This window comes from Limnohabitans curvus (assembly GCF_003063475.1).
In the GTDB taxonomy this organism is placed as follows: domain Bacteria; phylum Pseudomonadota; class Gammaproteobacteria; order Burkholderiales; family Burkholderiaceae_C; genus Limnohabitans; species Limnohabitans curvus.
The window spans coordinates 1,680,808-1,793,880 of the sequence record NZ_NESP01000001.1 but is presented as its reverse complement, the minus strand read 5'-3'; the positions used below and the strand labels follow the sequence as shown (position 1 = coordinate 1,793,880).

General features: G+C 56.0%; 113 protein-coding genes and 2 pseudogenes (2 of these 115 cut by a window edge). 50 read left to right on the top strand and 65 right to left on the bottom strand.

What is annotated here, in order from left to right:
* Positions 1–439, bottom strand: the 5' end (the start) of a protein-coding gene (locus B9Z44_RS09035; protein ID WP_146180603.1) for a hypothetical protein. 1,124 nt of this gene lie to the left of the window's left edge; 439 of the gene's 1,563 nt are visible here — the first part of the coding sequence; its start codon is at positions 437–439; its stop codon lies beyond the left edge, outside the window.
* 303 nt (positions 440–742) lie between these two features.
* On the opposite strand from B9Z44_RS09035, the gene B9Z44_RS15185 reads away from it, so the two are divergent.
* Positions 743–889, top strand: coding sequence for a hypothetical protein (locus B9Z44_RS15185; protein WP_170108486.1), 147 nt, complete (start codon positions 743–745; stop codon positions 887–889).
* A gap of 44 nt (positions 890–933) precedes the next feature.
* Positions 934–1,389, top strand: coding sequence for a hypothetical protein (locus tag B9Z44_RS09030; protein ID WP_146180602.1), 456 nt, complete (start codon positions 934–936; stop codon positions 1,387–1,389).
* Between the two features lie 453 nt (positions 1,390–1,842).
* Here B9Z44_RS09030 and B9Z44_RS09025 read toward each other — a convergent pair whose 3' ends face one another.
* The gene (locus tag B9Z44_RS09025) at positions 1,843–2,556 is read right to left on the bottom strand and encodes an OmpW/AlkL family protein (protein WP_108402244.1); all 714 of its coding nucleotides are present in this window, start codon (positions 2,554–2,556) and stop codon (positions 1,843–1,845) included.
* Positions 2,557–2,659: 103 nt separating this feature from the next.
* Complete coding sequence (locus B9Z44_RS09020) at positions 2,660–3,871, bottom strand: porin (RefSeq protein WP_108402243.1); 1,212 nt, start codon at positions 3,869–3,871, stop codon at positions 2,660–2,662.
* A 271-nt stretch (positions 3,872–4,142) separates the two neighbouring features.
* Here B9Z44_RS09020 and coq7 point away from each other — a divergent pair, with 271 nt between their 5' ends.
* The gene (coq7, locus tag B9Z44_RS09015) at positions 4,143–4,772 is read left to right on the top strand and encodes a 2-polyprenyl-3-methyl-6-methoxy-1,4-benzoquinone monooxygenase (RefSeq protein ID WP_108402242.1); all 630 of its coding nucleotides are present in this window, start codon (positions 4,143–4,145) and stop codon (positions 4,770–4,772) included.
* Positions 4,773–4,781: 9 nt separating this feature from the next.
* On the opposite strand, the gene B9Z44_RS09010 is transcribed toward coq7, so the two are convergent.
* Positions 4,782–5,231, bottom strand: coding sequence for an OsmC family protein (locus tag B9Z44_RS09010; RefSeq protein WP_108402867.1), 450 nt, complete (start codon positions 5,229–5,231; stop codon positions 4,782–4,784).
* Between the two features lie 166 nt (positions 5,232–5,397).
* Here B9Z44_RS09010 and ilvA point away from each other — a divergent pair, with 166 nt between their 5' ends.
* Complete coding sequence (gene ilvA, locus B9Z44_RS09005; RefSeq protein WP_108402241.1) at positions 5,398–6,975, top strand: threonine ammonia-lyase, biosynthetic; 1,578 nt, start codon at positions 5,398–5,400, stop codon at positions 6,973–6,975.
* Positions 6,976–7,019: 44 nt separating this feature from the next.
* Here the strand turns inward: ilvA and B9Z44_RS09000 are convergent, their stop codons facing one another.
* Entirely contained in the window at positions 7,020–7,487 is a 468-nt protein-coding gene (locus B9Z44_RS09000) for a type II secretion system protein N (protein WP_108402240.1), read from the bottom strand.
* A gap of 21 nt (positions 7,488–7,508) precedes the next feature.
* Here B9Z44_RS09000 and gspG point away from each other — a divergent pair, with 21 nt between their 5' ends.
* From gspG to B9Z44_RS08935, 13 genes are read left to right on the top strand one after another with little or no spacing between them, the layout of a single operon-like run.
* The gene (gspG, locus tag B9Z44_RS08995) at positions 7,509–7,949 is read left to right on the top strand and encodes a type II secretion system major pseudopilin GspG (protein WP_108359816.1); all 441 of its coding nucleotides are present in this window, start codon (positions 7,509–7,511) and stop codon (positions 7,947–7,949) included.
* Positions 7,950–7,968: 19 nt separating this feature from the next.
* On the top strand, positions 7,969–8,400 hold the full coding sequence (locus B9Z44_RS08990) for a prepilin-type N-terminal cleavage/methylation domain-containing protein (protein ID WP_108402239.1): 432 nt from the start codon (positions 7,969–7,971) through the stop codon (positions 8,398–8,400).
* Positions 8,397–8,777: a type II secretion system minor pseudopilin GspI gene (gspI, locus tag B9Z44_RS08985; RefSeq protein WP_108359818.1), complete on the top strand. Its 381-nt coding sequence runs from the start codon at positions 8,397–8,399 to the stop codon at positions 8,775–8,777. Before B9Z44_RS08990 ends, gspI begins: the two co-directional genes overlap by 4 nt.
* A complete protein-coding gene (locus B9Z44_RS08980; RefSeq protein ID WP_108402238.1) occupies positions 8,777–9,448 on the top strand; it encodes a PulJ/GspJ family protein in 672 nt (223 codons plus the stop codon). Before gspI ends, B9Z44_RS08980 begins: the two co-directional genes overlap by 1 nt.
* Positions 9,445–10,401, top strand: coding sequence for a type II secretion system minor pseudopilin GspK (gene gspK / locus B9Z44_RS08975; RefSeq protein ID WP_108402237.1), 957 nt, complete (start codon positions 9,445–9,447; stop codon positions 10,399–10,401). The genes B9Z44_RS08980 and gspK overlap by 4 nt, the downstream gene beginning before the upstream one ends.
* Before the next feature lie 8 nt (positions 10,402–10,409).
* Complete coding sequence (gene gspL, locus B9Z44_RS08970; RefSeq protein WP_170108485.1) at positions 10,410–11,606, top strand: type II secretion system protein GspL; 1,197 nt, start codon at positions 10,410–10,412, stop codon at positions 11,604–11,606.
* The gene (gene gspM, locus B9Z44_RS08965; protein ID WP_108402235.1) at positions 11,603–12,109 is read left to right on the top strand and encodes a type II secretion system protein GspM; all 507 of its coding nucleotides are present in this window, start codon (positions 11,603–11,605) and stop codon (positions 12,107–12,109) included. Before gspL ends, gspM begins: the two co-directional genes overlap by 4 nt.
* 35 nt (positions 12,110–12,144) lie before the next feature.
* A complete protein-coding gene (gene gspN, locus B9Z44_RS08960; protein ID WP_108402234.1) occupies positions 12,145–12,960 on the top strand; it encodes a type II secretion system protein N in 816 nt (271 codons plus the stop codon).
* Between the two features lie 7 nt (positions 12,961–12,967).
* Complete coding sequence (gspD, locus tag B9Z44_RS08955; RefSeq protein ID WP_108402233.1) at positions 12,968–15,121, top strand: type II secretion system secretin GspD; 2,154 nt, start codon at positions 12,968–12,970, stop codon at positions 15,119–15,121.
* 3 nt (positions 15,122–15,124) lie between these two features.
* Positions 15,125–16,513 carry a GspE/PulE family protein gene (locus B9Z44_RS08950; protein WP_108402232.1) on the top strand — a complete coding sequence of 463 codons (1,389 nt, stop codon included), beginning with the start codon at positions 15,125–15,127 and terminating at the stop codon, positions 16,511–16,513.
* Between the two features lie 26 nt (positions 16,514–16,539).
* The gene (gspF, locus tag B9Z44_RS08945) at positions 16,540–17,754 is read left to right on the top strand and encodes a type II secretion system inner membrane protein GspF (RefSeq protein ID WP_108402231.1); all 1,215 of its coding nucleotides are present in this window, start codon (positions 16,540–16,542) and stop codon (positions 17,752–17,754) included.
* A 3-nt stretch (positions 17,755–17,757) separates the two neighbouring features.
* On the top strand, positions 17,758–18,666 hold the full coding sequence (locus B9Z44_RS08940; RefSeq protein WP_108359827.1) for a 5'-nucleotidase: 909 nt from the start codon (positions 17,758–17,760) through the stop codon (positions 18,664–18,666).
* 6 nt (positions 18,667–18,672) lie between these two features.
* Entirely contained in the window at positions 18,673–20,520 is a 1,848-nt protein-coding gene (locus B9Z44_RS08935) for an ABC transporter ATP-binding protein/permease (protein WP_108359828.1), read from the top strand.
* Positions 20,521–20,523: 3 nt separating this feature from the next.
* Here B9Z44_RS08935 and queC read toward each other — a convergent pair whose 3' ends face one another.
* The gene (gene queC, locus B9Z44_RS08930; RefSeq protein ID WP_108359900.1) at positions 20,524–21,237 is read right to left on the bottom strand and encodes a 7-cyano-7-deazaguanine synthase QueC; all 714 of its coding nucleotides are present in this window, start codon (positions 21,235–21,237) and stop codon (positions 20,524–20,526) included.
* 28 nt (positions 21,238–21,265) lie between these two features.
* Positions 21,266–21,841 (bottom strand): TIGR00645 family protein, encoded by a 576-nt coding sequence (locus B9Z44_RS08925; RefSeq protein ID WP_108359829.1) that lies wholly within the window; start codon positions 21,839–21,841, stop codon positions 21,266–21,268.
* 57 nt (positions 21,842–21,898) lie between these two features.
* Here B9Z44_RS08925 and B9Z44_RS08920 point away from each other — a divergent pair, with 57 nt between their 5' ends.
* The gene (locus B9Z44_RS08920) at positions 21,899–22,459 is read left to right on the top strand and encodes a YggT family protein (RefSeq protein WP_108359830.1); all 561 of its coding nucleotides are present in this window, start codon (positions 21,899–21,901) and stop codon (positions 22,457–22,459) included.
* Position 22,460: 1 nt separating this feature from the next.
* Positions 22,461–23,024 carry a lipocalin family protein gene (locus B9Z44_RS08915; RefSeq protein ID WP_108402230.1) on the top strand — a complete coding sequence of 188 codons (564 nt, stop codon included), beginning with the start codon at positions 22,461–22,463 and terminating at the stop codon, positions 23,022–23,024.
* A 13-nt stretch (positions 23,025–23,037) separates the two neighbouring features.
* On the opposite strand, the gene B9Z44_RS08910 is transcribed toward B9Z44_RS08915, so the two are convergent.
* From B9Z44_RS08910 to glmS, 7 genes and pseudogenes are all read right to left on the bottom strand, one after another.
* Complete coding sequence (locus tag B9Z44_RS08910; protein WP_108402229.1) at positions 23,038–23,931, bottom strand: DMT family transporter; 894 nt, start codon at positions 23,929–23,931, stop codon at positions 23,038–23,040.
* A 25-nt stretch (positions 23,932–23,956) separates the two neighbouring features.
* Positions 23,957–24,184 (bottom strand): HNH endonuclease, encoded by a 228-nt coding sequence (locus B9Z44_RS08905; RefSeq protein WP_108359833.1) that lies wholly within the window; start codon positions 24,182–24,184, stop codon positions 23,957–23,959.
* A gap of 10 nt (positions 24,185–24,194) precedes the next feature.
* Positions 24,195–25,472 (bottom strand): annotated as a pseudogene (locus tag B9Z44_RS08900) (malic enzyme-like NAD(P)-binding protein); the annotation flags it as partial.
* Positions 25,473–25,554: 82 nt separating this feature from the next.
* Positions 25,555–25,737, bottom strand: a complete 183-nt coding sequence (locus B9Z44_RS08895; protein ID WP_108359834.1) for a hypothetical protein — start codon at positions 25,735–25,737, stop codon at positions 25,555–25,557.
* 96 nt (positions 25,738–25,833) lie between these two features.
* Entirely contained in the window at positions 25,834–26,205 is a 372-nt protein-coding gene (locus B9Z44_RS08890; protein ID WP_108359835.1) for a hypothetical protein, read from the bottom strand.
* 28 nt (positions 26,206–26,233) lie between these two features.
* Positions 26,234–26,674 (bottom strand): SET domain-containing protein, encoded by a 441-nt coding sequence (locus B9Z44_RS08885; RefSeq protein ID WP_370444601.1) that lies wholly within the window; start codon positions 26,672–26,674, stop codon positions 26,234–26,236.
* Positions 26,667–28,592: a glutamine--fructose-6-phosphate transaminase (isomerizing) gene (gene glmS / locus B9Z44_RS08880; RefSeq protein WP_108402227.1), complete on the bottom strand. Its 1,926-nt coding sequence runs from the start codon at positions 28,590–28,592 to the stop codon at positions 26,667–26,669. Before glmS ends, B9Z44_RS08885 begins: the two co-directional genes overlap by 8 nt.
* A 136-nt stretch (positions 28,593–28,728) precedes the next feature.
* Here glmS and B9Z44_RS08875 point away from each other — a divergent pair, with 136 nt between their 5' ends.
* Positions 28,729–29,220, top strand: coding sequence for an Lrp/AsnC family transcriptional regulator (locus tag B9Z44_RS08875; protein WP_108402226.1), 492 nt, complete (start codon positions 28,729–28,731; stop codon positions 29,218–29,220).
* 85 nt (positions 29,221–29,305) lie between these two features.
* On the opposite strand, the gene glmU is transcribed toward B9Z44_RS08875, so the two are convergent.
* The gene (gene glmU, locus B9Z44_RS08870; protein WP_108402225.1) at positions 29,306–30,703 is read right to left on the bottom strand and encodes a bifunctional UDP-N-acetylglucosamine diphosphorylase/glucosamine-1-phosphate N-acetyltransferase GlmU; all 1,398 of its coding nucleotides are present in this window, start codon (positions 30,701–30,703) and stop codon (positions 29,306–29,308) included.
* Here glmU and B9Z44_RS08865 point away from each other — a divergent pair.
* Positions 30,678–31,601 carry a DUF6279 family lipoprotein gene (locus tag B9Z44_RS08865; RefSeq protein ID WP_108402224.1) on the top strand — a complete coding sequence of 308 codons (924 nt, stop codon included), beginning with the start codon at positions 30,678–30,680 and terminating at the stop codon, positions 31,599–31,601. The genes glmU and B9Z44_RS08865 overlap by 26 nt on opposite strands.
* A 22-nt stretch (positions 31,602–31,623) precedes the next feature.
* On the opposite strand, the gene B9Z44_RS08860 is transcribed toward B9Z44_RS08865, so the two are convergent.
* Positions 31,624–32,199, bottom strand: a complete 576-nt coding sequence (locus tag B9Z44_RS08860; protein WP_108359841.1) for a 5-formyltetrahydrofolate cyclo-ligase — start codon at positions 32,197–32,199, stop codon at positions 31,624–31,626.
* Between the two features lie 13 nt (positions 32,200–32,212).
* Between B9Z44_RS08860 and B9Z44_RS08855 the strand changes: the two genes are divergently transcribed.
* The gene (locus tag B9Z44_RS08855; RefSeq protein WP_108402223.1) at positions 32,213–34,255 is read left to right on the top strand and encodes a lytic transglycosylase domain-containing protein; all 2,043 of its coding nucleotides are present in this window, start codon (positions 32,213–32,215) and stop codon (positions 34,253–34,255) included.
* 72 nt (positions 34,256–34,327) lie between these two features.
* Here the strand turns inward: B9Z44_RS08855 and B9Z44_RS08850 are convergent, their stop codons facing one another.
* Positions 34,328–34,867, bottom strand: a complete 540-nt coding sequence (locus B9Z44_RS08850; RefSeq protein ID WP_108402222.1) for a porin family protein — start codon at positions 34,865–34,867, stop codon at positions 34,328–34,330.
* A gap of 267 nt (positions 34,868–35,134) precedes the next feature.
* Here B9Z44_RS08850 and B9Z44_RS08845 point away from each other — a divergent pair, with 267 nt between their 5' ends.
* Positions 35,135–35,518, top strand: a complete 384-nt coding sequence (locus tag B9Z44_RS08845) for a hypothetical protein (RefSeq protein ID WP_108359844.1) — start codon at positions 35,135–35,137, stop codon at positions 35,516–35,518.
* A gap of 42 nt (positions 35,519–35,560) precedes the next feature.
* On the opposite strand, the gene B9Z44_RS08840 is transcribed toward B9Z44_RS08845, so the two are convergent.
* Positions 35,561–36,343: a DUF2145 domain-containing protein gene (locus B9Z44_RS08840; protein WP_108359845.1), complete on the bottom strand. Its 783-nt coding sequence runs from the start codon at positions 36,341–36,343 to the stop codon at positions 35,561–35,563.
* Between the two features lie 255 nt (positions 36,344–36,598).
* On the opposite strand from B9Z44_RS08840, the gene groES reads away from it, so the two are divergent.
* Together groES and groL are read left to right on the top strand one after the other, a co-directional pair.
* Complete coding sequence (gene groES / locus B9Z44_RS08835; protein ID WP_100133709.1) at positions 36,599–36,886, top strand: co-chaperone GroES; 288 nt, start codon at positions 36,599–36,601, stop codon at positions 36,884–36,886.
* 89 nt (positions 36,887–36,975) lie between these two features.
* The gene (groL, locus tag B9Z44_RS08830; RefSeq protein WP_104799607.1) at positions 36,976–38,622 is read left to right on the top strand and encodes a chaperonin GroEL; all 1,647 of its coding nucleotides are present in this window, start codon (positions 36,976–36,978) and stop codon (positions 38,620–38,622) included.
* A 121-nt stretch (positions 38,623–38,743) separates the two neighbouring features.
* Here groL and tal read toward each other — a convergent pair whose 3' ends face one another.
* Positions 38,744–39,685 carry a transaldolase gene (gene tal / locus B9Z44_RS08825; RefSeq protein ID WP_108402221.1) on the bottom strand — a complete coding sequence of 314 codons (942 nt, stop codon included), beginning with the start codon at positions 39,683–39,685 and terminating at the stop codon, positions 38,744–38,746.
* Positions 39,686–39,752: 67 nt separating this feature from the next.
* On the opposite strand from tal, the gene B9Z44_RS08820 reads away from it, so the two are divergent.
* Positions 39,753–41,009: a glycosyltransferase family 9 protein gene (locus B9Z44_RS08820; RefSeq protein ID WP_108402220.1), complete on the top strand. Its 1,257-nt coding sequence runs from the start codon at positions 39,753–39,755 to the stop codon at positions 41,007–41,009.
* On the top strand, positions 41,010–43,316 hold the full coding sequence (locus B9Z44_RS08815) for a GtrA family protein (protein ID WP_108402219.1): 2,307 nt from the start codon (positions 41,010–41,012) through the stop codon (positions 43,314–43,316).
* On the opposite strand, the gene B9Z44_RS08810 is transcribed toward B9Z44_RS08815, so the two are convergent.
* Together B9Z44_RS08810 and B9Z44_RS08805 are read right to left on the bottom strand one after the other, a co-directional pair.
* Positions 43,313–43,936, bottom strand: coding sequence for a hypothetical protein (locus B9Z44_RS08810; protein ID WP_108402218.1), 624 nt, complete (start codon positions 43,934–43,936; stop codon positions 43,313–43,315). The genes B9Z44_RS08815 and B9Z44_RS08810 overlap by 4 nt on opposite strands.
* Positions 43,933–45,138, bottom strand: a complete 1,206-nt coding sequence (locus tag B9Z44_RS08805) for an exo-alpha-sialidase (RefSeq protein ID WP_108402217.1) — start codon at positions 45,136–45,138, stop codon at positions 43,933–43,935. Before B9Z44_RS08805 ends, B9Z44_RS08810 begins: the two co-directional genes overlap by 4 nt.
* A 48-nt stretch (positions 45,139–45,186) precedes the next feature.
* On the opposite strand from B9Z44_RS08805, the gene B9Z44_RS08800 reads away from it, so the two are divergent.
* Together B9Z44_RS08800 and B9Z44_RS08795 are read left to right on the top strand one after the other, a co-directional pair.
* Positions 45,187–46,101: a complex I NDUFA9 subunit family protein gene (locus B9Z44_RS08800; protein ID WP_108402216.1), complete on the top strand. Its 915-nt coding sequence runs from the start codon at positions 45,187–45,189 to the stop codon at positions 46,099–46,101.
* Positions 46,101–47,327 carry a multifunctional CCA addition/repair protein gene (locus tag B9Z44_RS08795; RefSeq protein WP_108402215.1) on the top strand — a complete coding sequence of 409 codons (1,227 nt, stop codon included), beginning with the start codon at positions 46,101–46,103 and terminating at the stop codon, positions 47,325–47,327. The genes B9Z44_RS08800 and B9Z44_RS08795 overlap by 1 nt, the downstream gene beginning before the upstream one ends.
* Positions 47,328–47,450: 123 nt before the next feature.
* Here the strand turns inward: B9Z44_RS08795 and B9Z44_RS08790 are convergent, their stop codons facing one another.
* Together B9Z44_RS08790 and B9Z44_RS08785 are read right to left on the bottom strand one after the other, a co-directional pair.
* On the bottom strand, positions 47,451–47,645 hold the full coding sequence (locus tag B9Z44_RS08790) for a DUF2905 domain-containing protein (protein WP_108359853.1): 195 nt from the start codon (positions 47,643–47,645) through the stop codon (positions 47,451–47,453).
* Between the two features lie 9 nt (positions 47,646–47,654).
* Complete coding sequence (locus B9Z44_RS08785) at positions 47,655–48,851, bottom strand: class I SAM-dependent methyltransferase (RefSeq protein ID WP_108402214.1); 1,197 nt, start codon at positions 48,849–48,851, stop codon at positions 47,655–47,657.
* 68 nt (positions 48,852–48,919) lie between these two features.
* Between B9Z44_RS08785 and B9Z44_RS08780 the strand changes: the two genes are divergently transcribed.
* The 4 genes from B9Z44_RS08780 to ttcA are packed head-to-tail and all read left to right on the top strand — an operon-like array spanning position 48,920 to position 51,381.
* Positions 48,920–49,711 (top strand): SDR family oxidoreductase, encoded by a 792-nt coding sequence (locus B9Z44_RS08780; protein ID WP_108359855.1) that lies wholly within the window; start codon positions 48,920–48,922, stop codon positions 49,709–49,711.
* Positions 49,708–50,097 carry a dihydroneopterin aldolase gene (locus B9Z44_RS08775; RefSeq protein WP_108359856.1) on the top strand — a complete coding sequence of 130 codons (390 nt, stop codon included), beginning with the start codon at positions 49,708–49,710 and terminating at the stop codon, positions 50,095–50,097. The genes B9Z44_RS08780 and B9Z44_RS08775 overlap by 4 nt, the downstream gene beginning before the upstream one ends.
* A 1-nt stretch (position 50,098) precedes the next feature.
* Positions 50,099–50,467, top strand: a complete 369-nt coding sequence (locus tag B9Z44_RS08770) for a dihydroneopterin aldolase (protein ID WP_108359857.1) — start codon at positions 50,099–50,101, stop codon at positions 50,465–50,467.
* 2 nt (positions 50,468–50,469) lie between these two features.
* Positions 50,470–51,381: a tRNA 2-thiocytidine(32) synthetase TtcA gene (gene ttcA, locus B9Z44_RS08765; RefSeq protein WP_245912793.1), complete on the top strand. Its 912-nt coding sequence runs from the start codon at positions 50,470–50,472 to the stop codon at positions 51,379–51,381.
* A 361-nt stretch (positions 51,382–51,742) separates the two neighbouring features.
* Here the strand turns inward: ttcA and B9Z44_RS08760 are convergent, their stop codons facing one another.
* Genes B9Z44_RS08760 through B9Z44_RS08725 form a run of 8 tightly spaced genes read right to left on the bottom strand, consistent with a single transcriptional unit; the run spans position 51,743 to position 58,987 of the window.
* Positions 51,743–52,486 carry an SDR family NAD(P)-dependent oxidoreductase gene (locus tag B9Z44_RS08760; protein ID WP_108402212.1) on the bottom strand — a complete coding sequence of 248 codons (744 nt, stop codon included), beginning with the start codon at positions 52,484–52,486 and terminating at the stop codon, positions 51,743–51,745.
* 2 nt (positions 52,487–52,488) lie between these two features.
* The gene (locus B9Z44_RS08755; protein ID WP_108402211.1) at positions 52,489–53,829 is read right to left on the bottom strand and encodes an FAD-binding oxidoreductase; all 1,341 of its coding nucleotides are present in this window, start codon (positions 53,827–53,829) and stop codon (positions 52,489–52,491) included.
* Entirely contained in the window at positions 53,826–54,239 is a 414-nt protein-coding gene (locus tag B9Z44_RS08750) for a GtrA family protein (RefSeq protein WP_108402210.1), read from the bottom strand. Before B9Z44_RS08750 ends, B9Z44_RS08755 begins: the two co-directional genes overlap by 4 nt.
* Positions 54,236–55,690 carry a UbiA family prenyltransferase gene (locus B9Z44_RS08745; RefSeq protein WP_108402209.1) on the bottom strand — a complete coding sequence of 485 codons (1,455 nt, stop codon included), beginning with the start codon at positions 55,688–55,690 and terminating at the stop codon, positions 54,236–54,238. The genes B9Z44_RS08750 and B9Z44_RS08745 overlap by 4 nt, the downstream gene beginning before the upstream one ends.
* Entirely contained in the window at positions 55,687–56,550 is an 864-nt protein-coding gene (locus B9Z44_RS08740) for a fumarylacetoacetate hydrolase family protein (RefSeq protein ID WP_108402208.1), read from the bottom strand. Before B9Z44_RS08740 ends, B9Z44_RS08745 begins: the two co-directional genes overlap by 4 nt.
* A 22-nt stretch (positions 56,551–56,572) precedes the next feature.
* The gene (gene slmA / locus B9Z44_RS08735) at positions 56,573–57,211 is read right to left on the bottom strand and encodes a nucleoid occlusion factor SlmA (protein ID WP_108402207.1); all 639 of its coding nucleotides are present in this window, start codon (positions 57,209–57,211) and stop codon (positions 56,573–56,575) included.
* A 15-nt stretch (positions 57,212–57,226) separates the two neighbouring features.
* Positions 57,227–58,099: an acetylglutamate kinase gene (argB, locus tag B9Z44_RS08730; protein WP_108359865.1), complete on the bottom strand. Its 873-nt coding sequence runs from the start codon at positions 58,097–58,099 to the stop codon at positions 57,227–57,229.
* A gap of 33 nt (positions 58,100–58,132) precedes the next feature.
* Entirely contained in the window at positions 58,133–58,987 is an 855-nt protein-coding gene (locus B9Z44_RS08725; RefSeq protein WP_108402206.1) for a hypothetical protein, read from the bottom strand.
* Between the two features lie 135 nt (positions 58,988–59,122).
* Between B9Z44_RS08725 and galE the strand changes: the two genes are divergently transcribed.
* From galE to B9Z44_RS08710, 3 genes are read left to right on the top strand one after another with little or no spacing between them, the layout of a single operon-like run.
* Positions 59,123–60,145, top strand: a complete 1,023-nt coding sequence (galE, locus tag B9Z44_RS08720; RefSeq protein ID WP_108402205.1) for a UDP-glucose 4-epimerase GalE — start codon at positions 59,123–59,125, stop codon at positions 60,143–60,145.
* The gene (locus tag B9Z44_RS08715; RefSeq protein ID WP_108402204.1) at positions 60,142–62,934 is read left to right on the top strand and encodes a sugar transferase; all 2,793 of its coding nucleotides are present in this window, start codon (positions 60,142–60,144) and stop codon (positions 62,932–62,934) included. The genes galE and B9Z44_RS08715 overlap by 4 nt, the downstream gene beginning before the upstream one ends.
* A gap of 33 nt (positions 62,935–62,967) precedes the next feature.
* Positions 62,968–64,002: a glycosyltransferase family 4 protein gene (locus B9Z44_RS08710; protein ID WP_108402203.1), complete on the top strand. Its 1,035-nt coding sequence runs from the start codon at positions 62,968–62,970 to the stop codon at positions 64,000–64,002.
* A gap of 10 nt (positions 64,003–64,012) precedes the next feature.
* Here the strand turns inward: B9Z44_RS08710 and B9Z44_RS08705 are convergent, their stop codons facing one another.
* Positions 64,013–64,348 carry a PIN domain-containing protein gene (locus tag B9Z44_RS08705; protein ID WP_108402202.1) on the bottom strand — a complete coding sequence of 112 codons (336 nt, stop codon included), beginning with the start codon at positions 64,346–64,348 and terminating at the stop codon, positions 64,013–64,015.
* Between the two features lie 12 nt (positions 64,349–64,360).
* Positions 64,361–64,831 carry an excisionase family DNA-binding protein gene (locus tag B9Z44_RS08700; protein ID WP_233246936.1) on the bottom strand — a complete coding sequence of 157 codons (471 nt, stop codon included), beginning with the start codon at positions 64,829–64,831 and terminating at the stop codon, positions 64,361–64,363.
* Positions 64,832–64,953: 122 nt separating this feature from the next.
* Between B9Z44_RS08700 and B9Z44_RS08695 the strand changes: the two genes are divergently transcribed.
* Both B9Z44_RS08695 and B9Z44_RS08690 read left to right on the top strand, forming a co-directional pair.
* A complete protein-coding gene (locus tag B9Z44_RS08695; protein ID WP_245912792.1) occupies positions 64,954–66,024 on the top strand; it encodes a glycosyltransferase in 1,071 nt (356 codons plus the stop codon).
* 20 nt (positions 66,025–66,044) lie between these two features.
* Positions 66,045–67,295, top strand: coding sequence for a hypothetical protein (locus tag B9Z44_RS08690; protein WP_146180601.1), 1,251 nt, complete (start codon positions 66,045–66,047; stop codon positions 67,293–67,295).
* On the opposite strand, the gene rfbC is transcribed toward B9Z44_RS08690, so the two are convergent.
* The 28 genes from rfbC to rfaH all read right to left on the bottom strand — a co-directional run bounded on the left by rfbC (position 67,243) and on the right by rfaH (position 95,245).
* Positions 67,243–67,833, bottom strand: a complete 591-nt coding sequence (gene rfbC / locus B9Z44_RS08685) for a dTDP-4-dehydrorhamnose 3,5-epimerase (RefSeq protein WP_108402200.1) — start codon at positions 67,831–67,833, stop codon at positions 67,243–67,245. The genes B9Z44_RS08690 and rfbC overlap by 53 nt on opposite strands.
* A 5-nt stretch (positions 67,834–67,838) precedes the next feature.
* Positions 67,839–68,714, bottom strand: coding sequence for a glucose-1-phosphate thymidylyltransferase RfbA (rfbA, locus tag B9Z44_RS08680; protein WP_108402199.1), 876 nt, complete (start codon positions 68,712–68,714; stop codon positions 67,839–67,841).
* Positions 68,715–68,729: 15 nt separating this feature from the next.
* Positions 68,730–69,626: a dTDP-4-dehydrorhamnose reductase gene (rfbD, locus tag B9Z44_RS08675; protein WP_108402198.1), complete on the bottom strand. Its 897-nt coding sequence runs from the start codon at positions 69,624–69,626 to the stop codon at positions 68,730–68,732.
* Positions 69,623–70,915, bottom strand: a complete 1,293-nt coding sequence (locus tag B9Z44_RS08670; protein ID WP_108402197.1) for a type II toxin-antitoxin system HipA family toxin — start codon at positions 70,913–70,915, stop codon at positions 69,623–69,625. The genes rfbD and B9Z44_RS08670 overlap by 4 nt, the downstream gene beginning before the upstream one ends.
* A 4-nt stretch (positions 70,916–70,919) precedes the next feature.
* A complete protein-coding gene (locus tag B9Z44_RS08665) occupies positions 70,920–71,261 on the bottom strand; it encodes a helix-turn-helix domain-containing protein (RefSeq protein ID WP_108402196.1) in 342 nt (113 codons plus the stop codon).
* Positions 71,262–71,313: 52 nt separating this feature from the next.
* Positions 71,314–72,372 carry a dTDP-glucose 4,6-dehydratase gene (rfbB, locus tag B9Z44_RS08660; protein ID WP_108402195.1) on the bottom strand — a complete coding sequence of 353 codons (1,059 nt, stop codon included), beginning with the start codon at positions 72,370–72,372 and terminating at the stop codon, positions 71,314–71,316.
* 15 nt (positions 72,373–72,387) lie between these two features.
* Complete coding sequence (locus B9Z44_RS08655; protein WP_108402194.1) at positions 72,388–73,692, bottom strand: O-antigen ligase family protein; 1,305 nt, start codon at positions 73,690–73,692, stop codon at positions 72,388–72,390.
* Positions 73,689–75,641: a polysaccharide biosynthesis protein gene (locus tag B9Z44_RS08650; protein WP_108402193.1), complete on the bottom strand. Its 1,953-nt coding sequence runs from the start codon at positions 75,639–75,641 to the stop codon at positions 73,689–73,691. Before B9Z44_RS08650 ends, B9Z44_RS08655 begins: the two co-directional genes overlap by 4 nt.
* A 28-nt stretch (positions 75,642–75,669) precedes the next feature.
* Entirely contained in the window at positions 75,670–76,248 is a 579-nt protein-coding gene (locus B9Z44_RS08645; RefSeq protein WP_108402192.1) for a PglD-related sugar-binding protein, read from the bottom strand.
* Between the two features lie 14 nt (positions 76,249–76,262).
* Positions 76,263–76,823: a sugar transferase gene (locus tag B9Z44_RS08640; RefSeq protein WP_108402191.1), complete on the bottom strand. Its 561-nt coding sequence runs from the start codon at positions 76,821–76,823 to the stop codon at positions 76,263–76,265.
* On the bottom strand, positions 76,820–77,764 hold the full coding sequence (locus tag B9Z44_RS08635) for a UDP-glucose 4-epimerase family protein (protein ID WP_108402190.1): 945 nt from the start codon (positions 77,762–77,764) through the stop codon (positions 76,820–76,822). The genes B9Z44_RS08640 and B9Z44_RS08635 overlap by 4 nt, the downstream gene beginning before the upstream one ends.
* The gene (locus B9Z44_RS08630) at positions 77,761–79,038 is read right to left on the bottom strand and encodes a glycosyltransferase family 4 protein (protein ID WP_245912790.1); all 1,278 of its coding nucleotides are present in this window, start codon (positions 79,036–79,038) and stop codon (positions 77,761–77,763) included. Before B9Z44_RS08630 ends, B9Z44_RS08635 begins: the two co-directional genes overlap by 4 nt.
* Positions 79,023–80,153 carry a non-hydrolyzing UDP-N-acetylglucosamine 2-epimerase gene (wecB, locus tag B9Z44_RS08625; RefSeq protein WP_108402189.1) on the bottom strand — a complete coding sequence of 377 codons (1,131 nt, stop codon included), beginning with the start codon at positions 80,151–80,153 and terminating at the stop codon, positions 79,023–79,025. Before wecB ends, B9Z44_RS08630 begins: the two co-directional genes overlap by 16 nt.
* 28 nt (positions 80,154–80,181) lie before the next feature.
* Positions 80,182–81,210 (bottom strand): polysaccharide biosynthesis protein, encoded by a 1,029-nt coding sequence (locus tag B9Z44_RS08620; RefSeq protein WP_108402188.1) that lies wholly within the window; start codon positions 81,208–81,210, stop codon positions 80,182–80,184.
* 17 nt (positions 81,211–81,227) lie between these two features.
* Positions 81,228–82,100 (bottom strand): dTDP-4-dehydrorhamnose reductase family protein, encoded by an 873-nt coding sequence (locus B9Z44_RS08615; RefSeq protein ID WP_281258801.1) that lies wholly within the window; start codon positions 82,098–82,100, stop codon positions 81,228–81,230.
* Between the two features lie 64 nt (positions 82,101–82,164).
* The gene (locus B9Z44_RS08610; RefSeq protein WP_108402187.1) at positions 82,165–83,283 is read right to left on the bottom strand and encodes a glycosyltransferase family 4 protein; all 1,119 of its coding nucleotides are present in this window, start codon (positions 83,281–83,283) and stop codon (positions 82,165–82,167) included.
* A gap of 22 nt (positions 83,284–83,305) precedes the next feature.
* A complete protein-coding gene (asnB, locus tag B9Z44_RS08605) occupies positions 83,306–85,240 on the bottom strand; it encodes an asparagine synthase (glutamine-hydrolyzing) (protein WP_146180600.1) in 1,935 nt (644 codons plus the stop codon).
* Complete coding sequence (locus B9Z44_RS08600) at positions 85,203–86,327, bottom strand: O-antigen polymerase (RefSeq protein WP_108402185.1); 1,125 nt, start codon at positions 86,325–86,327, stop codon at positions 85,203–85,205. The genes asnB and B9Z44_RS08600 overlap by 38 nt, the downstream gene beginning before the upstream one ends.
* Positions 86,321–87,412: a glycosyltransferase gene (locus B9Z44_RS08595; RefSeq protein ID WP_108402184.1), complete on the bottom strand. Its 1,092-nt coding sequence runs from the start codon at positions 87,410–87,412 to the stop codon at positions 86,321–86,323. The genes B9Z44_RS08600 and B9Z44_RS08595 overlap by 7 nt, the downstream gene beginning before the upstream one ends.
* The gene (locus B9Z44_RS08590) at positions 87,409–88,665 is read right to left on the bottom strand and encodes an O-antigen translocase (protein WP_108402183.1); all 1,257 of its coding nucleotides are present in this window, start codon (positions 88,663–88,665) and stop codon (positions 87,409–87,411) included. The genes B9Z44_RS08595 and B9Z44_RS08590 overlap by 4 nt, the downstream gene beginning before the upstream one ends.
* Positions 88,666–88,669: 4 nt before the next feature.
* Entirely contained in the window at positions 88,670–89,788 is a 1,119-nt protein-coding gene (locus tag B9Z44_RS08585) for a DegT/DnrJ/EryC1/StrS family aminotransferase (protein ID WP_108402182.1), read from the bottom strand.
* Positions 89,772–90,245 (bottom strand): acyltransferase, encoded by a 474-nt coding sequence (locus B9Z44_RS15410; RefSeq protein WP_108402181.1) that lies wholly within the window; start codon positions 90,243–90,245, stop codon positions 89,772–89,774. Before B9Z44_RS15410 ends, B9Z44_RS08585 begins: the two co-directional genes overlap by 17 nt.
* Positions 90,242–90,643: a sugar 3,4-ketoisomerase gene (locus B9Z44_RS08575; protein ID WP_108402180.1), complete on the bottom strand. Its 402-nt coding sequence runs from the start codon at positions 90,641–90,643 to the stop codon at positions 90,242–90,244. The genes B9Z44_RS15410 and B9Z44_RS08575 overlap by 4 nt, the downstream gene beginning before the upstream one ends.
* A gap of 15 nt (positions 90,644–90,658) precedes the next feature.
* Entirely contained in the window at positions 90,659–91,690 is a 1,032-nt protein-coding gene (locus B9Z44_RS08570) for an NAD-dependent epimerase/dehydratase family protein (RefSeq protein ID WP_108402863.1), read from the bottom strand.
* A gap of 2 nt (positions 91,691–91,692) precedes the next feature.
* Complete coding sequence (gene tviB, locus B9Z44_RS08565) at positions 91,693–92,958, bottom strand: Vi polysaccharide biosynthesis UDP-N-acetylglucosamine C-6 dehydrogenase TviB (RefSeq protein ID WP_108402179.1); 1,266 nt, start codon at positions 92,956–92,958, stop codon at positions 91,693–91,695.
* Between the two features lie 27 nt (positions 92,959–92,985).
* Positions 92,986–93,840: a Wzz/FepE/Etk N-terminal domain-containing protein gene (locus tag B9Z44_RS08560; RefSeq protein ID WP_108402178.1), complete on the bottom strand. Its 855-nt coding sequence runs from the start codon at positions 93,838–93,840 to the stop codon at positions 92,986–92,988.
* Complete coding sequence (locus B9Z44_RS08555; protein WP_211308695.1) at positions 93,837–94,580, bottom strand: undecaprenyl pyrophosphate synthase; 744 nt, start codon at positions 94,578–94,580, stop codon at positions 93,837–93,839. The genes B9Z44_RS08560 and B9Z44_RS08555 overlap by 4 nt, the downstream gene beginning before the upstream one ends.
* A 152-nt stretch (positions 94,581–94,732) precedes the next feature.
* Positions 94,733–95,245 (bottom strand): transcription/translation regulatory transformer protein RfaH, encoded by a 513-nt coding sequence (gene rfaH, locus B9Z44_RS08550; protein ID WP_108402177.1) that lies wholly within the window; start codon positions 95,243–95,245, stop codon positions 94,733–94,735.
* 90 nt (positions 95,246–95,335) lie between these two features.
* On the opposite strand from rfaH, the gene B9Z44_RS08545 reads away from it, so the two are divergent.
* A complete protein-coding gene (locus B9Z44_RS08545) occupies positions 95,336–95,809 on the top strand; it encodes a phasin family protein (protein ID WP_108402176.1) in 474 nt (157 codons plus the stop codon).
* Between the two features lie 26 nt (positions 95,810–95,835).
* Positions 95,836–96,483, top strand: a complete 648-nt coding sequence (locus B9Z44_RS08540; RefSeq protein WP_108360205.1) for a TetR/AcrR family transcriptional regulator — start codon at positions 95,836–95,838, stop codon at positions 96,481–96,483.
* Between the two features lie 90 nt (positions 96,484–96,573).
* On the opposite strand, the gene B9Z44_RS08535 is transcribed toward B9Z44_RS08540, so the two are convergent.
* From B9Z44_RS08535 to B9Z44_RS08525, 3 genes are all read right to left on the bottom strand, one after another.
* Positions 96,574–97,758: a M20 aminoacylase family protein gene (locus B9Z44_RS08535; RefSeq protein ID WP_108402175.1), complete on the bottom strand. Its 1,185-nt coding sequence runs from the start codon at positions 97,756–97,758 to the stop codon at positions 96,574–96,576.
* 62 nt (positions 97,759–97,820) lie between these two features.
* On the bottom strand, positions 97,821–98,630 hold the full coding sequence (locus tag B9Z44_RS08530) for a type III pantothenate kinase (RefSeq protein WP_108402174.1): 810 nt from the start codon (positions 98,628–98,630) through the stop codon (positions 97,821–97,823).
* Between the two features lie 11 nt (positions 98,631–98,641).
* On the bottom strand, positions 98,642–99,043 hold the full coding sequence (locus tag B9Z44_RS08525) for a rhodanese-like domain-containing protein (protein WP_108402173.1): 402 nt from the start codon (positions 99,041–99,043) through the stop codon (positions 98,642–98,644).
* A 174-nt stretch (positions 99,044–99,217) separates the two neighbouring features.
* Here B9Z44_RS08525 and B9Z44_RS08520 point away from each other — a divergent pair, with 174 nt between their 5' ends.
* The 6 genes from B9Z44_RS08520 to B9Z44_RS08495 all read left to right on the top strand — a co-directional run bounded on the left by B9Z44_RS08520 (position 99,218) and on the right by B9Z44_RS08495 (position 109,103).
* Positions 99,218–100,339, top strand: coding sequence for a TRAP transporter substrate-binding protein (locus B9Z44_RS08520; protein ID WP_108402172.1), 1,122 nt, complete (start codon positions 99,218–99,220; stop codon positions 100,337–100,339).
* Between the two features lie 82 nt (positions 100,340–100,421).
* The gene (locus B9Z44_RS08515) at positions 100,422–101,090 is read left to right on the top strand and encodes a TRAP transporter small permease subunit (protein ID WP_108402171.1); all 669 of its coding nucleotides are present in this window, start codon (positions 100,422–100,424) and stop codon (positions 101,088–101,090) included.
* Positions 101,087–102,946: a TRAP transporter large permease gene (locus B9Z44_RS08510; RefSeq protein WP_108402170.1), complete on the top strand. Its 1,860-nt coding sequence runs from the start codon at positions 101,087–101,089 to the stop codon at positions 102,944–102,946. Before B9Z44_RS08515 ends, B9Z44_RS08510 begins: the two co-directional genes overlap by 4 nt.
* 162 nt (positions 102,947–103,108) lie before the next feature.
* The gene (icmF, locus tag B9Z44_RS08505) at positions 103,109–106,402 is read left to right on the top strand and encodes a fused isobutyryl-CoA mutase/GTPase IcmF (RefSeq protein ID WP_108402169.1); all 3,294 of its coding nucleotides are present in this window, start codon (positions 103,109–103,111) and stop codon (positions 106,400–106,402) included.
* Between the two features lie 47 nt (positions 106,403–106,449).
* Positions 106,450–107,613, top strand: a complete 1,164-nt coding sequence (locus B9Z44_RS08500; protein ID WP_108402168.1) for an ATP-binding protein — start codon at positions 106,450–106,452, stop codon at positions 107,611–107,613.
* The gene (locus tag B9Z44_RS08495) at positions 107,610–109,103 is read left to right on the top strand and encodes an AMP nucleosidase (protein WP_108402167.1); all 1,494 of its coding nucleotides are present in this window, start codon (positions 107,610–107,612) and stop codon (positions 109,101–109,103) included. The genes B9Z44_RS08500 and B9Z44_RS08495 overlap by 4 nt, the downstream gene beginning before the upstream one ends.
* A 69-nt stretch (positions 109,104–109,172) precedes the next feature.
* On the opposite strand, the gene asd is transcribed toward B9Z44_RS08495, so the two are convergent.
* Positions 109,173–110,042, bottom strand: a complete 870-nt coding sequence (gene asd, locus B9Z44_RS08490; RefSeq protein WP_108402861.1) for an archaetidylserine decarboxylase — start codon at positions 110,040–110,042, stop codon at positions 109,173–109,175.
* A gap of 177 nt (positions 110,043–110,219) precedes the next feature.
* Here asd and B9Z44_RS08485 point away from each other — a divergent pair.
* The 4 genes and pseudogenes from B9Z44_RS08485 to B9Z44_RS08470 all read left to right on the top strand — a co-directional run.
* Positions 110,220–111,071, top strand: a pseudogene (locus B9Z44_RS08485) (ATP-binding cassette domain-containing protein); the annotation flags it as partial.
* Between the two features lie 5 nt (positions 111,072–111,076).
* Entirely contained in the window at positions 111,077–111,850 is a 774-nt protein-coding gene (locus tag B9Z44_RS08480; protein WP_108402166.1) for an ABC transporter permease, read from the top strand.
* Between the two features lie 141 nt (positions 111,851–111,991).
* Positions 111,992–112,843 carry a 3-hydroxybutyryl-CoA dehydrogenase gene (locus B9Z44_RS08475; RefSeq protein WP_108360218.1) on the top strand — a complete coding sequence of 284 codons (852 nt, stop codon included), beginning with the start codon at positions 111,992–111,994 and terminating at the stop codon, positions 112,841–112,843.
* Between the two features lie 32 nt (positions 112,844–112,875).
* On the top strand, positions 112,876–113,073 hold the 5' end (the start) of the coding sequence (locus B9Z44_RS08470; RefSeq protein ID WP_108402165.1) for a metallophosphoesterase family protein. It continues 567 nt past the right edge of the window; only the first 198 of its 765 coding nucleotides appear in the window; the start codon lies at positions 112,876–112,878; the stop codon falls past the right edge of the window.

Here is a 113,073-nt window from a genome sequence, read left to right as displayed (position 1 = left end):
GCAGCTGCTCCTCATGCTCCTCGCCACCCGCCAAATACTGGTCAATCTCAGCGTCCGTCAGCTGTCGCAAGCTTCCCGCCGCTGTTAATTCATCCGTCAGTGTGACCAAGTTGGTCAACTGCACCCAAGAGTTTGCATTGTTGAGGTTGTTACCCAGTTCAACAATTTTTATTAGCGCGAGGTCGTTATCGTCCAACCACTTGTGCAGTCGTGTTCGTTTTGGTCCAAATTGGCCGCAACGGTGCAGGGTACTGACGTTCACGCTGTAGATACCGCGCTTACGCATAAACGTGCTGCGCTTTTGTTGCATGGCATCGTCAATCAGTCCCTGCAAAACTCCCACATATTTGTCCAGCAGACGTGCTGCACTAGCAGCTGGTGTTGGGTGTGCTTGGCGCAGTTTTGCCAATACTTGGGGGTCAATCGTTAGTTTTGTCATATGTGCTTAGTCCTTGTCGCTTGTTTATTTAGCCATACAAGCAGGGCCAGTTGTGTAATTTGGCGCACTTTTTGAAAAAATACACAAGCTTATAGTGAAGAACTTCATCCAAGTAACCAACCCCATGTTGTCCCTTGGAATTGCTTGCTTGCAAGTGAACTAGTCCTACTTTTTTTTATCTACTGCAGCCCTGCATTTCACCCAAAATTCCTCCCCAAATCGTTGTTTCTTAGGGCCGTGGTGGTCGCATTTTTTTGCAGGTCTGCGTATCGTGCTGGGGACAAAACACAAGGAGATTTTGGGATGTATTACTTTGAAGCCAGTGTGCGTGTTGGTGGTCAGCTGGTCAAAACACGTGTCCAAGCCGCCAACGCATTTGATGCCAAGTTGTTGCTACAAGCCCAATACGGCGCTGCAAACATTGTGGGTTTCGTGGAGCAAATACGCTAGCCCAAAATCGCCCCACTGTTAAATACAACAACAGGGGGACAACCGTGCGATTACAAGAATTTTTGAGTGCAGATGAGCTGCAACAGTTGGAACAGCTGATTTACGCCAACGTGTACAAAGCGTTAGCCACGTACCAGCAACAACAACGCCTTGCTGTCATTCAGCGCCAGCAAGACAGCACCAGCACTGTCAAACCCCAAGCAACCAAACGCAAAAAGCAACTGGCTAGTAAAGTTAAACGCATTGCCCATGTTGCTGTACCCAAGCCGTTACCCCAACCCCAGCAGCAAGCAACCCCACAACCCAGCATCCCAAAAAGTTATAACCCCATCAAAACGGCCAAACCGTTACCTGCACCTACACGTGCAGCCATTAAACAGCCCAACGTAAATCAGGGTGAAAACGTTAGGGCTTTGGGTAATGTTGACCAGCGTGGACGTGCCATGTTGCCAAAACACCAGCGCGATACACCCATCTGGGACTTGGTCAACAAGCAATAGTTCTGCGCTGTCACGCTGACAGCTGCGTGGTTAGTGTGATTGCATCATGCTGGGACAAATACACGCCCCAACACCCAGCGCACTATGCCCAAATACTTAAGTTAAGGTTTTCGCAGCGGTGCCAGAAATCTCACACTTGTGAGATATTTCCCAAGCACAAGCGTTACCGCAGTAACGGTCAAACACCACAAGCGTCGATTAAATCTACGCTCAAAATTCGTTTACAAACGAAAAAATCAGTTTGCAAACTAGCTTTTTGTACGTAACTCCAGCGCCAGATGCTTGCGAAAACCGGCGACAACGCTGGGAAAAGTACTGAGCAATAGCAGCTACAGCTGACGCAGTGACTAGCAGCAAGACGGGCGTTTTCGCACAGGCGATAAAAAACCCCACCGTGTTGCCACGATGGGGTTTCAGACTTTTAAATCCTTAACTGGCTAAGCCAGTGTGCGATTAGAAGCGGTAGCCCATCTTCACCACATAGTCTGTGGTTTTCAGTTTGATATCGCCAGTTGTTGTGGTTGAGCCGTGAGCTGCATCACCAACAAAAGTGGCTGAAGTGGTCACTGGAATATAGGAAACCGAACCACTAACGCTCCACTTATCATCAATGTTGTAAATCAAACCCGCGTTGTATACGGGTGCCCAAGACGACGACAAAGCTGCGGATTTTCCAGCCAACCCTGCAACATCTGCACTGGTCTTGATGCTGTGAAACGAAACATGCGAAGCGCCTAGGCCGACATAGGGACGCCATTGATCTTTAGATGTTCCAAAGAAATACTTGGCGATTACTGTCGGTGTCCACAAATCAATCTTTGCTGCGCCAGGATGACTGGTAGCCAACGCTGCTGATGGACCATTAGGCGTCGCCAAATCTTGCGTAACAGTGGGGGGAATACCGATGGTCATTTCAGCACCCACGTTATCCGTAAACATACGCAACCAACCAAATGAAACAGTTGTCTCGGAACTAATGGTTGCAGAAGTGCCGACCAGTGCACCATTGATAGTGCTGTTGGGATTCGATAAAGTTCCTACAGATGCGTCCGTGTTAATTAACGCAATACCCGCGCTAACAATATTATCCCCAGCCTTCTGCGCAAATGCGCCAGATGCAGCAACCAAGGCAGCACAAGCCAAAGCGATTTTTGAAATTGAACTCATTTTTGTCTCCAATAATTTTTTGATTTAAAAAAACCCCACCACTTTTTCAAGAGATGGGGTTTTAGATTTTCTAGATCCTTAACTGGCTAAGCCAGCTTGGTGATTAGAACTGGTGCATCATGCCGATACCGTTCATAGTACCTTTAGACATTTTGTCAGCAGCTGTAGGCACGCTGTCTTTGGATGTACCGGTCATTGCGTACACCAATGTACGCTTGCTCAAGTTGTAACGAACACCGTATTGTGTGTTCTTGATGTCGTTGACGCGAGCTGTTGGACTATCAACGGTACCCTTACCAGTGATGGCGTACACAGAGGCTGCACCCATGGTGTATTGGATACCGTACTGGTTAGACTTCAATTCACGGCTATTAGCTGCGGTAACAGCTTCAGTCAAGCTGGCCTTGTTGTACTGGTAAGTAGCAGCAACTGGGCCATAAGTGTAGATCGCGCTCAGGTGATCATGCTTGGTCTTGATGTCAGTAACAGTAGCTGATGTAACTGCTGCTGATGTAACGCCAAAAATATTGCTTGCACCAGCGGCCGCAGCAATCACTTGAGGTGATTTGTGTGCTGTGTAGTCAGTACGAACGTAAGTGGCCTTCAAAGCACCTGCATCCATGTCAGCACGCAAAGCTGTGCGCTCTGCCTTGTTATCCAAAACTGGAGATGTTGCAACTTCAGATGTGAAAGTACGCTCAGCACCGTATTGCTTTTGCACTGTACCCGTGAACATGCCGTACTTTGGCGATGTGTACTGCAAACCGTTGGCACGTGAACCACCAGCTTCAGCCATGCCGTGGTCTTTCAACAAAGCGCCGTATTGCTCAACACCCAAGAAATAGCCAGATTGGGCTGATGTGTTGTACAAAGAAGAAACCATGTAACCGGCACGGATTTCACCGAAACCGCCACCCAAAGCAACGAATGTGTTGCGGTTGGTGCCAGTTGATTGTGCGCCGCTTGATGGGATTTGGTCGTCTGCAGTAGCTGTCTTACCACCTGAAACGTACTGAGGGGCGCCGTTGGCTGTGCGTGATGCCCAGTCTTGTGTGTTTGTTGGGGAAATGCCGTGTTCGTTGAAGAAACGAGCAGTCAAACCGCCACCCAAGTCTTCTTTAACTTCCAAGATGATGCGGTTTGGGCTGTTCAGGCCATCAGCAACGCCAGATGACTTACCGAACAATTTGCCATCACCGCCGAAGGCAGATTTGTTGATGTAGCCAACGTCAGCGTTACCAGAGATGGTTACAGAAGATTGTGCGAAAGCAGAAGTCGCGGCCAAAGCGGCCAATGCAACGAGGGTTTTTTTCATTTCAAGGTTCTCCAAGGTTTGAACAGGGGTTCTGAATTTTTCAGAACCAACCTCCGTTTTCGGGAAGTTGCACGTATTGAACCAGACGAGTGCGCAAAGGACTATGACAAGAGCCAAAAATAGCGCCGTTTCGTTGCATTCATGCAACAAACAAAAGCCCAACCCCTCGCAAACCCTTGTGAAATGGTGAATCTTCAAAAAACGACAAACCTGATGGGCGGGCGCTTATCTGGCGCCTAAGGTCTCTTGGCTTACGTCTTAAACTCAGCGTATGGATGCTCTTCTTATTGCCGCTGACAGCGCCTTGCGCACCGTGTTTGCCCGCCACCACGCCAACCGCCCCACCCCCATGTGGGCGGCCGAAGTGCCCACCCCTGCCCCACTGACCGACGCTGAAAAGCGCGAAGCGTCTGCGCTGATGCGCGTGAACCACGTAGGCGAGGTGTGCGCCCAAGCGCTGTACACCGCCCAAGCCTTGGCGACCCAGGACAACGCGCTACGCCAGCACCTGACGGCAGCATGCAACGAGGAAACCGACCATTTGGCGTGGGTCGAACACCGTCTACAAGAGTTGGGCGGGCGCACCAGCCTGCTGAACCCACTTTGGTACGCAGGCGCGTTCGGCATTGGCTATGTCGCAGCCAAACTGGGCGGCGACCGCATGAGCCTAGGGTTTGTGGTGGAGACCGAGCGTCAGGTTGAAGCGCATTTAGAAAGCCACTTGGGTTTACTGCCCGCGAACGACGGGCCCAGCCGCGCCATCGTGGCGCAAATGAAGGTGGACGAGGCCCAGCACGCCAAAGAAGCGCAACTGGCGGGGGCCGCCGAACTGCCAGCCCCTTTCAAAGCCATGATGCAAGTGGCCGCCAAGGTGATGACCACCGTGGCGCACCGCATCTAACCCTGTGTTTTAGGCTTCCACCAGCTCGAAGCTGGTGGTAATTTCCGCAGTTTTGCCCAGCATGATGCTGGCCGAGCAATATTTGTCGTGGCTCATGGCAATGGCGCGCTCCACAGCAGAGGCTGGCACGCCTTGGCCCGTGACGGTGAAGTGCATGTTGATTTTGGTGAACACCTTGGGGTCTTCGGTGGCCCGTTCGCTGGTGATTTTTACGCTGCAGCCCTGCACGTTGTGACGGCCACGCTTGAGGATGAGCACCACGTCATAAGCCGTGCAGCCGCCTGTGCCCGCCAGCAACAGTTCCATGGGGCGAGGGGCCAAGTTTTGGCCGCCGTTCTCTGGCTTGGCCGCATCGGGTGCGCCGTCCATGGCCACCACGTGACCGCTGCCAGTTTCTGCAATAAAGCCCATGCCTGAACGGGTGCCAGAGTTGCCGGTCCAGCTGACGGTGCATTCCATGTTGTTCTCCAAAAAAATCAAGCTTAGATTGTCATGCAAATGTTGCGCCGCAACAAAAATTGCATACACTAGAGCCTTGTCTCCTCCACCCTCAAAAGTGGATTCAGCCCCGAGTTGCAAAACTCGGGGTTTTTTTTCGTCTTTTTCCATAAGAGACAATCACCCCATGTCTACCCGCACTCCCAAAGCGCGCGCGCTACAGCCCGCTGATTACTTGAAGAAAATCTTGACCGCCCGTGTGTACGACGTGGCCGTTGAATCTGCGCTGGAGGTGGCCAAGAACCTCAGCCGTCGAATTCACAACACCGTGTTGTTGAAGCGCGAAGATCAGCAGCCCGTGCACAGCTTCAAGCTGCGCGGTGCGTACAACAAGATGGCGCACCTCACGCCCGAACAGCTCAAAAAGGGCGTCATTTGCGCCTCGGCCGGCAACCACGCGCAAGGCGTGGCGCTGGGCGCCAAGCGCCTGGGCACCAAGGCCATCATCGTCATGCCCACCACCACGCCGAGTGTGAAGATTGAGGCCGTCAAGGCTTTGGGCGGTGAAGTGGTGTTGGCGGGCGACAGCTACTCTGACGCTTACACCCACGCACTCACGCTGGAAAAGAAAAACGGCATGACATTCGTTCATCCGTTTGACGATCCAGAAGTGATTGCCGGCCAAGGCACGATTGCCATGGAAATGCTGCGCCAGCACCAAGGGCCGCTTGACGCGGTGTTTGTGGCCATCGGCGGCGGCGGCCTGATTGCGGGCGTGGCCAACTACATCAAGGCCGTGCGCCCCGAAATCAAAGTGATTGGCGTGCAAATGGACGACTCGTCGGCCATGATGCAGTCGGTGGCCAAAGGCAAGCGCATCACGCTCAGCGACGTGGGCTTGTTCTCCGACGGCACTGCCGTGAAGTTGGTCGGCGAAGAGACGTTCCGCGTGTCCAAAAACTTGGTCGACAGCTACATCACCGTCGACACCGACGCCGTGTGCGCCGCCATCAAAGACGTGTTTGTGGACACCCGCAGCATCGTCGAGCCGGCAGGCGCTTTGGCTGTGGCCGCCATCAAGCAATACGTGGCCGAGCACAAAACCAAGGGCGAAACCTACGCCGCCATTTTGTGTGGCGCGAACATGAACTTCGACCGCTTGCGCTTTGTGGCCGAGCGTGCCGAGGTGGGTGAAGAACGCGAAGCCTTGTTTGCCGTGACCATTCCCGAGCAGCCTGGTAGCCTGCGCCGCTTTTGCGAGCTGATTGGCAAACTGCCTAGCTTTGGCGGCAGCAAATCACCCCGCAATGTGACCGAGTTCAACTACCGCATGAGCGACCAAGCCAAGGCCCACGTTTTTGTGGGTTTGACCACGGGCGTGAAAGGCGAAAGCAGCAAGATTGCAGGCCATTTCACCAAAAGCGGGTTCGATTCGATTGACCTCACGCACGACGAACTGGCCAAAGAGCACATCCGCCACATGGTGGGCGGCCACTCGTCGCTCGCACACGAAGAACGCATCTTGCGTTTTGAATTCCCCGAACGCCCCGGCGCGTTGATGAAGTTCTTGCTGGCCATGCGCCCGGGCTGGAACATCAGCCTGTTCCACTACCGCAACCAAGGCGCGGACTACGGCCGCATCTTGATGGGCTTGCAAGTGCCCAAGACCGACAACAAAGCATTCGCTGCGTTCTTAGAAGGCTTGGGCTACCCGTATGTGGAAGAAACGTTGAACCCCGCGTACCGCTTGTTCTTGCAACGCTGAAGTGCGTTGAAGCCAAAGCAAAAAGGGTAGCGCTGCTACCCTTTTTATTTCTTGGCTGGCAGTTCCAGCGCCAAGGTTTGCGGTCCGTCCATCGACGCGCCTAAATGCACACGACGGCCTTGGGCTGATTGCAGCAACAAGCCTTCGGCCACCGCCGCGCCCACACGGTAGGGCTTGGCCGGTTTGCCGTCCACCGCGATCAGGGCGGCACCGGCATCAGGGCCCCCAGCCATCACACCGAGCAACTGAAAACGGCTGGCCAAACTTGGTGCAGCAGCAGCTTGCACCGGCGCTGCACCCAGGCTGCGGGCAGCGGCAGACACATCCACCTCAGGCAAAGTTTGTGTGACCGAAGTGGCGTTGCTTGGCGCAGCGCCCGTGGCCGACCAACGCAAGCCCCATGTCACCGCGCTGAAGGCCACGGCACCCCACACCAGCAACGAAGCGGCGGGCAACGCCACGCGCGACGACGTGCTGAAAACAGTGGCAAATGAAGGGCGGTAGCGAAGCATCAGCGGATTATGATTCATCCCATGCATACGCCTCAAACCACCCCAAAAACCAAACGCCAACGCGGCTTCACGCTGATTGAATTGATGGTGGTGCTCGCCATCATTGGCGTGCTCGCTGCACTCGTGGTGCCCAACGTGCTCAACCGTGCCGACGACGCACGCGTGACCGCGGCCAAAACCGACGTGGGCAACCTCATGCAAGCCCTCAAGCTCTACCGCTTGGACAACCAAAACTACCCCACCGCCGAGCAAGGCCTGAACGCTTTGGTAGCCAAGCCCACCGCTGGTCCTACCCCACTCAACTGGAAGCCCTACATCGACAAGCTGCCCAACGACCCCTGGGGCCGTCCTTACCAATACATGAACCCCGGCGTGAAGGGTGAAGTGGATGTGTTGTCACTCGGCGCTGACGGCCAACCCGGCGGCGAAGGCAAAAACGCCGATCTCGGCAGCTGGCAGTAACGCGCGCAGCCAACCAGCCATGCAGCGCCAGCGCGGCCTGACCCTGTTGGAGCTGTTGGTGGTGCTGGCCATCATCGGCTTCGCCATGGCTGGTGTCAGCCTCTCGCTGCGTGACAGCAGCCAAACCCAACTCGAGCGCGAAGCACAGCGCTTGGTCGCCGTACTAGAAGCCGCCCGCGCCCAATCGCGCACCAGCGGTGTGGCCTCGATTTGGCAAACCACACCAGAAGGTTTTGCCATTCGAAGCCCGCTGGCCGCACGCACCGAAACTTGGTTAAGTGTTGGCACGCAAGCCGCGGTCAGCAACGCCAACTTGGTGGTGCTCGGACCTGAGCCCATCCTTGCGCCTGCACGCATCACGCTGAGCGTGGCAGCGGCCAACAGCACCCAACCTGCGCCCACGCTGAGCATTGGCACAGACGGCCTGCGGCCTTTCCAGGTGGTGCCATGAGTTCGTTGCACAAGACGCACAAAGCCACCGCATCAGGCTTCACTTTGATCGAGGTGTTGGTGGCGCTCGCCATCGTGTCCATCGCTTTGATGAGCGGGCTCAAAGTCAGCGGCGCACTCACGCGCAACGCACAACGCCAAGCCGATGTGCTACTTGCGCAAATTTGTGCAGACAACGCCTTGAACCAACTTCGCCTCTCGCAGCAACTACCTGGCGTGGGCGACTCGCGTGTGCCCTGCCTGCAAGTCGAGCGCAACTTTGAAGTGGCGCTGACCGTGCGCACCACGCCCAACCCCGCGTTTCGCCGCGTCGACGCGCAAGTGTTTGACGCCGCCACGCCTGTGCTCAACATCACCACCGTGTTGGGGCGTTACTGATGCAAAAGCAACGTGGCTTCACGCTGATTGAGCTGCTCATTGCCATCACCCTCATGGCGGTGCTGGCAGGGTTGAGCTGGCGTGGGCTTGACAGCCTGATGCGCAGCCGCGACATCACACAAGCGCAAGTTGACAAAACAGCCGTGCTGCAAACCGTGCTGGCCCAGTGGCAGGCCGACCTCAACGCCGTGCAACCCTTGCCCAGCCTCAACGATGCGGGGGTGAACTGGGATGGCCGCACGCTGCGCCTCACTCGCCGCGCCACGGCTTGGCGTGCCGACGGTGCGGATGCGGGTCTGTGGGTGGTGGCATGGACACTGCGCAACAACCAATGGCTGCGCTGGCAATCGGCCCCTGTGCAAACACGCGCCGCCCTGCAACACGCGTGGACACAAGCCGAGCGCTGGGGCCAAAACCCCAGCAGCGACGACGCCGCATTGGAAACCTTGCTGGTGCCACTCGACGCATGGCAGCTCACCTACTTCCGTGGCAACGCATGGACCAACCCGCTCTCAAGCGCTGGCAACACGGATGCAAAGAGCAACGCCCCCAGCCAAGGTGCGTTGCCAGACGCCATTCGCCTGCAAATTGACCTGCCCGCCAGCACCGGCGTGCGTGGCCGCCTCACCCTGGACTGGGTGCGACCCAACTTCAGCAACACCAAAACATGAAGCACGTCGCACACCACCACCCCAAACAACGCGGGGCCGCCCTGCTGGCTGCCATGCTCACCGTGGCGTTGGTGGCCACCTTTGCCGCAGGCGCGCTTTGGCAGCAATGGAAGTCGAGCGAGGTCGAAGGCGCCGAGCGGCAACGCACCCAAGCGCGTTGGCTGCTGACGGGCGCGCTTGACTGGGCACGCGTCATCTTGCGCGAAGACGCGCGGGCGGGCAATGTCAACGCCCCCGCCGACCACTTGGCCGAGCCTTGGGCTGTGCCGCTGCAAGAAGCGCGGCTGTCGAGCTTCTTAGCCGCCTTGCCCGACGGCACTGGCAACGCCCGAGATGACGACCCGCTCGCTCAACACGTGTTGCTGTCAGGGCAAGTGAACGACTTGCAAGGCCGCCTCAACGTGGCCAATTTGCTGCAAGGCGATCAACTCGATGGCAAAGCCGTGCTTGCGTTTGAGCGCTTGTTTGACGCGCTCGGCATACCGCCCGCACAGCTCAGCCTGCTCACCCAAGGCCTGCTCGCCGCACAGCGGCAAGGCAGCAGCGCACCGCTCATGCCGCAACGCGTGGCTCAGCTCAGTTGGTTGGGACTGTCGCCGCAAGCCTTGCAAACGCTCAGCCCCCACATCACCGTGCTGCCCACGCCCACCCCCGTCAACCTGAACACCGCCAGCGTGCAAGTGCTGTACGCCAGCGTGCCAGGCCTAGGCTTGGCTGATGCGCAACGCTTGGTGCAACAGCGCGAGCGCCAGCACTGGGCCACCATCGACGCGTTTCAAAAAGCCTTGGGGCGCCCCGTCAGCCTAGAAGGGACGCACAGCGTGAGCACCCGTTACTTTGAAGTGCTGGGCCGCTTGCGCATGCCACAAACCACCCTGCAAGAGCGCTCTTTGGTGCAGCGCGAGGGCCAAGATTTGAAAGTGCTTTGGCGCGAGTCCGGCTCTCTACAATGACCGTTCTCATGTTGATCATCGCGCTCCCCCACTCTGCCAATGCCGCTGCGACGGGCTATGCCCACGTTCATTCGGACGGGCACAGCGTGTTGCGCAGCGCCACGGGTGCGGCGGCCACGCTATCGGCCCACGCGGGCGAAGTGGTGGCCGTGGTGCCACACAGCCGCTTGGCCTGGTTGCGTGTGCAGCTGCCGCCAGCCAGCCACGGCCCACGCTTGCCCAGCGTGTTGCACGGCTTGCTAGAAGACCGGTTGCTCGACGACCCGCAACAACTGCACATCGTGCTTGACCCCCAAGCCACTGGCGTGGCCCGCACAGGCGGTGAAACCTTGGTCGCGGTGTGCGACAAACAATGGTTGCGCGACGCCCTCGCCCCACTGCAAGCCGCGGGCCTCACCATTCAGCGCATCGCGCCCGAGCTGTCCCCCAGCAACGGTCCTGTGCTGCACGTGATGGGTGAGCCCGAAGCTTCGCAAAGCGTGCTGTGCCACGCCCGTGGCGTGACGCTGCTGCCCCCCAACACCGCCCAGTGGCGGGCCTTTGCCGAACTGAGCCAAGACGATTTACACATTCAAGCCGAACCCGCCATGGTGGCGCGCGTGCAAAGCACGCTGCAGCGCCAACCCACGCTGCAAAGCGCGGCGCAACGTTGGGTCCAGTCCAGCCAATCGGCCTGGGACTTGGCGCAAGGCGAATGGGCACAAGGCCGCGCACAACGCACGCAACGCCAACTGCAAGCCGCATGGCAAAACTTGCTGCATGCACCGACGTGGAAGTCCGTGCGCTGGGGCATGGTGGCCTTGGTCGCCTTGCAAGTGCTGGGGCTCAATGCCTTGGCCTGGCGCGAGCGCAGTGCTTTGGTGGCACAACAAGCCTCGTTGCAACACATTTTGAAAGCCACCTTCCCCTCCGTGACCTTGGTCATCGACGCGCCACTGCAAATGCAACGCGAGGTGGATGTGCTGCAGCAAAAATCTGGCTCAGCCGCCAGCACCGACTTCGAGCCCATGCTCGCAGCCTTGGCTGGCGTGCTGCCCGCAGGCCAAACCCCTTCACAAATTCATTTCGCCAACCAAGCACTGCGCGTGCAAGGTGTCACGCTGGATAGCAACGCCTCTGGCGTGGCGCGTCTCAAAGCGCAAGGCCTGAGCCTGCGTCAAGACGGCAACGACACGTGGGTGTTGCAGGCGGAGGGCGCGAAATGACATTACGTGTCCGCTGGCAAGCCTTGAGCCCGCGCGAGCAGCGCGGCGTATCGGTGCTTGGCGTTCTAGTCGGCATCGTGTTGTTTTGGTCGATCGCCATCGCACCCGCGCTCAACACCTTGCGCGACAGTAACACCCGTCGCGCGCAACTGGGTCAACAGCAAGCCCACATGTGGGCCCTACAAGCACAGGCCAAAGCCTTGCAAACACGCACCCCACTGTCGCGCGACGAGGCGTTGCGCACATTGCAAGGCCTCACACCGAATGCGCAAATTCAACTGAACGTGCAGGGTGACCGTGTGGCCGTGCAGCTCAAAGCGATGTCCGCACCCACGCTGGCCAACTGGTTGGCACAAGTGCGCAGCCAAGCACAGGCCTTGCCTGTAGAAGCGCACTTGACGCGCAGCACCACAACAGGCACAGCACCCGCAGCCACCTCGCCCGTGGTGGCCTGGGATGGCAGCCTGGTGTTGCGTTTGCCCACGCGCGGCACAGCGCCTTAACGCCAACGCAGTTCAAACTCACCTAACCCGTCAAGATGCAGCGCCTCAACCCAGCCTCCCACCTAAGCGCCAGCACTCGCTGGGCATGGACAGGCGCGGGCTTGGGTCTGGCGTTGGCCCTCATCACCCAAGCGCCGGCCCATTGGTTGACACGGGCCATCGAACACGCCAGCGGCGAGCGCATGTTGCTGCAAGACCCACAAGGCACGGTTTGGAACGGATCGGCGCAGTGGGTGCTCAACGAAGGCCCGCTGAACCTAGCCAACACCACCACACTGCCCACACGCGTGACATGGCAGCTTGGCCCTCACCTCGACTTTGCCAACCTGCGCTTGGCGCTCAGCGCCACCGTGGCATCGGCCTGCTGCACCCCACAGCCTGTGCGCGTGGATGTCTCCCCTCTGTGGCGTGGCGTGCGTGTGCAGGTGAGCGACCACACCTCTCACTGGCCTGCCAATTGGCTGGTGGGCTTGGGCACACCGTGGAACACCGTGCAACCCGAAGGCCAACTGCAACTGCAAACCAGCCACTTGCAATGGACCCAACAAGCAGGCAAAGAACAACTGCAAGGCGAAGCCGAGCTGCAGCTGCAAAAGCTGGCAACCCGCTTGTCCACCTTGCGCCCCTTGGGCAGCTACCGCCTGCGTGTGCAAGGCGGCGACGCCATAGCGCTCACACTCGACACGCTTGAAGGCAGCTTGCTGCTGCAAGGCACAGGCCAACTACACAACGGGCACCTGCGCTTCACCGGTGAGGCCTCGGCCGCACCAGATGCAGAAGCCGCGCTCTCTAATTTATTGAACATCCTTGGCCAACGCCAAGGCAGCAAATCGATTTTGAAAATGGGTTAACACGCGTATGGCTAAACAACACACTTTCTTTCAACCCTCGGCCTTGGCACTTGCCTTGGGCTTGGGCCTTGCCCCGGCTTTGCTTGGACTGTCGCTCACGCAAGCAGCACCTCCCGCCAAAAAGACCACCGCACAGCAGCAGCCCATCACGCTCAACTTTGTGAACGCCGAAATCGAGTCGGTCGCACGCACCCTGGCCACGCTGTCCAACCGCAATTTGGTGGTGGACCCACGCGTCAAAGGCACGATCAACCTCAGCACCGAACTGCCCGTGTCACCTAGCGAAGCGTGGAGCCAGTTTTTGGCGGCTTTGCGTTTGCAAGGCTTTGCCATGGTGGAGACCAAGGGCCTCTACAAAATCGTGCCCGAGGCCGATGCCAAGCTGCAAGGCGGCAATGTGCAAGAGATCGACAAAGTAGGCGGTGGCACGGGCAACGGCCAAATCGTCACGCACATCTTCAAGCTCAACTTTGAGCAAGCCAACAACTTGGTGCCCGTGTTGCGCCCGCTCATCAGCCCCAACAACACCATCAACGTCAACCCCGGCAACAACGCCATCATCATCACCGACTACGCCGACAACTTGCAGCGCATGGCCCGCATCATCGCCACGCTGGATGTGTCGAACGCCAGTGATGTGGAGGTGATTCAACTCAAGCACGCCATCGCGGTAGACCTTGCCCCTCTGGTGCTGCGCTTGGTGGAGTCGGGCAGCAATGCGCCTCAAACTGCAGCTGCGCCTGGCCAATCAGGGGCTGAATACAAAACCACGCTGCTGGCCGAGCCCCGCAGCAACGCCCTCATCTTGCGCGCGGCCAACCCCACACGCGTGGCGCTGGTGAAGTCACTCATCGCCAAACTCGACCAACCCAGCGGCACCAACGCCAGCGGCAACATCCACGTGGTGTATTTGAAAAACGCCGACGCGACCAAACTGGCCACCACCTTGCGTGCAGCGGTCAGCGGCCAAGCCACAGGCGTGACAGGCACCACTGGCGCAACAGGCGCAACACCTGCTGCCAACCCTTTGTCAGCCACATCCGCACAGGCTACATCAGGCAGCACGTTGGGCGGCAATGCCGCATCCGTGAGCTCTGCCACGGGTGGACAAATTCAAGCCGATACGGCCACCAACTCGCTCATCATCACAGCACCCGAACCGCAATACCGTCAACTGCGTGCGGTGATTGACATGCTCGACCAACGCCGCGCGCAGGTGATGGTGGAGAGTTTGATTGCCGAAGTGAACGCCGACAAGGCCGCACAAATGGGCATTCAGTGGCAAACCGCCACGGGCCAAGCAGGTGGCAACATTGGCATCATTGGCACCAACTTCAACAACCCCATCAGCACCACCATTGGACAAGGCAACATCATTGGCACGTCGGGTGGCGCAACTGCGCTGAGCACACTGGGTGGCGGCTTGAACATTGGAACTGCCCGACAAATCAACGGCACCTATGTGCTTGGCAGTTTGGCGACGTTCTTGCAACAAAACGGCGATGGCAATGTGTTGTCCACGCCCACCTTGCTCACACTGGACAACGAAGAAGCCAAAATTGTCGTGGGCCAAAACGTACCTTTCGTCACAGGCCAGTACACCAACAACAACACCACCAATGGCTCGGTCAATCCGTTCCAAACCGTCGAACGCAAAGACGTGGGTTTGACACTGAAGGTCAAGCCACAAATCAGCGAAACCGGCACCGTCAAGCTCACCATCTTCCAAGAAGTCTCGAGTGTGGTGGCCAACTCCGTCGGGTCGTCTACAGGCCTCATCACCAACAAGCGCAGCATTGAATCGAATGTGTTAGTCGATGACGGCTCCATCATCGTGTTGGGTGGTTTGTTGTCTGACGAATACTCGGGTGGCGCAAGTCAAGTGCCCTTGTTTGGTGATATCCCCGTGATTGGCTGGTTGTTCAAAAGCGAAAGCCGCACACGCACCAAGAAAAACCTGATGGTGTTTTTGCGCCCCGTGGTCATGCGCGATGCCGCGTCATCCGATGCGCTCAGCAACAACCGCTACCAACAAATGATGGGCTTGCAACAAAACGCACAGCCTGGCTTCAACCCCATCTTGGGCTCTGGCAATGCACCGGTATTGCCGCCAGCACCTGTGCCCGTCCCTAAGCCCAAAGAAGAACCTAAGCCGGAATAAGCCATGCGCCGCCCGCTGCCCTACGCCTTTGCCCGCACCCACCAGCTCTTGCTGGAGGACGATGGCCACACGCTCACGCTGTGGCACAGCGACGCGCCCGACCTGAGCGCGTGGAGCGAAGTCACACGCCGACACACGGTGCAATCGTTTGAGTACACCGACAAAGCCACGCTGGCCAAACGCATCAGCGAAGCCTATGCCCAAGCCGACAGCAACGCCGCCGCCGTGGTGAGCGAGGTGGAAAGCGACGCAGACCTGACCCGCATGATGCAAGAGCTGCCCGCCGTGGAAGACTTACTCGAAGCCGCTGACGACGCGCCCATCATCCGCATGCTCAACGCGCTGCTGACGCAAGCTGCACGCGATGGTGCGAGCGACATCCACATCGAACCGTATGAGCGCCACAGCAGTGTGCGTTTCCGTGTGGACGGCACGTTGCGCGAAGTGGTACAACCCAACCGCGCTTTGCACGCAGCCCTCATTTCACGCTTAAAAATCATGGCCGAGTTGGACATCGCCGAAAAACGTTTGCCACAAGATGGCCGCATTTCTTTGCGCCTCGGTCAACGCGCGATTGACGTGCGGGTGTCCACCTTGCCCAGCGCACATGGCGAACGTGCGGTGCTGCGTTTGCTCGACAAGACCGAGAGCAAGCTCACGCTTCAAGCAGTGGGCATGGAAGGCGACACGCTGCGCCGTTTTGAAGCCTTGGTGCACCAACCGCACGGCATCATCTTGGTCACCGGTCCCACGGGTTCGGGTAAAACCACCACGCTGTATGCCGCGCTGCAAGGGCTAGACGCCACGCGCAACAACATCATGACGGTGGAAGACCCGATTGAATACGAGCTGGCTGGCGTGGGCCAAACACAGGTGAACCCAAAGATTGATTTGGACTTTGCCAAAGCCCTGCGCGCCATCCTGCGCCAAGACCCCGACATCATCATGATTGGTGAGATTCGCGATTACGAAACTGCGCAAATCGCCATCCAAGCCTCGCTCACCGGCCACTTGGTGCTGGCCACGCTGCACACCAACGACGCCGCCAGCGCCGTGACGCGTTTGACCGACATGGGCGTGGAGCCCTTCTTGCTCAGCTCCTCGCTGCTGGGTGTGTTGGCCCAGCGCCTGTTACGCAAAACCTGCACGCACTGCGCAGGCAAAGGCTGTGAGGCATGCGGCCACAGCGGCTACCAAGGCCGCACCGGCATTTTTGAATTGCTCACCACCAACGACGACATGCGCGCCCTCATCCACAACCAAGCCAGCGAAGCGCAACTGCGCGACGCCGCTTTGCGCAACGGCATGACGCTGATGCGCGATGACGGTGAGCGCTTGGTACGTCACGGTATTTCCACCCGCGAAGAACTGATTCGCGTCACCCGCGACTAAAGCTCTGCGACCAAGCCCGATCCACCATGCCCGCCTATTCGTTTGAAGCCCTAGATGCCCAAGGCCAAACGCGCCGTGGCGTGCTGGAGGCTGACACCGCACGCACCGCACGTAGCCAATTGCGCGCGCAAGACTTAGTGCCACTCAAGGTGGAACCTGTGCAACGCACCAGCAGCGGTTTGAACACGGTCATTTGGGAAAGCAGGATTTTCAGCAGCACAGCGCTGGCCGTATGGACGCGCCAGCTCTCGGGCTTGGTCAATGCGGGCTTGCCACTCGAGCGTGCTTTGGCAGCCCTCAGCGATGAAGCCGAAACACCCCGCCAGCGCGACTTAGTCTCTGCCCTGCGCACCGAGGTGAATGCAGGCGCGCCGTTTGCCAAAGCGCTCAGCCAACACCCACGCGAGTTCAGCCCTATCTTTACAGCAGTGATTGGCGCGGGTGAGCAAAGCGGCCACTTAGGCCTGGTGCTCGAACGCTTGGCCGACGATTTACAAGAGCAACAAAACTTGTGCGGCAAGTTGTTGGCCGCGGGGCTGTACCCCGCCATCGTGTGCGTGGTGGCTTTGGTCATCGTGCTGTTTTTGCTGGCCTATGTGGTGCCCCAAGTGGCGCAGGTGTTTGGCAGCAACCAGCAGCAACTGCCCGCGCTCACCAGCTTCATGCTGGCCTTGAGCAGCTTTGTGCAGAACTTTTGGTTGTGGGGCTTGTTGCTGGTCGCAGCCTTCACCGCAGGTGGGCACATCGCCTTGAAACAAGCCGATGTGCGTTTGCGTTTTGATGCGGCGTGGTTGCAACTGCCTTTAATTGGTCGCTTGGCCCGTGGCTACAACGCCGCCCGATTTGCCAGCACCTTGGCCATGCTCGCCACCGCAGGCGTGCCCATTTTGAAAGCCTTGCAAGCGGCAGCCGACACGCTGAGCAACACCGCACTCAAGCGCGATGCACAAGACGCACTGGTGCTGGTGCGCGAAGGCGCGCCGCTGGCATCGGCCTTGGCACAACACGCACGCTTTCCGCGCTTGCTGGTGATGTTCTCGCGCTTGGGCGAACAAACCGGCACACTGCCCACCATGCTGCAACGCGCGGCTGCGCAACTCAGCGAAGAGGTGCAGCGCCGTGCTTTGCAACTGGCGACGATTCTGGAACCCTTGCTCATCGTGGCAATGGGTGCGATGGTGATGCTGATTGTTTTAGCGGTCATGCTGCCCATCATTCAACTCAATCAATGGGTGAGGTAATTCATGGGTGTTTCTTTAGACGGTAAGTTGGTCGTCGCGATCTCCTCAAGAGCGCTGTTCGACTTCGAAGAAGAAAACCAAGTCTTCGAACAAGGCGACGACCGCGCCTACATGAACCTGCAGCTTGGCCGCCTCGAAACCCCCGCCAAACCCGGCGTGGCGTTTTCGCTGGTGCAAAAGCTGTTGGCCTTCAACACGTCTGAAGCGCAACGCGTGGAAGTGGTCATCCTCTCGCGCAATGACCCCGTGAGCGGCATGCGCGTGTTCCGCTCTGCACAGCACTACGGCTTGCCCATTCAGCGCGGCAGCTTCACGCGCGGGCAATCGCCTTGGCGTTATTTGCGCCCGCTCAACGCCAATTTGTTTTTGTCCACGCATTTGTCGGATGTGCGCTCAGCACTCGACGCAGGCGTGCCTGCCGCGCAGGTGTACCCGCACTCTGCCCACGCGTCAGAAGCCAACCCACACGAAGTGCGCATCGCCTTTGACGGTGATGCCGTGTTGTTCAGCGACGAAGCCGAGCGCGTGTTTCAAGCCCAAGGCTTAGATGCGTTTCAGCAACACGAACAAACCAACGCCGCGCACCCCTTGCCCGCTGGCCCTTTCAAACCCTTGCTGGCCGCCCTGCAAGTGCTGCAACAAGCGGGCACGCCGCACATGCGCATTCGCACCGCACTGGTCACCGCGCGCAGTGCGCCCGCGCACGAACGTGCGATTCGCACGCTGATGAACTGGAACATTGAAGTGGATGAAGCCATGTTCTTGGGTGGCCTTGAAAAAGGCGAGTTCTTGCGCGAGTTTGAACCCGACTTTTTCTTTGACGACCAAACCGGCCACATCGAGTCAGCCGCCCGTCACGTGCCCGCAGGCCATGTGGCCAGCGGCGTGCGCAACAGCAACACCGAAGTTTGAAAACACATGAACGCTTTTAAAACCGTCGCCAACAACGTGGCGACGAATTGGCAAAAAAGCCGCTTGCAGCTCAGCCGCGTCTGGGCTTTGTCACTGCCGTATTTCAAGTCGGAAGAAAAGTGGCGTGCCCGCTTGCTGCTGGCCGCGTGCGTGGGTTTGAACCTCGGCATGGTGTACATGATGGTCTTGCTCAACGACTGGAACCGCGTGTTCTACGACGCGCTGCAAAACCGCAATGCCGAGGTGTTTTGGAAACAGCTTGGCGTGTTCGCCATGCTGGCCACCTGCTTCATCATCGTGGCGGTGTACCGCTTCTACCTCACGCAGTTACTCGAAATGCGTTGGCGCGCATGGATGACACGCGACTACTTGCAACGTTGGCTCAACGGCCATGTGTTCTACCAACTCGAACTGCAAAGCAAGAACGGCACAGACAACCCCGACCAACGGATTCAAGAGGACGTGCAGCAATTCACGGCTGACACGGTGGGCTTGTCGCTCGGTTTGCTCGACGCCACCGTCACGCTGCTGAGCTTTGTCGGCATCTTGTGGTCGCTCTCGGGTGGTTTTAGCTTTGACGTGAGGGGCGAGACCTACAACATCCCCGGCTTCATGGTGTGGATGGCGTTGGCTTATGCGCTGGCCGGCAGCTTGATCGGCCACTGGATTGGCCGCTCGATGGCATCGCTCAACTTTGCACAACAGCGTTTGGAAGCTGACTTTCGTCACCACCTGATGCGCGTGCGCGAGTACAGCGAGGCCATTGCGCTCGACCGTGGTGGCCGTGTGGAACGCCTGTCGCTGCAAGAGCGCTTCGCCCAAGTGCTGGACAACTTCATGCGCTTGTTACGTGTGCAAAAGCGCTACACCTGGTTCAACTCGGGCTACGGCCAAGCGGCGGTGGTATTCCCCATGTTGGTGGCCTCGCCCCGTTATTTCAGCGGCGCCATTCAACTTGGCGAGTTGATGCAAATTTCATCGGCGTTTGGCCAAGTGCAAGAGTCGCTCAGCTGGTTCATCAGCAACTACAGCCGCTTGGCGTCGTGGCAAGCCACCACGCTGCGTTTGACGAGTTTTCAAGACCAAATGTTGGCCATCCAGGTAGACGAGGTGGCAGAACCAGAAGCCGCACCGCTGTCGTTCACGGGTGCAACCGCCGTCACGCACACAGGCATCAACGCCTTGCACACCACCCCGCTCACGGTGTCTCTGCCCAATGGCGACGTGTTGCTGGCCGACACCTCGCTCAACGCAGCCGCAGGCGACACGGTGTTGATTCGCGGCCCGTCGGGCTGTGGCAAATCCACGCTGCTGCGCGTGTTGGCTGGCATTTGGCCCTACGTCAGCTCGCCCACGCACGACCGTCACGGCGAACCCATCACCTACGGCCCTGTGGTGTTGCCGGAACGCAGCGTGTTCATGCCGCAACGCCCTTACTTCCCAGAAGGCATGTTGCGCCAAGCACTGGCCTACCCAGACAGTGCCGAACACTACACCGATGAAGCCTTGAAGAACGCCCTGTACGACGCCTTGCTGCCGCACTTGGCAGATGAGCTGGACGTGGCAGGCCACTGGACACAGCAGCTCTCAGGTGGCGAACAACAACGCTTGGCCTTAGCCCGTGTGCTGCTGAAGCGCCCACGCTGGGTGTTTGCCGACGAAGCCACCAGCGCCTTGGATGAAGCCGGTGAAAAAATGCTGTACGAAAAGCTGCTCACCATGGTGCGCGAAGAAGGTGGCGGCTTGGTGTCTATCGCTCACCGCCCAAGCGTGGCCACGTATCACGACACGGTGTGGCAGTTTGTGCCCGCACCGGAGGGCAGCACAGCCAAGTTTGTGCTGGCCACGCCATAAAAATTACGCCTTCCAGCGCTCCCAGCCCTTGGCGCGCAAATCACACGCGGGGCAGGTGCCGCAGCCGTAGCCCCAATTGTGGCGGTGCGTGCGGTCACCCATGTAGCAGGTGTGGGTGTGCTCCACGATGAGGTCGACCAACTGATCGCCGCCATCCGCGTGTGCTTTTTGGCCCAGGTCATAGGCCAGCTGCCAGGTCTGCGCTTTGTCAATCCACATCAGGGGTGTTTCGATCAACAAGCGGCGGTCCATGCCGAGTGACAAGGCAATTTGCATGGCCTTCATGGTGTCGTCGCGGCAGTCGGGATAGCCGGAGAAATCGGTCTCGCACACACCGGTGACGATGACATCCAAATCACGGCGATAGGCCAGTGCAGCCGCGAGCGTGAGGAACAACAGGTTGCGGCCAGGCACGAAGGTGTTGGGCAAGCCAGACGCTTCCATCTTGAACGCCATATCGCGTGTGAGCGAGGTTTCGCTCACCTGGCCCAACACGCCGAGGTCGAGCAAATGGTCTTCACCCAGCTTGTTTGCCCACTGCGGAAACTGCGCGCGCACTTGGGCCAGCACTTGCAGTCGCGCTTCTAGCTCGACCAAATGGCGCTGGCGGTAGTCAAACGCCAAGGTCTCCACACGCTCGTATTGCGCCAGCGCATGAGCCAAACAGGTGGTGGAGTCTTGACCGCCCGAGAACAAAACCAATGCGTTGCGGTGAATGGGGTGACGTGTTTGCATGGGCTTAGGTTCAGTGTGAAGGTGCTTGGGCGTGTGAAATTTTGTCGGTCAACGCAATGGCCAAAGCACTGAGCAAGAATGTGATGTGGATGATGGTTTGCCACATCAACACTTTCTCGTCGTAGTTGGCCGCGTTGATGAAGGTCTTGAGCAAGTGGATGGACGAGATGCCAATGATGGCCATGCCCAGTTTGACCTTCAAAATCGACGCGTTCACGTGGCTGAGCCACTCAGGTTGATCGGGGTGATTTTCAAGGTACATGCGCGAGACAAAGGTTTCGTAACCACCCACAATGACCATGATGAGCAAGTTGGAGATCATCACCACATCGATCAAACCCAGAACCACCAGCATGGTGATGGACTCGCTCAGGTGCGTGACCGTCATGCCGTTTTTGTAACCAATGCTGGTCACCAAGGCATCCAGCGCGGCTTGGCTGCCAAACGCGGCTTCAATCAAATGCACCAGCTCCACCCAGAAATGGAACACATACACCGCTTGCGCAGCGATGAGGCCCAAATACAGAGGCAGCTGCAGCCAGCGGCTGGCAAAAATAAAACGGGGCAAGGCAGGGGTTTGCTTCATACTGAACAATCTCTCATTAAGGCTCAAATTTTGCCTGAGCCCACATAAACTTAAACCATGTTGTTACAAATTTTCTCTTTGATTCTGCACTTCGCCGTTGGCTTGGTGGCTGGCACGTGCCTGCTGCGCATGTACATGCATTTGCAGCGCATCAATTTGTCGTCGAGCGGCGGCAACCCATTGGCACCATTTGTGTTCAGCATCACCAACTGGATCGTGCTGCCCGTGCGTCGCTTTGTGCCGGCCCTTGGCCGCTTGGACACGGCCAGTTTGGTCGCGGCCTATGCCGTGTTGCTGGCCAAGCACTCGCTGCTGTGGATCGTGGCAGGCGCTACTGCCCATTGGCTGACCTTGGTGACCAATGCGGGCTTTGAGCTGCTCAGCGTCATTCTGTCTAGCCTGATGTGGATGGTGATTGGCTACGCGCTGATGTCTTGGTTCAGCGCCGCCTCGGATGTGCGTTATTTCTTGGCCCAGTTGGTCGAACCTCTGCTGCGCCCCATTCGCCGTGTGTTGCCGCAAATGGGCGGCGTGGACTTGTCACCCATCGCACTGATGCTGGTGATTCAAATCGCTGAGATCGTGCTGCACACCTTACAAGCGCAAGTCGTTTTCTAAGATGCGCAAATTTCGCTGGCTCGTTCTGTGTTTGTCATGCGTCACACTGCATGCGGCGGCGCAATCGCAAGCGCCCTCGCCTGCGGCGTTGCCACCCGTGACCACCATTGCCACATTGGATGTGCAGCGCTACATGGGTACTTGGTACGAGATTGCCAAATTTCCCAACCGTTTTCAGCGCAAGTGCGTCGCCAACACGCGCGCGCACTATCTGGCGCAAACCGATGGCTCGGTACAAGTGCTCAACAGCTGCACCACAGCGAATGGCAGCACCATCGACGCATTGGGCTTGGCCAAACAAGTGGGTCCAGCCACGTCGCCCAAGCTGCAGGTGCGTTTTGCCCCCGCATGGCTGAGCTGGTTGCCACAGGTGTGGGGCGACTACTGGGTGATTGACCTGGATGCCGACTACCAACTAGCCGCTGTGAGCGATGCCAAACGCGAGTATCTGTGGGTGCTATCGCGCACGCCGCGCGTCCCTGCCAAGACCTATGACGGGCTGATCGAACGTTTGAAAGCGCAAGGCTTCGATGTGCAACAACTCGAGCTCACGCAACAGCCCTGAAGCGCCAGGCTCTTCAAGACTGCGTTTTTTGGCGCAGCTCATAAACGGTCAGCAAACCGCCCGCGGTGCCACACAGCGCAATCAAGCCAATGCCCATCATCGACAGATGATCGGGCACATGGTCAAACACCCACCAACCGCCCAACATCGCAAAACCAATTTGCGCATACATGTACGGCATCAAAGTGCCTGCGGGTGAGCGTTCAAACGCCATGATGAGCAAGAAATGTCCCACGCACCCGGCAACGCCCATGAGCACCAACTCCAACAACACCCGCGTGTCGCTGATGGGCACCCAAAACCAAAACAAGGGCACAGAGGTCAATGCCGTACCCACCCATGTGGTGTAGAACTGCGTGGTCATGGCGTCTTCGGTGCGCGTCATTTTGCTGGTGAGCAACTGAAACGCCGCGTTCACGATGACCAAGGCCAGCGGAATAAGTAGCGGCCAGCCAAACACATCAGTGCCAGGGCGCACGATGATGAGCGTGCCAACAAAGCCGCCACACACCAACCACACACGCTGCGCCGACACATGCTCACCCAACAGACGTGCCGCCAACAAGGTGACCAGCAACGGCACGGTCATCACAATCGCGGTGAATTCGCCCACGGGCAAAAACCGCAAGCTCGAAAAGGCCAACCCTGTCACCACAGTCAACAACACACCGCGTGTGAGTTGCTGGCGTGGGTTGTTGGTTTTGAGCACGCCCAAGCCTTTGAGGGGCAACACCACCGCCGTGGTGAGCACGGCTTGGAAGAAGTAACGCGCCCAAATCGCCATCATCACAGGCACGACTGTGGTCACGCGTTTGGTGGTGGTGTCCAAAATGGCGAAGCACGCCATGGCAATGAGCAACAAACTGATGCCCAAAAGTGCGGGGTGTGATTTTTGCTGAGACGTCATGCGGATGCCTCGAATGTATCAAGAATCAAGCTTGAGCCTTGGCCTTGATGTGGCGCTGGTTGTTGCAGCGGTCGTGGCTGATGGCCAAATTGTCTTGATGGCTGTTGCCGCCTTCGCTGAGTGGCTGAATGTGCTCTAGCGTGGCATCGGCATGTGCCACATGCTCCCCGCAGACCCAACACGGCACCACGCCATGCAATTGGCGCGATACCGTTTTATAGATCTTGTCGCGGGTGAGCTTGAGCCGACTCAAGGCTTTACTTGATCCAAGCCGCCAAAGTTTTGGCGTACGCGTCAAAGTCTTTGATAGGACGCTTGGCCACACCCGAGGCTTCAGCGGCACGTGCCACGGCAGGCGCGATGCGCTGGATGAGGCGTGTGTCGAATGGCTTAGGAATGATGTTGTCCACGCCAAATGTCAAATCCAAACCGGGGTAAGCGGCTTGCACTTCGGCGGTCACTTCGAGCTTGGCCAAGTCTGCGATTTCGCGCACACAAGCAATCTTCATCGCTTCGGTGATTTTGGTCGCGCCGCAATCCAACGCGCCACGGAAGATGTATGGGAAGCACAACACGTTGTTCACTTGGTTCGGGTAGTCAGAGCGGCCTGTGGCAATGATGCAATCAGGGCGCACGGCTTTGGCCAACTCGGGGCGAATTTCTGGCTCGGGGTTGGCCAAGGCCAAGATGAGTGGCTTGTCGGCCATGGTTTTGACCATGTCTTGCGTCAACACGCCGGGGGCTGAACAGCCCAAGAACACATCGGCACCGTTGACCGCATCGGCCAAGGTGCGTGCATCTGTTTTTTGTGCAAAGCGAGCTTTGGACTCGTCGTAGCCACCGGGGCGGCCTTCGTAAATCACACCTTTGGAATCACACACAAAAATGTTCTCGGCCTTCACGCCCAAGCCCACAAACACGCCCAAACAAGCCAAGGCTGCAGCGCCTGCGCCAGACACGGCCACTTTGATGTTGTGGATATCTTTGCCAGCCAACTCCAAGCCGTTCAACATGGCCGCAGCCGAGATGATGGCGGTGCCGTGTTGGTCGTCGTGGAACACGGGAATGCTCATGCGTTCGCTGAGCTTTTTCTCAATGTAGAAACACTCGGGGGCTTTGATGTCTTCGAGGTTGATGCCACCAAAGGTGGGCTCCATGGCAGCGATGATGTCCACCAATTTGTCAGCGTCGTGTTCGTCGAGTTCGATGTCAAACACGTCAATGCCTGAGAACTTTTTGAACAAGCAACCCTTGCCTTCCATCACGGGCTTACCGGCCAACGCACCGATGTCGCCCAAGCCCAACACGGCGGTGCCGTTGGTGATGACGCCCACCAAGTTGCCACGGCTGGTGTATTCGTAAGAGAGCTGCGGGTCTTTTTCAATCTCCAAACAAGGGTACGCAACGCCAGGTGAATAGGCCAAGCTCAGGTCGTGCTGGTTGTCCAGCGGGTGAGTGGGCTCCACGCGAATCTTGCCCTTGGTGGGCGAGCGGTGGTAATCAAGTGCGGCTGTGCGTAATTCTTGTTCTGCTGGGGTCATGAGGGATAGCTCCGAATTATTTTAAAAATGGTGGCTATCCTACTCATTCTTTATGCCCTACGCTGCTGACGGAGGTCCCAAGCTATGACGGCGGAGACTCCAACATCACCAAGGCATCAATGATTTCATTCATTTGCGCCTCAAGATGGCGCACGTGCTGCTCGTCCGCAGAGCTTTTGCTATGGAAAAAGGCTGTGTTTGCCGTTTCCAGCTGCGCATACAACGATTTGATGGCGTCCAGAAGTTGGTTTTTTTGTTCACTCATTGCTTTGATCTCAATGAAAAAATTTTACGGATTTTCTAACTCAGCGAGGTCAGCTGCAATACGCTGGTTGGCGTACCTTCTTCACAACTCAGGCCCTCAGTTCAGTGCCTCCAACAAATCCTGCGTGTCCCGAATGATCGGCTGCGCCAACTGCAACAGCAAATGACCGTCAACCGCCTGCTGAGCCCACCGGTTGGAAGCCTCTAGCACGGGATGCGTGTGCAAATAGTCAGGCACCTCAAAGTCTGGTGACTGCTGCTTGAACGCCAACAACATGCTGAGATAGCCCGAGAAATACAAGCTGAACATCAGCGCATTGGCCGCCTCTTGCGTGATGTCGCGACGCCCCACCAGTTGCAAAAACAAAGCTTTAGCGGTTTCTATCGTCGGCAGCTCACTGGCACTCAGTTGAAACTCTTCATCCAAGGTCTTGCATGCCTTGTTCCATTGCGCTAGTGCGTCTGTCATCTGGTCAGTCATTTCAGTTCAATCGTATTCAGGCCAACATTGTGCCTTTGCACCTCTTGGCCCCGCAGCGGCAGGTGTATTTGGCTTTGAGCGCGTCGGTCATGGGCTCATCGCTCACCAGCCCATAGTTGAACGTCAGCTCTTCGCCTCGCCACACTTGGCGACGCGTTTTGATGAAAACACGGCCTTTGATTTCTACGGGTTCGCAATTGGGGCGACACGAATGGTTGATCCAACGCGACGCATTGCCGCCGTACAAGCCGTCAATCACCCGCGCATCGTCGATGTGAAAGTAAAACGTGTGCTCGGGATTACTAGGGTCATGCGGGTGGCGGCGCTGCGCCTCGGCCATGGAAATGATTTCGCCCACATATTCAATGACCGTTTCGCCCGCAGCCATCCCGCACAGGGCGAACACGCCTTTGCCGTGGACGCGGGATGAGAGGACTTCTATTCGAGGGTCACTCAACAGTTACGCTCTTAGCTAAATTTCGAGGTTTATCAACATCCGTCCCCCGCGCACAAGCCGTGTGATAACTCAGCAACTGCAAGGGCACGACGTGCAAGATGGGTGAGAGCACGCCGTAGTGCTCAGGCATGCGAATCACATTCACGCCTTCGCTGCTTTCAATCTTCGTGTCGCCATCGGCCAGCACATACAGCACGCCGCCACGGGCGCGCACTTCTTGCATGTTACTTTTGAGCTTTTCCAGCAAGGCGTCGTTGGGCGCTACCGTCACCACGGGCATGGCGCTGGTGACCAAGGCCAAGGGCCCGTGCTTCAACTCGCCAGCAGCATAGGCCTCGGCGTGGATGTAAGTGATTTCTTTGAGCTTCAACGCGCCTTCGAGCGCGATGGGGTAATGCGTGCCACGGCCCAAAAACAAAGCGTTTTCTTTGCTGGCAAAGTCTTGCGACCACGCGATGAGCTGGGGCTCGAGCGCCAGCACCGCTTGCAAAGCAGCGGGCAAGTGGCGCATGTCTTTGATGTGCTTGGCTTCTTCTTCGTCGCTCAAACGGCCTTTGGTTTGTGCCAAGGCCAAGGTGAGCAAGAACAAACCGGCCAGCTGTGTGGTGAAAGCTTTGGTGGAAGCCACGCCAATCTCTGCGCCGGCGCGTGTGACGTAGGCCAGCTTGCACTCGCGCACCATGGCGCTGGTGGACACGTTGCAAATGGTGAGCGTTTTGTCCATGCCCAAACCTTGCGCATGACGCAGCGCAGCCAAGGTGTCGGCCGTCTCGCCCGACTGGCTGATGGTGACTACCAAGCTGTCAGGGTTGGGCACGGATTCGCGGTAGCGGTACTCGCTGGCGATCTCGACTTGGCAAGGGATTTTGGCAATCGCCTCAATCCAATACTTGGCCACGCAGCCGCTGTAATAGCTGGTGCCGCAAGCGAGGATGAGCACGTTGTCCACGGCTTTGAACACCGAGTACGCGCCGTCGCCAAACAACTCGGGCGTGATGCCCTCAATACCTTCGAGCGTGTCGGCAATGGCGCGCGGCTGCTCGAAGATTTCTTTTTGCATGTAATGGCGGTAAGGGCCCAACTCGGCTGCGCCGCTGTGCGCTTGCACAGTTTTAACTTCGCGTGTCACAGCTTTGTGGTTGCGGTCTTGCACCCAGTATTTGCCGATTTGAATGTCCACCACATCGCCTTCTTCGAGGTACACGATTTGGTCAGTCACACCGGCCAAGGCCATGGCGTCGCTGGCGAGGAAGGTTTCGCTGTGCTCTTTGCCCACGCCCAAGATGAGCGGCGAGCCTGCGCGTGCGCCGATGACGCGGTGCGGTTCGTCTTTGTGAAACACGGCAATCGCGTACGCGCCGTGCAGCTGCACGATGGCGGCTTTGACCGCTTCAAACAGATCGCCGTTGTAGAGGCTGTCCACCAAGTGGGCAATGACTTCGGTGTCGGTTTGGCTCAAGAACTCGTAGCCCTTGGCTTGCAGTGCAGCGCGCAGCTCATCGTGGTTTTCGATGATGCCGTTGTGGACCAGCGCCACCCGGCCCGGCTTGTTCGGGGTGGCTTTCTCGTTCTGGCCTGCTTTGTTCGGCACATCGCCTGTGTAAACACCCGCGCCAGCGCCCGTGCCGTGGCTGAAGTGGGGATGCGCGTTGTGCACCGCAGGCGCACCGTGCGTGGCCCAACGTGTGTGCGCAATGCCAATGCCGCCTTCAATGTGGTCGGCCTTGACTTGGTCCATCAACTCAGACACGCGTGCCGTGCTGCGCGCGCGTTGCAAGCCGCCTTGCTTGGCGCCCAAACTGGCCGAGTGCACCGCCACGCCGCAGGAGTCGTAGCCACGGTATTCCAGCCGCTGCAAACCTTGCACGAGGATGGGAACGATGTTGCGGGTAGAAACTGCGCCGACGATGCCACACATAAGAAGCTCTCCAAATTGAGGAATGGCAGGATCGTAGGCCGATCGACGTGAAATTTCTTATATATTTTTTATAGTTTTTGAACGAAAATTCAACAAAACCAAAATATTGGAATTTAATTTCAATTACTTAGCTTTTATGAAACAAGAATTTCTAGATGAAACCGATCTGAAGCTGCTCGACGCCTTGCAGCACGACGCCACGCTCAGCAACGTGGCCTTGGCCGAACGCTTCAAAATCTCACCGCCCACCTGCCTGCGCCGCGTCAAGCGCCTGACAGACGAGGGTTGGATTGAGCGACAAATCGCCGTGCTCAACGCCGACAAATTGGGCGCGGCCTTGGGCCACGGCCTGACCTCTTTGGTGGAAGTCACGCTAGACGCACAAGGTGCCGAACACCTAGACGCCTTCGAGCAACGCGCCATCGCCGACGAGTCTGTGCAGCAATGTTGGCGCGTGTCGCCTGGGCCCGACTTTGTGTTGGTCGTGCAAGCTGTGGACATGCCCGACTACCTGGCCATCACGCAACGCCTGCTGACGCAAGATGCGAATGTGCGAAATGTGAAAGCGTTTTTTGCAACCAAGCGGGCGAAGTTCACCAGCACTTGGCCGGTCTTGCGCTCGTCATAAGCCAACGAACTCGTCATGGCGTGGCTAGCGGCAGCAACCAATTTGTACCCATCAAAAAAGGCAGCCTAGGCTGCCTTTTGTAGCTTCAAGCCTTGGGCTTTTTCTCAGGCCGTTTGTAATTAGCAATGCTCACCTGCTTACCCCGCGCCACGCTCAAAGCGCCAGCCTCGGTGCTCTTGGTGATGGTCGAGCCACCGCCCACTGTGCCGCCCGCGCCTATGGTGACGGGGGCCACCAACACGCAGTTGCTGCCCACATGCACATCGGCTTCGATGACGGTGCGGTGTTTGTTGGCCCCATCGTAGTTGGCGGTGATGCTGCCTGCGCCGTAGTTGACGCGTTCGCCCACGGTGGCGTCGCCCAAGTAGGCCAAGTGGTTGGCTTTTGAACCCTTGGCCATCGTTGAGTTTTTGACTTCCACAAAGTTGCCAATGTGCACCTCGGCGGCCAACTGCGCGCCGGGGCGCAAACGGGCAAACGGGCCAATCAATGCGCCCTCGCCCACGGTCACGCCCAGCTTTTCACCGTCGATGTGGGTGAAAGGGTGAATCACCGCGCCAGCCTCAATGACGCAGTTGGCGATCACGCAATTCGCGCCAATCTTCACGCCGTGACCGAGTGACACATTGCCTTGAAAGATGCAGTTCACATCAATCTCAACGTCTTGACCGCAAGTCAACGTGCCGCGCACATCAAAGCGTGCGGGGTCGATGATGCGCACGCCGTCGGCCATGAACGCTTGCGCTTGGCGCAGCTGAAACGTGCGCTCCAGCTCGGCCAACTGCGTGGGGCTGTTGACGCCCGCGACTTGCGCCACGTCTTTGATTTTGTGCGCCACCACGGGCACGCCATCGGACTCGGCAAACTTGACGACATCGGTCAAATAAAACTCTTGCTGCGCGTTGTTGTTGTCCAAGCGGGCCAGCCATGGTTTGAGCAATTTGGCGGGCACGGCCATGATGCCGCTGTACACCTCATTGATCGCGCGCTGTTCATCGTTGGCGTCTTTGTGCTCGACGATGGCGTGCACTTGGCCGCTGGGGCTGCGCACGATTCGGCCGTAGCCGGTGGGGTCGTCAAACGCAATCGTCAACAACGCGAGCTGCTTGCCGTCGCACAGGTCGATCAGCGCCTGCAAGGTGTCGGCTTGCGTCAAGGGCACATCGCCCGAGAGCACCACCACCACCGCGTCATCGGCCAACAAGGGCACGGTTTGCTGCACCGCATGACCTGTACCGAGCTGAGGCATTTGGCGGGCGAACTGCAGCTTGTCGTTGGGGTTGGCCGACAGCAAGGCGGGTTCGACTTGGTCGGCCCCGTGTCCGGTGATGACGATGGTGTGGCGCGCTTTCAAGGTACGGGCTGTGTCAATCACATGCTGCACCAAAGCCTTGCCCGCCAAGCGGTGCAAAACCTTAGGCATACTGCTCTTCATACGGGTGCCTTTACCGGCCGCCATGATCACCACATCCAAAGCCTTCATGTCATTCATCCTTATCTTGCGCAGAATTATCCGCCATGCCTCTGTCTGGTTGGCGTTGGCAACGTTCGTCGGTTTGAGTGGTTGCAGCACCATCAAGTTGGTCTACAACAACAGCGATGACTTGGTTTACTGGTGGCTCGACAGCTATGCCGATTTGCAAGACGGCCAAAAGCAACTCACGCGCGACGCGCTGACCGAGCTGCAGCGCTGGCATCGCCAACAGCAGTTGCCCGAATATGTGGCCTTGCTCAAGCGCATGCAAGCGATGGCGCTCAATGACATCACGCCTGCGCAAGTGTGCGCGGTAACTGAGGACATGAAGGGCAGTTTTATTCGCGTGCTGCGCCACATGGAGCCCACATCAGCCCAACTCTCCAGTCAGCTCAATGCAGACCAACTGCGTAGCGTGCGCAAACGTTTTGATAAGACCAACAAAACTTGGAAAGAAGATTGGCTTGACCCCAATGCCGAAGATCGTCTGCGCTATCGCACCAAGCAAGCGACCAATCGCCTCGAAGATTTTTATGGTCGCTTGGAGAAATCACAGCGCGAAACACTGCAGCAATGGCTGAGCAGCTCGATCTTTGACCCAGCGCTCAGCTACGCCGAGCGTGAGCGCCGCCAAGCCGACACGCTGCAAACTTTGCAACGCATTGCGCAAGAAGGCAACGCACCGAGCAAACAAGAACAAGCGCAAAGCTGGCTGCGAGGTTTGGTTGACCGAAGTTTCAACTCTCCCAACGAACGCTACCGCGCCTACAACCTTGAACTGTGGAGCGAAAACTGTGCAGGCTTTGCCAAGCTGCACAACAGCACCACGCCCGCACAGCGCCAACGCATGTTGGAAGCCCTACGCGGCTACGAGCAAGACTTCAGAACGTTGATGACGCAAAAATAAGCACCACGGCCCCAAGCTGGGTTTAGCTCATTGGCCAAACCACCCCGTTGTCATTGAGCAGCGCATCCAGCGGCATGTCGTGTGGTTCAGGCATCAGGTCTGGCAAGAAGCCATGGGTAAAGCCCAAGCCAGCAGTCACGGGTTTGGGTTGCAGCGTCGCCAGCGTGCGGTCGTAAAAACCACCGCCGTAGCCCAAACGGAAACCACCAGGGCCATAGCCCACGCAGGGCACAAACAACAAAGTGGGCACCACCACCTCGGTATCTTTGGGTTTGGGAATGCCGTAGGCATCTTCTTCCATCGGACAGCCGGGGTACCAAGCGTGAAAGGTCAGTGTTTTGTGCGCCTTGTCCACCACGGGCAGGCCAATGCGCCGGCGCTGTGGCTCGTCCAGCAACTCGCCATCTTCTTTCCAGCGGTGCAGCACGGGCAGCGGGTCAAATTCGCCTTTGATGGGCCAGTAGGCACCGATCACCGTGTCTGGGCGATCGAACAGCCAAATGCGCATCACGCGTTGCAACATGTCGGCCCGAGCCAGCCGGTCGGGCAAGTTCAAACGCTCTTCAATGAGCTGCTGGCGCAAGGTTTTTTTGTCCACAGATAATCAGGGCATGAAGTTTCGAGTCATTGTGTCATTGTTTGCCAGCGTTTTCGTGACGTTGGCCACCGTTCAACCCAGCTTTGCGGCGCCTTCGGGCAGCAACGCACAGGCAGATGCCGTCATCACCGACATGGCTCAAGCCTTCAAGCGCGGCGACCGCAAACGCTTGACCGCGCTGCTGCCACAAGCGAAAGGCCATACGCTCGAACCTTGGGCAGCTTATTGGGAACTGAAAGCCCGGCTGGACGAAGCGTCGTCTCAGGAAGTCCGCGCCTTCTTCAACCGCTACCCCGCCACTTACCAAGAAGACCGTCTGCGCAACGACTGGCTGCTGCTTTTGGGGCAACGCCGTGACTGGACCACCCTCAGCGACGAGCACCCACACTACCGCATGCGTGATGACCGCGAACTGCGCTGCTACTTCTTAACCATTGAGCTGCTGGAAAAAGGCCCACAAGCCAGTGCGTCCATTGCCGATGAGGTGCGCAAAAACTGGATGGGCATGAAAGAAGCGGACGACGGCTGCACCTTGGCCGCTGACCGCCTGTACTTCACCAAACAATTCACCTCACTCGACATTTGGCGCAAAGCCCGTTTGATGGTGGAACACAACCGTCCCCGCACTGCGCGTAACGCCGTTCAAATTGTGGCTCCTGAGGTAGCCAACGTGGTACCCGATGCCATCAACAACGCTGAAAAGTTTTTGGCCAAACACATCGCCGCACCACAGAAAGTGCGTCAAGAGTTGGTGGTCATGGCTCTCGTCAAAGTGGCCACGACTGACCCTGACAAAGCCGACAAGCTGATGCGCAACAAGTGGCAGCCCTACCTCACCACGGAAGAACGTCACTGGGTGTGGGGCGTGATTGGCCGTCAATCCGCCATGCGCTTAGATGACGACGCTTTGACCCATTTCGCACGCGTGGCGCATGACAAAGACTTGAATGACGACATGCTGGGCTGGAAAGTGCGCGCTGCTTTGCGCGCCGGCAACACGCCCAAGTGGCCTGTGGTCGAAAACGCCATCAATGCCATGAGCGCCGATGCACGCAAAGACCCCACTTGGATTTACTGGCACGCACGTGCACTGCTGGCCCGCAAGAAAGTCACACCGCCAATTCAACAAGAAGCCAATGCCATGCTCGAGGGCATTGCTGGTGTGCGCGGTTTTTACGAACAGCTCGCCCTCGAAGAGCTGGGCCGCAAAGTGACTGCACCTGCACGCCCACCGGCCCCCACTGCCGAAGAAATGGAAGTCGCGAAACGCAACCCATCGTTGCAACGTGCGCTCTACGCCATTGGCATGGGCTTGCGCTCTGAAGGCGTGCGCGAGTGGAACTACGCCACCAACCTCGTCAACGCCGAAGGCAAAGCTGGCTTGATGAGCGACCGCGATCTGCTGGCCGCTGCCCAACTCGCCTGCGACAACCAAGTATGGGACCGCTGCATCAACACCAGCGAACGCACCCGACAAGTGATGGACTTTGAGCAACGCTTCCCCATGCCGCACAAAGACGCCGTTGTCGCACGTGCCAAAACCATCAACCTCGACCCCGCTTATGTGTACGGCCTGATTCGACAAGAAAGCCGCTTCGTCACCGATGCCCGCTCGGGCGTGGGTGCCTCGGGCCTCATGCAGGTCATGCCCGCCACCGCCAAGTGGACCGCTCGCAAAATTGGTTTGACGGGCTTCACCCCTGATCAAATCACGGACCGCGACACCAACATCGCCATCGGCACCGGGTACTTGAAATTGGTGCTCGACAGCTTTGAGGGGTCCATGCCGCTGGCAGCTGGTGCATACAACGCAGGCCCCAGTCGCTCACGCCGCTGGCGTGCGCCCAACGATGGCACAGGCCCTGTGCTAGAAGGTGCCATCTGGGCAGAGAACGTGCCCTTCAATGAGACCCGCGACTATGTGAAAAAAGTGCTGTCCAACACCACCAACTACGCCGCACTCATCACGGGTCAGCCCCAATCCCTCAAGGCCAGATTAGGTTTGGTGGGGCCACGTGATACCACGGCACCTGCAGAAAACTTAGAGTTACCTTGACGCTTTAAGCGTTGCATCAGACATAAAAAAACGCCTTGCATGCAAGGCGTTTTTATTAGGCGTTCGCTTAGATTAGAAGCGGTATCCGACAGAGACGCCAAAGCCTTTGGCTGTAATGCCATCTTTCTTAGAGAACACCATGTAATCGCCTTGGGCATACCAATCTTTGGTCAAAGATGTTTGCAAACCAATGCCATACGACAAAGAGTTGATCGTATCGCTCTCTGCGCTGACGCGACCCACAGACGCCGTCATTTTGGAGCTTGTGTAACCGACACGTGCAAAGACCTCAGTATCTTTCGCAACTGCGAATTTTGGCTTCAGGTACAAACCGTAGCCTGAGACTGCGATATCAACATTTGTGTTGTCAACCGTCTGGCTGTCTTTAGATACGGTAAAGGCATAAACACCCTCAACAGCCAAGTTGTCATTGATGTTTTTCCCCAAAGTCAAACGCGCCGCCAATGGCGTAACGCCCAAGCCTTCACCAGAAATCTTCATCGGCGCCAAGCCACCTTCAACATAAAAATCTTTTGCTGCAGACTGGGCACTAGCCACACCGGCCGTAGCCACCAAGACGAGAGAAGCCAACACGCGGCTGATCGTTTTCATAAATATCCTTCAATTTCAATATTTGGCAATGCGCCAGAGTTCAAAAAAACTGCCTGTTAAGAACAAACAGGTAAATTAAATATTAATTATTTAGATTTACAAATACGATTGTAAAACTTATTTGTAACCATTTTGTTAACAAATGATAGGTATACATCCATGGCCTGACATGCCAAACGGGCATTGTTCCAAGGGGCTTGCAAGAATTAGGGGTTAACCCTATACTTCGCCCTTACTTCAGTCTGACAAAGACATTTAAGGATTTCCATGACCACGTTCGTCAACATCAGCTACACCACCAGCCACCCCGGCGTCACCCGCTTTGAGCGCGCCTACGCATCAGCTAAAAACGTTGTTCAACGTCTCCAGCAAGAAAGCACTTACGCCGCGGTGTTGTTGATGTTTGGCGCCTTGAGCCTCATCGCTTCGATCTATGACATCGTTGACGCGTCGCAAGAAGGCCAAGAGCTGGGCGCTTGGGTCGTGCTGTGGGCCGCCATCTTGATGTGTTTGGTGGTCTTCGGTAAATACTGCAAACGCCAAGTTGTGGCTTGGCTCAAAGCCGACCGCGAAGCCCGCATGTGGGACAGCGCCTTGACCGATTACCGCGTCATGGCTGACCTTCGCTGCGCGCAAAGTCGCAGCGAATAAAAAAAGCGCCCCTCGGGGCGCTTTTTCAATTGGGCGGATGCATCAGTCCGAATAGACCTTTTTGACCGCAGCGCCCGTGTCGTGCGTTTGTAGGTAGTCGGCAAGGCGCTCGAAAGTAGCGGTCACGGGCAGACCGCGGTGGTCCGACAGCGACACCTCCGCATCCAACATGGCCCCCAGCATGAGCTTGAATGGGTTCACATGCACAGGCTGCGCGACGAAATGGGCTTTTTCGTACGCTTTGATCGCCTGAATGTCACTGGTTTGGTAGATCGCCGCATTCAGCACATCCAACACAAACTCCGTGCAGTTTTGTCGCCCCAGGGTGTAGGGGTTGGCAATGACCGAATAGTCGCGCTGATGCAACTGCTGGTAAGTCGGCGAGGCAATCACCTTGAGTAATTTGTCTTGCAACACGGGCGAAGGAATGATCAAGCCAGACTCCAGCGTGACCACGCCTTTGAAAAACTCAACAGGTACATCTTGCACGAGGGCACTCACATCGGGGTGGTCGTCGAGCTGGTACAAGTTTTGGATGACATAGCCCACCGACTTCTCACCACGGACGGCAAACGCCACATGCGTGAAGTGCATGCCTTCTGGCAGCTCAGAAGCCAGTCGCCCCATTCTGGCAATGATGGCGACGCGCGCCCCCGTGTCAGCCAGCGTGCGCTCAACCTTTTGCGCAAACGCGCGAATTTGCTCTGGGTTGAAGTGCGCGACCTGGGACGGCGCTGAACTGCTGACGCTGAACCCTTGTGCCATGGCAGACACAGACAACAGCAATGCGCAGCAAATCGAAAGGGTGATGCGTGTGAATTTCATCCATGACCTCGTCGCAAGAGCATATCGGGCCTAGCGTACAAAGCAACAAATTCAACACGGTTAACTACAAATGCTTCATCGACAACTCAAAACAGCGCGTCTTATGCGCGGCTGACCTCTTGAAATTCATCAAGATGGCCTAAAATTAGCACTCAATGGCGGGGAGTGCTAACAGCGCCCCGCCAGTGGCTTTATCGGCGTCCAGACAGTCTGGGCGCTTTGCTTTCAAACCCTTAGTTCCTATTTGGAGATGCAATGAAACTTCGTCCTCTCGGCGACCGCGTGATCGTTAAACGTATCGAAAGCGAAACAAAAACCGCCTCTGGCATCGTGATTCCTGATTCAGCTGCTGAAAAGCCTGATCAAGGTGAAGTTTTGGCCGTTGGCCCAGGCAAAACCAACGACAAAGGCGAGACCAAAGCGTTGACCGTGAAAGTCGGCGACCGCGTGTTGTTCGGCAAATACAGCGGCCAAACCGTCAAAGTGGCTGGTGACGAACTGTTGGTCATGAAAGAAGAAGACCTGTTCGCTGTCGTCGAATAAGTGGAATAACTTGCGGGACAGACCGAACAACGCGCGAAGCGCCTGTTCGCTCTGTCCTCAACTGATTAATTGAATTTAGGAGTTTAAAAATGGCAGCAAAAGACGTAATTTTCGGCGGCGAAGCCCGCGCACGCATGGTTGAAGGCGTGAACATTTTGGCCAACGCGGTCAAAGTGACTTTGGGCCCTAAAGGCCGCAACGTGGTGTTGGAGCGCTCGTTCGGCGCCCCTACCGTGACCAAAGACGGCGTGTCTGTGGCCAAGGAAATCGAACTCAAAGACAAGCTGCAAAACATGGGCGCGCAGATGGTCAAGGAAGTCGCTTCCAAGACGTCTGACAACGCTGGCGACGGCACCACAACTGCTACCGTGTTGGCTCAAGCCATCGTGCGCGAAGGCATGAAGTACGTGGCCGCAGGCATGAACCCCATGGACCTGAAGCGCGGCATCGACAAGGCTGTTGCAGCTTTGATCGAAGAGTTGAAGAAAGCCACCAAGGCCACCACAACGACCAAAGAAATCGCCCAAGTCGGCTCGATCTCTGCCAACAGCGACCACAGCATCGGCGACATCATCGCTAAAGCCATGGACAAAGTGGGCAAAGAAGGCGTGATCACTGTCGAAGACGGCAAGTCTTTGGACAACGAACTCGACATCGTTGAAGGCATGCAATTCGACCGCGGCTACCTGTCGCCTTACTTCATCAACAACCCCGAAAAGCAAGCCGCTTTGCTGGACAACCCCTTCGTGTTGTTGTTCGACAAAAAGATCAGCAACATCCGCGATCTGCTGCCCACACTGGAAGCCGTTGCCAAAGCTGGCCGTCCTTTGCTGATCATTGCCGAAGAAGTCGAAGGCGAAGCCTTGGCCACTTTGGTGGTGAACACCATCCGTGGCATCTTGAAGGTGGTGGCCGTGAAAGCCCCTGGCTTTGGTGACCGTCGCAAAGCCATGTTGGAAGACATCGCCATCTTGACCGGCGGCAAAGTGATCGCTGAAGAAGTTGGCCTGACCCTCGAAAAAGTGACTTTGGCTGACCTCGGCCAAGCCAAGCGCATCGAAGTGGGCAAAGAAAACACCATCATCATCGACGGCGCTGGTGCAGCTGCTGACATCGAAGCCCGCGTCAAACAAGTGCGCGTGCAAATCGAAGAAGCCACGTCTGACTACGACCGCGAGAAGCTGCAAGAGCGCGTGGCCAAGTTGGCTGGCGGTGTGGCCGTGATCAAGGTTGGCGCTGCCACCGAAGTCGAAATGAAAGAAAAGAAAGCCCGCGTTGAAGACGCCCTGCACGCGACACGCGCTGCTGTGGAAGAAGGCATCGTGGCTGGTGGCGGCGTGGCATTGCTGCGTGCACGTCAAACCGCTGGCACCATCAAAGGTGACAACGCTGACCAAGACGCCGGTATCAAACTGGTGTTGAAAGCCATCGAAGCCCCATTGCGCGAAATCGTTTACAACGCTGGTGGCGAGCCATCGGTGGTGGTGAACGCTGTGTTGGCTGGCAAAGGCAACTACGGCTTCAACGCAGCCAACGACACCTACGGCGACATGATCGAAATGGGCATCTTGGACCCCACCAAAGTGACACGCACTGCCTTGCAAAACGCAGCGTCTGTGGCCTCTTTGATGTTGACCACCGAGTGCATGATTTCGGAAGCACCGAAAGAAGAGTCCGGCGCTGGCGGCATGCCTGACATGGGCGGCATGGGTGGTATGGGCGGCATGGGCATGTAATTGCCCCGCTGCTTTGCCTGAGCACTTCGGTGCTCTTGCCAAACAAAAAAATCCCCGCAGGGCTCACGCCTTGCGGGGTTTTTTTTTCGTCTGCGCTTTGTTGGCGTGCGCGTGACAACGCTTAGTGCATCAATGCTTCCAGTTTCACCGCATCCACACAGAACGCGCGAATGCCTTCGGCCAACTTCTCGGTGGCCATGGCATCCTCGTTCATGGCGAAGCGGAAAGACGCCTCAGTGTGGTGCACCTCAGGCAAGTCCAGTTGCAGGGCGGCAGACGCGCTCAGGGCTTGTGTCAACGGCTCGGTCGATGCGCCTAACTGCGCCAGCAACTCAGGCGCAATGGTCAACAAATCGCAACCCGCCAACGCGGTGATTTGGCCCACGTTGCGAAAGCTTGCGCCCATCACCTCGGTGGCGATGCCGTGGCGTTTGTAGTGGTTGTAAATGGCACGCACCGACTTCACGCCAGGGTCATTCGCATGGGCGTTGTCGGCCTCTACCCAAGCCGCGCCCGCCGATTTTTTGTACCAGTCGTAAATACGGCCCACAAAGGGGGAAATGAGTTGCACCTTGGCATCGCCGCAGGCCACCGCTTGGGCAAACGAGAACAGCAAAGTCAAGTTAGTGCGAATGCCTTCGCGCTCCAGCTCGGCCGCGGCTTGAATACCTTCCCAAGTAGATGCAATTTTGATGAGCACGCGCTCGCGCTTCACGCCTTGCGCTTCATACAGCGCCATGATGCGCTTGGCACGCGCCACGGTAGCTGCGGTGTCAAAGCTCAAACGTGCATCGACTTCGGTGGACACGCGACCGGGGATGCTGGCCAAAATTTCGCAGCCAAAGCGCACCAACAAGCGGTCAATCTGCGCGTCCATAGCCTCGTTGCCGTGGGCGGCCACGGTGTCTTTGAGCAAGGGCAGGTATTCGGGCTTTTGCACCGCTTTCAAAATCAGCGAGGGGTTGGTGGTGGCGTCTTGGGGCTGGAACTGAGCGAGTTGCTTGAAATCGCCAGTGTCGGCCACGACGGTGGTGAATTGCTTGAGGGCGTCGAGTTGGTTCATACGCTGAATTATCAGGCGTATGGGCTGTGCCAAGGTGCCGTTAGGGGAATGGGATAATTTCAACACTATGAAAATTTCGACACAACGCGCAATCGATCGCTGGGTAGGCCAAGCGTTGTGCGCCCTGCTCTCTGGCTGGTCCAAACTCCTGGCGTTGCTGGCCCCCCATGCACGTCAGCATCGCAATGCCACGCCGCGAATTTTGGTGATTTTGTTGTCCGAAATGGGCTCGGTGGTGTTGGCCAAAGCCATGTTTGACACCCTCAAAGCCAAGCATCCAGGCGCCGACCTGCATGTGTTGCAACTCAAGAAAAACCAAGGTGTGATGCGCTTGCTGGGCTTTGTGCCCGAAGCCAATTTGCACTCGCTCGACGACTCGTCACTCGGCACCTTGCTGCATGACCTGTGGCACACCACGCGCCACTTGCGTGCCTTGCAGCTCGACGGTGTGATGGACTGCGAGCTGTTCTCGCGCATCAGCGCCTTGCTGAGCTACGCTTGCGGCGCCCGTGTGCGCGTGGGCTTCACGGCACACACACAAGAAGGCTTGTACCGCGGCAGCTTCATCAACGCGCCTGTGCCCTACAACACCTACCAACACATCAGCTTGCAGTTTGTCGGCTTGGCCAAAGTGATGGAAGCTGCTTTGCAATGGACATCGGCTCAGTTGCACGACACCACCACACGCCCGCTCACCCGTTTTGTATTGCCAACCATTCAACATAGCCTGCCGCAGCTGCCGGTGGACGCGGCTGAGCTGCAAGGCTTTCAAGACCGTTTGAAAGCCGACTTCGCCAGCTTCATGGGCAATTCCAAACGCGTGCTGTTGTACGTGAGCGGCGGCGCTTTGCCCATCCGCGCGTGGCCCGAAGACAGCTACATCGCACTGGCCAAAACGCTGATCGCCAACGGCTGTGCCGTGGGCGTGATTGGCCTGCCCGAAGACACCCCTCAAGCACAACGCGTGCTGCACGCCGTCAAAAACCCCCTGTGCATTGGCCTCACGGGCTACACGCGCAACCTGCGTGAGTTGCTGATGTTGTTTCACAACGCTGAGTTGTTGGTCACCAACGATGGCGGGCCTGGCCATTTCGCCAGCCTCACGCCCATTGATGTGATTGCTTTCTTCGGCCCAGAAACGGGCCGCTTGTATGGCCCCATCAGCGAGCGTGCCACCGTGCTCGAATCGGGCATGGCCTGCTCGCCTTGCTTGACCGCCTATAACCACCGTGACAGCTTTTGTGACGGTGACAACCAGTGCCTCAAAGTCATCACCGTGGCTGAGGTCGAAAAACTGGTGTTGCACAAATTGCAGCTCATCTAAATGACCACACACACCTCCGTCGAGCCCAACACCTCCTTCGCGCAAACCTTATTGACGCGTTGGCGCTACATCAAATTTGGCTTGGTTGGGGCCAGCGGCACGGTGGTGAATTTGGCGGTGTTGTATGTGTGCCAAGAGTTTTTATTGGCGTCCATCACCTCGGGCGAGCAGCGCTTGTATGCCTCCTTGGCCATCGCGATTTTTCTGGCCACCGTCAACAACTTTGCATGGAACCGTTTGTGGACATGGCGTGATCGCCACGCCGAGTTTCATGGCGGCATCGGCACGCAGTTTGTGCGTTACGGGTTGGCCTCGTGGTTGGGCACCAGCGTGCAATACATCTTGACACTGTGGCTCGCCCAACATGTGCATTACTTGCTGGGCAACGTGCTGGCCATTGTGTTGGCCAGCGTCATCAACTACTTTGCCAACGACTGGTGGACCTTCAAAGGTAACCCACGCGAAGTGTCGGACGACGAACGCACCCAGCGCTACCAAAGCATCACGTTCGGCTTGTTGGTGCTGGCCGTGTTGGTTTATATGTTTGACCTGGGCGGTGAAAACATCCCGCGCAACGGCGACGAGTTGGTCTACACCCACATTGCGTTCAAAACTTGGCTGCAAGCGCACGCCACCGGCGCATGGCTGCCACTCGCCTCTGAGCTCGACCACATGCGCAACACCAAGCCCCCGCTGCTGTTTTGGCAAGCCATGGTCGTGCCGTGGCTGGGCCTTGAGTGGAAATTACTGTGGCTGCGCATCCCCAGCTTGCTCTACACCGTGGCCAACACCGCGTTGGTGGTGTGGGCGGCACGTGCCTTGGCGACCGACTGGCTGCGCCACAAAACCGAACCAACCCCGTTCCCTAAAGTGCTCAACGCCAACACCTTGGGCTTGATGGCGGGATTGATTTTCTTAGGCTGCTTCAGCACCTACCGCTATGGCCGCCCCTACCTGACCAGCGCGATTGAAACTTTCTGGATGAACCTGCCGTTTTGGTGGCTGCTGTGCCAAGTGCTGCGCGCGCGCAGCCAAGGCGGGCAAGGCGACAACTTCAACCCTTCGCTCAGCCTGTTTGCTGTGGCAGGCCTCAGCTGGGGCATGGTGGCTTTGTACAAATCGTTTGTGCTGATTGCCCCGCTGGCGGCCACGCTGTTCGTCAGTCTGTGCTGGCTCAACCACACGGCTTGGCGTGCATGGTTTTTGCGCGTGGCGCTGAGCACCGCGTTTGCATTGGGCTTGTTTGCCTTGTGGTTTGTGGTGGACCCCGACCCCATGGGCGTGTGGCGCGAGTTTGTGGTGGGTGAGAACTGGGGCAAAGTCAGTGCTGGCGGCCCCAGCTATTTACGCACGGCCTTTGTCGGCGGCTTTAGCGTTTGGGTACAGGCCCTAGGGTTGTTGCAAAACGGCGCCATGCTTGGGCCGCTCATCATGGGTGTGGCCATATGGGGCCTGTTCCAAATGCGCCCCGCTTGGCGCGCACGCTTGAGCGGCGTGGTGCAACCGCAAGCGGTGCTGTGGATTTATGTGTTGTTGCTGAGCGTGTTCTTCATGGTGCCCAGCCAGCGTTCGGCACGTTACCTGATCCCCCTCATGCCCGTGATGAGCGTGCTGTGCGCCATCTGGCTGTGGCGCTTGCCGCAGTGGGCGCAGCGCACCGCCATGGGTTTGGGCACAGTGTTCAGTTTGCTGGGACTGGGTTTCTTGGGCCTGTTCTTGTGGGCCGGTTGGCGCATTGACCTGTACCCACTGTGGGGACGCTTGGGTCTGTTGCTCATTCTGGCTTTGCAGGTGCTGGCCTTGCTGCGCTTGTTTGGCACCTTGTTCTCACGCGCCAACACGCAAACTTTGCAAGCCAGTTGGATTTGGTTGTTCGGCTTGGTGCTCAGCCTGTTTGCATGGTTTGGCATGCTCAGTGCGCCGTTGCACACCACCGCCAACACCTACTCTGCCGAGGTGGTGGCCCAAGTGCAGGAGGCGAAGCTGGCGACACCCAGCAACTTCAATGGTGACTTTGAGCGTTGGCGCTTTTTGATTCCCGGCGTGGGCAAGATCACGCCCTACATGGACCATGAACCCAACGAAGACGCAGACATCGCCCAACGCCTGAAAAGCTTTGATGCGGTGGTGGTACACCGCTACTGGAATGATGCGGCGCCAGATTGCGAAAAAGCCAATTGCCAAATTTTGGCGCAGCGCATTGGCCTGCGTGGCCGCCACCCTGCAGGTGAAATCAACCTCAAGAGTTTGCAAACACCAGAGCGTGTGATGTTTTGGCGTGAATACCTGTTGGTGAAAAAGCCTTAAACCGCACGTGACGCACGCCAAGTGCGCCACAGCTGCACATGCAAGGCCAGCCAAACAAAGGGGTCCAGCACGGCGTCCCACACATTGCCAGTGGGCAGGCGCAGCAACACATAGACGGCCAGCACAGCCACGGCACTCAACACCCAGCGTCGCGGCACCTCGGTCCACAGCAGCACAGCAGCAGCGGTGGCCAACACCCCCCATAAGCCTGCCGCGTCAAACCCCAACGCGTACAGCTGCGGGTTAAAAAACGTGGGCCAATAATTCAAGGTGTCCAACACCAAAGCCCAGCCCAACAGCACGCCAAGCAGCGCCACGGGCAAGGGCGTGGTAACCACCGGCCCACGCAGCTGAAGCACATCTGCCCAACACCACAAAGCCCACGCCACCAGCACCAAGCTGGGCGTTTGAAATGCCAAGGCCAAGTAGCCAGACAGCACATCCGTGCGCGGCAACAGCATGACCACAGCCACCACAGCCGCAGGCCAGAGCGTGGGCTTGCAGGCATACGTCAAACGCAGCACCACGGCAGAGGCCACCAACGCCCAAGACAACTTCACCCACAAGGGCAAAAACACCGCTTGCGGCAGCACGGCGTGGGTCATGTCAGTCCAGCTCATGGTTGGCTCCTTGCGAGGCGGGCAGAACAATTGGACCGCAGCTGCTTGAAGGCAATGGCCTTGCGCATGTGGGTGTAGCTCAGCCACACATCAGGCGGGAGGCCATGAAGCGTCGAGCCCTGCGCCACTTCAACCAACGTGGGGTACGAGTATTCGTCTGCTTTCACACCGTCAATCAAGGTGCGCGTGGTCCACGACAGCGGCTGGTTGGCTGAAGTGCTGAGCAACAACACCTCACGGCCACGTCCAGCAGGGTTATGCGCCAGCATCAAGCCACCCGACGACAGACGCAAAGCGGCAATGGAGGCGCCGGGGTTCGACAGCGACAAATTGCCCACGTCTTGCCAATGCGCACCCGCATCCAAGGTTTCAGAATGGGCCACCATTTCAGTGGGGCTGTAGTCACGCATGAAGGCCGACCAATGCGTGGGCGAATGCGCCACCAAGGTGGGCTGCAACACGTCGCGGCGCTGGGTGATGCGGGTGATGCTTTGCATCTCCCCCTCCGCACTCAAACGCACGGCCACGCCGTACTTGATGCCAATTTCAAAATACAAAGGCAACACCGCACCGCCATCGCGCAAAGGCAGGGGCACCGCACGCACCAACGAACTGGTATTGAACGCGGGCACCAAGGCCGTGAGCGGCAAGGTGCGCACCACCTTGAACTGCATGGGTGCCTGCTCGATCAAATGCACCACACGCGAGGCGGCCCAACCACCCAAGCCCGTGGCCACCACAAACAAGTGCAAGCGGCCTCGTGCATCAGCCCAAGCCACAGGGTTGCCAATGCGGCGAATTTGAATGCCCAAGTCCTTGCCCACAGTGTGACGGTTCACCACCCACTGCGGCGCGTCCCAAGCTTGACGCGCTTGGTCAAAAGTAGACGACGCAATTTGCACATCGGCGCCGCTCTCGCGGGTGCCTGCAAACCAAAAAGCAGCCACTACTTTTTGCGCGTGCAACGGGTGTGTTTCGGGAAACGCCACCAAACTACTGGCATGTGCCGCAGGCACCCCTTCGGGCATGGGGATAAGACCTTCGCGCACCACACGGTAGTCGGCGCAGGCTTGAAGTTCGGTGGCGGCATGGGGAACCACCGCCACAGGCATCACACCGGATGGCGATGACACGCGCAAAGCGGCATCGCCCAAGGCCACAGCAAGCAGCAATACAAGGCCAAGGCGTGTGGGTGTCTTCATGCAAAAATTCTAACCACTCAGGTTTTTCATTCGCACTACAGTTCAAACATGCAACAAACCACAGTCAAGAAAATTTTGGTGCTGGGCGGCAGCGGCTTTGTGGGCCGTCATGTGTGCTCACGCTTGAGTCTGCAACACCACCAAATTACCGTCCCGACGCGCCGCCTGCCTGCGCGTCATATCCAAATGATGCCTGGCGTGTCCGTGGTGCAAGCCGATGTGCACGACGCCAAACAGCTGCAAGCCTTGGTGCATGGCCATGATGTGGTGATCAACCTCATCGCCATCCTGCACGGTACAGAAGAAGAATTCACGCATGCCCATGTCACTTTGCCTACCAATTTGGCGCGCGCCTGTCATGCCGAAAACGTCACGCGGCTGATTCATGTGAGTGCTTTGGGCGCGGATGTGCACGGTCCATCGATGTACCAACGCAGCAAAGCGCGCGGTGAATTGGCGCTGTTATCGGCAGCCGAAAAAGCGCCGCTGGGCTTAACGCTGCTGCGCCCCAGCGTCATCTTTGGCAAAGACGACCAGTTCATCAATCTGTTTGCCAAGTTGCAAAAAGTATTTCCAGTCATGCCACTGGCGGGCGCACACACGCGCTTTCAGCCCGTGTGGGTGCATGACGTGGCGCAGGCCATCGTGCATTGCGTGAACACATCGAGCACCGAAGGCCAAGTGTTTGAGCTGTGCGGCCCCGACATCTTGACGCTGACCGAACTGGTGCAACTGGCTGGCCACTGGGTGGGCAAGCAACGCCCCGTCATCTCGCTGCCTTACGCCATGGGTTGGTTGCAAGCGCTGCTCATGGAGTGGGCGCCGGGCAAACCGCTGATGAGCCGAGACAACCTCGACTCGATGAAGGTCAACAACATCGCCAGCGGACATGCGCAAGGTTTGCATGCCTTGGGCATTGCGGAACCCAAGTCGATCAAACGGTTGTTTGTGGCGGGTCATTGATGAAAACCTACTTGGTCGGCGGTGCCGTGCGCGATGCCCTGATGGGCCACGCAGGATCAGACCGCGACTGGGTGGTGGTGGGCGGCACGCCCGAGGCGCTGGTGGCGCAAGGCTACCAACCCGTGGGCCGTGACTTTCCGGTGTTCTTGCACCCCAACACGCACGAGGAATACGCCCTCGCCCGCACCGAACGCAAAACCGCACGCGGCTATCACGGCTTTGCCGTGCATGCATCACCCGACGTGACGCTAGAAGAAGACCTGGCCCGACGTGACCTGACCATCAACGCCATCGCCCAAGACGAACACGGCCAACGCACCGACCCCTACGGCGGCGAGCGCGACATCGCCGCCAAAGTGCTGCGCCACGTGACCGACGCCTTCCGCGAAGACCCCGTGCGCATCCTGCGCCTGGCCCGCTTTGCCGCACGCTTCCCCGACTTCACCGTGGCTACTGAAACCATGGCGCTCATGCGCGACATGGTGAGTGACGGCGAAGTCGACGCCTTGGTCAGCGAGCGCGTGTGGCAAGAGCTGTCACGCGGCCTGATGGGCGCCAAACCGTCACGCATGTTGCAAGTGCTGCGCGAATGCGGCGCCTTGCAACGCCTGCTGCCCGAAGTCGGCAAGCTCTACGGCGTGCCGCAACGCGCCGAATACCACCCTGAAATTGACACCGGCATTCACCTTGAGATGGTGCTGGACGCTTCTGCCCGAATGAACACCTCGCTGGAGGTGCGGTTTGCCTGCCTGTGCCACGACCTCGGCAAAGGCACCACCCCCGCCGATGTGCTGCCGCGCCACATTGGCCACGAACAGCGCAGCGAAAAACTCACCCGTGCGTTATGCACCCGTTGGCGCGTACCCGTGGAATGCAAAGAACTGGCTGAGCTGGTGGCGCGTGAACACGGCAACATCCATCAAAGCTTGGGCTTTGGTGCAGAGGCGGTATTGCGCTTGCTGGTGCGTTGCGATGCGCTGCGTAGGCCGGAACGGTTTTTATTGGCTTTGCAGGCCTGTGAATGTGATGCGCGTGGGCGATTGGGTAAAGAGGATGAGGCTTATGCGCAAGGGCCTCGCTTGGCGTTGTTGTTGAAAGCGGCTCAGTCGGTGGACAGCGCATCTGTCAGCGCGCTGGCTTTGCAAGAAGGTCTCAAAGGGCCGGCTGTGGGGGCGCGGTTGGATGCGGCGCGGTTGGCGGCTATTTCTGCTGCGCTTTCTGTCTAAACCAACCGACTCGCGCGTCAAGCGGTGTGGGGTGTGCCTGCGGCAGCGACATTAGGCGCGAAGCGACGGCGGAGCAGAGCAGGTACACCCCACACCGCTTGACATCGAAGGGGAGTTAACCCGCTACAAAACCTTAGAAATCCCAGCACATACAAGGCTGAGGATGACAGTAGACGCAAGAGGAATAAATATCTCGCGCCCAAAAAGCTTGAACCGAATATCCCCAGGCAAGCGCCCAAAGCCCAGCTTTTGCAGCCAAGGCGTGACAGCGTTGATCAGCAACAACGCCAAGAAAACAACGATCAGCCAGCGGGTCATGTCGGCAACTTACAGCGCGTAGGTGCGGTCACCTTGCGCAAAGCCCATGGGCTCCCACTCGGTGGTGCCCAAGGCCACCACTTTGAACAGCTCGCCCATTTCGTGCTCGGTGATGAGTTTTTGGGCCATGCTCTTTTCGTCCAGCGGCGCATCCACTAACGGAGGCAGCAAGCCACAGTTGATGAGGAAGTGGGCTTGACTGGTATAGCCCAACACATTCAAACCGGCGTCTTGTGCAGCCAGCGCCACGCCCGTGAAGTTCACGTGCGCGGTGATGTCTTTGCGGCCCACATCCACCAATGGGTCTGTGTCTGACTTGTGAAACTGGTGGCACATCAGTGTGCCCATGCTGCGTTGGGGGTGGAAGTATTCGCCCTCGGGGAATCCGTAGTCGATGAGGAATGCTGCGCCGCCCTTGCCTGTCGCTGCTTCGCCCGCTTTGAAACGGTCGGCCAAGGTGGCCACAAAGGCCTCGGCTTGGCTGTGAATTTCGGTCAAGTAATCGTGCTCGCCTGGCACTTCCATGGGTGGACGCAAATCGGTCACACGGTCTTCCCATTGCAACGGCGAAGCGCTGGCCGCGTTCGCAGAAGCTTCGCTGTCCGACGGGGACACGCCCGCTTGGCGCTGGCTCAACGCGTCTGCGTTCCACACCACGCCACGCTCGTGCCATACACCGCTCTTGCGTACCAGCAGTTGCACGGGCATGGCGTCTAGCACCTCGTTGCCCACCACCACGCCGCTCAGTTGCTCGGGCAGCGCATCAACCCATTGCACTTTGTGCGCATGGGCTTTGAGGGTGTCTTGTTGGCGCGCGCGCAAGCTGCCCGACAAATCAACGATGGTGTAGCGCTTCACGCGATCACCCAAGTTATCCAGCAGCTGCAGGGCCAAGGCGCCAGAACCAGCGCCAAATTCCCACACCTCGTCGGTGCCCGTGACTTGCAAGGCTTCGGCCACTTGGTGGGCCAGCGTGCGCCCAAAGTGCTTGGACATTTCGGGCGCGGTGGCAAAGTCGCTGCCACTCTCCGGCGTGAGGCCAAATTTACGCAGACTGTTGGCGTAATAGCCCATGCCGGGGGCGTACAGGGCCAGAGCCATGAAACGGTCAAAGCCCAGCCAGCCGCCCGCATTGGCAATACTGCGCTGAATCAGGGTGTACAAAGCCTGTTGGCCCGGGTCGTTGGATAATTGGGGGATCGTCATTGGGTGCAGATCGTAACTCGACCCACACCGGCTTCCACACCTCACTTCCACCACAGGCACCTCACACCATGCGCTCTTGGGCACTCATCACTGGCGGCAGCGTTCGCTTAGGCCGCGAAATCGGCCTCGCCTTTGCACGTGCGGGGTGGAATGTGGCCTGCCATTACAACCGCTCAGACGCCGAGGCCCATGCCCTGTGTGTCGAGCTACGCACCTTGGGCGTAGACGCCTTGACCGTGCAAGGCGACTTAGAAGACGAAGCCAGCTGCCAAAGCATTTTTGACACCACCGTGGCCATCACCGGCACAGCGCTGCAGTGCGTGGTGAACAACGCGTCGTTGTTTGTGCCGGATGAAGGCGCCGACTTTGACGAGGCACAGGCCTTGGCGCAAATCAAGGTCAACCTGATGGCGCCCATGCGCTTTGGGAAGTGGCTGGCGGCGTTGCACGCCAACGAAGGCACATTCAACGGACACGCCAAACCCAGCGTCATTCACGTGTTGGACCAAAAAGTGTTCAACCTCAACCCCGATTATTTTTCGTACACGTTGTCCAAGCTTGCACTGGAGCGCGCGGTCAGCTTGCAAGCCCAGTCGCTCGCGCCCACCTTGCGCGTGAACGCTGTGGCCCCTGGCCTGATGTACCTGAGCGGGCCACAAACCCAAGACAACTTCAACCGTGCCGCGCAAGCCAACTTGCTACGCCAACCCATCAACCCTGCCGACGTGGCCAACAGCGTGGTGTTTTTGGCGGGCAACGCCAGCATCACCGGCACCACCGTGCGCGTGGACAACGGTCAACACTTGGTACCACTCGCACGTGATGTGATGTTTGTGGTCGAGGAGCTTTTTAAATCATGAACGACCAACTTTTACTGAACTGCCGCCGCTTGTTTTTGCGCGGCCTCACCGTGCAAGCCAATATTGGCATTCACGACCACGAACTTCAAGCCGCACAGCGCATCGTCATTGATGTGGATTTGTACGTGTCATTCGCGGGCACCAGCCCCAAAGACGATCGCATCGACGAAGTGGTGGACTACGACTTCGTGCGCGCCGTGGTGCACACCCGCATTGCACAAGGCCACATCAACCTGCAAGAAACCTTGTGTGACGACATCCTCACGCACTTGCTCGAACACACCGGCGTGATGGCTGCGCGCGTGTCCACCCGCAAGCCCGACGTCTACCCCGACTGCGAAGCGGTAGGTGTGGAAGTGTTCCGCGCCAAACCAGGAGTGCTGTGACATGGCGAGCAAAGGCACACAAATTTTGAACCTCACCGGCTTGCGCTTTGATGCGAACTTGGGCATCTTGGAGCACGAGAAAATTGATCCGCAGCCCATTCAGGTCGACGCTGAGTTGAACCTTGGCACACAACCCCTGCTGCCGCACGACGATGACATTTGCCATGTGTTGGACTACCGCAAGGTGCGCCAAATCATCATCACCGAATGCACGGCTGAGCACGTCAACTTGCTCGAAACGCTGATCGGCAAACTCGCCCACCGCCTCATGCAACTGCCGGGCGTGCTGGGCGTGCGCGTAAAAATCGCCAAGCTCGAAATTTTTGAAGACTGCGAAGTGGCCATTCGCATGGAAACAGGACAATGGTGACTATGACGACCGCTGAAAAAGACCTCAACAAAGACCCCAAGCAAATCAAAATCGAGCACGAAAACCACAAGCTCGAAAAACGCCTGTGCCGCCAAGTCGGCCAAGCCATCGTGGACTACAACATGATCGAAGAAGGCGACAAGATCATGGTCTGCATGTCGGGTGGCAAAGACAGCTACGCCATGCTCGACATCTTGCTGATGATGCAGAAGCGCGCGCCCATCAGCTTTGAATTGATTGCGGTCAACCTCGACCAAAAGCAACCCGGCTTCCCTGCCGATGTGTTGCCCAAGTATTTGGCTCAAGTGGGTGTGAAGTTCCGCATCGAAACGCAAGACACGTACTCCATCGTCAAAGACAAAATTGCCGAAGGCAAAACCATGTGCAGCCTGTGCTCGCGCTTGCGTCGCGGCATTTTGTACCGTGTGGCGGGCGAGTTGGGTTGCAACAAAATCGCGTTGGGCCACCACCGCGACGACATCTTGCAAACCTTCTTCTTGAACATGTTTTTCGGCGGCAAGCTCAAAGCCATGCCCCCAAAACTGGTGAGCGACGGCGGCGACCACATGGTCATTCGCCCCTTGGCCTACGTGGCCGAGAAAGACTTAGAGCGTTGGTCCAAAGTGCGCCAATTCCCCATCATTCCTTGCACCTTATGCGGTAGCCAAGACGGCTTGCAGCGTCAAGTGGTGGGCGAGATGCTGCGAGAGTGGGAGAAGAAGTTTCCAGGCCGCATTGAGAACATGTTTGCAGCCATGCAAAACGTGGTGCCTTCGCATTTGATGGACCACACCAAGTTTGATTTCAAATCGTTGGTGACCACGGGGGTGGCTTCGGAAGATGGCGACAAGGCGTTTGACCATGAAGAGTTTCCTATGGCTTCGTTGCCTGGGATGCAGGTGGTGTCGCTTTAAATCCTTGCGCTTTTTTGTTGAGCTCTGTTTTTTCTGAGCTCGCTTCGGAGAGGGGCTGAGGGCAGGTTCCTCATGCTGGAGTACCAGAAATCGTCACCTGCCCTCAGCCCCTCCCCGAAGTCTGCGTCCGACGTTGCTTCGCTTGTCTAGTTTCACGCATGCACAGTTGTTACTGATGGAATGGCATGACACGCGATGCAGCTCTGGGGCGGGCCATAGCTGTTGTAGCAAGCACCCAAAGCGTTGCGAGCATAGGGTGTGGCGGCTGACGATTTCTGGTACCCCAGCATGAGGAAGCCGCCGCACCCTATGCTCGCAACGCGCCCGTGCCAAAGAAAAAGTCAGCGACAAATGTCGACAGCTAAATATTGAGCTTGTTAAACACAAACCGTGGCAAGTGCATCACCACCAACATGATGACCTGCCAAATGCCCGGCGTGTAAACCACCGGCTTACCAGAAGCGATGCCCTTGACGATGTCTTGCGCAACCACCTCCACCGAAGCCATTTTTTGCCCCTTGGCTTTGAGGTCGCTGGTCATGGGCGTGTCTGTCGGGCCCGGCTTGATCAGCACAACTTTGACATTCGTCTGCGCCAAACGGTGCTGCATGCCCTGCGCGTAACGCGACACCAAGCCTTTGGCGGCGCCGTACACATAGTTGGTTTTACGACCACGGTCACCCGCCACCGAACCAATGATGGCAATCGTGCCGTGGTTGGTGGCCACCATGGGCTTGGCAAAGGCTTCGGCAAACAACACGGGTGACACGCCGTTGACTTGCAAGGCTGCATCGCAAGCCAGCAGATCATCTTGGCAAGTGCCTTGGCCTGACAACACGCCATGGGCGATCAACACCACGTCCACGGCGGCTTGGTTGACGATGTGGCTCACGGTGCGCTGAATGGCTGCCGCATCGACAAAATCAGACGTCATCACGTGCACATCGGACTGTGGGCTGCGCACGCGCAGGTCGTCGGCCACTCGGCGGGTGCGCGCTTCGTCGCGGCCCACGAGGGTCAGGCGCACAGGGGCGGCTTGCACCCACAGACGTGCGCAGTGTTCGGCCATGGCCGACGTGGCGCCAATGATGACGATGTGTTGCATTCTTAAACTCCCATCAAACGGCGCGACATGGCAGAGCTAATGCCCGCGTCACGGTGCGCCGCAAATTCAGACAAGCGCGGATAACCGGCTTCAAACAAATCGCGCGGCATGCGCGCATCTTTGGCCATGTACAAGCGGCCTTTCGCCTCGCGCACGATGGCATCGAGTCGATCCATCAATTGCAAGGTGCGCTGGCCGCGGTTGGGAAAGTCCAGCGCCAACGTCACGCCAGGCTCTGGAAAACTCAACATGCCTTTGGCTTCTCGGTTGCCAAAGGTTTTGAGCACGGCCAAGAAAGACCCCTCGCCAGACGCAGCAATGGCATCGAGCATGGCCTGCACAGCAAGCTGCCCGCCCTCGCGAGGCACCACACTTTGGTATTGGTAAAACCCACGCGGGCCATACATGCGGTTCCAGTCCTGCAAGTTGTCCAGCGGATACGAAAAGGGCTCATAGTGCGCCACGTCAAAACCACTTTTGAGTTTTTGCAGCTCGTAGTAAGCCATGTTGAACGGTTTGAGTGACAAGCCATTCACCAACGACAGCGGCGGCACAAACGGCATGCGCAAGGGTTGGCTTTGTGTTTTCTGTTGATGTGCGGCCAGCACCGCCTTGAGTGACGGCATCGCTGCCGCTTGTGGCGCGCTCATGGGGTTGGCACGCATGAAAATGCCCCGTGCGGTTTGCCCAGCCAAACAATCAATCCACGAAACCGTGTGCTCCCAATCGTGCTCCGACGCATCGGCCAATTCAAAGAACTCGGTCAAGCCTTGGTAAGGCAAGGTTTCGGTGCGCAGCCATGGGCTGCCCACACGACGCAACTGCAGCTCTGCCGTGACGATCACCCCGGTGAGCCCCAAGCCCCCGAGCGTGGCGCTCATCAACGCGGGCGTCTGGGTCCAATCCAGCGACAACACCTCGCCCGTGGTGCGCGCCAAAGACACGCCCAACACATGGTCTCCAAACGACCCAACCGCGTGGTGATTCTTGCCATGCACATCATTCGCAATCGCACCACCAACCGTGATGAGTTGCGTGCCAGGTGTGACGGGCAGCATCCAACCGCGTGGCACAAACAGGCGTTGAATGTCGCGCAGCAACACACCCGCTTCGCACACCAAACGGCCCGTGGCGTCGTCAAACGCCATGAATTTATTCAGCCCTGTGGTGTGCCACAAGTGGCCATGGGGATTCAGGCAGACATCGCCATAACTGCGGCCATTGCCAAAGGCCAAACCAGGCCGATGCGCGGCCAACACGGGAGCCACATGCGCGCGGTCGGTCAGCACGTGCACATCGTGCAAGTCGTTCGACAAACGGCCCCAGGCGCTGACGGGCTTCATGCCAACGCCTGCTTGAACACAAAGCGCTTGTCGAGGTGGTACTTGATGTACGACCCCAAGGTCAAGCCAATCGCACCACCCAAATAGCGCATGGCGTCTGTGCCAAAGAGGTGATGAAACGCAAACTCGATGCCCCAGAAAATGGCCGTGGTGAACACGCCCATGAAACCGTAAAGGATGAACAAGCGGGTGTCATGGCCAAGGTTGTCGGCCTTGAAGTCGAACACGTGTTTTTTCTCAAGCACGTATTTGATGGGAAACCCCATGGCCGTCCCCGCCAACACCGACAGCTCAATGGCATACGCACCGCTGTACACCCACATGGATGCGGCTTGCGTGCCAATGTTGGCCACCGTGGCAAAAGCTGACACCAGTGCGTACACCAGCGCGATGCGCGCAGCCGTTTTCATGACAACACGCGCGCCAAGGCCAACACCGCCACCATGAACGCACCCACGCCCCAGCTGACTTTGTCTTTGAGGGCAAACACAATCGGGTCGTCATGCATGCGGCCACGATGGGCAATGAGCCAGGCACGTGAAATCCAAAACAGCATCACCGGACAAGCCAACCAAATGAGTTGCGGCGTGGCATACAAGTGCGCGGCCTGTCCATCTTGGATGTACAGCGCCAGCACCAACACCGCAATAAAACCTGCGCTGCCGCCCAAGCTAGACACCAGCTCTAAGTCGTCCGGCTCGTAGCCGCGACCACGCAAAGCGCCTGTCTTGCCCGCCTCGCGCGCCACTTTGAGTTCGCTGTAACGTTTGATCAGCGCCAAGCTCAAGAAGATGAACATCGAAAACAGCAACAGCCAAAACGACACCGCCACATCAATGGCTGCCGCCCCCGCAATGATGCGCAAGGTGTAAAGGGCCGCCAAGGTCAACACATCGACCACAGCCAATTGTTTGAGGTGCAGCGAGTACGCCACCGTCAACACAAAGTAAACGCCCAAGCTAACCGAGAACAACACGGGCATGAACAGCGCCGACAACACCACCGCGACCAGCAGCAACAACGGCCACGCCATCCACCCTGTGACCAGGTTCAACGCCCCCGAGGCAAATGGACGATGGCGCTTGCGCAGATGGTGGCGGTCATCTTGCACGTCGACCAAGTCATTCAACAAATACACGCTCGATGCGGTCAGGCTGAACACCACAAACGCCATCAGGGCCAACACATCGCGTGGCGCATCTGCGTATTGGTGGGCCGCCATGAGCGGCACAAACACCAAAAGGTTTTTCATCCACTGGTGCAAGCGCATGGCTTTGAGCATGGCCTGCCAAGACGGCGGCAGACCGCTGTCAAACACTTGGCCCACATGGCCTTGTGCTTGCGCGCGGCTCAGCAGCGATGCCGAAGCATCCACCACATGGGCGGTGTGCGCTTTGGCCCACACCTGCAGGTCGGGCCAGTCGTTGCCCACGTAATCAAAGCCAGATTCGCCAAAACGCGCCACCAAAGCGTTTGCTTTGGCGGTGGACTTGAGGTTGGTATCACCCTCTGTGGCCAGCACCTCGTCAAACAAATGCAGGTGCTGCGCCACTTGTTCGGCCAACACGCGGTGGCTGGCCGTGGCCAACACCAAGCGGCGGCCACTCTGCTTTTCCGCACGCAGCCAATCTAACAAGTCGGGGTTGTAGGGCAGGGCCGAAGCATCCAGTTGCACGCGATGGGCCAGCTCGGTTTTCAGCACTGCCTTGCCGCGCAAAAGCCACAGCAGAGGCTTGAAGCACTGGAACGGATGCTGAATCAAAAACTGGCTGGCACTCTCCACCAACAAGTCGGTGCGAATCAGAGTGCCATCTAGGTCGACCACCAGCGGCCGACTTAACGCGTGCAACGTACCGCTCATGCTTTGAAGGCCACCACTTTTTGGTGCTGCTCGCCCAAGCCTTCGATACCAAGGGTCATCACATCGCCGCGCTTCAAATACACAGGCGCTGGCTTGCCATCTTTCTTAACCCCCATGCCCACGCCGGGAGGGGTGCCTGTGCAAATCACGTCGCCAGGTTTGAGCGTCACGAATTGGCTGAGGTAGCTCACGATTTTGGCCACGCCAAAAATCATGGTTTTGGTGTTGCCGGTTTGCATGCGCACACCATTGAGGTCTAGCCACATGTTGAGCTTTTGTGGGTTGGCCACTTCGTCACGCGTGACCAGCCAAGGACCGATGGGGCCGAAGGTGTCGCAACCCTTGCCCTTGTCCCATGTGCCGCCGCGCTCGAGTTGGTATTCGCGTTCGCTCACGTCGTTGATCAGGCAATAGCCCGCCACGTAGTCAAACGCTGCCTTTTGCGACACATGGCGTGCCTCGGTGCCAATGACGATTCCCAGCTCCACTTCCCAGTCAGATTTGACCGAGCCTTTGGGCAACATCACATCGTCATTCGGGCCTTGGATGCAGCTGATGGCCTTGGTGAACACGATGGGTTCTTTGGGGATGGGCATGCCAGCTTCGGCAGCATGGTCGGCGTAGTTCAGGCCAATGGCCAAAAACTTGCCCACGTTCGCCACTGGGCAGCCCATGCGGGGCTTGCCTTTGACCAAGGGCAGCTTGTCTGTGTTGAGCTTGGCCAACTTGGCGAGGGCTTTGTCACTCAGTTGCTCGGGCGTCACGTCTGCGATGACTTGGCTCAAGTCGCGCAGCTTGCCTGCGGCATCAATGAGGCCTGGTTTTTCTTTGCCGGGTTTGCCGTAACGCACGAGTTTCATGAATAGCCTTTCAAAAATTAAATCAACGACACATCAACGCCAGCGATGCATCCAAATGGTCCATCGGTGAACGCTTAAATCCAGAGCGCGCAAAGCGCTGCAACTGCCCCAAGGCGAACGCCAGCAACGCCGCAGCGCGCACTTGCGCGTCGGCGGTGGGCGAGGCCGATTGGTTGGCCTCTGCCGCGGCACGCAGCACTTGGCGCAGAGCCGACTCAATGCGCTCAAACAATTGGTTCATGCGCTGGTGCAAGCGCTCGTTTTCAAACACCAAGGCATCACCCACCATCACGCGGGTCATGCCTGGGTTTTTTTCGCCAAACTGCAACAGCACCGTCACCATGCGGGCGGCCTTGTGTGCGCCATCGCCTTCGCGCTCGGCAATTTGGTTGATCAGGCTGAACAGGCTGTGCTCGATGAAATCAATCAAGCCTTCAAACATCTGAGCCTTGCTGGCGAAGTGGCGATACAACGCAGCCTCGCTCACCTCCAGCTTGGCGGCCAGCAGCGCCGTGGTGATGCGCTCAGTGCCTGGCCGCTCCAGCATGCCCGCCAGCGTTTGCAAAATTTGCTCACGCCGTTGGCCTGGCTTCATGCGTTGGCGAACCTTGGGCTCCTCGCGGTCGGAAGCTGCGTCGTCGGGCAAGGCGTTGTCAGACATGGCGTGCAAGTGAAGTTAGTGCGAACGGATCATGGTGCCGAACGCTTGCTCGGTCAAGACTTCCAGCAGCATGGCGTGTGGCACGCGGCCGTCAATGATGTGCACCGCATTCACGCCGCTCTTGGCGGCATCCAAGGCGCCCGCAATCTTAGGGATCATGCCGCCGCTGATGGTGCCGTCGGCGATCAGCTCGTCAATGCGACGGGGTGTCAGCTCGGTCAGCAGTTCGCCCGCTTTGTCCAGCACACCGCGGATGTTGGTGAGCATCAACAGTTTTTCAGCGCTCAGCACCGTGGCCAGCTTGGCCGCCACCACGTCGGCGTTGATGTTGTAGCTCTCGTTGTTTTCGCCAAAACCAATGGGGCTCACCACGGGAATGAACGCATCGTCTTGCAAGGCTTTCACCACGCTGGGGTCGATGCTGACGATGTCGCCCACCTGTCCCACGTCGTATTCTTTGCTGGGGTCTTTGCTGTCGTGCACCGTGAGTTTCTTGGCGCGAATCATGGCGCCGTCGCGGCCGGTCAAGCCCACGGCTTTGCCGCCCGCTTGGTTGATGAGGCCCACGATGTCTTGCTGCACTTCACCACCCAACACCCACTCCACCACTTCCATGGTTTCGGCGTCGGTCACGCGCATGCCTTCGATGAACTCGCCCTTCTTGCCCAAGCGTTGCAGCAAGCCTTCAATTTGCGGGCCACCGCCGTGGACCACCACGGGGTTCATGCCCACGAGCTTGAGCAACACCACGTCTTCGGCAAATGCTTTTTGCAACGCGGGGTCAGTCATGGCGTTGCCGCCGTATTTGATGACCAAGGTTTTGCCGTGGAACTTGCGGATGTAAGGCAGTGCCTGGGCCAGGATGTCGGCGGGAGAAAAATCGCTCATGGGGTGCAACTCCGTGTGTTTACTAAGCGTTGTTTACTCTGCGTGGTCTGTCGCAGAAGCGTGTGCAGCTTGTGGGCCAAGCACCAGGTCGCGCACCATTTCGCGCAACAGTTTTTTCTCTTGGAAACTCAAAGCACGCTCCAACACGCGGCGCACACCCAACAGCAACTGGCGGTCCACCTCTTGTGGAATACCACGTGTGTTTTGCAGCTCTTCGCGCAGCTCTTCACGCAGGTCTTCGGGCTCATCGGCCCACCAGGTGTTGATGACGGTGTTGAGCTGCTCGCGCAACTGCTCGGGGTCAATTTGTGGCACAGCGTGCATCGAGCTGGCGTGGCGTGAACCGCCTTCGCGCATGGCTTGTGCGCCCAACACCACGCGTTGGTCGGCTTGCGACAGCAAACGCGCCCAACCTGGGTCTTCGCGGTTGAGCTGCGTCATGTTGCGTGAGGCTTCGTCAGCCAGCAAATGCACAGACACACCGTGCAACTGGGCTTCGTCAATCAGGCTGATCAATCGCTCGTCGTCGCTGCCCACCAACAGGTGCTCGCATGCGCCGCGTTCGGCCAAACGTTTCAGGTCTGCGCCCAAGGTGCGCAACATCGACAAACCGCCGTCTTGGCTGTGCGACAGCACGGCACGGCTGACTTGGCCGCCAATCGCTTGGTCATCGGGGGTGTCGCTGTACCAATAAATGCGGCGCAGGTTCAGCTCCAAGCCGTTGTGGGCCATGGCGTTGCTGAGCAACTGGTGCAGCTGTGGGCGCACGTGGTCTTGTGCGGTGTCGGTTTGGCCTTGCAACCACGCCAAAAAACGGGCGTCGATGAGGGCAATGCAAGATTCAGCGCCTGCGTGCGCTGCAGCGTGAGAGGAATGTGTGCGTTTCATGAAAGTACTAAAGGTAAGAAGATAGAAAACAGCTTCTGAGCGTGCTAACTGTGCCCGCCCACAAGCTGCATTTATTTTAGGGCTGAGACCGCATGCCTGCAGGGGATAATCACAAAACTTCTAAGAATTGCTGACATGACACATCCCATTTTGATTACCGGCGGAACTGGCTTCATTGGCTCGCACACCGTGGTCGCCCTCGCTGAGGCGGGCCAGCCCGTGGTCATTTTGGACAATTTGTGCAATTCCAGCGCCAAAGTGCTGGACCGCTTGGCCCGCCTCAACGCCAGCCCGATCGAATTTGTACAGGCTGACATCCGCGACAGCGCAGCTTTAGATACGTTGTTTGCGCGCTACCAATTTGCAGGCGTCATCCACTTTGCGGGCCTCAAGGCCGTGGGCGAGTCGGTGGCACAACCCCTGCGCTACCTCGAGAACAACGTCAGCGGCACCCTCAACCTGCTGCAAGCCATGGACCGCGCCAACGTGCGCCGCATCGTGTTTAGCTCGTCGGCCACCGTGTATGGCGACCCAGTCAGCGTGCCCATTCCCGAGACCGCCGCCCTCACCGCCACCAACCCCTATGGCCGCACCAAGCTCATGTGCGAAGACGCGCTGCGCGAACTGCACGCCGCTGACCCGCGCTGGCGCATCGCCATCCTGCGCTACTTCAACCCCGTGGGCGCGCACGAAAGCGGCTTGCTGGGCGAAGCGCCCAACGGCATCCCCAACAACCTTATGCCTTACATCACGCAAGTGGCCTTGGGCCAGCGTGCGCATTTGCAAATTTTTGGCAACGACTACGACACACCCGATGGCACCGGCGTGCGCGACTACCTGCATGTGAGCGATTTGGCTGCGGGTCATTTGGCCGCCCTGCGTGCCTTGAACGAGCCCAAACTCTTAACCGTCAACCTCGGCACAGGCCGTGGCGTGAGCGTGCAAGACATGGTGGACACCTTTGCCCGCGTCAACGGCGTGCCCATTCCCCACCAAGTGGTGCCCCGCCGTCCCGGCGATGTGGCTCAGTGCTTGGCCGACCCACGCCAAGCCAAAGCCTTGCTCAATTGGGAAACCTTGCTTGACCTAGATCGCATGTGCGCCGACGCATGGCGCTGGCAGTCCATGAACCCACAAGGTTTTGACACCCCCTTATGAAAAACCAAGACGACGGCACGCTGTCCCTGTTTGACGACTTCCCGCCCGCCTACGAACCTGCGACATTGCCGGCTGCGGCGGCACCTAAAAAACCTCGCGCCAAGCGCAAGGTGGCAGAGCCCGCACCAGACACATCAAACGATGCAGCTCAAGCGCCAACGCCTGAGCCAGTGGTCGACCCAGGCGTGCATGTCGAAACCACGCTGCATTTGGCTGGCCTGGTCGAACCCCAACGCCGCCGCAACAGCCCATGGGCCAACCTAGACATGGCCGCCTCGCAAGTTGCAGCGCAAATGCCGCATGTGATGCTCGTCATCACCAAAGGCGAAGCCGGTGGCGCGCAATCGCACGTGCGGGACTTGTGCCAAGCGTTGCAAACACGCGTGCAATTCACGGTGGTGATTGGCGGGCCGGTGGACGAATCGGTGCTGGGCCGCGAACTCAGCGCGATGGGCATCACCGTGTGCCCCATGCCCGACATGGTGGAGTCGCTCAACCCGCTCAAGCTTTGGCCTGCGCTGCAACAGCTGACCGAACTGATCAACACCCACAAGCCCGACCTCGTGCATGGCCACAGCGCCATTGGCGGCGTGGTGGCCCGCATCGCGGCCAAACGCGCACATGTGCCCGCGCATTCTTCAGGGGTGCCGGCGGTGTACACCGTGCACGGCTTTGGCTTCAAACCCGAAGTGCCGCTGGTGCGCCGCACCGCATCGGCCTTGGCCGAACGTTTGCTGGCACGCTGGACCACGCAGATGATTTGTGTGTCCAAATACGAACGTGAGCTGGCCTTTGACTTGGCCATTGCGCCTGAGCGCGTGCACATCATTGCCAACGGCATTGCACGTTTACCTGCGCCTGAAACCAAGACGCAAGACGACACCGCCGACACAAACGCGGCCCCCGCACACCCCCCATCCACCTTGCCGCGCCTCATCATGGTGGCGCGCATGAAAAGCCCCAAACGCCACGACCTGCTGCTGCAAGCCTTGGCCAAAGTGCGCAACGTCTTGGGCCACGAGCTGCCCGTCACACTGGCAGGCGATGGCCCGCTGCAGGCACAGCTGCGCGCACAAGCCAAAGCGCTGAACCTCAAAAACATCACCTGGGCAGGCGACGTGAGCCATGTGAGCGAACTACTCGCACAACACCAGGTGTTTGTACTGCTGTCCGACCACGAAGGCATGCCCATCACCGTGCTCGAAGCCATGCGTGCGGGCCTGTGCGTGCTGGCCAGCAGCCTGCCTGGCATTCGCGAGCAAATCAACGCCTACCAAGACGGCATCTTGGTGGCCAACACGCCTGAGGCTGTGGCCGAGAAACTTTTGCAACTCGTGCGTGACCCGCACATGTGCAAGCGCTTGGGCCGTGCAGCGCAACAAAAATTTGAAGACTGCTTTGCCGCCGAGCCCATGGCCGAGCGCGTGTTGGAGGTGTATCGCCAATGCACGCAAGAAACCACAACAGCCACACAACTCACCGCTGACGCAGCCACCCGCACGCACAACAGCGCAGGTTTGGTGTCTGCCTCGGTGCGCCGCCGTGATGCCCTGCAACGCTGGGCCTTGTGGGGCGTGTGGATGTTGGTGCCTAGCTTCATGGCGGCACAGCTGTTGGAAGACGCGGGCCTCATGACCTACCAGTTTGGCGAAACGCTGTGGTGGTGCGTGCTGCCCTATGCCGTGGCCACGCATTTGCTGATGCGTGCCTCGCACCTGCCCGTGGCCGAGCGCAGCGGTGTGTTGTGGGTGTCCACCACCGCGCCGTTTGTGTTTACACCACTCGGTTTTGCGCTGTTGCAACAGCCGTATTCACGCGCCGCAGTGGTGTGGGCCTATGCCGCCACCACGCTGTGGCTGTGGTGGGGCTATCGCCGCCATGTCAAGCACCGCGCTTTGCGCTTGGTGCACCTCGACGCCAACGTGCCAGCCCAACTGGCCGCATGCCTCAACCCCAACACGCTAGACCCACAAGCCGTGCAGCTCATCGCATGGGCCCCCAACAGCGACACGCCCCTGCCCGCCTGCGACGGCGTGGTGCTGGACCGCCATGTGCGCAGCAGCGACGAGCGCACGCGTTTGTTGGGCGAACTCAAGATGCAACACCTGCGCCTGTACAGCGTCGAAGCCGTAGCAGAACTGACCAGCGGCCGCAAGATGCTGCCCACTGCCGCTGACTCGCTGTGGGAAATCGACAACGACCCGAGCTATGACCGCGCCAAACGTTTGTTGGATGTGGCCACCGTCATTGCACTCGCGCCCCTGTGGTTGCCACTCGCCGCAGGCGTGGCACTGGCTGTGCGTTTTGATTCCAAAGGCCCCGCGCTTTATTCGCAGCCCCGCGTGGGCCGCGATGGCCAAGTGTTCACGCTGTGGAAATTCCGCAGCATGGTGCACGGCTTGCAAGCCCCCGGCGTGCACTTTGCGCAAGCCGATGACCCGCGCATCACCCGCATGGGCCGCGTGTTGCGCCGCAGCCGTTTAGACGAACTGCCGCAGCTCTTCAATGTGCTCATGGGCCACATGAGCCTCATTGGCCCACGCCCCGAGCAAACCGCTTTTGTGCGCGACTTTGCAGCCACCATTCCCAGCTACCCCTATCGCCACCTCGTGCGGCCTGGCCTCACCGGCTGGGCGCAAGTGCAACAAGGCTACGCCGACAGCGCCGACACCACGCGCATCAAACTCAGCTACGACTTGTATTACGTGGCGCACTATTCGCTCGCGCTCGATTTGCTCATTGCCGCCAAAACCGTCAAGACCGTGTGCACGGGTTTTGGCGCACGCTAAATAACGCCAAGCTGTTCTCCATACGCGCCCAACATGACCACCGCCTCTCACGCACGCCGCATCTTGTTGCTAGAAGAGCCCACCTGGGGCGGCGTGCACACCATGACGCGCACCTTGGCAGATGCGCTCCGCGCGCAAGGCTGGCAAATCACCGCGCTGCCGTGGCAGCAAACGCAGTGGCCCACGCTGGTGAGCGCCGCCAAGCAACACGATGTCATCGTCGCCACGCACAACTTTGGCCCCACGTATTGCGGCGCTGCGCTGAAAGCCATCACCGGCAAACCGTTGGTCAGTTGGGTGCATGGCCCGTTGATGGATGTGCTGCACGAAGCCAGCGCCTCCGCTGTCAAAAAACTTTGGCTCAAGCTGCTCTACAAACAAGTCAACCAGTTTGTGTGCGTGTCGCGCACCACCCAAAACTCGCTACTCAGCTTCATCAAGCTGGGTAAACAACAACGCTGCACCGTGGTACCCAACGGCATTGCACCCATGCCCGAAGGCCAAGCCATCCATGTGCACGCAGGCCATGGCGGCGAGGGCATCCCGCCCTTGCTACTGGGCTACGTAGGCCGCTTGTCCGCCGAAAAACGCCCACACCTGCTGCTAGACACCCTGCGCTATTTGCCCGAAGAAGCGCAGCTGGGCATCGTGGGCGAAGGCCCCATGCACCGCAAGATGATTCACGACGGTATGGACTTGATGTACCAAGGCCGTGTGCACTTCTTGGGCAAACACCCCAGCGGCGCGAGCCTGTACAAGCCGTGGCAAATGACGCTACTCACCTCCCGCTACGAGGGCTGCCCCATGACGGCGCTAGAGTCACTCGCCTGCGGTGTGCCCTGCGTGTCACTACCCATCCCCGCCATGCGCGAGCTGTACGACCTGGATGCACCCTATTTACTAGCCCGAGGCGACGCACCCGTATCGTTGGCTGAGGCTGTGATGACCGTGCTGAGCCTGCCCCAACAACAAGTACGCGACGACATGGCCCGCATCGTGGCGCGGCATCATATCGATGGGTTTGTTGGCAATTGGCAAGAGTTGCTTCGCACCCAAATGCACCGATAGAAATCTAAAACTAGATAGAGTCTGCATGTCCAGCAATGGCCGCTGCTAAAACATGCCGATCGTTCACATCTGGCAGCTGAAGGCTTGGCTCAATGAGCATCCAAGCTTCTTCTGGAACTTCCCAATCTGGGCATACGTCATGCATTAAGTCGCGTCTTGTATGGAAGTCGATTTCAGGTCTGCCTTTATTTTTAGCAAGATTTCTTACCCACTCTTCGTCAACCTGCCTAGACCACTTTGCCGCATATATGCCAGTAGCAGCGACTTCCATCAAGGCATCGGAAATGGCAACCGAGTAAAGAACGTTTGCATCTAACAATGCGGTGTAACGGTTGTTTCCGGCCATAGTTGCTACTTATCAATATTCAAGACCTAATTCGCGTGCGTTTGCAGCCTTCTTGTCAAGAGCCTCTTGCTGTTTCTCGCGCATGGCTTTCGCGTAATCCATCAAGTCTGAAAACTTGACACGGCGATGCGTGCCAACCATGCGATGCACCAGTCGTCCCGCTTCGATTTCTTTGATAAGAAATGGCCGCGAAACATTCAAATAATTGGCAGCCTCAACCGTGCTCAATTCCTGCTTTTCTGGCACAAGCATGATGGGTTGGTGACGGGCCATCAGTCCTAACGTTTGGCCCAGAACTCGCAAAACTTGCGGAGGAACTTGGACACTTGGACTCGAACCGTCATCACTCTCTATCGTGATGGTGGCCGCGCGTGAGTGGTCTAGACAAGCCATAATCATTCGTTCTGCGATCCTTACCATTTCTGTTTCGCGATCGTTGAGTGGGGGTGGGACAAGCCTGTCCCTGTCAATGGTTGTACTCATGGTGCTCTCTTGTAGTGATGGCTGTTTAACTGTGTTTCATAATTTGCGTAGGTTCGCCACTACTGTAAACTCATAAGTGCAATAAATGCAACAAGTGAAATAAGCGATCGCCAAATACTTTTATGACCGACACATGGATCGCCCCTGATGACGCGCCCGAATTAACCGAAGCATTTTTCCAAAATGCCGTTATTCACAAGGCAACCTCGCCTACTACCAAACCCACCATCTGCATCCACTTCGTGCGCAGCGGCCCAGCCTACCTGCCCGAGATTGATGCGTACGTCGACTTCATCACCTCGCACGGCCACCAAGCTTTGGTGCACGACACGGGGGCCACTGTGCCGCTCAACGCGCAGGTGGTGTGGTGGATGTGTGGGCGCGTGCCCAGTGCTGAGGCGCGTCGCTTGAAAAACGCATTCCACATCCACGAATACGCCTCCACCTCAGCCCCGCCCTACGCTTGGCTGAAAGACTTTGTCAAACACTGGACACAACCCAAGCCTGACTACCGTTTGTTCCAAAACGGCTGGGTGCGTGAGCGCATGGGCTTTGACGACGGCGTGCCCTACGCCCTGCGCGACATGGGCGTGGCGCAGGCTTTTTTGGATGCCCCCGCACGCACACCGCCCAACGAATTTGACTTGGTCTACTTGGGTGAGATGAACCGCTTGCTGCCCTTTGTGCCACTGCTACAAAGCATTCACGATGCTGGCCGCACTTTGCTACTTGTAGGCGATGTGCCCGATGCGCTGCGCGCACAGCTACCCGCCAGCGTGACCTGCACAGGCCGTGTGCCGCATGCCGATGTGCCGCACCAATTGCGCCGTGCACGCTTTGGCTTGAACCTGGTTAGCAACATCGAGCCCTACAACCAACAAACCTCCACCAAACTGCTGGAGTACTGCGCCGTAGGCCTGCCCGTGGTGAGCAACGACTACGCCTGGGTGCGCTACTTTGCGGCGCACTACCAAGGCAACCTGCACTTGCTACGCGACGACCCCAACAGCTGGCAACACAGCTTTGGCGAAGCGCTAGACGCCTACCCATATGTGGTGCCCGATGTGCGTGAGCTCGCCTGGCACAAGCTGTTGGGCAAGCTGGCCATTTGGAAGCATTTGCACATCGTGCCCGAAGCGCCCAAACCCTCGTGGCCAATAAACGCAACAGGCGTACTGGGTGGTTCCCGTTGAGCGGGTTCAAGCGCTTGAACATGAGCAGCACCAGCCGCGTGGTGGCGCTGTCCAGCGCCGTGGCGTTTGCTACGCAAGTGGCGTTTGCGCTGCTCATGCTGCGCTTGTTCACACCGCAAGAAGTGGGTGAGTTTTCGGTCATCAGCCAGATCGGCTTTTTTTGGATGACCCTCGCTTTGGCCCAATCGCCATTGGGCATGCTGGCCAACCAACATTTGCCCGCGCACATCGCGGCCCAACACGCTTGGCGCGCCAGTGCTTTGCGTGGCTTGGGCTTGCTGCCGGTGGCGGCATTGGCCGTGTGGTTTAGCCAGCTCGCCATGTGGCCCGCCTTGCTGTGGGCACTGCTGCTGGCGTTTTGCCAAATGGGTTGGATGTTGGCGCAAAGCCTCACTCTGCGCATGGGGTCGGCTTGGCAGCAAGCGGCGGTGCGTGTGCTGCCACCGCTAACAGCGGCGACTACCGCGCTCACGGCGGCGCTGTTGGGCGCATCCGTGGGGTGGGGTGGGCCAACCTTGGTGCTGTCTGCGCTGCTGGGCTATGCCTTGGGTGCTGCATGGCTGGTGCCTGCCTTGCGCGCTCGTGATGTGCGGGACGTGCATGTTGATAGCACCCCATCCGCTGACGCTGCAACCTCAACACCCGACGTTACGCAAGCCACCAACGCCCAGCAATCAGACCCGCGCAGCGCCACGCTGCGCATGGCGCACACCTTGGTCGACGCCCTGTTAGCCACCGCCATCATCGTGGTGTGGCAACGTTTGTATGGCGCTGAAGAAACGGGCTGGATGAGCGCCCTGCTGCGCGTGCTGGGCTTCTTACCTGCGGTGGTGCACATGGCTTGGGCGCAAGTGGCTTTGGCGCAGGGCCACCGCCCAAACAGCCCTCACACGGCCAGCGGCACCCCGTGGTGGTTAGGCCTGGGCGCATTCGCCTGTGTCATTGTGTTGGGCTTGTCGTGCGCCGTGGCGCTGTACCAAGAGTGGTTAGATCCGCGCTGGCACGGCGTGTGGGCCTACATTGCGCCGCTGGTGCTGTGGCAAGGCAGTGCGTGCTTGTCTGCGGCGTTTAGCCACAGGCCTTTTCAAACACACGCGGCACGCGCGTATTCATGGGCGTGCATGGCACTGGGGGTATTGCAAGCCTTGGTTTTATTGGCCCCCATGGGTTTGGCACAGCACATGGATGCGGCGCAGCACATGGCTGCGTTTGCGTGCGTCAGCAGTTTGGGGCTGCTGGGGTTGACGGTGTGGATGGCGCGGTTGCGCTAGCGAAAGTCAACGCAGCCACATCCTTAGCCGCCAACAAAGGCGGCGCATCCAACATGTGCAGCGGCCACTCGATGCCAATGGCGGGGTCATTCCACAACAAACTGCGCTCAAACTCGGGGTGGTAGTAATCGGTGGTTTTGTACAAAAACTCGGCACTTTCACTGGTCACCAAAAACCCGTGCGCCAACCCTGCAGGTATCCACATTTGTTTTTTATTCTCAGCAGAGATTTCTTGCCCAAACCATTGGCCAAAAGTGGGCGAGCCTTTGCGAATATCGACCACCACATCAAACACCGCACCTTGCGTCACGCGCACCAGCTTGCCCTGTGCGTGTTGACTTTGATAGTGCAAGCCGCGCAACACACCTTTAGCCGATTTGCTATGGTTGTCCTGCACGAAGGTTTCTTTCAACCCCGTGGCTTGCTCAAAGTCGCGCGCATTGAAGCTTTCAAAAAAGAAGCCACGTGCATCCCCAAACACTTTGGGCTCTAGCTCCAGCACGCCGTCAATGGGCGTGGTCGTTACTTGGTAAGGCATGACGGTTACTTCAACAGGTTTAGCAGGTATTGACCGTAACCGTTTTTGGCCAAAGGTGCAGCCAGCTTTTGCAAGGCAGTTGCGTCAATCCACTTCAAGCCATAGGCGATTTCCTCAGGGCACGCCACCATCAAACCTTGGCGTTTTTGCAGCGTACCAATGAAGCTAGCTGCTTCTAACAAGCTGTCATGTGTGCCCGTGTCTAGCCACGCATAACCACGGCCCATGATTTCTACATTCAACTGGCCCAGCTCTAAATAGCGCTTGTTCACATCGGTAATTTCTAGCTCGCCGCGGTGCGACGGTTTGACGGCTGCAGCAATGTCGCACACCTGTTCGTCGTAGAAATACAGGCCCGTGACAGCGTAGTTACTTTTAGGCTTGGCTGGCTTTTCTTCAATGCTCAGCGCACGAAACTGGGCATCAAACTCCACCACGCCATAACGCTCGGGGTCGTGCACATGGTAGGCAAACACACTGGCTCCGCTGGTGCGGGCATCGGCATTGTGCAACTGCTTGACCAAGTCATGGCCATAGAAGATGTTGTCGCCCAACACCAAAGCACTAGGGTGGTCTGCCACAAAGTCTTTGCCAATGATGAAAGCCTGCGCCAAACCATCGGGGCTAGGCTGCACCGCATATTCAATGTGCATGCCCCACTGGCTGCCATCACCCAGCAGCTCGGCAAAACGCGGCGTGTCCTGCGGGGTGGAGATGACCAACACCTCACGAATTCCGCTCAGCATCAACGTAGTGAGCGGGTAGTAAATCATGGGCTTGTCGTACACGGGCATCAGCTGTTTGCTGACCGCTTGTGTGACAGGGTACAAGCGCGTGCCTGAGCCTCCGGCGAGGATGATGCCTTTGCGTTGTTTAGTCATATCTGTGCTTCTTGTTTAAAGTATTTCAGTCAACATACGGTCCACGCCCTGCTGCCATGGTGGCAGCACCAGGCCAAAGGCCTGCTGTAGCTTAGCGGTACATAAGCGTGAATTAAGCGGGCGCGTGGCTGGCGTGGGAAATGCCGATGTGGGCACGGCGGCCACTTCAGCCACCTTGATTGGCAAATCGGGCTTGATGCACTTGGCTTGCCTGATGACGTGGCTGGCATAGCCGTGCCAAGTTGTTTCGCCAGATGCGACCAAATGGTACACACCGCCCAATGCGGTGTTTTGTGTATTCAACACCCTGCGCATGGCGTGTGCCGTCACGTCTGCAATCAGGTCTGCGCCTGTGGGTGCGCCATGCTGGTCGTTGATGACCGTCAGCTTGTCGCGCTCTTGCGCCAAGCGCAGCATGGTTTTAGCAAAGTTGCCGCCGCGTGCGGCATACACCCAACTGGTGCGGAAAATCAAATACTTGCAGCCACTGGCCGCAATGGCTTTTTCACCATCTAGTTTGGTTTGGCCATACACGCTTAGCGGGCCTGTGCCCTCGCCCTCTTGCCTAGCATGTGTGCCACTGCCATCAAACACATAGTCGGTGGAGTAATGCACCAGCCATGCACCCACTTGCGCGGCAGCTTTGGCCAAGGCTGCAGGGGCATCCGTATTTAAAAGCTTTGCCAGCTCGGGCTCTGACTCGGCTTTGTCTACCGCCGTATGCGCGGCGGCATTGACGATGAAGTCTGGCTTGTAGGCCAGCACCGTTTGCGCCAGTTCTTCGGGTTTAGATAAATCACCGCAATAGTGGGTGCTATGGCGGTCTAGCGCCAACACCTCGCCCAAGGGGGCCAAGCTGCGTTGCAGCTCCCAACCCACTTGGCCGTTTTTGCCTAGAAGAAGTATTTTCATAAAAGTAACTTGCGAAGCTTGGCTGACGACACATGGTCGATGTGCCTGAAAGCTGTTGCAACTTTGTCCATCTGTTGTTCGGGCACGCCGTACCGCTCAAAATACACTCGCCATTCACGCACCACACCCCACACTTGCGACATGATGTCGCAAGCTTTCGACTGCGACAACGTGAACTTGGCATGTGCTGCAAGCGCGTTGTCTAAATCCGCCAGACGCCCTTGTGGCCCAACACCCAAATGTAAATAACGCTCGGTAGCCACTGCAGCCCTTGGCATCACATCGTACAAAGGGCTCAGCGCCCAACCACCTAAGCGCGGATCCCACACAAAACCATGGTTGCGCAAATGGTCGTCATCGTTGGTCACCAAGATGTTGAACACCATGCGCCTGAACAACTCTTCGTTGTCACGGCGAATCACGCTGGGGTGGCAGTAGCGCCTTATGGCGTCCGCCAAGTCGGCATACGACTTATTAGGCGACTCGGCCTCATCGCAGCCCAGCAAAGTGAGGCCACTGACAAAACCCATGCGGCACTCCACCTGGGCTTCTGACCAATATCTGTCAAACCGTTCAATCAACATGGTGCGCCGATCTCCAAGCACTTGCAGGCGCACCGGTGGCACACGTTGCCCAGCTTCTTTGGCCAACAACAACGTCGCAGCTTCGATGGACGGCACGTCCATGGTGTCGCTGCTGCTAGCAAATTTTGCCAACCACAAAACACCTTGCTCGTCCCGAATTGAAGCTTTAGGGCGGGCACCGCCTAAGGCAGATCCCCCTTGAAAAATCGCTTCTAGATGGGTTGGAACCGGTAAGCCTTCATCAATTCGCCCCGCCGCCTCGATCAAGTGTTCCAAGGTGTGCCAGGCACTGGCCCCCGTCACAGGCGCATCATGGATGTGGCTGCGTATATCCAATGCCCCCACACGATCACTACCCGCATGCAACAAATACTGCGACTCGGGCAAGCTATTGGCGGGGACCTTGAGTTTGGCCTCTATCACGCGGCGCCCCCAAGCGTCAGGTGCAGCATCACGAACACCGCCAAAAAACGAAAGCCCAGCCACAGGCAACAAGCGCTTGGCCGTGACGGCTGCTTTGTCTGCAACCCCCAAAGCCACAGGATCAACCTCTAGCGCTTGCGGGCGCTTCAGGTAATTCAATCCGTAGGCAAAGCTAGAAGCCAACAACCGAGGCCCCTCTTCTGTCAGCGTCAGCTGCCCACAAGGCGCCCATTCCCCGCCCAAGTGGGCGAAGGCCATGAGCTGTGCATCTTTGGCTGCCATGCTCTTAGAAATTAAGCGCGTCAATATCTGCGGCACTCATGCCACGCACCCGCTGCGTTTGCTCTTTTTGCGCAAGAACTGCCAAAGAAGGATCAGACTCAAGTAACAACTGCAGCAACGTAACCCCTGGTGCGATCGCATCCAAATAGCGCAACACCTGCCCCATGGCTAGCCCAGGGTCGCCGTGCTCAAGCCTATACGCCGTATTACGCGAAATACCTGCACGGAGTGCTGCATCTGCCTGCTTCACACCCCGCGCTGCACGCAAACGCACCAAAGCGCCGCCTATTTGCTGCGCTTGCAGTGACTGAGCTGGCGATAAAACTTCGGCCTGAGTGATTTTCATGATCGTTAAATCATACCTTAAATTACATAAAGATTGATTTAACGATCATTCATTAACCGTATTGCTTACCCACCCACTGGCGATACGCCCCGCTCGTTACCCCCTCTACCCATGCTTGGTTGGCCAAATACCACTGCACCGTTTTGCGAATGCCCGTCTCAAACGTTTCTTGGGGCTTCCAGCCCAGCTCGCGTTCAATCTTGCGGGCGTCAATGGCGTAGCGCCGGTCGTGGCCGGGGCGGTCTTTGACGTAGGTAATTTGCTCGGCATAGTGCTTGCCATCTGCACGGGGCTTTAGCTCGTCCAGCACGGCGCACAAGGTGTTGACCACTTCAAGGTTGGGCTTTTCGTTCCAGCCGCCAATGTTGTAGGTCTCGCCTACTTTGCCTGCTTCTAACACGCGGGCAATGGCGCGGCAGTGGTCTTGCACATACAACCAATCGCGCACTTGCTGGCCATCGCCATAGATGGGCAGGGACTTGCCAGCCAAGGCGTTGAGCAACACTAATGGAATGAGCTTTTCTGGAAAGTGATACGGCCCATAGTTGTTGCTGCAATTGGTGGTCAGCACTGGCAAGCCATAGGTGTGGTGCCATGCGCGCACCAGGTGGTCGCTGGCAGCCTTGCTGGCTGAGTACGGGCTGTTGGGCTCGTAGGTTTTGGTCTCGGCAAACGGCGGGTCGGTAGGCAGCAAAGTGCCATACACCTCGTCGGTCGACACATGCAAAAAGCGGAAAGCTGCCTTTTCAGCTTCGGGTAATTCTTGCCAATAAGCGCGCACGCTTTCTAGCAAATTGAACGTGCCCACCACATTGGTTTCAATAAAGTCACCAGGGCCATGGATAGATCGGTCCACATGGCTTTCTGCGGCAAAGTTCAATACCGCCCGTGGCTTGTGCTCAGCCAACAGCTTGGACACCAAGGCACGGTCGCCAATATCGCCCTGCACAAACACATGACGCTTATCGCCTTCTAGGCCTTTTAAGTTGTCTAAGTTGCCTGCGTAGGTGAGCTTGTCTAGGTTCACCACGGGCTCAATTGACGACGACAACCATGTGTGAACAAAATTACTGCCAATAAAACCGGCGCAGCCTGTGACAAGAATGGTCATTTGCTATTTCCTAATTTAAAGAGTTTGTGTTGGTGGCTTGGCCAATCCAAGCGACTTAGGAGCCAAAAAGACCAACAAAATCAACAGGGTGAAATGCCCCTCCTCCATATCAATCATCATGGAGTTGGTGGTGATGCTGAGCATGAACAAAAACACAAACATCACCAGCCCAATGCGTTGCACCTCGTCTGTTTTGCCCCATGCCACACGGCAGGCTTGGGCGAAGATGGCCAAATACAAAGCCAAGCCCACCACGCCTTTGGTGGCCAGCATATACAGGTACTCGTTATGTGGATTACCCCAGTTATAAGTAGCCCAAGACTGCGGCGTTACCTCTAGCGCTGTGGCGGCCGCCTGATAAGCCTGCGGAAAAGCAATACTGCCCACACCAATCCACCAATTGCTGGCCTTAATTGCTTCCCACGCAGTGGCGGCATACTGCATGCGCAACGAAACAGCACCAAACACTGCAGCCGATCGCTCTTGCGGGGTCATGGCTAGATATTGGCCAAACTCAACGACAGCCAAGGCCATGCGTCGGTGCACCACATCCGACGTGGCCACTACACCAATGACACCCGCCACGGCCAGCAACAGCAACCATTTGTATTTACCCACAAACAAACGCTTGGCATTTAACAGCCCCCAAACCCCAAAGCCTGCAGCCAAAAGCAGCCAACCTGTGCGGCGCTCGCTGGCCAAGAACAAAGAAGCCACCAGCAAAACCAAGGGCACAGCCACACGCCACGCCAACTGCGGGCGCACCAGCCACATTTGAGCCAGCACAAACACCAAGCCCACCAGCGCCTGCCCATACATATGCGACATGTGCGACATACGCATGTGCCCTGTTGTGAAATATTCACCTTGCGCCACATAGCCCGTTAGCGTGAGCAGCAAGTTCAAGCTACCCAACACCAACACACTGCCAGCAAATGCCCAAAACGCCACACGCGCCACGCGTGGGTTAACAAACACCGCCCACAGCACCAATACAAACCCAAGTGTGCGCAAGTCATGCAGCAACTCTTTCAGCGCAGCACCCAAACCAAAACCCGCCAACACATTGGTGCACACATCCCACACGCACAGGACCAACACCAAGCCCAAAAACAGCTTGGCATCGGGCTCTATCACTTGCTTTGTTTTCAAAAAATCACGCCAAGCAAAAGGGGCCAACAACACCAGCCCCAACACCGCAATATTGGTAAAAGCCACCGAGGTGAATACGGCCATACCCAATAAACAAACCATACCCATCGCTATTTGCGCATGGCGCGGTGTTTGAGGCATTGCTGTGGCTGCTACTGTGTGCGTCATGGTGATGTGGTGTTGGTTGGGTTGTTTGCCAAATGTACCCAGTCCACCACATCGCCCTCGGGCTGGTAGCCAGGCACGAGGCCTTTAAGCAAGGTGCGAATCAGCGGTACATCGTTGGCGTCTAGCGCTAGGCCCAAGGCTGCCAACTTGCTTTGCAGTTCGCCCCAAGGTAAAAAGTCTTCATGCGCTTTCATGATGCGGGCGTGGCTAGTGGGCAGCGGGTTGTCGCCAATCAACAGCTCTTCATACAGCTTTTCGCCGGGGCGCAAACCTGTCACTTGTATTTCTATGTCGCCATTTAGGTTGGCATCATCTCTTACCGTCAAACCCGACAACTCGACCATGCGCTTTGCAAGGTCAATAATTTTGACGGGCTCGCCCATGTCCAACACAAACACATCGCCACCGCTGGCCATCGCACCAGCCTGAATCACTAGCTGCGCAGCCTCTGGGATGGTCATGAAATAGCGGGTAATACGCTCGTCCGTCAGAGTAATTGGGCCACCGTCTTTGATTTGCTTGCGAAACAGTGGCACCACCGAGCCCGATGAGCCCAACACGTTGCCAAACCTCACCATGCTAAAACACGTTTTGCCACCGACCTCGGACATGGCCAAAGCCTGAGCCTGCAACACCATTTCGGCCAGTCGCTTGCTGGTGCCCATCACATTGGTGGGGCGCACCGCTTTGTCGGTGCTGATCAGCACAAAGTCACGCACCCCGTGCGTGGCTGCCAACTGCGCTGTATTTAAGGTACCCAGCACATTATTCTTTATGCCCTCTGCGGGGTTGTGCTCGACCAGTGGCACATGCTTGTAGGCTGCTGCGTGGTACACCGTATGCGGCTTCCATGTTCGCAATATTTCCTCCATGCGCGATGCATCACGCACATTGGCCAGCAATGGCAACAATCGAACATCGCCCATGCACGCGTCTGAAACCAAGCTTTGCAGCTCATGCTCTACGGCATAAAGCGCAAACTCAGTCAGCTCAACCAGCAGTAGCACTGCAGGCCTAGCCTTCAAAATTTGCCGACATAACTCTGAGCCAATCGAGCCACCGGCCCCCGTCACCATCACCACCTTTCCCGTGATGTTCTTGGCCAGCATCAGCTGGTTGGGAGGCACGGGGTTGCGGCCCAGTAAGTCTTCAATGTCTAGCTCTTTCAGGTCAGACACCTGCACCTTACCCTGGGCCAGCTCCAGCACACCAGGCAAGGTCCGCACCTGCACATGGGCCGAGCGCACAAGTTCTAATATTTCGTTACGCCGCCCACGTGATGCGGACGGTAGCGCCAAAAACACCTGCGTGACACGCAGCTTGGCCACCAAGGCCGCGATTGCTGCTGGGTCGTAGATTTTTAGACCATTCAGCACCTGTCCATGCAAGCGGTCATCGTCATCTAGCAAGCCCACCACCACCAGCTCGGGGCTGGTTTTGAGGGCCGCCGCCAATTGCCGCCCTGCCGAGCCTGCGCCATAAATCAACACTCGCGGCAAACGCTCGCGATGAACGATGCCCAAATAAATGCCACCCAACCAATAACGCACAAACGCACGCGACAGCGTGATGCCAAGCAACAACAACAATGGCTGCAAAACGCCCACAGTGCGCGGCACCCCAGGCACGCCGATCACAGCAAATGCAAAGCAATAAAGCACGGCATGAAGCGCCACAGCTTTTAGCACCGTCGTCAAAGCTGGCAAGCCCGCATAGCGGAAGATGGCGCGGTAAAGACCAAACACAATAAACACGGGCAAAGCAAAAGCAACCGCCCCTACAAAGGCAATGAAGTGCGCATGTGACCAAGACGTCCATGCCTCTAAACGCAAGTTAAACGCCATCCAAACTGTGATGGCGCAAATAAATGCATCCGCGCCCAAGGCCAACGCCCGCTTAACAGGGCGTGGCAGCATTAACAGGAGGTTAGTCAAATAATCAGTTTTCATTTGAAACCGTCAATGCAAACAGCATGCTTCACAGTGACTCACCGGGCTTTAGCACACTGCCTGCAGCCACCTGCACACCATAACCAATGGCCGAGCCAGCTTGCATCCAAGCCAAAGCACCCAAAACACTACCCCCTGCCATGCAGGCATTGACGCCCAAATGGCCAAAGTCATGCACTTGCGTATGGTGGTCAACCACGGCACCGCAATTGACGATTGCCCCTTGGCCCAATATTGCCTCCGTGCCCACAATAGCACCCGCCATCACTGCCACGCCAACGCCCAATTGCGCACGGGGCGACACCATAGCACGGGGGTGAATAACACTCGCGATCACAAACCCTGCCGTCTGCAACTGTGCAAATAATTTTTGTCGAATTACGTTGTTGCCAATGGCCACCAATGCATGCGTAGCTTGATCCGTGTAGCTAGCAAATGCAGTGGCAGGCCCCAAAACAGGCAAACCCCACACAGCATCACCACGGGCAAATGCCCCATCATCGGCAAATCCAACCAAACTGAACTGGTCCGCCATTAAGACTGCTTCGGCGACAGATCGGCCGTGCCCTCCCGCGCCAACAATCAACAAGCGTGGCTTACCTAACATCGGCAAAGCATTTGTCAATGCGACACACCATCGCGCCGAACCACCTTCACAAAGGTCAGCCACAAAATTGAAATGTCAAACCAGAGACTCTGCTTTTCTATATATTCAGCATCCAGCGCTACCTTTTGAGGAATAGGCAACTCATCACGCCCATTCACTTGCGCCCATCCCGTCAAACCTGGCACAAGCTTGTGCACGCCTTGCTCTGTACGCAAAGCGATCAAATCATCTTGGTTAAACAATGCTGGACGAGGCCCAACAAAACTCATGTCGCCTACCAAAATGCTCCACAGTTGAGGCAATTCGTCTAGGCTGCTCTTACGCAAAAAAGATCCAATCGGCGTCAGGTGTGCTTTAGGGTCGACCAGTAAGTGCGTGGCGACTGCTGGCGTCCCCACTCGCATGCTGCGGAACTTGGGCATTTTGAAAATTTCATTATTGCGACCCACTCGGTCAGACCAATACAAAGCTGGCCCGGCAGATGTCAAACGCACTAATATCGCGACCACCACCACAGGCACTAACAACAATGCGGCAGCTACCAAACCTAAAATAAAATCGAATAACCGTTTCACCGTTTTAAACCCTCAACAGCTTTCTTTAAACCTTGGTCCAGCGTCAGGGGTGGTACCCAGCCCAGCATGCTGCGTGTCTTGTCTATGTTGACTTGCAACGAACCACAAAGCCGTTGAGCCATCGCCCGCTTACCCAGCAAGGATGCAACCACCTCAAGCCAAGAAGCAGGGACAGGCAGAAACAAAGCCCTCTTGCCCATCGCCCGTGCCGTGCGACGCAACAGTTCGGTGGTAGACACATCTTCCCCGTCTGATACCAAAAAGGTTTGTCCGGCAGCCGCCGGATGCTTCAAGCAAGTCACCAACAAGTCAACTAGATTGCCCAGCGCCACCATGCTGCGGGCGTTATGGATGCACCCCAAAGGCAAGGGAATACCTCGCGACACCCAACGCATCATGGACGCAAAATTGGCTTTCACTCCTAGGCCGTAGACCAGAGGGGGGCGAACGATCACCACACGCATGCCTGTTTGCGCTTCAATCACCCGCAAACCCTGCTCGGCCTCCTGCTTAGACACTCCATAGGGGTCCAAAGGCGAAGGTACATCATCTGCAGTGAAGGGTTGGCCAAGCTGAGTGGCCTCGCCATTCACTTTGATAGAACTGACGAACACAAATCGGCAGACCCCTGCCTCGGCCGCCTGGCGGGCTAGGTTGAGCGTGCCATGCACGTTTACCTCACGATACACCTGCAACGGGTCCGTCGAGTCGTCCTGCATCACATGGACACGGGCTGCGCAATGCACAACTGCTTGCACCCTGTTCAAGGCCACAGTCCAGTCGGTTGTGGAGGTTAAGTCGTCAATCTGGTGGTATTGAGCACCCTTATGTTCAGCAGACAGACAGCTTCTCGCGCTGGCCCTAACCTCCAGGCCATCATTCAAAAGCCGCTTGATAAGTGCCGACCCGACAAAGCCAGAGCTACCGGTGACCAGTATCAAGACTTACTCCGTTGGTCAGTTGACTTTGCGGCACCATTGCACAAACCGCCAATCAAGCCCTCAAGACAGCTGATCAACGTGTCCCGAGCAAACTCACGCTCACTCAGTTCACGGCCTTTGCGACCCATTTCTTGTCGCTCTTGAGGTGTGGTTTGTGACAACTGCAGCACTGCTTTGGCCAAACCTTCATGATCGCCAGCCCGACAAGTGATACCGGAACCGGATTCACGAACGACATGAGCCCCCTCACCATTCAGCATGGCAAGCACAGGAATACCAGCCGAAAAATAGGTCTGGAGCTTGCTTGGTATCGTCATTGCAAATATGGGTTCATCTTTCAAACTCACCAGCAAGGCATCTGCATGTTTAAAAAAAGAAGACATGCGTTCAGAGGGAAACCGACCCAGCATCAAAACTTGGTCCTGCAACCCACGCTTCTTGATTTCTTCTGCAACCCAACTGGCCATCCGGCCATCGCCAACGATCAGCCAACGGACTGCATGTCCCTTAAGGGTCTCGGCAGCAGCAAGAATGGCGGGAAAATCCTGTGCATCGCCGATATTCCCCGCAAACATCACACTGAAGCAACTAGGGTCTGAGGGCACCTCAGGTGCTGGGATCAGCTCGTCAGAAGTAAGCACTTTATCTGACCAATTCGGGAAATAAAGTACACGTTTATTTGTAGGTGCATATTTCAAGATCTGCGGAATAAAGCTTTTAGACTGCGCGAGGATGACATCACAGCGCTTGTAAATAAACGCAACTAATTTACCCACTGCCGATAAAAGCATTGGTGACTTGACGACCCCTACGGCCTTTAGAGTTTCTGGCCATAAATCCTGAACCCAGAATAGTAATGGTGCGCTCTTAACAAACCGCGTTGCCACTGCAGGCAAGCCGACTGTAATGGGTGATGGTTCATAGGCAAAGATCGCATCGTACTGCTGACCACGCAGCTTCCAAATGCCAACTGTTGATGCACTTAGAGCGAACGAAATGTAGTTCAGCAACAAGCGCAAGCCGCCTTTTCCTCTTGGCAACATTGGCACGCGGTAAACTTTCGCGCCTTCGTAATGATCAAAATGCCTTGAATCCGACAAGAATGCAGGGAAAACTTGCCCATCGGGATAATTAGGCACACCAGTTATCACAGTCACTTGATATCCACGTTGAACTAATTCACCGACCAAGTCATTAATTCGAAAATTTTCCGGCCAAAAGTATTGGGTTACAACAAGAAGACGTATCGGCACTCCCATCAATACTTCTTCCACACAACACGGTTCACATAGTCGGTATAGCTGTGAATGATGCGCACCACCTTGTCGCTCACATTCGGCATGCTGTAGTCGGCCACTTGTCGCAGCAACCGAGATGTGCCGCGAGGCTGATTTTCAAGAATGGCCAGGCCCTGCATGACTCGATCAACATCCAGGCCGACCATCATTACCGAAGCTTCCTCAAAAGCCTCATGTCGCTCCTGTGTTTCACGCAGATTCAACGCCGGGAAGTTCATAATAGAAGACTCCTCACTGATGGTGCCACTGTCGGACAATACGGCTTTGGCCGAGCGCTGCAAGCTCACGTAATCCGAAAAGCCCAAGGGCTTCATCAAACGGACGTTTTCATGAAATGTCACGCCCATCGCCTGAACACGCTTTAGCGTGCGAGGATGCGTTGAAACAATAACGGGCAATTGATAATGAGAAGCTACTGTATTAAGCACATGCACAAGCCGCGAAAAACTGACATCTGAATCAACATTCTCCTCGCGGTGAGAGCTGACCACAAAATATTTGCCCGCCTCTAGCCCCAGATTTTCTAAAGCCATCGAGCGATCTATGCTGTCCCCGTAATGCTCAAGCACCTCAGCCATAGGACTGCCAGTCTTAATGACCAGGTCAGAAGGCAATCCCTCCCGCAGAAGGCATTCGCGAGCAATATCGCTGTATGTAAGATTGACATCCGACGTATGGTCAACGATGCGTCGATTGGTTTCTTCTGGCACCCGCATATCGAAGCAACGATTACCAGCTTCCATATGGAAAATCGGGATCTTCCGCCGTTTAGCAGGTATCACAGCCAAACAACTATTGGTGTCACCCAGAACCAGTAAAGCATCAGGCTTTTCAGAGACCAGGAACTGGTCAATATTTGCAATCACGTTGCCAATGGTCTCTGCTGCTGTTGCACCTGCGGCATTGAGGAAGTGATCAGGGTTTCTGATGCTTAAATCTTCGAAAAAAATCTGATTTAACTCGTAATCATAGTTTTGGCCCGTATGCACGATCACATGCTCACAATACTGATCTAGCTTAGCCATAACCCTGGATAGGCGAATGATCTCCGGTCGAGTACCTACAACGGTCATTACTTTGAGTTTTTTCATTGCAGTATTCAAAATTCTTTAGGTTGATTTATTCTTCAGGCTCAATGTTCTCGCCTTTGACCAGCGCTTGAATGAAACGCAACTTCATCAGTAATTCGCGCATACCATCCACATCGAGTCGTATGGTGTTGTGCGAGTTGTAATCCGTGGCCTCTGAAATTTTTACTTCACCTTGCTCCACAAATTTGCCATAGTTCAAATCACGCAAATCAGGCGGAACGCGATAATAACCACCTAAGTCCTCGGCAGCGACCATTTCTTCACGGCTCAAAAGAGCTTCGTACAACTTCTCACCATGGCGGGTACCAATGACATTGATGGGATGCTCTGGCACACCCAACAAACCTGTTAAGGCTTTGGCAAGAACTTCGATGGTTGCTGCCGGTGCTTTTTGTACAAAAATTTCACCAGGACTTCCGTTTTTGAAGGCGTACAAAACCAGATCTACAGCATCATCCAAAGTCATCATGAACCGTGTCATGTTGGGATCTGTGATCGTGATGGATTGACCTGTGCGGATTTGGTTAGTGAACAGGGGAATCACTGAACCACGCGAGGCCATGACGTTGCCATAGCGCGTGGTGCAAATAACGGTACTGGTCGAAGAACGCGATTTGGCGACGATCACCTTCTCCATCATCGCCTTACTGATGCCCATCGCATTGATGGGATAGACCGCCTTGTCTGTACTCAAGCAAACCACGCGCTGAACGCCGCAATTGATCGCAGCCTCCAGTACATTTTCTGTACCAAGCACATTGGTTTTCACCGCCTCCATGGGGTGAAATTCGCACGATGGTACTTGCTTCAAAGCAGCCGCATGGTAGATGAAATCAACACCGCGAACAGCGTTCAAAACAGATTGATAGTCTCTGACATCACCAATGTAAAACTTCAACTTAACATTGTTGAACTTTTTTCGCATGTCGTCTTGTTTCTTTTCATCGCGACTTAGGATGCGAATTTCATGCAGATCAGAATCCAAAAATCTTCTGAGTACTGCATTACCAAAAGAACCAGTACCTCCGGTGATCAGCAGTGTCTTGTTTGCAAACATATCTGGTTTCCGTTTATTTATTTGAATTGATGCATGCGATAGATCAGTTCAGGCCAAGGCTCTGGTTGAAAACCAGTAGCTAATCTGAATCGGTCTGAGTTCAATGACCGATCAATCTTAAAGTCATCTTTTGGGTGGATTGCAATTTCTTTGCCGTACTCTTTTGAGACCAATGAAAGCAAATCGAATTTATTAATAGGCTCCGCTGAGACGTGATATAGACCATGCAGATCTGGATTAGGAAGCAAATGGTCGTGAATGATCCGTGCAATCTCAACTGTTGGCAGGCCCGAGAAAATAGCATTTTTATAGCCTTGCACCGCACCGGTTTGCGACAAAAACCAATCGATCAAACTGCGGTTTCCTGCTAACTCATGCCCAATGATGGATGTGCGCAGTGTGATGGCATTTGGATAGTCAACCTCGCCCAGCAACTTGCTTCGGCCATAAAGGTCGTAGGCATCGGGTAAATCTGACTCAACATAATTTCCCTTGGCTCCAGAGAAAACACAGTCTGTGCTCATGTGTACCAAACGTGCTCCAGCTACCTCACATAGTCGTGCCAACCGATGAGGCAGTAGTGCATTTATGGGAATAGCCGCTAATGGGTCATCTGCCTCTGCCAACTGTTTGACCAGTCCGACACAGTTGATGACAACATCCGGATGTACGACGGCAAATAAATGCGTCAGACTATCAATATTTTCTACATCGACGCCCGTAAAGATATTCGGATGTAAGTCAATCGGAAGCAATTGCCGTACAGCAGATGATCGGACAGACCCGAAAACCTGATACCCTTTGCTTTGAGTGAACAGCCGTAGCACGGCATTACCCAGCATTCCGGTAGCACCCAAAACTAATAACCGTATAGGCTTGCTGATCGTCACTTTAACTTCCTATTTCAAAACCTAAAAAAAATTGATTGATACTACTCAGCATCATGAATATCCATTATTTAACTAGTCCAATGATTTCCCCCCAAGTCGCCCGCGAAGTGCTTATCCAGTCGAATTCCTCACTGCGCCGCGCGGCAGCTCTGGCGAGCGCCTTGCTAATATTCTCGTTCTCTAATACCTGAATCAAGGCTTCACAAATACTTTTAGGATCAGTGGGCGAAAAATAACTCACCGCATTAGCCCCAAACTCGGGCATTGGCATCACATCTGACGACAAGACGGGTCTCCCGGCACCCAATGCCTCTAGCAATATATTAGGGCAGTTCTCGCATGAAGATGCAAACAGATTTACTTTAGCATGGTGATATGCTGCAGGTAAATCGCCATAGTCGATTGGCCCAACAACCAGTATTTGATCTTCAAGCCCTTTCTGTCGCGCTAAATCTTTGACTCGACGTACCAAAACCTCATCCAACTCACCAACCAACAGAAGCTTATAGCCGCTGGATAGTACCTGCGGCATGGCAGCAAAACCCTCTACAACCTCTAATTGATGTTTGTATACATCGAAACGGGATACGTAAAGCAAATACTCGCCGATTGGCAACCAACTTGGTCGCAACAATTTTTGTGAATGCGTTCGGAATATATTATTAATGCCGTGAGGGATTGTTACAGGATTACGTATGTGCGTTAAGTCTTTAATTATGCTCCGCGCATAGTCGGATATAAAGATAGTCAGATCTGCGGTTGCCATACTGCGCAGCATGATCTGCTTCAGAATGACATTGCGAAGTTTCTGCAGACCTAGTGGAACTCGTGCGAGAGCGACTGGATCGAACGGAATCATGTTGCGAAACATCGTTACTGTCTTGCAGCCAGAGGGGACACACGATGTGATTATTCCACCAGGGCAAAACAAAATTTGTGCGTTCTCTTTAACGAGGATACGCGGCAAGACGAATTTCTCCCATAAAGTACGTAATATTGGATTATCAGTCGGCCAATTCGTACTACCACGTCGAATTTGGTGGCTATCAGGTAGGCATAATGAATCCGGCGCATAAATCAGAATACTTAAGTCTGGATACTCAGGCAGATGGGCCAATAGGTTCTTTAAATAGGTCTGTCCACCGCCAAGGCGTGCAGACAACGCATTTATGACAATTTTCATTTAGAAATTTCTTTGCAGTAGATCATTCCGATTGAAACTGAGAACGATAGAATTGGAGCATTACCAAAACACTCCAAAGGGCCGTGTGGGCCTGCAATTGATTTGCTTGGTGCGCATTCCATAACGTCCTAACTGCCTGAGCATCAAGCTCCAAGGCATCGAATGCTTGATCGTCTTTTAATAAAGACTCTCCCCAAAGACGCAAACCGCCCCTTAACCACTGGGCCATAGGCACACCAAAACCCATTTTTGGTCGATCTAGTATTTCACGCGGCACATGTCGATATGCGAGTTTACGCAGCAAGTACTTATTTATACCGCCACGCAACTTCCATTCAAGAGGTAATTTGGCAGCCCATTCAATGATCGTATGGTCGAGCAGAGGATCTCGGGCCTCGAGAGAAAAAGCCATTGATCCGACGTCCACTTTTTGCAGATAGTCATCCGGCAATGTGTAAGCCATATCGAGTCGCATACCTATCTCTGCGTAGGATAATCCGACAGGGAAAAGAGCAGCTCGCTCTGCAAAAAGCTGACTCAATGACTTCGTTGAAGTCAAAAGAGAGGGTTTCATAATATGAGTTGCATCTTTGATTACGCCTCGCATAAAGGCATATGCCGGTGCCGGATTGTCGCTTTCGAGAACCCTAGCAAGCCAACGCACTCGCTGCGCAGGCGCGTGTTTTAGTATTGAACCAACAAAATTTCGCAGCGCCGCAGGCAGGCGATGTACCTGTTGCAAACCAGCCATCATTCGATAATAGTGGTAACCCCCAAAAGCCTCATCCCCGCCATCACCAGACAAACTCACTGCAACAGATCGTTTTGCAAGTCGAGAAACGGCCATTACAGGAAATGCAGAGTAATCAAAGAATGGCTCATCATATTGCTTGATGAACGTAGGCATTAATTTAAGAAGATCGTCAACTGCAAGCATTTCACATGTATGTGCAGTACCCAGATGAGCCGCAACGGATGCTGCATAGCTACTCTCATCAAACGCCTGATCTTGGAATCCAATAGTGAACGTCCTGACCGGCTCTGAGCTATGCTTCATCATATATGCAGCCACTACTGTACTATCAATACCGCCAGATAGAAATGCACCTAGGGGGACATCACTCACCATACGTAATCTCACAGAATCATTGATAAGCGAATCAAGCTCCTCGAGTAAAGAATCTTCGTTAACACCAACTATTGATTTATCAGTATCGACACTATCAATAGACCAATATTTCGTCTGACTAATGCCTTGACTTGTTACGGTCAGGTAGCATCCTGGCTCAAGCTTTTTAACTCCTTTAAATATTGAATAAGGTGCGGGAACATATCCAGCCTCCATAAAATATCTTAAAGCTTGTTTATCAATGCCTCTATTAAGCCCCGGAACTAATGCGCACAATGCTTGCGGTCGTGAAGCAAATGCAAACCCCTTGTCAATGGACGCATAATACAGCGGCTTAACACCCAATCGATCTCGTGCAATAAAAAGTTCAGCCTTGTATTTATCCCAGATTGCCAGAGAAAACATGCCGCGAAAACTATCTAACGCTTTCGGTCCAAATTTTGCAAAATATGCAAGAACGACCTCAGTATCCGAATTCGAATTAAACGGGTAATCCCCCTCAATACCTTTTCTAAGTTCTTTATAATTAAAAATTTCACCATTAAAAACAACTATATATCGGCCGCAAGATGATTGCATAGGCTGCGCAGCAAACTCAGACAAGTCAATAATTGATAAACGTCTATGCAGTAACACGACGCCACCTTCACGCCAGAGGCCTTCACCATCAGGCCCACGAACATCCATAAAACTCGAAGCCAACTTGAAAGCAGCTGTCGAATACTCAATTCCAACTGTACCAGCTATTCCACACATATTTCCAACTCCTCCAGCTTGCTGCAGATGTATACTATAATTTAGTCTTAAAAAACATTGACCTGAAAACAAGCACCAAACGTAGCAACTTATACATAATTAAAAGTTGCAAGGATAAATATAAATTATCCACAAAATAATCTGTCAATCCAATCATCGGATAAGATGCGAGCAAGAGGATGTAAATTAACTGAAATACAGGGTTACTCAATTGCATCCTGTAGAAAAACGCTACCACCAAGGTTTTGGCAATTAAAAATATTAAAATTCCGTATCCAAAATAATTAAAGTACAATCCATATGCTGAAAAGGTGTTGATTTCCATATCCCCTGGAATCACAACATAGGGATCAATAATATATTCATGCCAAGCATCAGAACCCATCGATGAAATTAGAGCTTCAAATGACCGCCAATATAATTGAATGTCGTTATTGTATATATGTTCAAACGAAAGAAACCCCGCTATAGAATAACCAAAAAACCAAAGCAGCCCCGTCGAAAATGTACCAAATGTCAAGGGGACGTCCAACCTAAAGACAGGCATCGACATACTAAACAACACAATAGTAACTATACTAAAAAAAAATAACTTTATAACAGGGAAACCTTTTTTGCACATTTGAATAAAAAAAACTGAGAGCAGTATAAAGAATGCAAATGAACGCCCCCCCTCACTTAATTGAGCAATTACAACTATACAAATCGAAAACTTCGAATAAATACTTAACTTATTTTCAAAATAAGTCAAAATTAACACGAGTATTGATGCAATCTTCAGCAAAAAAAATACAAAATATCCAAACTGGCTCCCCTGCCCCTCCAGCATTTTAACCCTTGATTCGAGTAAATATGCAGAGGCTCCAGAATGGGAAACTCCAATAATTAATTCATAAATAGGATATATTACAACTGGCGAAATCAAAAAAAGTAAAAATTTCACAAGCCCGACGAGACTCTCAGCATCTACATCGCAATAGGCCACTCGTGGCCCAGATAGTAAAAATACACACAAAAATATCTCAAATGAAAAAAAAGATATTATTGTTAAAAAGTATTCAAAATTAGCGCTAAATAAAATTACAAGCGGCACAGTCGGCATTAATATACCTATAAGCCAAAAGTATGGCTTGTCGGCATTTCTAAAAATGCTTAGCATTTATCAAAACCTATTAAATCTTTAGCGCGCCATTGCTCAACATACTTTTGCGCGACTTTTAAATGAGAGTGGTGATCTTCGCAATATTTTCGCGATTCTTCCCCAAGAAACTCTATATCCGATCTACGCTCCAATAATGCTTCAATCTTTTGAATAAGATCATATGAGTCTGGAATTATATTTATAACTGGTGATTTTTGGATTTTAAAACAGTCTAAAGACTCCCTTTCGGCCCCTCCCATAACGACTTTCCCCATCGCAAGAGCATAAATTCCACTTATACCGAGAGAATATGAACTAGTTTGATCAATTACAACATTTGCTCTTTCCATTAGGGTGAGATATTCAGCCAATGGCATATGACCTTTAATTATCAACTCCAAGTCATTTGGATATTTTTTTCCTAAATATTCAAAAGCACTTTCTACGTATTTTGTACCTTTAAATCCATACCGATTAAGTCCATGAAAAACAACTAATTTATTTTTTACTATATTTGGCCTGAAGTTGACAAGCGATAAATTTATTGGGATAGGTATAGCAGGCCGGAGATTCTTTCTCCCCTCATACCCAATCTGATAGTCATACATTATCGGTATGATTCCTTTTGCTTTGTTAGCAATATATTCATTAAATTTGAACGCATGATCGCTAGACATAAAGAAGTTTTTAGCCTTTATATCAAACTCAAGAAAATCATTAAAGGGGCCGTATTTTAGTTTTGCCCGTGCGACCCTCCAGTAATAAGCATCATCGCCAGCAGCAAGCAAAAAAAAGGAGTCGTTGCCTTCAACTACTTCGCTGTAAAACCTTCTATTCGGTATAAATCTATTATAAAAAATGAATGGATTAATTAACTGAACTACCTCAAACCCTTTCAATTTTTTCAACGATTGAAAGGGTTTTGCTAAACTTTTGATCTTACCAGAAAGACCCGATCCAGATGACCTTAAATCAATATCCCTAGGGACATTTTTCCAGCCATCTCCGGCAGATGCCACTACAGGACTGTGCCCAAGCTCAATCAATCCTTCTTTTAAATTTCTATGAAGGCCACTATATTCCCCCAACAATAATATTTTCATTCTTTTAATTTTTTTAAGTAAAACATTACAGCAGCAATCATTGCTCCCAAATATAACAAATAGGTTGCAGCATGAGCAATCACTACCCCCTCAATTCCAAAATAACTTGTGAGCACAAGTACAGTTATTACAAATAAAATTGAATGTGTTATTTCTGAAAATATAAATGTCTTATACATTGCCTTACCTAGAACTACATAAGACAATATCCAACTACTTATTTTTATAGTGTCGCCAATCATTTGCCATCCGAATAATTCACGCACAGGAATAAAGTCACGAGTAAATAGCAATTCAAGTAATATGTCACGTAAAAAATACATGCTTAAACTGCCCAATACTGCAACAGGCACGATTATTATGTAACTGACGAATATTTCTTTTTTAATTGCATCTTTTTTTTTCAGCTCAGACAGTCTAGGTAAATAGTAAACGCTTAACGTCGTCGTCAACAACAAAAGGTAAACGCCACTTAAGCGCCACATAGCTTCCCAATAACCAGCAGCCTGCCAGCCCAAAGTCTCGGCTAAATGATTGCGAATGAGGATGTGACTCAGAGGTATTGTCGCGGCTGATGTTAAGGCCATGGCTGCGTACTTGGCCATGTTCTGGCCTACTTCTTTATCTATACGACCAAATAAGTAGCTAATTCGAAACCAAGGAGTCTTGACACACAATGCCAAGGTGACAAAGAACGCCAAGGACTGGTAAATAGCAAAACCGATCAAAGCCCCCAACAAGCCCCATTGCACCACCATCACAGCGGTCACCAACAATGAAAACACACTTCCCGCAATATTAGCCACGACGTAGCGATTAATATCTTTTTTACCATTAATAATTGCCAACAACAATGTATTGAAGACAAACAAGACCAACGTGGCCGCAAACCAACCAAACACAGAGGCCAAGCTCTCATCGTTTAAAAACCACTGAGCTAATTCGGTCTTAAAGGCGAAGACCAACACACCAAGCAAGACCGAACCAGCCAGCGCGATAGTTCCCGACGTCTGCCAAACTGCGCGCTGCAGCGCCTCGTCTTCGTGATATTCAGCGGTGTATTTGGTCACTCCTGTGTTGATCGCGCCGCTGGCGAGGGTGCTGATCATTTGCACCGCGTTTTGGAACTGACCTAAGGCCGCGTAGCCCGCTGGCCCCACGTAAATAGCCAATATTTTATTGATGCCCAACAAGGTGAGCATCCGAACGCCCACCGCGATGGCGTTGAGCAAGCTGGTTTTGATGAGGGTCACAATGTCAGGCGGAGAAACGGTTACATGCAGCAATCACTTCGGCCACTTCGCCCATACCCATGGTGGGCCCGATGGGCAAACTCACCACTTCTTGGTGAATTATTTCGGTCAATGGCAATGACAAGTTCTGATAATCGCGGTAAGCCTGTTGCTGGTGCGGTGGAATGGGGTAATGGATCAGCGTGTCAATGCCCGACGCCTTGAGGCGGGCTTGGAACGCGGCGCGTGCTTTGACGCGCACCACAAACAAATGGAACACGTGGTTTTGCAAGCTGGTCACCGTTGAGCTGGGGGCGATGGGCAAAGTCACCAGCGGGTTGGTGATGCCTTGGGCGTACGCCACGGCAATTTTCTGGCGTACCAAGGTGTCGGCGTCTAAGTATTGCAACTTCACTCGCAGAAGCGCGGCTTGCATTTCGTCCAAACGGCTGTTGAGGCCTTGGTAGAGGTTTTCGTATTTTTTGTGGCTGCCGTAGTTGCCCAGAGCACGCACGGTTAGGGCCAATTCGGCGTCATTGGTAGTCATGGCGCCAGCATCACCCAAGGCGCCCATATTTTTACCAGGGTAAAAGCTGAAACCAGAAGCATGGCCCCAGCTGCCCGCACGCTGGCCGTCCACCATGGCGCCGTGCGCTTGGGCCGAGTCCTCTAGCACCAAGAGGTCGTGCTCATCTGCCAAATCCATGATCGCCTTCATGGGAGCCAATTGCCCATACAAGTGCACCGCAACGATGGCCTTGGTTTTGGGCGTGATGGCTTGGCGCACCTTCTGGGGGCAAAGGTTGTAGCTGTGCTCGTCGGGCTCCACCAAAACGGGCTTGAGCCGGTTTTCAGTGATCGCCAAAACGCTGGCAATGTAGGTGTTGGCCGGAACAATGACCTCGTCACCCTCTTTGAGCTTACCCAGCTCTTTCCAAGCGCGCAGGGTTAACACTAGCGCGTCCAAGCCGTTGGCCATGCCCACGCAATGCTGGGTGCTGCAGTAGCTGGCAAATTCTTGCTCAAAGGCTTTGACCTCTTGGCCCAACACATACCAACCCGAGTCGATGACGCGGGTGGCCGCGTCGATCAGAGCTTGGCGATGTTGTTGGTTGATGACTTTTAAATCAAGAAACGGAATCATCAAGATACCTCACGATTTTCGCTGGATTGCCAACCACCACAGCTCGGGCTGGCACGTCTTTGGTAACCACTGAACCAGCACCTACCATGGCCTTTTCGCCAATCGTAATGCCCGGCAACAAAGTGGCATTGGCGCCGATGCTGGCACCGTTGTGAATGGTGATGCCGTTGAATTGCGTCGGATATTGTTTTGATCTAGGGTAGAGGTCGTTGGAAAAAGTGACGTTGGGACCGATAAAAACATCGTCGCTAATGACCGATTCGTCCCAAATTTGAACGCCAGACTTGACCGTAACCCGGTCACCAATCACCACATTACCTTCAATCAAAGTTTGAGCGCATATGTTGCAATCCGCCCCAATCTTGGCACCTTTAAGCACGACCACAAATTGCCAGACCCGGGTACCTTCTCCGATTTGACTTTCAGCCACATCGGCCAAGGGGTGAATAAAGCTCATGATTTCAAGGCCTGTTTGAAGTCGTCGTAACTGCGGATGTAGTCCGCTTCGTTGTAGTGCTCACTAGCCAGCACCAGCAACACACAGTCGGGACTGAAGTCGTGCATCTCTCGCCAAACAAGGTCTCCGATCAACAAACCCTTGGTGGGTGAGTCCAGCCAAACCTCCTCGCGTTGCCGCCCATCGTCGAGCACCATGCGGCACTTGCCCGTCACGCAGACAGCCACTTGCTCCAGGGCCCGGTGCGCATGAAAACCCCGCGAAACGCCAGATTGCGTGCCAAAGATGTAATACACCCGCTTGACATCAAAGGGCACGGTTTTGTGTGCTTCCAGTGCCACGAGCGAGCCTCGGTCATCGCCGAGGGGGGGGAACGAAACAGTTTTGATCAGGCTCATGCTTTGATCGGGTGCTCATTGCAACAGGTTCTGGTGATCCACATACCAACGCGTCGCCGATTGAATGCCTTCGGCAATGCGGTGAGTAGGTTCATAACCTAACAAGCGCTGAGCTTTGCTGGTGTCAGCCAGACTGTGGCGCACATCGCCCGCGCGGAAGTCGCGGTATTCAGGCTCGGTGCTAGCCGACACGCCAAAAGGCCCCAGGTTGTCACGCACCAAGGCAAACAGCTGTTTAAGGGTGGTACGGTCGCCCACGGCCATGTTGTAAACCTGGTTTCTGGCTTCGTCGCGGGAAGTCGCGGCAAGCAGGTTGGCTTGGATGGCGTTTTGAATGAACGAGAAGTCACGGCTGGTTTCGCCATCGCCGTTAATAAAGACCGTCTCGCCTTTAAGCAGCGAGGACACCCATTTGGGGATGACGGCGGCATAGGCCCCATTGGGGTTTTGACGAGGGCCAAACACATTGAAGTAGCGCAGGCCGATGGTGTGAAATCCGTAGCACTTTGAAAACACGTCGGCGTAGAGCTCGTTGACGTATTTGGTCACGGCATAGGGGCTCAGCGGTTTGCCGATGTTGTCTTCGACCTTGGGCAAAGCGGGGTGATCACCGTAGGTGCTACTGCTAGCGGCGTAGGTGAAACTTTTTACCTGCGCGTCGCGGGCGGCCACCAGCATGTTCAAGAAGCCGGTTATGTTGGCACTGTTGGTGGTGATGGGGTCAGCCAAGCTTCGGGGCACGCTGCCCAAGGCTGCTTGATGCAACACAAAGTCCACCCCTGCGCAAGCCAGTTGGCAGTCTTCCAGTTGGCGGATGTCGCCTTGAATGAACTGGAAGTTATCCCATTGCGCGGGTGTGACCAGGCTTTGCACTTCGTCCAGGTTATGTTGGTAGCCGGTGGCGAAATTGTCCAAGCCCACAACGCGCTGGTCCAGCTTGAGCAGGGCTTCCAGCAGGTTGCTGCCAATGAAACCGGCCACGCCCGTGACCAACCAGGTCTTAGGCGATGCTGGGAGTGCTTTTAAGACTTGTTCGTAAGGGGTCATGTTCATAGTCTTCCGTCAGCTGCGCCCATGGGTAAGATGCTTTTGACGTCGTACAGCACAGCGCCGGGTTGGCCAAAGGCTTTTATGCCCAGCTCACCCATGGCCAAGAATTGGCGGTGGCCCACAGCCAAGACGATGGCGGCGTATTGCCCTTGGGATGGGGCCTCGCTCAGGCAGGCCAGGCCGTATTCGTGCTGAGCCTCCGCCACGTCAATCCAAGGGTCGTACACGTCCACTTGGGTGTTGTAGCCGCGCAGGGCTTTGACGATGTCCACTACCTTGGTGTTGCGCACATCTGGACAGTTTTCTTTGAAGGTCAGGCCCAACACCAACACCTTGCTACCCAGCACGGGCTGGCCTTTGCGCAACATGAGTTTGATGGTCTCGTCGGCCACATGGCTGGCCATGCTGTCGTTGATGCGACGGCCCGCCAAAATCACTTCCGGGTGGTAGCCCACTTCTTGTGCCTTGTGGGTCAGGTAATAAGGGTCCACGCCGATGCAGTGCCCCCCCACCAAGCCGGGCCTGAAGGGCAAAAAGTTCCACTTGGTGCCTGCAGCTTGAAGCACTTCCAGAGTGTCGATGCCCAGCTTGTTGAAAATCAGGCTGAGTTCGTTCATGAGCGCAATGTTCACGTCGCGCTGGGTGTTTTCAATCACTTTGGCGGCTTCGGCCACCTTAATGCAGCTAGCTTTGTGCGTGCCTGCGGTAATGATCTGTTTGTAGAGCTGATCAACCTCTTCGGCAACTGCGAGCGTGCTGCCGCTGGTGACTTTTTTAATAGTGGGCAATCGGTGCTCTTTGTCGCCGGGGTTGATGCGTTCTGGGCTATAGCCGCAGAAAAAGTCCGCATTGAATTTCAGTCCGCTGAACTTTTCGAGTACGGGCACGCACACTTCTTCTGTAGCACCAGGGTAGACGGTAGATTCGTAAACGACAATATCGCCCACCTTGAGCGCCTTGCCCACGGCTTCGCTAGCTTTGACCAGCGGCGTAAGGTCCGGACGATTGGCTTGATCCACCGGTGTGGGCACGGTAAGAATGAAAATTTGGGCCTGCTGCAACTCTTGTAGATCGGCGCTATAGCTTAAGTGAACGGCACTTTTTAACTCTTCAGGAGTGCATTCGAGGGTATGGTCTTTACCCAATTGCAACTCGTTAACACGAGTTTGGTTGATATCAAAACCAATGGTGGCGCGCCGTTTACCAAACTCAACGGCAAGCGGCAAGCCAACATACCCCAGACCAACAATTGCTATTTTTTTCATCGCAGTAATTTTTAAGTTAGCTTTAGATTAATTTGCACGCATGCCCAAAGCCTGCTTTATTAAAGCCAGCTTGCTAGCCGACTCTGCATCTTGCACAGCTGAGGCCCATGCCTTACGAACAAACACAAACATAAGCAATGCAAAGCACGAGGTAAGCACAGCCGACAAAACAACCAAGTTAGGCTTTGACGAAACCTTACGCTGCGGCAAACTAGCCTGCTGCACATAAACCTCATCACCTCGCACAGCCAAGCTCTTTTTCAGCTCAACGTTTTCAAGCTCTTTCTTGGCCACTTCGGCAGTTAACGAAGCGTAATACTTCATTACCACTTCTAGCCCAGCATCGTTTTGGCCTGCTTTGCCAATTTGCTTTTGCAGCTGATCAATGGCGTCTGCCGAGCTGGCAATGATGCGTTCGTTTGACAGAATTTGCTGCTCAACTTGGTCTTTGTTTTTACCCTTGGGTAAGAGTTCTTTTAGCAAAGCATCCATAGCCGCCCTGCCTAGCTCTTGCGCGCGCTCTGGCGTGTTGGCTGCAGCCGTAATGGTGGCTAGGCCCGTTTTTTTATCCGACTTGCCCACCAGCTTTTTGGCTAGGTATTGGCGGGCATCGTCTTGAATGCCATCAAACTCCGGCAACAAGCCAAATTTTTCAATCAGCGGGTCAAGCACGGGGGCAGAGTTGATCAAGGCCAGCTCTTGCTCGGTCAACCGAACAATGGCCACAGACTCAAAGGTTTTGGGCCACAAAAAGCTCAAGGCGCCAGCCAGCACGCCAGCGATTAAGGGGCCAAATACCAACAGCTTCCACGACTCGGCCAAGGTGACCAAGATGTCTAGAAGGCTTATTTCGTCGTCGTGTTCAAAGGCTTGTTCTGTCATGCGGTTTCTTTTACTTGGGTGTTTGCTACTTTGCCAAAACGGCGCTCGCGGGTGGCGAACCAGTGCAGGGCTTTGCTTAGCTCGGCTTCGTTAAATTCGGGCCACAGGGCATCGGTGAAGTACAGCTCGGCATAGGCAGATTGCCATAGCAAAAAGTTGCTGATGCGTTGCTCGCCGCCCGTGCGGATGAGCAAGTCTGGGTCGGGCATGCCTGCGGTGCTGAGGTGCTGAGCCAACCGCTCTTGTGTGAGGTCTGCCACGTCTGCGCCGGGGTTGGCTGCTTGCCAGTTTTTAACGGCTTGCACCACGTCCCACTGGCCGCCATAGTTGGCAGCCACAGTGAGTGTGATGGCTTGGTTGTTTTGTGTGCTGGCTTCTGCGGCATGGATGCGGGTTTGCAGCTCAGCCGGAAAGCCCGCCACATCGCCAATGACCTTCAGGCGCACACCGGCGGCCGCCAAGGCGCCCATTTCTTTTTCAAGGTACTGCACAAACAGCCCCATGAGGGTAGACACCTCGTCAGCAGGGCGTTTCCAGTTTTCGGTGCTGAAGGCGAAAAGCGTGAGGTATTTGATGCCCTTTTCAGCGCAAGACTCAACCAACGCCTTGACGCCCGCTGCGCCTTTGGCATGACCTACGGTGCGGGGCATGTGGCGTTTTTGGGCCCAGCGACCATTGCCGTCCATGATGATGGCAATGTGTTGAGGGATGGTTAAAAAAGAATTAGCTGACACTGGCAAAGCTAGATAAATACAGGGCTGGGCACGCTACCGCCCTTTCGCTCAAGAGCAAAATTAGATTATCTGTCAAATACTCATCAAGATGGCATGCAATCCGCTGGATATGAGCCCTTTTTGCTTCGTTGCGATGAAATATATTTCCATATGTATATTTATATATTCACACGTAAGCTTTCGACGGCCATGCGCAATTTTTGAGGCTGGCCCAACAAGTCGACCAACACAAAGGCTCGGGTTTCGCCATCGTGCGCCATGTATTTACCCTCTAAGCCTTGCAACGGGCCATTGGCAATTTGCACGCTGTCGCCAGGGGCAAACATGTGCTCTAGCGCTTCGGGCGGGGCATCTTTTAAAAAGTTGATGAACTCTGGCGGCACTTTGGCGGGCTGTGGGCCAAAGCTGACCAGCTTGCTCACGCCCAGCGTGGAGCGAATGGGGCCCCAGTTTTGGGTGGTGTCGTCGAGCTGGATAAACAGGTAGCGGCTGAACATGGGCTCGGCCACGGTTTGCACGCGCTGGTTGCGCAGCTTTTGCACCTGCATCATGGGCAAGAAACAATCGAAGCCTTGGTTTTGTAAATTTTCTAGGGCGCGCGTTTCTTGGCGAGGCTTGGTGTGGACGACGTACCAAGCGGTGTGGGTTGTGTCTAGCGTTTCGCTGTTCATTGTTTAATAAGTCTAACTAAACTTCCTATGGTGTTTGGCCGCGCACAGCGTTAAAGTGCAGTTTTATGTTTTGTTTGAAAGCTTGCAAAGATGTCTACCAAAAACCCTTTTGATCCCGCAGCTATGTCTGACAACGTGAAAGAGCAAGCGCAGCAAATTTGGCTGGCTGGTTTGGGCGCGTTTGCCAAAGCGCAAGAGGACGGCACCAAAGCCTTTGAAAAACTGGTGAGCGACGGCATCACTATGCAGCGCAAGGTGCACAGCACGGCCGAAGAAAAACTGGCTGAGGCCACACAAAAAGCAACGCAGGCAGCGCACACTTTGAGCGAACGTGCGACAGGGCAATGGGGAAAGCTGGAAGGTATTTTTGAGGAACGTGTGGCCAAGGCGCTGCACAGCTTGGGGCTGCCAACTGCCGCCGAGATGGAGGCGCTGCACGCACGTGTGGCGGCGCTTGAGGCGCAGCTGGTTGGCAAACCTAAGGCAACAGCTAAAACCGCAGCAAAGCCTGCTGTAAAAACGGCCGCAAAGAAGGCGCCAGCTAAGAAAACCGTCAAGAAATAATTGGGTTCTGACCCCAATTAAGCACCATGGCAAAGAAAGCGCCACGCCGTACCGCCGAGCGGATTTTGGAGGTCACGCTCGAGCTGTTTAACCGCTTTGGCGAGCCCAATGTGTCGACCACATTGATTTCGTCAGAGCTCAACATCAGCCCAGGCAACCTGTACTACCACTACCCAGCCAAAGAAGAGCTGGTCACGGCGCTGTACAACCGATACGAGGCGGCGCTGGATGATTTGCTAGAGGCGGCACCCGGCGTGCATGACGTGGAAGACGCTTGGTTTTTCATGCACACGCTGTTTGAGCTGGTGTGGCAATACCGCTTTTTGTACCGCGATTTGAACGACTTGCTCAGCAAAAACCGCAAGCTTGAAACGCACATCAAAGATGCGCTGCTACACAAAACCACGGCGTTTCGCACCCTGCTAGATAGCCTAGAGCACGATGGTGCGCTGGCCATTACTGTGTCTGAGCGCGAAGCCACCGCCACGCACATGGTGGTGATGCTGACCTGGTGGCTGAGCTACGAATATGTGCGCGATCCGCGTCATGCGCTAGAGCCCGAAAGCGCACAGGCGTCGTTGCTGCGCGGGGCGAAGAGTGTGTTGAGTTTGCTGCTGCCTTATGCGACGGTAGAGCATAAAGAGCATTTGGGTGCGCTGCTGTCGGCTTACTGAGTCAATGCAACTCACACCGAGTGTGAGTTAAATAATTGGGTTCTGACCCCAATTGGTGCCAGAAAAAAGCCCGCTTGATGCGGGCTTTTTTTATCGCAACGAGGCTTCGACCAACTTGACCCAATAGGTGGCACCCAAAGGAATCAATGCATCGTTGAAGTCGTAGTTGGGGTTGTGCAGGGTGCATGGCCCTTCGCCATGCCCCATCTCGCGGTGCACGCCGTCGCCATTGCCAATGAAGCAATACGCGCCAGGTTTGGCTTGCAGCATGTACGAGAAGTCTTCTGCGCCCATGGTGGGCTCTTGGGCCATCACGTTGTCTGCGCCCACGATGTCAGCCATCACCTCGCGTGCAAAGTTAGCTTCGGCCGGATGGTTAATGGTGGGCGGGTAGTTGCGCTCAAACTCAAAGGTGCAGGTGGCACCAAAGGCGGCGCAGGTGTGGGTGGCGATGTCGCGCATGCGTTGTTCAATCATGTCCAGCACGTCGATGCTGAAGGTGCGCACCGTGCCTTGCAGCTCACAGTGGTCGGGCACGACGTTGGTGGCTTCTCCTGCGTTGATCATGGTGACTGAGATCACGCCTGCATCCACTGGTTTTTTGTTGCGGCTGATGATGGTTTGAAACGCTTGCACCATTTGGCAGGCGACCACCACGGGGTCAATGCCGTTGTGGGGCAGCGCCGCATGGCAGCCTTTGCCGTGGATGGTGATTTTGAATTCGTTGCTCGATGCCATCACAGGGCCAGCGCTAAGTGCAAACTGACCTTCTTTAAGGCCGGGCCAGTTGTGCATGCCGTAGACGGCTTGCATGGGAAATTTGTCAAACAAGCCGTCGCGCATCATTTCGCGGGCACCGCCGCCGCCTTCTTCGGCGGGTTGGAAGATGAAGTACACGGTGCCATCAAAGTCTCGGTGCTTGGACAGGTATTGCGCAGCCGCCAAGAGCATGGCCACGTGGCCGTCGTGGCCGCAGGCGTGCATCTTGCCAGCGTGTTGGCTGGCGTGGGCGAATTGGTTGAACTCTTGCATGGGCAAGGCGTCCATGTCGGCGCGCAGGCCAATGGCTCGATCACTCGTGCCGCATTTCAAGATGCCCACCACGCCGGTTTTGCCCATGCCGCGGTGGATGGGGATGCCCCACTCGGTCAGCTTTTGCGCCACCAAATCGGCGGTGCGAATTTCTTCAAAACACAGCTCGGGGTGGGCGTGAATGTCGCGGCGAATGGCCGCGATGGAGGAAGCTTGCTTGGTGAGTGAATCAAGGACTTTCATGGCCTTGAGTCTAGCCGCTGCCCCAGTCCTCTGTCATGAAGGGCTATCCCGCAAAGTGCGGCTTAGTACAAACCACGCGACGGCCACACAGGTGTGGGGTGGTCCAAGCGGTGTTTGGCAATTTCTAACAAGCCGTCAAAGATGAGCGAGTCGACCAACTCAAACTGCACCGACATGCTGGGGGCCATCTTCCAGCCTGCGCCACCGGTCATGTAGCACGCGGGGTCAGCGCCGCAGTGTTGGCGCACGTGTTGCACCATGCGCTCGACAGCGCCGGCAATGGCGTAGGTGCCGCCGCTGGTAAGCGCATCACTGGTGTTGGTGGGGAACTCGCACACCTCGCCTGTGGGCACGCGCAGTCCTGCGGTGCCCGACTCGAGCGCGCGCAGCATGATGCCGTGGCCGGGCAGGATGAGGCCACCCAAAAACTTGCCTGTTGCATCGATGGCTTCTACCGTGACGGCTGTGCCCACCATGACCACCACCATCGGTTTGGGCGCACCGCCGTTGACTTGCTGCAGCATGCGCGCATGCGCACCAATCATGGCAACCCAACGGTCTGCGCCCAGGCGTGTGGGGTGGTCGTAGCCGTTGGTCATGCCCGCTTCAGCAGCAGACGACACGGCCCAGTGGGGGGTGATGTCCCACAGCTCCATTTGTTCTTCGACGCGGCGGCGAATGGCTTCGCCCGCCACGATGCAGCCCAGCATGTGCGTGGGTTCGGGCAACGCGCGCCAGTCTTCGTCGGCCAAGCGGTCGATGTTTTCTAAAAACACTGCGCCGTGGCCCAGCAGCGTGGCGCCGGGTGCGGGGCTGTCGTACAGGCCCCACTTGAGGCGTGTGTTGCCCACATCGAGTGCAAGGAATGTCATAGGTGTTTGAATTAGTTTTGGCGCCATGGCAAGCCGCGCATGCGCCAGCCGCCTTGGGTGCCACGGTGGCCGTCTGCGTTGGCATCGCCCTCGAAACCTTCGAGGATGTTGTAGGCCTCCAGGCCCAGCTCGGTCGCACGTTGGGCGGCAGCGATGGAACGCACACCGCTGCGACACAGGAGTGCAATTTTTTTGCCGTTGGCGGCAGCGCGCACGGCGTCGTCAAACGCGGGGTTCATGGCCATGCCCGGCCATTTTTTCCAAGGCACAGACACAGCGCCCGGTACAAAGCCGACCCATGCGAGCTCGGCCTCGGTGCGCACATCAATCATCACGGCTGCGCCAGACTGCATCCATTCGTTGGCAGTTTCAGGGGTGATGTCGCCTGCGTAGCCCAGCTGGTTGTTGCTCATATTTATAAAGCGAAAGAAGTTGGTTCTCAGTATAGAAGCGCCTCGTCCCCAAGGAGACAAATTGGGGGCTTTTCATGCATGGCTCCGGGGAAAACCCTTGTCAATAAAAGTGAAGTGCGGATAAGAATCGCCATTCCCTTTCATGTCTTTGACAAAAAACTAGGAGACTTCCCCATGACCGATACCAAAAAGACAACTGCGCGCCGTAACGTACTGAAAGGCGCCGCTGTTGCCGCAGGTGCCGTTTCAGCACCGATGATCGCCAAGGCCCAATCTGGCCCGATCAGCATGCGTTGGCAAAGCACTTGGCCCGCCAAGGACATCTTCCACGAGTACGCCCTCGACTACGCGAAGAAGGTCAACGACATGACGGGTGGCGATTTGAAGATCGAAGTGCTGCCCGCAGGTTCTGTGGTGCCAGCGTTTGGTTTGCTCGAAGCTGTGTCTAAAGGCACCTTGGATGGCGGTCACGGCGTGTTGGGCTACCACTACGGCAAGCAAAACGCATTGGCCTTGTGGAACTCTGGCCCCGCCTTCGGCATGGATGCCAACATGGTTTTGGCCTGGCACAAATACGGCGGCGGCGCTGAGCTGTTGGCCAAGTTGTATGCCTCTATCGGCGGCAACGTGCAATCGTTCTTGTATGGCCCGATGGCCACACAACCTCTGGGTTGGTTCAAAAAGCCAATCACCAAGACGTCTGACTTCAAGGGCTTGAAGTTCCGCACCAACGGTTTGGCCATTGACTTGTTTACCACCATGGGCGCTGCTGTGAACGCCTTGCCAGGCGGCGAGATCGTGCCCGCGATGGACCGCGGTTTGCTGGACGGTGCCGAGTTCAACAACGCCACTTCTGACCGCATCTTGGGTTTCCCCGATGTGTCTAAGGTGTGCATGTTGCAAAGCTTCCACCAAAGCGCTGAGACCTTCGAGATCATGTTCAACAAGACCAAGTACGACTCGTTGCCGGCCAAGATGAAGGCGGTGATTGCCGGTGCAACCGAAGCGGCGTCTGCTGACATGTCTTGGAAGGCCGTGGACCGTTACTCTAAAGACTACGTTGAGTTGCAAACCAAAGACAAGGTCAAGTTCTACAAAACGCCTGACTCTGTGCTGCAAGACCAATTGAAAATTTGGTCTGAAATCTTGGAGAAAAAGTCTGCCGAGAACCCCATGTTCAAAGAGATCGTGGCATCACAAAAAGCTTTCGCACAGCGCGCTGTGAAGTGGGAGCAAGACACCGTGATCAACCGTCGCATGGCGGTGAACCACTTCTTCGGTGCCAAGAAGGCGTAAGCCAAGCGACTGAGATAGGTTGACTTATGGGACTGAATTCTGTGCGTCACAGAACTTCAGTCCCTTTACTTTTAAGAACGATATGAACACACTGAAACTGCTACACACCGCAGACAACATCAGCACATGGGTGGGCAAAGCCTTCGCATGGCTGATCGTTGTGTTGATGGTGATGGTGATGGGCGAGGTTTTCAAGCGTTACGCCTTGAACGCCCCCACAGCTTGGATTTTTGAAGCCAGCAACATGCTGTATGGCACTGCCTTCATGATGTGCGGTGCTTACACACTGAGCCAAGACGGCCATGTGCGTGGCGACTTTTTTTATGGCAGCGCCAAGCCTCGCACACAAGCATCGCTTGACTTTGTGCTGTACATCTTGTTCTTCATTCCTGGCGTGATTGCCTTGACATGGGCGGGTTGGACGTATGCCGGCGATGCCATCACCATTCGCGAAATGACGAACAGCGCTGACGCGATTCCTTTGTACCCCTTCAAGGCTGTCATTCCACTCACAGGCTTCATTGTCTTGATGCAAGGTTTGGCTGAAATCATCCGTTGCGTGGTGTGCCTGAAGACAGGTGAATGGCCCGCACGCTTGAAAGACGCCAACGAAATTGACGTGGTCGAGCAGCAGTTGTCTGCCAGTATTTATGTCAGCGAAGAAGATAAACGTGACGCGATTGAACGCGCACACCATATTGACGAAGAGGCCCATCAGCGCGGTGGCCACGCGATGGGAGAACACAAATGAGCGATCCAGCACTCGGACTGACCATGCTCTGCCTGATCATCGTGGTGATCATGATGGGCTTTCCCACAGCGTTCACGCTGATGGGCTTGGGCATGGCCTTTGGCTTCACGGCCTTTTACGACCCCAGCCAACCTTGGCTAGACAACCGCGTTTTTAACCTGATGGTGCAACGCACCTATGGCGCGATGACCAACGACACCCTGCTGTCCATTCCGCTGTTTGTGCTGATGGGCTATGTGATGGAACGGGGAGCGTTGGTGGACAAAATGTTCCACAGCGTTCAGTTAGCCTTCCGTCGCTTACCCGGCTCTTTGGCTGTGGCCACCTTGGTGATTTGCACCTTCTGGGGCATTGCCAGCGGCTTGGTGGGTGCCGTGGTGGTGCTGATGGGCGTGATTGCCATGCGCCCCATGTTGAACGCAGGCTATGACACACGCTTGGCAGCAGGCGTGATCACGGCTGGCGGCACCTTGGGTATTTTGATTCCACCCTCGGTGATGATCATTGTGTACGCCGCTGTTGCTGGCCAGTCTGTGGTGAAGCTTTATGCGGCCGCCATGTTCCCCGGATTCTTCTTGGCCTTCTTGTATTTGATTTACGTCATCGGCTGGGTGTTGATTGACCCATCGATTGCACCTAAGCTGCCTGAAGACCAAACCAAAGCGCCGGTATCGCCTTGGCTAGAAAAACTCGGCGAGCAATACTCCAAACGCATGCTGCCCGCCTTGGCAAAGGCAGTCGTCATGCCTAGCCGTGCGCTACAAATCACCACGTCAGACGTGCGCGTGACGTGGGGCCTGTTGGCACGCAGCTTCAGCATGGCCTTGGCTCCTGTGTTCATCGTTTTGGCCATGTTGGCAACGTCTTGGTGGTATGTGGTGATTTATTCGCAAGCCACCGCCAACGCGCAAGCTGGCACTGAAATCGTTCAGATGAGCACCGACATCGTGGCCGAGAAAACCACACCAACCGCAGAGCCAGAAGGCTTGCAAGAAATGGGTGGCGACACGGTGGCAGATGCCCCCGAAGCCAATAACGACGCCATGTCTTTGGGCGATGAGGTGGTTGAGGCCGACCGGGTGATCGAAGTGCCTGATGGCTTTTACACAGGTTTCTGGGGCACGGCCCTGGTGCTGTTTGGCTTGCTGGCTTGGTACTACAAGGGCTTTGATGCAGAGCAGTTTGAGATCCTGAGCATGTTGGTCAAGTCGGTGATGCCGCTGGGCATCCTGACGGCAGTGGTCTTGGGCGTGATTTTGTTAGGGCTGGCCACGGCCACTGAATCTGCCGCTGTGGGCGCCACAGGCGCGTTCATCATGGCCTGGTGGTCAGGCTCGCTGAACTTCGACAAAACCAAACAAGCGGTGTTCTTGACGGCCAAAACCACCTCCATGGTGTGCTGGTTGTTTGTGGGCTCAGCGCTGTTCTCTGCGGTGTTTGCCGTCTTGGGCGGCCAACGTTTGGTGGAAGAGTGGGTCATGGCGATGGACTTGACACCGCTGCAGTTCATGCTGCTCTCGCAAGCCGTCATCTTTGTGCTGGGCTGGCCACTGGAGTGGACCGAGATCATTGTGATTTTTGTGCCCATCTTCTTGCCACTGCTCACCCACTTCCAGATTGACCCGATCTTGTGGGGCGTCTTGGTGTTTGTGAACTTGCAAGCGGCCTTCTTGTCACCCCCCGTGGCGATGTCGGCCTTCTATCTGAAAGGGGTGTCACCGCCGCATGTGACCATCAATCAGATTTTTGCGGGCATGATGCCTTACATGTTCATCGTGATCATCTGCATGGTTTTGATGTACATCTGGCCGGGGCTCACCCTCTGGTTGCCTGATTACTTGTACGGTCCTAAATAAGCCGCACACGCGTTTCAGACAAAGCCGCAGCGCCTTTTGGCCCTGCGGCTTTTTTATTAGGGCAAATCCTCCCCACAAAATCTGCCAAATCGCTATGATTGACGTTTACGTAAACGTAAACTCTGTCTTCTCGTTTTTATCTTCCGTCTTCCGGAGCACCGCATGTCTGACTTGTCCGCCGAATTCCAAGCCCTTGCCAACTACAAGCCCACGCAAAAAGTGCGCTTCGTCACCGCTGCGTCTTTGTTTGACGGGCATGACGCCGCCATCAACATCATGCGTCGCATCTTGCAGGGCATGGGTGCCGAGGTGATTCACTTGGGCCACAACCGCTCGGTGGACGAAGTGGTGACCGCGGCGCTGCAAGAAGACGTGCAAGGCATTGCCATCAGCTCCTACCAAGGCGGCCACGTGGAGTACTTCAAGTACATGGTCGATTTGCTGCGTGAGCGTGGCGGCGAACACATTCAAGTGTTTGGCGGCGGCGGCGGCGTGATCGTGCCACCAGAAATTCGCGAGCTACAAGCCTACGGCGTGACCCGCATTTACAGCCCAGAAGACGGCCAAAAAATGGGCCTGCAAGGCATGATTGGCGAAATGATCATGCGCTGCGACAAAGACTTGTCGAGCTACGCACCCAAAGCCGTGAAAGAGATTCAAGGCCATGACGAAATGGCTTGGCGCAAATTGGCGCAGCTCATCACCGCACTTGAGAACGAGAAGGCCGATCAAAAGATGGTCGAAGCCGTGCGCAAAGAATCGCTGAACCACAAGGTGCCCGTGCTCGGCATCACCGGCACCGGCGGTGCGGGCAAGTCGTCGCTGACCGACGAGCTGGTGCGTCGCATCCGTTTGGACCAAGGCGATGCGTTGCGCATTGCCGTGATTTCGATTGACCCCTCACGCCGCAAGAGCGGTGGTGCGTTGCTGGGCGACCGCATTCGCATGAATGCCATTTCGCCTTGGAGCAGCGGCCAGCGCGTGTTCATGCGCTCACTGGCCACACGCGACTTTGGCAGCGAAATCAGCGCAGCCTTGCCCGACGTGTTGGCCGCCACCAAGTGCGCGGGCTTTGACCTCATCATTGTGGAAACCTCAGGCATTGGCCAAGGCGATGCCGCCATCGTGCCGCACGTAGACGTGCCCATGTATGTGATGACGCCCGAGTTTGGCGCCGCCAGCCAACTCGAAAAAATCGACATGCTGGACTTTGCTGAGTTCGTGGCCATCAACAAGTTCGACCGCAAAGGCGCCAGCGACGCACTGCGCGATGTGGCCAAACAAGTGCAACGCAACAAAGAAGCGTGGCACACACCCACCGAAGAAATGCCCGTGTTTGGCACCATGGCCGCGCGCTTCAACGACGACGGCGTGACCGCGTTGTACCAAGCCCTCAAAGGTCGTTTGACCGAACTGGGCCTGACCTTCAAAGAAGGCCGCCTGCCACTCGTGAACGTGCGCCACAGCAGCAACCAAACGCCTGTGGTGCCTGCCGCACGCACCCGCTATTTGGCTGAAATCACCGACACCGTGCGCGGCTACAAAAAGCGCGCACGCACACAAGCCAAACTGGCCCGCGAAATTCAACAACTGCGCGAAGCCGCACGCATGCTGGCCGAAGACAAACCAGGCCGTGCCAAAGCCTCTGAAGCCGCCATCGACTTGGCCTTTGCGCGCGAAGAAAACTTAGGCGGCGCAGAGCGCAAGCTGCTGGCCCAATGGCCAGATATGCAAGCCGCCTACGCAGGCGACGAGTACGTGGTGAAGATTCGCGACAAAGAGATTCGCACCGCACTCACCACCAAGAGCCTCTCAGGCACGGTGATTCGCAAAGTGGCCTTGCCCACTTACGAAGACCACGGCGAAATTTTGAAGTGGCTCATGCTCGACAACGTGCCCGGCAGCTACCCCTACACCGCAGGCACTTTTGCCTTCAAGCGCGAGGGCGAAGACCCAACGCGCATGTTTGCGGGCGAAGGCGATCCCTTCCGCACCAACCGCCGCTTCAAGCTGGTGAGCGAGGGCATGGATGCCAAGCGCTTGTCCACCGCGTTTGACTCGGTCACGCTCTACGGCAACGACCCAGACCCACGTCCGGACATCTACGGCAAGGTGGGTAACTCGGGCGTGAACGTGGCCACGCTGGACGACATGAAGGTGCTGTACGACGGGTTTGACCTGTGCAACCCCACCACCAGCGTGTCGATGACCATCAACGGCCCCGCACCTTCCATCTTGGCGATGTTCATGAACACGGCCATCGACCAAAACATCGAGAAGTTCAAAAAGGACAACGGCCGCGACCCGACAGAAACCGAGACCGCGAAGATCAAAGAGTGGGTCATGCAAAACGTGCGTGGCACGGTGCAAGCCGACATCTTGAAAGAAGACCAAGGCCAGAACACTTGCCTGTTCTCTACCGAATTCAGCTTGAAGGTGATGGGCGACATCGCGCAGTACTTTGTGCACAACCAAGTGCGCAACTTCTACAGCGTGTCGATCAGCGGTTATCACATTGCTGAAGCGGGTGCGAACCCCATTTCGCAATTGGCGTTCACGCTTTCCAACGGTTTCACCTTTGTGGAAGCCTACTTGGCGCGCGGCATGCACATTGACGACTTCGCGCCCAACCTGAGCTTCTTCTTCAGCAACGGCATGGACCCCGAGTACACCGTGATGGGCCGCGTGGCGCGCCGCATCTGGGCCGTGGCCATGAAAGAGAAATACGGTGCGAATGAGCGGTCACAGAAACTCAAATATCACATCCAAACTTCTGGCCGTTCCTTGCACGCGCAAGAGATTCAGTTCAACGACATCCGCACCACGTTGCAAGCGCTGATTGCGATTTACGACAACTGCAACAGCTTGCACACCAACGCGTTTGACGAAGCCATCACCACGCCCACCGAAGACTCGGTGCGCCGTGCCATGGCGATTCAGCTCATCATCAACCGCGAGTGGGGCTTGGCCAAAAACGAAAACCCCAACCAAGGTGCGTTCATCATCGAAGAACTCACCGAGTTGGTGGAAGAAGCTGTGCTGGCCGAATTCGAGCGCATTGCCGAACGCGGCGGTGTGTTGGGCGCGATGGAAACCGGCTACCAACGCGGCAAGATTCAAGACGAATCGATGACCTACGAAATGCTCAAGCACACCGGCGAGCTGCCCATCATCGGCGTCAACACCTTCCGCAACCCACATGGCGAGCAAGTGATGGACAAACTCGAACTGGCTCGCTCAACCGAAGAGGAAAAGCAAAGCCAGCTGAACCGCTTGAACGACTTCCACACACGCCACAAAGATGCGGCCGCGGTGCAACTCAAACGCCTGCAACAAGCCGTCATCGACAACGCCAACGTGTTTGAGGTGTTGATGGATGCGGTGCGTGTGTGTTCACTGGGCCAGATCACCAACGCCTTGTTTGAGGTGGGTGGTCAATACCGACGCAACATGTAAGGTCAACCATCCTTGTATTTTTAATATGTCATGTTTAAAATGCAAGGATGTTTCATCGAAAAGCATCCCAAGAAATTCGCAACCACCTGAGTTGGAGCCCTGCCGTTGCCATTCTTGGTGCGCGCCAAATTGGCAAGACAACGCTGGCTCGGCAGATTGCAGCCGAATTTCCAAAGTCGATTTATCTTGACCTTGAAAACAGCCAAGCACGCGCAAAGCTAGAGCAAGCGGATGTATTTTTTCAAGCCCATCGCGATCGCTTGATCGTGCTGGATGAAATTCAAAACGCGCCTGAGCTGTTCAGCACCATGCGTGGAGAGATTGATGCAGAACGACGCAACGGCCGATTTCTGATTCTCGGGTCTGCCTCATTCAAGCTACTTCAACAGTCGCAATCGTTGGCGGGACGTTTGGCTTTGGTGGATATGGCGCCCTTGCTTCTCAGCGAGGTGCATCGCGACTTCGAGGATATTCAAACCCTGTGGTTGCGAGGTGGTTTCCCTAACAGCTATACAGCCCCTAACGATGAGGCCTCATGGCTTTGGCGGGACGGCTTTGTCCGACATTTCTTAAACACGGACCTGCCCGCATTGGGCATCAATGTTGAGCCTGAACTGATGCGGCGCTTTTGGCGCATGACGGCTCACCTACACGGCCAGTTGTTCAATGCATCAAGCATCGCCGCATCGCTTGGGGTGTCATCGCCCACCGTGACACGCTATCTGGATCACTTGGTGCAATGCCTCATGCTGCGTCGATTGGAGCCGTTTCATGCCAATCTCGGGAAACGGTTGGTGAAATCACCCAAAATTTATGTGCGCGACAGTGGTTTGCTTCATTACCTGATGGGCATACACAACATCACCGACATGATGGGGCATCCAATCACGGGCGCGTCTTGGGAAGGATTTTGTGTTGAGCAAATTTGCAACCACTTACCCGCAGGCGCGAGCGTCTCGTTTTATCGAACGGCCGCAGGTGCTGAACTGGATGTGGTGGTCGAAACAGGCCGTCAAACCCTTGGGTTCGAAATTAAATTCTCCTCTGCACCAAAGGTGACCAAAGGTTTTTGGCAAGCATGCGAAGACATCGGCGTTAACCAGGCCTATGTGATCGCCCCCGTGCAAGAGGGCTGGACGATGGCTAACAATGTTCAAGTTATTTCCCCCATCGACATACCGTCATATCTGAACCCTAACATTCACCCATGAGTATTCGCCCACCTTTCATCGCCCCCACCCGTCACACCGACGCCGAGAGCGCGCTTGCCCAAGTGCAAGCCCTGTACCAAACTAGCCTTGATCACTTGCGACTCGCCATGCGCGAGTTTGTGGCGGGCAAGCAGTTTGAGCAACGTGTGCGGGCGTTTTATCCGTTTGTGCGCATCCATACCAAAACGGGGGCGCTGCAAGCCAACAGCGACGGTGGCAGTTTGAGCTACGGCTTTGTGGCCGAGCCTGGCCGCTACGAAACCACCCTCACCCGCCCCGATTTGTTTGCCGCGTATTACCGCGAGCAGTTCCGCTTGCTGCTGCAAAACCACGGCGGCACGCTGGAGGTGGGCATGAGCCATCAGCCTATTCCTGTGCATTTCTCATTCGCCGACAACGACCATGTGGAAGGCGAAATGAGTGCAGAGCGCCGCCAACTCATGCGCGAGGTGTTTGACCTGCCCGACCTCACCGCCATGGACGACGGCATTGCCAACGGCACATTTCAAGCCAAGCCCAATGAGCCGCAACCGTTGTCGCTGTTCACCGCCGCACGCATGGACTATTCGTTGCAGCGTCTGCGCCATTACAGCGGCACCAGCCCCGAGCATTTTCAGAATTACGTGTTGTTCACCAACTACCAGTTCTACATCGACGAGTTTGTGCGTTTAGGCCACGAAGCCATGCAAGACCCGAACAGCGAATACCTCGCGTTTGTGGAGCCCGGCAATGTGGTCACACGCCGCGTTGGCTTGTCCGCGGAAGCCAACGATGCCTTGGGCAAGGTGCCACCGCGCTTACCGCAAATGCCCGGCTACCACTTGGTGCGCGCAGACCACACCGGCATCACCATGGTGAACATTGGCGTGGGCCCCGCCAACGCCAAAAACATCACCGACCACATTGCCGTGCTGCGTCCGCACGCATGGTTGATGCTGGGCCACTGCGCCGGCTTGCGCAACACCCAACAACTGGGCGACTACGTGCTGGCCCACGGCTATGTGCGCGAAGACCATGTGCTGGACGAAGAGTTGCCGCTGTGGGTGCCTATCCCCGCGCTGGCTGAAATTCAAGTCGCGCTAGAGCAGGCGGTGAAGGATGTGACGCAATGCGAAGGCGCCGAGCTCAAACGCATCTTGCGCACAGGCACGGTGGCCAGCACCGACAACCGCAACTGGGAACTGTTGCCCGACAACACGCCGCAACGCCGCTTCAGCCAAAGCCGCGCCGTGGCACTCGACATGGAAAGCGCCACCATTGCAGCCAACGGTTTTCGGTTCCGCGTGCCCTACGGCACGCTGCTGTGTGTGAGCGACAAGCCGCTACACGGCGAAATCAAACTGCCAGGCATGGCCAACCACTTTTACCGCGAGCGTGTGGACCAGCATTTGCGCATTGGCATGCGCGCCATTGAGTTGCTGCGCCAGCAAGGGCCTGCGCAACTGCACAGCCGCAAGTTACGCAGCTTTGCTGAAGTGGCGTTTCAATAAGCCTTACATCAACCACCCAAAAAGAAACCGCCTCAACAGAGGCGGTTTTCACGTGTGCAGGGCGCTGCGTTAAGCGTGCACTGCATCACCCATCTTCTCGCCCAAGCGCACACCTTGGGCAGCTTGCCAAGCAGGGTTGAGCGCAATGGTGTCCTTGGGCCATAGCAACACTACGGTAGAGCCCAACAAGAAGCGGCCCATTTCGTCGCCTTGTTTGAGGCTCAGTTCTTGGTCGTCATAGGCCCACTCGCGCACCGTGCCAGGACGAGGTGGATTGACCACGCCATGCCAAGGTGTGGCCATGCTGCCCACGATGGTGGCGCCGACCAGCACCAACACGTATTGCTGAGGTTTTTCACCGGAAGCAGCAGGCATGTCAAACACACACACCACGCGCTCGTTGCGCGCAAATAAGCCGGGCACACCACGCGCCGTGGCGGGGTTGACCGAGAACAAATCACCGGGCACATGAATCATGCGGCGCAGGCGACCAGCGCTGGGCATGTGGATGCGGTGGTAGTCCTTGGGGCTGAGGTAAATCGTGGCGAACTCGCCGTCTTGAAATTGGGCTGCCAAGGTGGCGTCGCCGCCCACCAGCGCTTGCGTGCTGTAGCTGTGGCCTTTGGCTTGAAACACTTGGTCGCCGTCGATGTGGCCCAACTGGCTGATGGCGCCATCGACGGGGCACACAAACGCGGCATCGGCCAAGAGGCGTGCGCCGGGCTTTAAGGCACGGGTGAAAAAGTCGTTGAAGCAGGCGTACTGCGTGATGTCGGGCTGAGCCGCTTCGTCCATGTTGACTTGGTACTTGCCCACGAACCACTTGATCAAGGCATGGGTCCACTTGCCGCAACGCGCACGCGCCACTGCGCCCGCGAATTGCGTGAGCAGCTGTTTGGGCATCACATATTGGGAAAGAACAAATAAGGTATCGGACACAGTCAAGCCTTGTCAAAAGTTGCATAGATTTTAGGCGCTCCATCAAGCGCTCAAGAATGACGCTTACGGGTTACGAGGCAGTTGCTCGCAGGCACAATGGAACGTATGAGCACCCCATTTTTCGAATGCAACCACCTCCTCAAACGCTACGGTGACAACACTGTGGTGAACGATGTGTCTTTCAGCATCGCGCCTGGCGAATGTTTGGGCGTCATCGGCCCCAACGGCGCAGGCAAAACCACCACGCTGCGCATGTGCCTTGGGCTCGCACAGCCCGATGGCGGCAGCATCAACGCGTTTGGTTTGACGATGCCCGATGACGCGCTGGCCATCAAAGCGCGCTTAGGGGTGGTGAGCCAATTCGACACGCTCGACCCTGACTTCACCTGTGCCGAAAACCTCATGGTGTTTGGCCGCTACTTTGGGATGAAGAAAGCCGACATTCAAGCGCGCATTCCGCAGCTGCTGGAGTTTGCGGCGCTGTCACACAAGGCCAACGCCAAACCGGGCGAGTTGTCGGGCGGCATGAAACGCCGACTTAGCTTGGCCCGCGCCCTGATCAACAACCCCGATTTGCTGCTGCTCGACGAGCCCACAACAGGCCTAGACCCGCAAGCCCGCCACCTGATGTGGGAGCGTTTGCAGCAACTCTTGCAGCAAGGCAAATCCATTTTGCTGACCACCCATTTCATGGACGAAGCCGAGCGCTTGTGCAACCGTTTGTTGGTACTCGACCACGGCAAAAAAATTGCCGAAGGCACGCCGCGTGATTTGATTGCTCAGCACCTTGAGCCCGATGTGGTGGAGGTGTATGGCAGCGGCGCATTGGCTTTGGTGGACAGCCCTATTGCCACCTTGGCGCAACGTGTGGAGACCAGCGGTGAGACCGTGTTTTTCTACACCCAAGACGCGGCGCAATTGCTGCAAGCGCTCAGCGCCCACACAGGCCTGCGCACGCTGCACCGCCCCGCCAATTTGGAAGATTTGTTTTTGAAAATGACCGGACGCCAAATCCGCGAGGAAGGCTAAGCGCGATGAACACCTATTTCCGTTTCTGGCCCGTCTTCTTGCGCAACCTCTTGGTGTGGCGCAAGCTCGCTATTCCCAGCCTCGTGGCCAACATTGCTGAACCCTTGATGTGGCTGGTGGCCTTTGGCTACGGCCTGGGTGCGCTGGTGGGCGATGTCACCCTAGGCACAGACAAAGTGCCCTACATCTTGTTCTTGGCCAGTGGCTCGATCTGCATGAGTGCCATGAACGCCGCCACGTTTGAGGCGCTGTACTCGGCCTTCTCGCGCATGCATGTGCAAAAAACTTGGGACGGCATCTTGAACGCGCCCATGCGATTGGACGATGTGCTGTTGGCCGAAATGCTGTGGGCCGCGTTCAAATCGCTGTTCACCATCACCGCCATCTTGGGCGTGATGTTTGCGCTGGGCATCACCCAAAGTTGGAAGCTCTTGGCTGCGTGGCCCATTTTGTTGTTCGTCGGCATCACCTTCAGCTGTATTGCCTTGATCTTCAATGCACTGGCCAAAGGCTACGACTTCTTCACCTACTACTTCACCCTGTTCCTCACGCCGATGATGTTCTTGAGCGGCGTGTTCTTTCCGCGCGACCAACTGCCGGGCATCGTGCGCGATATCTCAGCATGGCTGCCCCTCACCCAAGCCATTGCCTTGGTGCGCCCCCTATTTCTAGACCAATGGCCTACGGATGCAGCCTTGCACCTTGGCGTTTTAGCCGTCTACACCGTGATCGCTTGGAAGATTGCGCTGCATCTGACGAAGAAACGTTTCCGAACCTGATACAGAGGCAGACGGCACGAGCAACGCGAAGTGCCGCAACAAAAAAACAGATACGACACAAATTGACCGACGTCAGCCAAACGCAATACATCCCCCGCTAATATTGAAGTTTTGATTCAACCCAAACACAAGGATTTCCTAATGAGCAGCATTCAAACCGTAGGCATCATCGGCGCCGGCACCATGGGCAATGGCATTGCACAAGCCTGTGCGGTGTCTGGCGTGAACGTGGTGATGGTCGACATCTCTGAAGCCGCCGTTGCCAAAGGCCTTGCCACGGTGGCGGGCAGCTTGGACCGTTTGATCAAGAAAGAAAAAATCACCGAGGCTGATAAAGCTGCTGCCTTGTCGCGCATCAAAACCAGCACCAGCTACGACGACCTCAAAGGTGCAGAGCTGGTCATTGAAGCTGCCACCGAGAACTATGACCTGAAGGTCAAAATCGTCAAGCAGCTCGACGGCATGTTGGCTCCAGAAGCCATCATCGCGTCCAACACATCTTCGATTTCCATCACCAAGCTCGCTGCCGTCACCGCGCGTGCTGACCGCTTCATTGGCATGCACTTTTTCAACCCCGTGCCCATGATGGCACTGGTAGAAATCATCCGTGGTTTGCAAACCTCCGATGCCACACACGCTGCTGTGCACGACCTGTCTACTCGCTTGGGCAAAACGCCCATCACCGTCAAGAACGCACCGGGCTTTGTGGTCAACCGCATCTTGGTGCCCATGATCAACGAAGCCTTCTTTGTGTTGGCCGAAGGCGTGGCCTCAGCCAAAGACATCGACGCTGGCATGATGCTTGGTTGCAACCAACCCATCGGCCCCTTGGCTTTGGCCGACATGATTGGCTTGGATGTGTGCTTGGCCGTGATGGAGGTGTACTTGCAAGAGTTTGGCGACAGCAAATACCGCGCATGCCCCTTGCTCAAAGAGATGGTCGCGGCAGGCCACTTGGGCCGCAAGACAGGCCGCGGCGTTTACTCGTATTAAACAAGCGTCCCAGCCACGTCGCACGCGTTGACATGAAGTACGCCCTGCTCTCAGACATCCATAGCAACTTGCACGCACTTGATGCGTGCTTGGCGCATGCGCAAACGCAAGGCGCGGAGCGCCTGGCCATCTTGGGTGATTTGGTGAGCTATGGTGCCTTTCCTGCCGAGGTGGTGGCACGCTGCCAAAAGCTTCAGCAAGAAGGTGCCATCGTGCTGCGTGGCAACCAT

Bases quoted from the DNA above. Each gene is read 5' to 3' on its own strand.
- B9Z44_RS08600 (WP_108402185.1), bottom strand. From the start codon at position 86,327: ATGCTAAGCATTTTTAGAAATGCCGACAAGCCATACTTTTGGCTTATA.
- gspK (WP_108402237.1), top strand. From the start codon at position 9,445: ATGAAGCACGTCGCACACCACCACCCCAAACAACGCGGGGCCGCCCTG.
- coq7 (WP_108402242.1), top strand. From the start codon at position 4,143: ATGGATGCTCTTCTTATTGCCGCTGACAGCGCCTTGCGCACCGTGTTT.
- B9Z44_RS09020 (WP_108402243.1), bottom strand. From the start codon at position 3,871: ATGAAAAAAACCCTCGTTGCATTGGCCGCTTTGGCCGCGACTTCTGCT.
- B9Z44_RS15185 (WP_170108486.1), top strand. From the start codon at position 743: ATGTATTACTTTGAAGCCAGTGTGCGTGTTGGTGGTCAGCTGGTCAAA.
- B9Z44_RS08575 (WP_108402180.1), bottom strand. From the start codon at position 90,643: ATGAGCCTGATCAAAACTGTTTCGTTCCCCCCCCTCGGCGATGACCGA.
- B9Z44_RS08610 (WP_108402187.1), bottom strand. From the start codon at position 83,283: ATGAAAATTGTCATAAATGCGTTGTCTGCACGCCTTGGCGGTGGACAG.
- B9Z44_RS08585 (WP_108402182.1), bottom strand. From the start codon at position 89,788: ATGATTCCGTTTCTTGATTTAAAAGTCATCAACCAACAACATCGCCAA.
- gspN (WP_108402234.1), top strand. From the start codon at position 12,145: ATGCAGCGCCTCAACCCAGCCTCCCACCTAAGCGCCAGCACTCGCTGG.
- B9Z44_RS08535 (WP_108402175.1), bottom strand. From the start codon at position 97,758: ATGAAAGTCCTTGATTCACTCACCAAGCAAGCTTCCTCCATCGCGGCC.
- B9Z44_RS08770 (WP_108359857.1), top strand. From the start codon at position 50,099: ATGGCGAGCAAAGGCACACAAATTTTGAACCTCACCGGCTTGCGCTTT.
- B9Z44_RS08695 (WP_245912792.1), top strand. From the start codon at position 64,954: ATGACCGACACATGGATCGCCCCTGATGACGCGCCCGAATTAACCGAA.
- gspF (WP_108402231.1), top strand. From the start codon at position 16,540: ATGCCCGCCTATTCGTTTGAAGCCCTAGATGCCCAAGGCCAAACGCGC.
- gspM (WP_108402235.1), top strand. From the start codon at position 11,603: ATGACATTACGTGTCCGCTGGCAAGCCTTGAGCCCGCGCGAGCAGCGC.
- B9Z44_RS08655 (WP_108402194.1), bottom strand. From the start codon at position 73,692: ATGACGCACACAGTAGCAGCCACAGCAATGCCTCAAACACCGCGCCAT.
- B9Z44_RS08785 (WP_108402214.1), bottom strand. From the start codon at position 48,851: ATGACGATCCCCCAATTATCCAACGACCCGGGCCAACAGGCTTTGTAC.
- galE (WP_108402205.1), top strand. From the start codon at position 59,123: ATGACACATCCCATTTTGATTACCGGCGGAACTGGCTTCATTGGCTCG.
- B9Z44_RS08920 (WP_108359830.1), top strand. From the start codon at position 21,899: ATGTTGTTACAAATTTTCTCTTTGATTCTGCACTTCGCCGTTGGCTTG.
- B9Z44_RS08495 (WP_108402167.1), top strand. From the start codon at position 107,610: ATGAGTATTCGCCCACCTTTCATCGCCCCCACCCGTCACACCGACGCC.
- B9Z44_RS08915 (WP_108402230.1), top strand. From the start codon at position 22,461: ATGCGCAAATTTCGCTGGCTCGTTCTGTGTTTGTCATGCGTCACACTG.
- B9Z44_RS08910 (WP_108402229.1), bottom strand. From the start codon at position 23,931: ATGACGTCTCAGCAAAAATCACACCCCGCACTTTTGGGCATCAGTTTG.
- B9Z44_RS08895 (WP_108359834.1), bottom strand. From the start codon at position 25,737: ATGAGTGAACAAAAAAACCAACTTCTGGACGCCATCAAATCGTTGTAT.
- rfbD (WP_108402198.1), bottom strand. From the start codon at position 69,626: ATGAAAATACTTCTTCTAGGCAAAAACGGCCAAGTGGGTTGGGAGCTG.
- B9Z44_RS08795 (WP_108402215.1), top strand. From the start codon at position 46,101: ATGAAAACCTACTTGGTCGGCGGTGCCGTGCGCGATGCCCTGATGGGC.
- B9Z44_RS08775 (WP_108359856.1), top strand. From the start codon at position 49,708: ATGAACGACCAACTTTTACTGAACTGCCGCCGCTTGTTTTTGCGCGGC.
- icmF (WP_108402169.1), top strand. From the start codon at position 103,109: ATGTCTGACTTGTCCGCCGAATTCCAAGCCCTTGCCAACTACAAGCCC.
- ilvA (WP_108402241.1), top strand. From the start codon at position 5,398: ATGTCTACCCGCACTCCCAAAGCGCGCGCGCTACAGCCCGCTGATTAC.
- B9Z44_RS08745 (WP_108402209.1), bottom strand. From the start codon at position 55,690: ATGAGCGGTACGTTGCACGCGTTAAGTCGGCCGCTGGTGGTCGACCTA.
- B9Z44_RS08725 (WP_108402206.1), bottom strand. From the start codon at position 58,987: ATGAAACGCACACATTCCTCTCACGCTGCAGCGCACGCAGGCGCTGAA.
- wecB (WP_108402189.1), bottom strand. From the start codon at position 80,153: ATGAAAAAACTCAAAGTAATGACCGTTGTAGGTACTCGACCGGAGATC.
- B9Z44_RS08715 (WP_108402204.1), top strand. From the start codon at position 60,142: ATGAAAAACCAAGACGACGGCACGCTGTCCCTGTTTGACGACTTCCCG.
- tviB (WP_108402179.1), bottom strand. From the start codon at position 92,958: ATGAAAAAAATAGCAATTGTTGGTCTGGGGTATGTTGGCTTGCCGCTT.
- rfbB (WP_108402195.1), bottom strand. From the start codon at position 72,372: ATGACCATTCTTGTCACAGGCTGCGCCGGTTTTATTGGCAGTAATTTT.
- B9Z44_RS08810 (WP_108402218.1), bottom strand. From the start codon at position 43,936: ATGAGCTGGACTGACATGACCCACGCCGTGCTGCCGCAAGCGGTGTTT.
- rfbC (WP_108402200.1), bottom strand. From the start codon at position 67,833: ATGCCTTACCAAGTAACGACCACGCCCATTGACGGCGTGCTGGAGCTA.
- ttcA (WP_245912793.1), top strand. From the start codon at position 50,470: ATGACGACCGCTGAAAAAGACCTCAACAAAGACCCCAAGCAAATCAAA.
- B9Z44_RS08950 (WP_108402232.1), top strand. From the start codon at position 15,125: ATGCGCCGCCCGCTGCCCTACGCCTTTGCCCGCACCCACCAGCTCTTG.
- B9Z44_RS08845 (WP_108359844.1), top strand. From the start codon at position 35,135: ATGACCACGTTCGTCAACATCAGCTACACCACCAGCCACCCCGGCGTC.
- slmA (WP_108402207.1), bottom strand. From the start codon at position 57,211: ATGTCTGACAACGCCTTGCCCGACGACGCAGCTTCCGACCGCGAGGAG.
- gspL (WP_170108485.1), top strand. From the start codon at position 10,410: ATGTTGATCATCGCGCTCCCCCACTCTGCCAATGCCGCTGCGACGGGC.
- B9Z44_RS08705 (WP_108402202.1), bottom strand. From the start codon at position 64,348: ATGGCCGGAAACAACCGTTACACCGCATTGTTAGATGCAAACGTTCTT.
- B9Z44_RS08740 (WP_108402208.1), bottom strand. From the start codon at position 56,550: ATGAAACTCGTGCGTTACGGCAAACCCGGCAAAGAAAAACCAGGCCTC.
- groL (WP_104799607.1), top strand. From the start codon at position 36,976: ATGGCAGCAAAAGACGTAATTTTCGGCGGCGAAGCCCGCGCACGCATG.
- B9Z44_RS08665 (WP_108402196.1), bottom strand. From the start codon at position 71,261: ATGAAAATCACTCAGGCCGAAGTTTTATCGCCAGCTCAGTCACTGCAA.
- B9Z44_RS08500 (WP_108402168.1), top strand. From the start codon at position 106,450: ATGTTTCATCGAAAAGCATCCCAAGAAATTCGCAACCACCTGAGTTGG.
- B9Z44_RS08815 (WP_108402219.1), top strand. From the start codon at position 41,010: ATGACCACACACACCTCCGTCGAGCCCAACACCTCCTTCGCGCAAACC.
- rfbA (WP_108402199.1), bottom strand. From the start codon at position 68,714: ATGACTAAACAACGCAAAGGCATCATCCTCGCCGGAGGCTCAGGCACG.
- B9Z44_RS08840 (WP_108359845.1), bottom strand. From the start codon at position 36,343: ATGAAATTCACACGCATCACCCTTTCGATTTGCTGCGCATTGCTGTTG.
- B9Z44_RS08645 (WP_108402192.1), bottom strand. From the start codon at position 76,248: ATGTTAGGTAAGCCACGCTTGTTGATTGTTGGCGCGGGAGGGCACGGC.
- B9Z44_RS08755 (WP_108402211.1), bottom strand. From the start codon at position 53,829: ATGAAGCCCGTCAGCGCCTGGGGCCGTTTGTCGAACGACTTGCACGAT.
- B9Z44_RS08780 (WP_108359855.1), top strand. From the start codon at position 48,920: ATGCGCTCTTGGGCACTCATCACTGGCGGCAGCGTTCGCTTAGGCCGC.
- B9Z44_RS08700 (WP_233246936.1), bottom strand. From the start codon at position 64,831: ATGAGTACAACCATTGACAGGGACAGGCTTGTCCCACCCCCACTCAAC.
- B9Z44_RS08540 (WP_108360205.1), top strand. From the start codon at position 95,836: ATGGCAAAGAAAGCGCCACGCCGTACCGCCGAGCGGATTTTGGAGGTC.
- gspD (WP_108402233.1), top strand. From the start codon at position 12,968: ATGGCTAAACAACACACTTTCTTTCAACCCTCGGCCTTGGCACTTGCC.
- B9Z44_RS08940 (WP_108359827.1), top strand. From the start codon at position 17,758: ATGGGTGTTTCTTTAGACGGTAAGTTGGTCGTCGCGATCTCCTCAAGA.
- B9Z44_RS08710 (WP_108402203.1), top strand. From the start codon at position 62,968: ATGACCACCGCCTCTCACGCACGCCGCATCTTGTTGCTAGAAGAGCCC.
- B9Z44_RS08890 (WP_108359835.1), bottom strand. From the start codon at position 26,205: ATGACAGACGCACTAGCGCAATGGAACAAGGCATGCAAGACCTTGGAT.
- B9Z44_RS08525 (WP_108402173.1), bottom strand. From the start codon at position 99,043: ATGAGCAACAACCAGCTGGGCTACGCAGGCGACATCACCCCTGAAACT.
- B9Z44_RS08790 (WP_108359853.1), bottom strand. From the start codon at position 47,645: ATGACCCGCTGGCTGATCGTTGTTTTCTTGGCGTTGTTGCTGATCAAC.
- B9Z44_RS08980 (WP_108402238.1), top strand. From the start codon at position 8,777: ATGCAAAAGCAACGTGGCTTCACGCTGATTGAGCTGCTCATTGCCATC.
- B9Z44_RS08560 (WP_108402178.1), bottom strand. From the start codon at position 93,840: ATGACAGAACAAGCCTTTGAACACGACGACGAAATAAGCCTTCTAGAC.
- B9Z44_RS08510 (WP_108402170.1), top strand. From the start codon at position 101,087: ATGAGCGATCCAGCACTCGGACTGACCATGCTCTGCCTGATCATCGTG.
- gspG (WP_108359816.1), top strand. From the start codon at position 7,509: ATGCATACGCCTCAAACCACCCCAAAAACCAAACGCCAACGCGGCTTC.
- B9Z44_RS08850 (WP_108402222.1), bottom strand. From the start codon at position 34,867: ATGAAAACGATCAGCCGCGTGTTGGCTTCTCTCGTCTTGGTGGCTACG.
- B9Z44_RS08670 (WP_108402197.1), bottom strand. From the start codon at position 70,915: ATGGCAGCCAAAGATGCACAGCTCATGGCCTTCGCCCACTTGGGCGGG.
- B9Z44_RS08805 (WP_108402217.1), bottom strand. From the start codon at position 45,138: ATGAAGACACCCACACGCCTTGGCCTTGTATTGCTGCTTGCTGTGGCC.
- gspI (WP_108359818.1), top strand. From the start codon at position 8,397: ATGAGTTCGTTGCACAAGACGCACAAAGCCACCGCATCAGGCTTCACT.
- B9Z44_RS08620 (WP_108402188.1), bottom strand. From the start codon at position 81,210: ATGTTTGCAAACAAGACACTGCTGATCACCGGAGGTACTGGTTCTTTT.
- rfaH (WP_108402177.1), bottom strand. From the start codon at position 95,245: ATGAACAGCGAAACGCTAGACACAACCCACACCGCTTGGTACGTCGTC.
- B9Z44_RS08530 (WP_108402174.1), bottom strand. From the start codon at position 98,630: ATGACATTCCTTGCACTCGATGTGGGCAACACACGCCTCAAGTGGGGC.
- B9Z44_RS08750 (WP_108402210.1), bottom strand. From the start codon at position 54,239: ATGAAAACGGCTGCGCGCATCGCGCTGGTGTACGCACTGGTGTCAGCT.
- glmS (WP_108402227.1), bottom strand. From the start codon at position 28,592: ATGTGTGGCATCGTCGGCGCAGTTTCTACCCGCAACATCGTTCCCATC.
- B9Z44_RS08760 (WP_108402212.1), bottom strand. From the start codon at position 52,486: ATGCAACACATCGTCATCATTGGCGCCACGTCGGCCATGGCCGAACAC.
- B9Z44_RS08820 (WP_108402220.1), top strand. From the start codon at position 39,753: ATGAAAATTTCGACACAACGCGCAATCGATCGCTGGGTAGGCCAAGCG.
- B9Z44_RS08935 (WP_108359828.1), top strand. From the start codon at position 18,673: ATGAACGCTTTTAAAACCGTCGCCAACAACGTGGCGACGAATTGGCAA.
- argB (WP_108359865.1), bottom strand. From the start codon at position 58,099: ATGAGCGATTTTTCTCCCGCCGACATCCTGGCCCAGGCACTGCCTTAC.
- tal (WP_108402221.1), bottom strand. From the start codon at position 39,685: ATGAACCAACTCGACGCCCTCAAGCAATTCACCACCGTCGTGGCCGAC.
- B9Z44_RS08545 (WP_108402176.1), top strand. From the start codon at position 95,336: ATGTCTACCAAAAACCCTTTTGATCCCGCAGCTATGTCTGACAACGTG.
- groES (WP_100133709.1), top strand. From the start codon at position 36,599: ATGAAACTTCGTCCTCTCGGCGACCGCGTGATCGTTAAACGTATCGAA.
- B9Z44_RS15410 (WP_108402181.1), bottom strand. From the start codon at position 90,245: ATGAGCTTTATTCACCCCTTGGCCGATGTGGCTGAAAGTCAAATCGGA.
- B9Z44_RS09025 (WP_108402244.1), bottom strand. From the start codon at position 2,556: ATGAGTTCAATTTCAAAAATCGCTTTGGCTTGTGCTGCCTTGGTTGCT.
- B9Z44_RS08875 (WP_108402226.1), top strand. From the start codon at position 28,729: ATGAAACAAGAATTTCTAGATGAAACCGATCTGAAGCTGCTCGACGCC.
- B9Z44_RS08990 (WP_108402239.1), top strand. From the start codon at position 7,969: ATGCAGCGCCAGCGCGGCCTGACCCTGTTGGAGCTGTTGGTGGTGCTG.
- B9Z44_RS08925 (WP_108359829.1), bottom strand. From the start codon at position 21,841: ATGAAGCAAACCCCTGCCTTGCCCCGTTTTATTTTTGCCAGCCGCTGG.
- B9Z44_RS08650 (WP_108402193.1), bottom strand. From the start codon at position 75,641: ATGAAAACTGATTATTTGACTAACCTCCTGTTAATGCTGCCACGCCCT.
- B9Z44_RS09000 (WP_108402240.1), bottom strand. From the start codon at position 7,487: ATGCTTCGCTACCGCCCTTCATTTGCCACTGTTTTCAGCACGTCGTCG.
- B9Z44_RS08520 (WP_108402172.1), top strand. From the start codon at position 99,218: ATGACCGATACCAAAAAGACAACTGCGCGCCGTAACGTACTGAAAGGC.
- B9Z44_RS08855 (WP_108402223.1), top strand. From the start codon at position 32,213: ATGAAGTTTCGAGTCATTGTGTCATTGTTTGCCAGCGTTTTCGTGACG.
- B9Z44_RS08690 (WP_146180601.1), top strand. From the start codon at position 66,045: ATGAGCAGCACCAGCCGCGTGGTGGCGCTGTCCAGCGCCGTGGCGTTT.
- B9Z44_RS08865 (WP_108402224.1), top strand. From the start codon at position 30,678: ATGATCACCACATCCAAAGCCTTCATGTCATTCATCCTTATCTTGCGC.
- B9Z44_RS08480 (WP_108402166.1), top strand. From the start codon at position 111,077: ATGAACACCTATTTCCGTTTCTGGCCCGTCTTCTTGCGCAACCTCTTG.
- B9Z44_RS08595 (WP_108402184.1), bottom strand. From the start codon at position 87,412: ATGAAAATATTATTGTTGGGGGAATATAGTGGCCTTCATAGAAATTTA.
- glmU (WP_108402225.1), bottom strand. From the start codon at position 30,703: ATGAAGGCTTTGGATGTGGTGATCATGGCGGCCGGTAAAGGCACCCGT.
- B9Z44_RS08570 (WP_108402863.1), bottom strand. From the start codon at position 91,690: ATGACCCCTTACGAACAAGTCTTAAAAGCACTCCCAGCATCGCCTAAG.
- B9Z44_RS08515 (WP_108402171.1), top strand. From the start codon at position 100,422: ATGAACACACTGAAACTGCTACACACCGCAGACAACATCAGCACATGG.
- B9Z44_RS08475 (WP_108360218.1), top strand. From the start codon at position 111,992: ATGAGCAGCATTCAAACCGTAGGCATCATCGGCGCCGGCACCATGGGC.
- B9Z44_RS09010 (WP_108402867.1), bottom strand. From the start codon at position 5,231: ATGGAATGCACCGTCAGCTGGACCGGCAACTCTGGCACCCGTTCAGGC.
- B9Z44_RS08800 (WP_108402216.1), top strand. From the start codon at position 45,187: ATGCAACAAACCACAGTCAAGAAAATTTTGGTGCTGGGCGGCAGCGGC.